Below are 87,020 nucleotides of genomic sequence, written 5' to 3'. Positions count from 1 at the left end.
CAGCGCGTCCGCGCCCGCACCGCCGTAGGACTCCGGCACATGGACCGCGTGCAGATCGGCCGCGACCAGCGCGTCCAGCGCCTCCTGGGGGAACCGGCCCTCCTCGTCGACCGCCGCCGCGAACGGCGTGATCTTCGCCTCCGCCAGCGCACGGACCGTCTCCCGGAGCATGTCGTGCTCCTCGGACAGGCGATACAGGTCGAAATCGGCAGCCGTGTCGTTCTTCTCCCGCGCCACTGCTCACTCACTCCCACGTCTGTTAACTACCGTTAAGTAATCCAAAGGGTAGGGCGTGTCCGGGCCCCCGGCCAGGGCCCGACTATGCTCGGGCAGGCATTCCGCCCGACCTCACTGGAGTCCCGTATGGCCCTCAAGATCACCGTGATCGGCACCGGCTACCTCGGCGCCACGCACGCAGCGGCCATGGCGGAGCTCGGTTTCGAGGTGCTCGGCCTCGACGTCGTGCCCGAGAAGATCGAGCTGCTGGCCACCGGTCGCGTACCGATGTACGAGCCCGGCCTGGAGGAACTGCTCTCCCGGCACGTCGCCGGGATCGAGGGATCGACGGGCCGGCTGCGCTTCACCACCTCCTGGGACGAGGTCGGCGCCTTCGGCGACGTGCACTTCGTCTGCGTGAACACCCCGCAGAAGCACGGCGAGTACGCGTGTGACATGAGCTACGTCGACGCGGCGTTCAGCTCGCTGGCGGGCGTGGTGCGCGAGGGCGCGCTCGTCGTCGGCAAGTCGACCGTGCCGGTCGGCTCCGCCGAGCGGCTCGCGGAGCTGCTGCCGGAGGGCGTGGAGCTGGCCTGGAATCCGGAGTTCCTGCGCGAGGGCTTCGCGGTGAAGGACACGCTCCACCCGGACCGGGTGGTCGCCGGTGTGCGGAGCGAGCGGGCCGAGAAGGTGCTGCGTGAGGTGTACGCCACGCCGATCGCCGAGGGCACGCCCTTCGTCGTGACCGACTTCCCGACCGCCGAGCTGGTGAAGACCGCCGCGAACTCCTTCCTCGCGACCAAGATCTCCTTCATCAACGCGATGGCCGAGGTCTGCGAGGCCGCGGGCGGCGACGTCGCGAAGCTGGCCGAGGCGATCGGCTACGACGAGCGGATCGGCTCCAAGTTCCTGCGCGCCGGGATCGGCTTCGGCGGCGGCTGTCTGCCGAAGGACATCCGCGCGTTCATGGCGCGGGCGGGTGAACTGGGCGCGGACCAGGCGCTCACCTTCCTGCGTGAGATCGACTCCATCAACATGCGGCGGCGCGGCCAGATGGTCGAGATGGCGCGGGACGCGGTCGGCGGCGGGTCGTTCCTCGGCAAGCGGGTCGCGGTGCTCGGCGCCACGTTCAAGCCGGACTCGGACGACGTACGGGACTCGCCGGCGCTGAACGTGGCCGGACAGATCCACCTCCAGGGCGGCCAGGTCACGGTCTACGACCCGAAGGGCATGGAGAACGCCCGCCGGCTCTTCCCGACGCTGGGGTACGCCGCGTCGGCCCTGGAGGCGGTGCGCGGGGCGGACGTCGTGCTGCACCTGACGGAGTGGCGAGAGTTCCGCGACGACCTGGACCCGGCGGAGCTGGCCGCGGCGGCCGGCTCCCGGGTGATCCTGGACGGCCGCAACGCGCTGGACGCCACGCGGTGGCGCGAGGCGGGCTGGACGTACCGCGCGATGGGACGTCCGCGGGCCTAGCGAACGGACCGGGAAGGGTCCCGCCTCCCTCACAGGGGGGCGGGACCCTTTCCGTATCCGGCAAGAGGGCGGGACCTTCCCTGTCCGGCGGCGGGCCCCTTCCCGTATCTCCGGGCGCCTGCCGGGTCCGCCGTCAGGCCGCGGGGCGCGGGCGCGACGTGCGGGCGAGGAACTCCGCCTCCCGCAGGGTCCGGGTGGCGTTGTCGTGGGCGAGGGCGGCCAGGTCCGGGGCGGGCCAGCCGCGGCGCAGCAGCTCGGCGAAGAGCGGCGCGTAGCCGGCCGCCGGGTCCGTGGTGTGGGACAGGCCCACACAGCGCGGGCCTGCCAGGGCGCGGACGCGGTCGAGGGCGTCGGCGGTCGCCGGCAGATCCCCGGTCACCGGGAGCATGCAGACGCCGCCGTTCTCGCCGATCAGCCCGAGGACCTCGTCCGTCAGCTCCTCCGGGTCCGCGCGCGTCGCCAGGACCGGGGCCCTGGTGAGCGCGAGGGTGCGGCGGACCGTCTCCGGGTCGGCCCCGGAGAGGTCCACGACGAGCCCCAGGCGGTTCATCTCCCGTACGGCCTCGCGGGTGAAGCCGTCGAACCGGGTGAGGTTGACGGCCCGCACCCCGAGCGCGTGGTACGCCCGCACGGCGGCGATCGAGCCGGCCAGGGCCGACCAGCTCACGGGACCCAGGAGCGCGGCGACCCGGCCGCAGTTGACGGCGTGGCCCATCTCGGCGGTGCTGTGCGCGAGGCGCAGCTCCTCGGGGTAGGCGGCGACGAGCGCACGGATCCCGTCGATGCGGCGCAGCGTTCCTACGACGTCCTCGTCGGGCCCGGAGCGGAGGGACCAGAGCTGGGCCCCGGCCTCCGCCGCCCGTACCGGCGCGGGGTCCTCGGGGTCGAACACCCGGGGCGGGACCGTGTGCCCCTCGACGACGGGCTGCGCGGCGAGCAGTGCCTGCGCACGGGTCAACTCGTCGCGAGGCAGCTGTTGTTCGGGGGCGTCGAGGTCACCGGACGCGGCGCCGGCGTGCTCGACGGAGAAGGGGTGATGATCTTCCAGATCTGCCATGGCCTGACAACTCCGAACGTACTGGGCAGTACCGCCCACCGTGGCACGAAACCCCTCGTGAAGAGCGGTGGAGTAGGCCGTTCAGGGGACGGCGGCGACCTCGCGGCTCCTTCCGGTTGCGACCGTGGCCCGCCGCCGGTTCGGTTCGGCGACGGGCCACGCGAGAAGTGACCACTCGTCAGGAGGCTGGCACGTCCAGGGATTCGATCGTCGCGTTCGACGGGCCGCGGCGGGCGCGCAGGTCGCGGGAGACCGCCTCCGCGTCGCGCAGGGCGCGGACCGCGTTGGACCACGTCAGCTTCGCGAGGTCGGTGTGCGACCAGCCGCGGTGGAGGAGCTCGGCGATCAGGTTCGGGTAGCCCGCGACGTCGTCGAGACCGGCCGGGGTGAACGCCGTACCGTCGTAATCGCCGCCGATGCCGATGTGGTCGATGCCGGCCACCTCGCGCATGTGGTCGAGGTGGTCCGCCACCGTCGCCGCCGTGGCGATGGGGCGTGGGTGGTCGGCCTCGAAGGCGCGGTGGAGCTTCATCGCCTCGGCGGTGGTGTCGAGGTGGTGGAAGCCGTGTGCCCGCAGGTTGTCGTCCGCGCGGGCCGTCCACTCCACGGCGGCGGGCAGGATGAACTTCGGCACGAACGTGGCCATCGCGACCCCGCCGTTCCCCGGGAGCCGCTCCAGGACGTCGTCCGGGATGTTCCGCGGGTGGTCGCAGATCGCGAGCGCCGAGGAGTGCGAGAAGATCACCGGCGCGACGGAGGTGTCCAGCGCGTCCCGCATCGTCGTCGCGGCGACGTGCGAGAGGTCGACGAGCATGCCCGTCCGGTTCATCTCCCGGACGACCTCGTGACCGAAGGGAGAGAGGCCGCCGACGCCCGGGGCGTCGGTCGCCGAGTCCGCCCACGCGGTGTTGTCGTTGTGGGTGAGCGTCATGTAGCGCACGCCCAGGGTGTGCAGCGCGCGCAGCGTGGCGAGGGAGTCGTTGATGGAGTGGCCGCCCTCGGCGCCCTTGAGGGAGGCGATACGGCCCTGCTTGCGCGCCGTCTCCATGTCGTCCGCCGTCAGGGCGGGGGCCAGCTCGCCCGCGTACCGCTCCAGGAGTTGGTCGACGATGTCGATCTGCTCCAGGGTGGCGCTGACCGCGTCGTCCCCGGTCAGCTCGGTGGAGACGTACACCGACCAGAACTGCGCGCCGACGCCGCCGGCCCGCAGCCGGGCGAGGTCGGTGTGGAGCGCGCCGGTCTGGTCGGCCGCGATGTCGAGCCGGTCCAGGTCGTAGCCGGCGTGCTTGCGCAGCGCCCAGGGCAGGTCGTTGTGTCCGTCGACGACGGGGGCGGAGACCAGCAGCTCCAGGGCCTCCGCCAGCCGGGCGGCCGCGCTCGCCGGGGCGCTCACTTGGCGAAGCCGAACGACTCCGAGCCCTCGACCTTGGCCCGCAGCCGCTTGCCCTTCTCGGTCGCCTGGTCGTTCAGCTCCTGCTGGAACTCCCGCATCCGGCCGAGCAGTTCGGGGTCGTGCGCGGCGAGGATCCGGGCGGCGAGGAGACCCGCGTTGCGGGCCCCGCCGACGGAGACGGTGGCCACGGGCACGCCGGCCGGCATCTGCACGATCGACAGGAGCGAGTCCATGCCGTCGAGGTACTTCAGCGGGACGGGCACGCCGATGACCGGGAGCGGGGTCACGGAGGCGAGCATGCCCGGCAGATGGGCGGCGCCGCCCGCGCCCGCGATGATCGCCTTCAGTCCGCGGTCGGCGGCCTGCTCGCCGTACGCGATCATCTCGTGCGGCATCCGGTGCGCGGAGACGACGTCGACCTCGTACGCGATCTCGAACTCGTCCAGGGCCTGGGCCGCGGCCTCCATGACGGGCCAGTCGGAGTCGGATCCCATGACGATGCCTACGACGGGGTTCACAGGGCTCATTCGGTGATCGTTCCTCGCAGGTAGCCGGCGGCGTGACGGGCGCGCTCCAGCACGTCGTCCAGGTCGTCGCCGTAGGTGTTGACGTGCCCCACCTTGCGGCCGGGCTTCACGTCCTTGCCATACATGTGGATCTTGAGCTGGGGGTCCCGGGCCATGCAGTGCAGATAGGCGTAGTACATGTCCGGGTAGTCCCCGCCCAGGACGTTGCACATGACCGTCCACGGGGCGCGCGGGCGGGGATCGCCCAGCGGGAGGTCGAGGACGGCGCGGACGTGGTTGGCGAACTGCGAGGTGATCGCCCCGTCCTGGGTCCAGTGACCGGAGTTGTGCGGACGCATGGCGAGCTCGTTGACCAGGATCCGGCCGTCGCGCGTCTCGAACAGCTCCACGGCGAGGTGCCCGACGACGTCGAGCTCCTTGGCGATCCGCAGCGCGAGTTCCTGGGCCTGGCCGGCCAGCTCGTCCGACAGTCCGGGCGCGGGCGCGATGACGGTGTCGCAGACGCCGTCGACCTGCTGCGACTCGACGACGGGGTAGGCGACGGCCTGGCCGTGCGGGGAGCGGACGATGTTCGCGGCGAGCTCGCGCGTGAAGTCGACCTTCTCCTCGGCGAGGACCCGGACGCCCGCACGGAACGGGTCGTGGGCGTCCTCTGCCGTACGGACGAACCAGACGCCCTTGCCGTCGTAGCCGCCGCTGACCGTCTTGAGGATGATCGGGAACCCGCCCACCTCGGCCGCGAAGGCCGCCGCGTCCGCCGGATCGGCGACGATCCGGTGGCGGGGGCTCGGCGCGCCGATCTCGTCGAGCTTCGCGCGCATCACCCCCTTGTCCTGGGCGTGCACCAGCGCGGCGCGACCTGGGCGGACGACGACGCCGTCCTCCTCCAGGGCATGCAGATGTTCGGCGGGGACGTGTTCGTGATCGAAGGTGATCACGTCACAGCCACGCGCGAAGTCACGCAGCGTAGCCAGGTCGCGATAGTCGCCGAGGACGACCTCGCTCACCACCTGCGCCGCCGAATCCTGCGGGGTGTCACTGAGCAGCTTGAACTTGATGCCGAGGGGGATGCCCGCCTCGTGGGTCATACGGGCGAGCTGACCGCCACCGACCATGCCGACTACGGGGAACGTCACCCTCTTAGGGTATCCGCACGATGCGCGAAGCCCGCCCCGCCTGTGCTTTACGACAGCGCAACGGGATTCTCAGAGGTTTGCGACGTCCTCGGGCGGGTCACAGGTGGGCTGGTTAGCATGGCTTGGTTGACGAAACCGAACGGACGGGGCTGAGCAATCACCATGAGTGAACAGAGCGCACTGCGTGTGCGGCTTGACCGGCTCACACGTGAGTTCGCCAAGTTCGGCGCGGTCGGTGGTGTCGGCCTTCTGGTGGACCTGGGGGTCTTCAACCTCGTCCGCCAGGTGACGGAGCTTCCCGTGGTCCGGGCGAGTGTCATCGCCACGGTCGTCGCGATCGGCTTCAACTATCTGGGCTTCCGGTACTTCACCTACCGGGACCGCGACAAGAGCAGCCGCACGAAGGAGCTGACGCTCTTCCTGCTCTTCAGCGTCGCCGGTCTGGTGATCCAGAACGGCATCCTCTACGCGGCGACGTACGGCTTCGGCTGGGACAGCCCGCTGCAGAGCAACTTCTTCAAGTTCTTCGGCATCGGCGTCGCGACGCTGTTCCGCTTCTGGTCGTACCGCACCTGGGTCTTCCGGACGCTGCCGGCCAGGGAGGCCGTGCAGACCGCCGAATCGTTCCTGGAGCAGGCTCCCAAGCAGTCCACGAGGAAGCAGCCGGACCGCGTGCTCTGACGTCGGGCACGTTCCCTCAGGGCGGGCGCGGCTCCGACCGCCGGGCACGTCCTCTCACCCCGCGGGCGCTGACGCCCGCGACAGCTACCGGACGGGGCGTTCCCCCGACTCGTCCCCGCGGCTCCTGACCTCGCGGCTCAGGAAGAGCGCGAAGACCGGCGGATGCTGCTGGAGCAGTTCGAGCCGGCCACCGTCCGCCTCCGCGAGGTCCCGGGCGACTGCCAGACCGATGCCGGTGGAGCTGCGGCCGCTGACGGCCCGCTCGAAGATCCGCGCGCCGAGATCGGCGGGGACGCCGGGGCCCTCGTCGGTGACCTCGATCACCGACTGGTTGCCGGTGACGCGGGTCCGCAGGGCGACGGTGCCGCCGCCGTGCATGAGCGAGTTCTCGATCAGCGCGGCGAGGACCTGGGCCACTGCGCCCGGAGTGCCGACCGCGCGCATGCCCTGCTTGCCGGAGTGGACGATGGCGCGGCCCGCGCTGCGGTACGCCGGGCGCCACTCCTCGATCTGCTGCTTGATGACCTCGTCGAGGTCGAAGGCGAGCGCGGAGCCGGTACGGGGGTCGCGGGAGTTCGTCAGAAGCCGCTCGACGACGTCGGTGAGCCGCTCGACCTGCGTGAGCGCGATCGTCGCCTCCTCCTTGACCGTGGGAAGGTCGTCGGCGACGGCGACCTCCTCCAGGCGCATCGAGAGTGCGGTCAGCGGTGTACGGAGCTGGTGCGAGGCGTCGGCGGCGAGACGGCGCTCGGCGGTGAGCATCCGGGCGATGCGCTCCGCGGACGCGTCGAGGACGTCGGCGACCCGGTCCAGCTCCGGAACCCCGTACCGCTTGTGGCGCGGGCGCGGATCGCCGGACCCGAGGCGTTCGGCGGTCTCGGCGAGGTCCGTGAGCGGGGACGTGAGCTTGTTCGCCTGGCGTACGGCGAGGAGGACGGCGGCCACGACGGCGAGCAGCGCCACGGCTCCGATGATCAGCAGGGTCCGGGCGACCTCGCTGGTGATCGTGGAGCGGGACTCCTCGACGGTCACGGTCTCGCCGCGCTCGCCCTCGGCGCTGCCCCGGATGACATCGCCCTCGGGGCGCGTGCCGATCTCGATGGGGGCGCGGCCGGGGATGTCGATCAGCGCGTACCGCTTGGCTCCGCTCTGCTCGGCGAGGATGTCGGGGTTGACCGGCTCCCCGCCGAAGAGCCGGCTGTCGACGATGGAGACGAGCCGGAGGGCCTCGGAGTCCACGCTCTCCTGGGCACTGGAGGAGATCGTGCGCGTCTCGACGAGGACGAGGGAGACCCCGAAGACGCCGATGACGACGAGGACGACGGCGAGGGTGGAGTTGATCAGACGACGACGCACGGGGCCCTCCGGGGGCGGGGCGGAGCACGAGGAGCTTCCCCGAGCGTACGGGCGGCGCCTCCCCGCCCGGACCAGGTCGCGGGCGGGGTGGGCCCGGCCCGATCCGAAGGAGAGTCCCTAGCTCTTCTCGAAGCGGAAGCCGACGCCGCGGACGGTCGCGATGTAGCGGGGGTTCGCCGCGTCGTCGCCGAGCTTCTTGCGGAGCCAGGAGATGTGCATGTCCAGGGTCTTCGTCGAGGACCACCACGTGGTGTCCCAGACCTCCCGCATCAGCTGGTCGCGGGTGACCACCCGGCCGGCGTCGCGGACGAGGACCCGCAGGAGGTCGAACTCCTTCGCCGTGAGCTGGAGCTCCTCGTCGCCCATCCAGGCGCGGTGCGACTCGACGTCGATCCGTACGCCGTGCGTCGCCGGAGCGACCGCAGGCTCCGTGGCGCCGCGCCGGAGCAGGGCCCGGACGCGGGCGAGGAGTTCGGCCAGGCGGAACGGCTTCGTCACGTAGTCGTCGGCGCCCGCGTCGAGCCCGACCACGGTGTCGACCTCGTCCGCGCGGGCCGTCAGGACCAGGATCGGAACCGTGTGCCCCTCGGCGCGCAGCCGCCGGGCGACCTCCAGGCCGTCCATGCCGGGCAGCCCGAGATCGAGCACCACGAGGTCGACGCCGCCCTGGAGTCCGGCGTCGAGCGCGGTCGGTCCGTCCTCCCGCACCTCGACCTCGTATCCCTCTCTGCGCAGGGCGCGCGCCAGCGGCTCCGAGATGGATGCGTCGTCCTCGGCGAGCAGTACACGGGTCATGGAGTGATGGTAGTCCGCACGGTGGACGCCCAGGGGCATGATCCACAGGGTGCCGGGGCAGCCTGCGGATCAAGGCAAGTAATCTGCACATGACCTTCGAATAGGGCCCGTTGGTTCCTTCGCCACCTGTGATCCATCTCTCAAGTCCTTCCATATCCGGCACTGTCGTGTCGTATGGTGGCGAGACGTCTGTAGCGGTAATCGGGGACCTTTGGCTCGCTAAGCGCGCCAAGGGTCTCTTTTCTGCACGAGGTCGGCATCGCCAACCTTGAGACGGTGAACGACCTGTGGGCCGGGTTCCGTGGCGCGATACGGCGTCGCGGGGCGTGGATCCCGGTGGAGTACGAACACTCCAGCCGGTGCCGGCCTCCCCCACCGGGCGCACCACGCTCACAAGGCGCGCGTCCCGACAGAGCAAGGATCGACATGGCGTCCAGCCTGACGAAGGATTCCACCGGAACCCCTGGTTCCGAGAAGACCTTCTTCGGCCACCCCCGCGGCCTGGCCACTCTCTTCATGACCGAGATGTGGGAGCGCTTCTCCTGGTACGGAATGCGCGGCATCCTCGTCCTCTACCTGGTCGCGGGTGTGCTCGACGGCCCTCTGGAGGGTCGTGAGGCGCTGGCCGCCTCCATCTACGGCGTGTACAACGCGGTCGTCTACATGGCCGCGATGCCCGGCGGCTGGGTGGCCGACCGACTCTGGGGCGCGCGCAAGGCGGTCCTCGTCGGCGGCATCGTCATCGCCCTGGGCCACTTCACCCTGGCCATCCCCTCGGACACGGCGTTCTTCGCGGGCCTCGCGCTCATCGCCGCCGGTACGGGTCTGCTGAAGCCAAACATCTCGGCCATGGTCGGCGGCCTCTACGAGGGCCAGCCGAGCGCCCGCCGCGACGCCGGCTTCACGCTCTTCTACATGGCGATCAACATCGGCGGCATGGCCGCTCCGCTGGTCGTCGGCTACCTGGGTGAGAACGTCAACTGGCACCTCGGCTTCGCCGTCGCCGGTCTCGGCATGACGCTGGCCGTCGCGCAGTACATCGTCGGCTCCCGTCACCTCGGCGACGTGGGCAAGAACCCGGGCACCCCGGCGACGCCCGAGGAGAAGCGGAGCGCGCTGCGCAAGGTCCTGCTGTGGGGCGGACTGGCCGTCGGCGCCCTCCTGGTGGACATCGTGCTCGGCACGTACGACATCGAGCACATCGTGAACGTGCTCGCGGTCCTCGGCATCGTCGTGCCGGTCGTGTACTTCGTCGCGATGTACCGGAACCCGGCCCTCGGCGCCGCGGACAAGCCCAAGATCAAGGCCTTCGCCTGGTTCTTCGCCACGGCGGTCCTGTTCTGGATGATCTACGACCAGTCGGGCTCGCTGCTCACGCTCTTCGCGGACAACAAGACCGACCGTCTGATCGGCGGCTGGGAGTTCCCGGCCTCCTGGTACCAGTCGGTGAACCCGGCGATGGTCATCATCCTGGCGCCGCTCTTCGCCGCGCTGTGGGTCAGGCTCGCCAAGCGCAACCGTGAGCCGAGCGCCCCGATGAAGTTCGCCCTCGCGATGCTCCTCATCGGCGGCTCGTTCGCCATCATGGGCCTCGCGGGTGCCGCCGCGGCCAACAGCGACACCGGCAAGGTCACCGTCTTCTGGCTGCTGAGCGTCTACCTCGTCCAGACCATCGGCGAGATGTGCCTCTCGCCGGTCGGCCTGTCGCTGTCGACGAAGCTGGCGCCGAAGCAGTTCGTGGGCCAGATCATGGGTCTGTGGTTCCTGGCGACGGCGACGGGCAACGCCCTGAACGGCTGGACCACCAAGCTCAACGAGCCGCTGGGCGACGCCATGTACTACTCCCTGTGGGCGGTCATCGCCGTCGCAGCGGGCCTGGCGTTCATGACGGCCGGCAAGAAGATCCGCGCCCTCATGGGCGACGTGCGCTGACGTCCGTCGCACAAGGGTCTGGCCCGGCACACCTCACGTGTGCCGGGCCAGACCCTTTCTCGGTCGGGGACGAGCCGCCCCCGACGCGCTACTTCGTCTGCGCGCTGAAACCGCGCAGGAAGTTCTTCGTGCCACACCGGACGTTCGACTTCTGCCCCGGTCCGACCCAGGGGCCGTAGAGCGTCCACGTCATCACGTGCTCACGGGCCCCCTGGACCTGGTCGCACTTGATGACCACACGGTGCTGCTTGACCGCCTTGCCGCTACCGGCCTTGCAGGTCGAATAGGCCGTGGGGCGGCCCAGCTTGTCCATGCTCGCGTACGCCTTGCAGCTGTACTTGGCGGCCGCCTGGGCCGGAGCGGCGGTGACAAGACCGGCCCCAGCGGCGCCCATCATCACCGAGAGTGCTCCCGCGGCGAACTTCTTCCCCCAGCGCATGTGCGTTCCTTTCTGCATGTCGGGCCCCCGAACGGGGGCCCGACATGGCGTTCACCTGCTGGTCAGGCAGGTTCGTACGTTGCACGCCTTCACTTCGGCGAACGCTCAGAAACCAATCACGTACGTCCTGTCATCACAAGACGTTACCGAGGGATCTGAGAAACATCTGAGCATCGCCGTCCGATGTCGCCGACTCCGCGTCAGCGCCTCAGGCGGGCCCACGGGGTGAACGTGAACACCGCGCCGCCCAGCAGGATCACCGTGCCGGCGACCAGGGCGAGGGCGCGCAGGGCGCCGTCGTCCTCGGCGCCCGTCTCGGCGAGCCCGCCGCCCGAGCCGCCGTCGCCGGAGCCGCCGCCGGCCGCCGCGTCACCGCCGCCCGCCGCGCCGCCGTCCTGCTTGGTGGTGTCGAGCTCCAGCGATGCCTGGACGGAACCCTTGACCTGGCAGGGGATCACGATCGGCGAGCCGCCGAGCGAGACGTTGATGGTCAGGGTGCCGGGGCTGAGCGTGGACTTGCCGCTCGCACCGGGCTTGTACGTGCCCTTCATGTCCGGCAGGTCGACCGGCTTGCCCTGCTCCAGCGGGGCGGAGTTCGCCGGACCCTCGACCTTGACCGTGCCGCTGTCGGCGCCGCCGATCCTGACCGCCATGGACGGCTTGAGCGCGCCCGCGGGAAGCGGGGCCGGGCTGTCCATGACGCTCTTGGCGGTCTTGACCGTGAGGTCGTAGGAGCCGCCGTTCTTCTTGGCGTTGACCGTCACCTTGGACGTGATGTTCGCCGGACCCGGCGACTGGCAGGCGAACTGGACCGAGACCTCCTTGCCGGTGAAGTCGGTCTGCCCGCCACCGCCTCCTGACGTACTCCCGCCGGAGGCCGTCGAACCGCCGCTCGTCGTCGAACCGCCACTCGTGGTCGAACCGCCGCTCGTCGTCGAACCGCCCGACGTCGAGCCGCCGCCCGCCGACACCTTGATCTTCGCCCCGACCGCCACCGTCTCCTTCGGCGAACACTTCGTGTCCGTCGACATCGGCTTCGAGACGTTGATCGTGTACTTGTCCGGCGTGAGCGTGATCTCGCCCGCCTTCTCCAGCTTCAGCTTCCCCTTCATCTCGGGCAGCACCATGGGGCTGTTCTTCGGGATGGGCGGGTTCTGCCGCGGTCCCTCCATGTTCAGCGTGCCGCTCGCCGCGCCGCCGACCTTGATGACGCCGGTCGGCTTCACCGTGTCCTTCTCCAGGTCGAGGATGTCGGGGTTCTTCGACGCCGCCTCGACCGTCTTCCAGACGACCTCCACCTCGTCGCCGACCTTCGCCTCCGCGGGCGCGGTGATCTGCACCTTCGTGGTGCCCTGCACCGGTGGGAGGCCGGAGATGGACGGCGGAATGCACTCGGTCTTGTACGCGACCTCGGCGGCCTGAGCGGGGCTGGCGGCCAGCATGATCCCCGCGCCGCCGAGCATCAGCGCGACTCCCGCCGCGCTCATCCTCCGTTGCGTGCTCACTGGTGTCCCTTCGTCGTCGGGCTGTGCTCTGACGGTGCGGACGGTGCGGAGTCCGGGGTGAACCACGGCAGGACCGCGGTCGTCGTGGTTCCGGCCCGCTCGGGGGCAGGGCCGGATTGGTGCGTACGTACGAGAGCGCGGCGGCGCCGGTGTCCCGCGCGGGCCCCGGCGGAGCCGCCCGGGCGGCCCGGGCGGACCCGGTCCACCACCGCCATGCCGGCCCGGAAGAGCGCGGCCGGGAGGACCACTGCGAGGAGCAGCCAGAAGAGCGTCACGCCCCAGGGGCGGCCGACCCCCCACGGCTGGTCGACCAGGACCTTGCCGGCGTATCTCACCGACACCTCGTAGTCGCCGTGCGCGCCCGCCGACAGCTCGACGGGCAGCTCGATCTGCGCCTTCTTGCCGGGCTCGATCGTGCCGCGCCACTGCCGTTCCTCGTACTGCGGCGAGAAGACGCCGTGCCGCGTGCCGACCTGGAACACCGGGTCCTTGACCGGCGTCTGGCCGAGGTTGCCGACGGTGAAGACCACCTCGCGGCGGGCGGGCGCGCCGAACCAGACGAGGACGCCGCTCGCGCCTTCGAGGCGTACGGAGGCGAGCACGGCCAGCCTGCCGACGCCCGAGGCCTCGGGCAGCGGGGCGGTCGGGTGGCCGGCGACGGTGAACGCCACGTCCACGACGTCCTGCTGGCCCGTGACGCCGGCGACGTGCACGACACAGGGGCAGGGCCTGGGCGGCTCGGCGACCGGCATCTTCTGGCTGAACGCGCCCTTGGCGTCGACGGTGGCGGCCCGGCCGAGGGTGTTGGCGCAGGAGTTGGTGCCGCCGATGACGCCCTTGCCCGGCTCGCCCTGACCGCAGATCAGCAGCATGAGCAGCGCGCCCGGCTTCCACCCGGCCCCGCTGACGGTGATCTCGCCGCCCTTGCCGCCCTCGGTCTGCGACAGCGCCACGGTCGGCCCGGGAGCGGCCGCCCCGGCGGGGGCGGCCGGCAGGAGGCAGAGCGCGAGGGCGGCGAGGACCAGTCCCACGCTCGCCACCGCGCGAAGGCTCCGGGCCGCCGCCCGTCCCGTTCCGCTCGTCCTCATCGGTCCGCTCCTGCCGTCACGTCCACCAACTGGGCTTCTTCCACCGGGAGTCCGGGCTTCGGTACGGCCCGGGCGCGGTGTCTTCGGGCCGCGAGCGCCGCCGCTGCCGCCGCGATCAGGACGCCCGCGCCGGCGGCGAGCGCGCCCCCGGAGACGAACACCCGCTCGGCGCGGGCCTCGGCCGCCGGGGCGCCGGGGGCCGTCGCGCGGACGCGGATCGTGACCGAGTCGAGGGCGGGCGGGTCGGACCAGGCTTCGGTGCGGGTGAGCCGTTCGCCGGGGCGGAGGGTGAGCCCGAGGGGCCGGGCCGGGCGGTCGAGCACCGTTCCGAACGCTCCGTCGGCGCGCAGCGACAGGCGCGGCGCGAGGACCGTGCTGCCCCGGTTGACCAGGGTGTAGTGCACGGTGCCCGAGTCGTCGAGCCGTACCTCCTCGACCGTCAGCGCCGCGAGGCTCGGCCCGTTCACCCGCAGATGAACCGGCACCCGCACCTCGCGTCCGCCCGCCTCCGCCGTCACCGAGCCCCGGTGGTCGCCGAGGGCGGTGTCCGCCGTGACGGTGACGGCGAACGGCACGTCCGCCCGCGTCCGCGCCGGGACGGTCACCGTCCGCACGGCGAAGGCGAGCGGGGCGCCCTGCCCGTCGAGCCGTACGGTGAGCGGCTCCGCGCCCGGGTTGCTCACGGAGAGCGTGTCCTGGAGGACGCTGCCCGCCGCGCCTTCGAGATAGACGTACGGCCGTCCCGCCGCGGCCTGTGCCGTCCACTCCGGCGGCGCGGGCGCGGGCACGGGCGCCGCCGCCACCGCCCCGAGCAGCGCGGCGACGGCGGTGAGGGTCCCGGCCCACGCCCCACGCATCAGCGCGCCGTGCGCCGCGTGAGCCAGAGCACGCCGGCCGCCCCGGTCAGGAGCACCGTGCCGCCGAGGGTGCCGAGCGCGGTGGCGGAGTCGAGCGGGCCGGTCTTCGGCAGTTCGCCCCCGCTCGTGGACTGCGTACCCCCGGAGTCGGAGCCGGATCCGGTGTCCGAGGATCCTCCGGGCGCCGTGACGTCCAGTTCGAGCGACGGTGCGGGGTTGTTCTTCGGGGTGCAGACGGCCGCGTCCATGCCGAGCGCGTGGACGGTGAGCAGCCCGGCCGTGAAGGTGACCTTGCCGCTCTTCTTCGGTGTGTACGTACCCGTCAACTGCCCGATCTTGATCGGGGTGTTGGGTGGGATGGCCGCCGTGTTCGGCGTCCCCTTGACCTTGAGCGTCCCCTCGTCGGCGCCGCCGAGCTTCAGCTCGGCGCGCGGCGTCATGACCCCCTTGGGCAACTCGATCGGACTGTCCGAGACGCCCTTCTCGAAGGACATGGTGATCGTGTACGAGGAGCCGTTCCTGACGGCCTTGATGTCGACGGGCGAGACCGCACCCTTGGGCCCGATCTTCGTCTCGCACGCGTAGTTCACGTCGACGACCGCGGCCTGCGCGGCGGGGGCCGAGGCCAGGACCGCCGAGCCCGCCACCGCCGCTGCCAGCGTGAACGCTGCTCTCCTCCGGTACGGCACGATCCAAGCACCCCTCACCGCGAAGTTACTGACGGCTTATCAGATTGCGCGTCAAGGTACGCCTGGGGCGTTGAGGAGGGAAGACAAAGGGAGCACCGAAGTGCTCCCCTGATGGCTTGATCCGTATGCAGGCGCTAGGCGGGTGCGGCCAGTTCGGCCCAGACCGTCTTGCCGGGGGCGCCCGTCATGCGGTCGATCCCCCAGTCGAGACAGAGGCGCTGCACGATGAACATGCCGTGCCCGCCCGGCCGCCCGGCGCGGTGCGGGGTGCGGGGCGCGGGCTGGCCGGCCCCGCGGTCGGCGACCTCCAGGCGCAGCACCTTGCCCCGGCGTACCACGCGCAGCGTATCGGGCCCCTCGGCGTGCAGGCACGCGTTGGTCACCAGCTCGGAGACGACGAGCAGGACGTCCTCGGCGGCGGCTCTGGCGTCGGCGGAGGTGGCCGGCAGCCAGCCCCAGTCGTACAGCGCGGTCCTGGTGAAGTCTCGGGCGAGCGGAACGGTGCCGCTGGTGGCGCCGAGCGCGAGCGTGCGTACCTCCAGGGCGGCGGTGTCCAAGACCGGGCCCACCGACCCCTCGACCTCCCTGCCACCGGCAGCAGTGTCCATCAGCGCTTTCACCTCACCGATTCACCAGACAGATTCACCAGACAACGGACCAAACCGGGGCTCTTCTGCCCGGTCCTACGCCGACGACACCCGCCGCATCAGTCGGGCAGTGCCGCCGCGAGCGATTCGTGCACGGTGAAGACGACGTCCGCACCGGTGATCTCGAAGACCCTGGCCACCACCGGCCGCATCCCCGTCAGATGGACGCCTCCCCCTGCGGCGTCTGCTTTCAGGCGGGCCCCGAGGAGCACGTTGAGGCCCGTGGAGTCGCAGAACTCGAGTCGTGAGCAGTCGACCACGAGTCGCGACCTGCCCGCATCCAGTGCGCGGTCGAGTGGCGCACGCAACACTTCCGCCGTGTGGTGATCGAGCTCACCCGTAGGGGTGAGGATCTCGGTCTCCCCCACGGTGCGGACCTCGACCCGCAGCCGTCCTGGCTGCGTACTGCCGATGTGCTGGCGGTCCATGCCCGTGCCTCTTCTCGCTCTCGCGGATGCCGGTTGACGTGCCTGAACCATACAAGCGCAAGGCCGAAGCTTGCACCCGAACACTGCAACATACTGTTGCAAAACGGACAATTGACACTTGCAACCTGGTGCGTGAAGCGGGTAGGGCTAGTAGAGGACATTCGAAACGGCCGGCTCGGAGGCGCCGCAAACCGCAGCAGGAAGAAACGATGGAGGAGACCATGTCACCCCGGCTCGACGCCACGCGGACCCACGACGCGCCGTCGGCAGAAGCAACTCCGCCCCCCACCCTCGCAGAACTTCCCGGGATCGCCGAGATCACCGAGATCGCCGAGATCGGGCCGTTCGACCAGGTCGGCGCGCTGGACGCGCGGGCCCTGTCGAAGACCCTGTTCGCCCGGCTCGACGCCCTCGAAGAGGGCACCCACGAGTACGCGTACGTGCGCAACACCCTGGTCGAACTCAACCTCGCCCTGGTCAAGTTCGCCGCCTCCCGGTTCCGCTCCCGCAGCGAGCCGATGGAGGACATCATCCAGGTCGGCACGATCGGTCTCATCAAGGCCATCGACCGCTTCGACCTGGCCAGGGGCGTCGAGTTCCCCACCTTCGCGATGCCGACGATCGTCGGCGAGATCAAGCGCTTCTTCCGTGACACCTCCTGGTCGGTGCGCGTCCCGCGAAGGCTCCAGGAACTCCGCCTCGACCTCGCCAAGGCCGGGGACGACCTGTCCCAGCGGCTCGACCGGGCGCCGACCGTCGGCGAACTCGCCGAGGAGCTGAACCTCAGCCGCGACGAGGTCGTCGAGGGCATGGCAGCCAGCAACGCGTACACCGCGAGCTCGCTGGACGCCCAGCCCGACGAGGACGACAGCGAGGGCGCGCTCGCCGACCGGATCGGCTACGAGGACCACGGCATCGAGGGCATCGAGTACATCGAGTCCCTCAAGCCGATGATCGCCTCGCTGCCGGCCAGGGACCGGCGCATCCTCTCCCTCCGCTTCGTCGCCGGCATGACGCAGTCCGAGATCGGCGAGGAGCTGGGCATCTCCCAGATGCACGTCTCCCGGCTGCTCTCGCGGACGCTGGGGCGGCTGCGCAAGGGACTGACCCTGGAGGAGTGATCCTCCGCCCCGGGGCGAGTGGTTCTCCGCCCCCGGGGGAGTGGTTCTCCGCTCCCCCCACGCGCCCCCAAAAGCCTTGCAGAAAGGGCCTGTTCCTCTCGGGACAGGCCCTTCCGCGTTATTGACGGGCCGCCCGGAATGGGACACATTGAGGCCGGGGTTCAGGGGGGAATCGCATGGTTTCTGCGTACGCGGAACTGGAAGAGCGCATGCGCGGCCGGCTCGGGGGCAGAGAGTGCCTCCATGTGCCGTCGTGCCGCTTCGGTCTCTATCTCGCGCTGCGCCACTGGTGCAGACCCGGCGGCCGCGTGCTGATGTCGCCGGTCAACGACGACGTGATCTTCTTCGTGGTCCTCGCCGCCGGGCTCCGCCCGGTCCAGGCGCCGCTCGACCCGCGCGACGGCTCGATCGACACGGCCGCCGTGCCCGAGTCCCTCTGGAGCGGGCTCTCCGCCGTACTGACCACCAACCTGTACGGGAATCCCGACCCGGCTCCCGAACTGCGCGCCCGCTGCGACGCCCGGGGCATCCCGCTCCTGGAGGACGCGGCGCACGCCATCGGGTCGACGGTCGGCGGCCGCCCCGTCGGCACCTGGGGCGAGGCCTCCGTCTTCAGCCTCTCCAAGCACACCGGGGCGAAGACCGGGGGCTTCCTGGCCTTCGACGACCCGGCACTGCGGAGTGAACTGTCGGCCGCACGGGACGAGTTGCTGCACCCGACCCGTACGGGCGCCGAACTGGCCTATCTCGTACGGCCGTACGCCGAGGCAGCCGTCCGGGGACTTCGCCTGGTGAAGGCCGCGCACGCCACGCTGCGGCTGCTCGGACAGCAGGAGCGCGAGGAGATCCGGATGCCGCTGCGGGCCGGGGAGCTGAAACAGGCCCTCGCCGCCGCGCCGGGGCTCACGCCCTTCCACTCCTGGGTCCGCGTCGACATGCACGGCTACCGCCTCGGACCGGGTCCGGGCCGGCTGCGCCGCACGGAACGGCTGCTGGCCCGCCTCGACACCACGCTCGCCGCGCACCGGGCCGGAACGGAACGGCTGCTCCGGACCGAATGGGCGCCCGGCGGGGCGGCGGAGCCCGGGGCCCCGCTGCCGGGGGAGGTCCAACCGCTCTTCCGGGTCCCGCTGCTCGTCGAGGACCGGGCCGCGGCCGTCGCCGCGCTCGCCCGCCGGCGGATCGTCACGGGCTACCTCTACGACCCGCCGCTCGACACCTACGCGGGCGAGCTGTTCACCGACCTCTCCCCCGACCCCGAACCGGCGTCCTGGTTCGCCCGCCACGCACTGCCGGTGGACCCACGGCGGGCCGGCGAGGTGATCGAGGCGCTGCGTGCGGCGGGCGTCCGGCCGGTGCGGTACGGCGACGACCGTGGCTGAGACCGTCCGGCTGCACAAGCCGGAGGGGCCGGAGGGGGCGCAGGGGCCGGAGGGGCAGCAGGGGCAGCAGGGAGACGAAAGGGAGCCGGTACGGGACGGCGGCGCCGACTCCGACTCCGGGCCCGGGCCCGGAGGATCCGACGTCGCCCACGCGGTCGCGGGCTCCGGCGGGGACTCCATGTTCCGCAACGCGTACGCGCTCATGCTCTCCACCGGCGTCTCCGCCGCGCTCGGGCTCGGATTCTGGCTGGTCGCCGCCCGGTACTACTCCGAGGAGGCCGTCGGACAGGGCTCCGCCGCCATCGCCGCGCAGCGCCTGCTCGCCTCCATCACGGCGACGACCATGATCGGCGCGGTCGTCCGCTACGTCCCCCGGGCCGGCCGCGCCACGGGCCCCCTGGTGGGGCGGATCTACCTGGTCAGCTCCGTCGTCGTCACCCTGGCCTGCGGGATCTTCCTGCTGACCCTGGACTGGTGGGGCCCCTCGTACGCACCGCTCGGCTCGCTCTCCGCCGGGCTCTTCTTCACCGCCTCCTGCGTCGGCTGGGCGCTCCTCACCCTCCAGGACGGCGTCCTCACCGGCCTCAGACGCGCCTTCTGGGTGCCCGTGGGCAACGCCGGCTTCTCCATCGGGAAGCTGCTCCTGCTCGCCGCCTTCGCCACCACGATGCCCGTCCTCGGCGTCTTCGTGTCCTGGTCGGCCGCGATCGCCCTCTCCGTCGTCCCGCTCGGCTGGCTCGTCTTCCGCCGCCTCATCCCCCGGCAGGCCCAAGCCGACCACGACCGCGAGCCGCCCGCCATGCGCGAGATCGGCCGCTTCATGGCCGGGGACTCGGTCGGCGCGCTGTTCAGCCTCGCCATGATCAATCTGCTGCCGGTGATGGTCGCCGTCCGGTTCGACGCCGCGCACAACGCGTTCTTCTACACCGCGTACACCGTCGGCGGCACGATGGAGTTCATGGCCATCAACATGGCCTCCTCGCTCACCGCGCACGCCTCCCACAGCCCGGAGTCGCTCGCCGAGGGCGTACGCGGGGCGCTGCGGCGCATGGCGGTGCTGCTCGTCCCCGTCGTCCTCGTCCTGCTGGTCTTCGCGCCGTACATCCTCGCCCCCTTCGGCCCGGACTACGCCGACCACGGCACGACGGTCCTGCGGCTGCTCGCCGCTGCCGCGCTGCCCCGGGTCGCCGTCGAGCTGTACATCGGCGTGCTGCGCGTCCAGGGGCGCACGGGCGCCCTCGCCGTCCTCCAGGGCGCGATGTGTCTGCTCGTCCTCGGCTCCGCGGCGCTGCTCCTCGGGCCCGTGGGCATCTCCGGCGCCGGACTCGCGATGCTCGGCTCGATGACGCTGATGGCGGCGGCCTCGGCGCCCGGCCTGCGGGCGGCGCTGAGGGGAGGCCGCGAGGAGATCGAGTACGGCACGACTTGGGCGCGGCAGGCGGCCGAGCAGGAGTGGGCACCGCGGGAGGCGTCCACGCTGGGCCTGCCGGTGTACGTGCCGAAGCCGCCGCGCGTAGATCCGCGGGCCGGGGAGGACGGTACGGGGACCTGGCTCTGGCTGCTCCTCGGTCTGTCGACCGGGCTCTTCTGGATCCCGCTCGCCCGCGCGGAGACCCTCGGCCCGGGCCGGCTGTCCGGTACGGAGCTGATCGCCGCGCTGCCTCCGGTGACCCTCGCCGCCGGGATCCTGCTGGTCGTCCTGCACGGCGCCGTGCTGTCGCAGCGCCGGGTCCGGGCCGCGCTCGCCGCGACCGTCCTGCTCGCCACGTTCCTGGCCCTGCACACCGCGCCGCCGCTGCTCGGCATCCTCCCGGACCCGGCGGCGGGCCCCGGCACCGCCCTCGTGCCCGCCGGCCAGGCCCTGGCGGCGCTGCCGATCGTCCTCCAGGCACTGTGCCTGGCCCTCGCGGCCGTCCTGCTGCGCGCCCTCGGCGCGGGCGTGCGGATCACGGCGTGCGCGGTGTGGGTCCTGGTATGGGCGGGCTGGGCGGCCCAGCACGCCTTCGCGTCGGCACCGCTGCCGGTCCTCCTGGGGATGTGCGGGGCCACGATGACGGCGGCGGCGACCCGCGGCCTGCGCCGCCGCGCCGGCGACGGGTGACGCTCAGGCGACCTTGCGCAGGACCACGACCCAGTCGTCACCCTCCAGGGCGTCCACACGGTCGAACGTCCAGGTCTCGTCCCGCACGGGGAAGGTGTCGCCCACGTGCAGGGTGTACCTGTGCTCCTTCTCGGCCACGAGCCCGAGTCGGAGGGTGAGCGGCTCCCCGGGCGGTGTGTGGAGGTGGATCACGGCGAACCGTGCTCCGTCCGAGAAGCCCTGCACTCCGTGCCGAAGCCAGACCTCGTCACTGATCACGTTCATTTCCCATCGTGGTGTACTGCTTGCTGCAGTTCTTTCTGAACTCCTCCGCCGTCAGCGGCTCCGGGTCGAAGGAGTTGTACGGATTGCGCATATGGATGCGTCCCCGGTCGTCCACCTCGGTCACCTCGTAGACATGGCCTGCAACCAAGTCCTGGGCGAGCGGTGGACCGTCCTTGGCGCTTCGCGTGCCGATGAGGATCGGGCAGCCGTCCTGCAGCTTCTCCCGGAAGGTGGCGAGCAGCTGGCGGTCCGGGCTCACGCCGTCCATGTCGTACTGCGTGGGGATGTCATCGGTGTATGCCGGTCTTCCCGTGAGCTGAGCCAACATCTCGGCGCGGTGATTCACCTTCGTGCCGAGGTTGAGCCGCTCGTAGCCGGACAGCTGTCCGGTACGGTCTTCGTCCCAGGTCTGATCGACCCCCGCAAAGGCCTTCTCCAGGACCGCAGGCCACGCGGCGCCCCCTTCCACCTGCGCGTAGGCGGGTCTGTCGGGACGGTCCCACATCACCACCAGGTCGGGTGTGACGGACAGAACGGTCACGGCACCGGTCGGTTCGTAGCGGTCCAGGTCGCCGCCGCCGGAGGACCTCTTCACCTGGTCGAGAGTCACCTCGTACGAACCGTCCTCGTTCTCCTTGACGCGCTCCGAGATCGCCTCCGGGTAATGCTCGGCAACGGCCCCCATCGTGGCGATCACCCCGCAGTCCCCGATCCCTCCCTGCATGGTCTGGTCACGCCTGGGCGGACCGTCGAACAACGGGGTGCGCTGTCCGTCCTGGCGCTCCAGAGGAGTGCCGTACCCGTAGATGGCCACACCCATGTCCGGTATCTCCTTCGCGTTGAAGTCCGGTCGGTCCACGGTGGCGTACCGGTCGACGGGGCCCTCCGCAGGCTCGCGTGGGCCCGCGAGGGTGTCGCGCAGCTTCGAGAAGACGTCGCCCAGGAAGGCACGTTCGGGCTCCGGGCCGTCGTCGGCCGCGTCCGGATCGTCCTCGGGCTCCTCCGGCGCTTCGGGCTCCTCGGGCACCTCCCGGTCATCCGGGTCCCCCGGCGAATCCAGCTCCCCCGGCTCCTCGGGTTCCGCGTGTTCCATGCGGTTCTCGATCGCATCGGCAGGCAGCGGATTCGCCTCCGCGCCACCGTCCGCCGTGTGCAGCTCGCCCATATCCCCGTACCGTCCCCCTCGGTCACCAGACCAAGATCGTAGCGGCCTCAACGGCGCGGGACGCCCTGGCGGAAGTAGTCGGCCTTGCCCGCGGTCCTGTAACCCTCCAGGGCCGGGCCCGAGTCGACCGTCAGGTCGCAGGACCGGCCGCCTGGGACCGCGCGGTTCCAGTGGACGTAGGCCTTGGCCCTGGGGAGGGTGGGGGCGATCTTCGGGATGGCGGTGTACCAGTCGCGTTGGCGGTCCGGGCGGTCCTGGTCCGGGGCGGTGGCGAATTCCGCGAGCATGATCGGCTTGTTCGCGGAGATGTTCATGCGCAGCCAGTCGTACGTCGGGCGCTGGCTGGACTCGAAGTCCAGCCAGGCGGGCGACTTGTGGCACTGGTAGTAGTTGTACTGGTCCATGCCGATCCAGTCGACGTACGCGTCCCCCGGGTACAGCGCCCTCATCGTGTCCGCGTTGCCGAGGTAGCCGGAGACCGTCCATACCCAGACGACGTTGCGGACGCCCAGGCGCTCGAAGCGCTCGCGCAGGTGGCGGTAGGCGGCGACGTACTCCTCGGGGGTGCCCGCGCCCTCCTTGATGCGCATGTCCGTCTCCTGGTCGAAGGAGAAGAAGACCCGCTTGCCGTACGCCTTGAGGCGGCGGGCCTGCGGGTCGATGACCGAGCTGTCGTACTTTCCCGACGCCACGTTCTTCCAGCCGAGCTGGGTCTCGCTCCAGCCCGCGTGGTGCTTCTCCTTCCAGACCGTGGACTCCCAGGCCAGCATCAACAGCCGGTCCTCGCCGAGTTCCACCTCGTCGGGGGTGAGGAGTTCGCCGTCCGTCTTGTTCCCCGACATGTCGTGGTACGTATAGATCAGGTCCAGCTTGCGGCCGATCTTCCGCTCGAACGCGTACACCGGCCTGGTGAGGGAGCTGTCCTCGTCGTACGGGATGTACGCGCCCCACCACGCGCCGTCGCACGGCAGGACGAGCTTGCGGTCGGGCGCGCAGCGGTCGTCGGAGTTCTGGGTGTTCCAGAGTCCTATCGCCGCGGCGAGCGCGCCCACGGCGGCGAGCGCGACCGCCATCATGGGGGCCCGGCGCGGCGGCCGCGTGGCATGGCGTCGGTTCATCGCCCGCCACCGGGCTTCCGTTTGGCGCGGAAGCGGACGCGCACGCCCGTGCTCTCGCGCTCGACGGCGCCACGGGTGGCGGCGGGCAGCGGGACGCCGGGCAGCGCGGCGACGACCGTGACGAAGACGGCGAGCGAGACCAGGAACGCGGTCGTGGAGAAGCCCTCCAGGAGGAACAGGCAGGTCGCCGTGAGTGTCGCGAGCGACAGGCTCACGGGGGCCGCGAGCGCGAGCGCCTCCAGGCGGGCTCCGGGGCGCAGCCCGGTCGGCTGCGGGTGGAGCAGCGCGAGGCCGGGCGCGAGGGCGACGAAGGCGAGGACGGGGATCCAGCGCAGCGGGGAGCCGCCCGGCAGCGCGGTGGCGCCGAGCGCGAGCCAGCCGGACGCCGCGAGGCCGATTCTGAGCCGGAGGTGTGCGGGTGCCATGGCGTGCGTACTCCCGTGGATCGGTCGGGTGGAGCGGTGGTGGGGTGGTGGGGCCGTCAGGGCGTCGGTGCCGGCCGTGCGCCGCGGTACTCCAGGACCAGCCCGTGCTCGCTCTCCTCCACCACACGGAAGAGCGGCGAGCGCTTCAGGTCCTCGCTCAGGGTCCGGAAGCTGCCGGGCGGCAGATAGCCCTCGCCGATGACCGCCTTCTCCTGCGTCGGGGTGAGGACGACGAAGGCCGGACGGCCCTCCGGGATCCCCCGGGCGAGATAGCCCGCCGGATCCTTCAGCATCTTCAGGTTCTCGGGGACTTCCTGCTCCGTGAAGAACCAGCGCTCGTAGTGGTCGTAGCGGTGGTACGCGCCCGGGAACGAGCCCGTCGTGGCGAGGATCAGCGCGCCGTCCCCGGCCCGGTCGTAGGCCCGCTCGGTGAGGGCGAGTTCGGCCGGCGGGGCGTAGTGCATGCCCTCCTTGCCGTAGTACGAGGGCAGGAAGCCGGCCAGCAGGGCGGTGACGGCGAGCGGCAGCGCGACCGCGGCCGTGCGCCGGGCCACCCTGGCCGCCCGGCCGGCCGCGCCCGCCGCCGGGACGAGCGCGGCGGCGGCGAAGAACGCGGTGCCGGGCAGCCCGAACAGATAGACGCGGAAGAGCATTTCGCCGCCGTAGTCGTTGACGGCGAACATGGGCACCGGCGCTGCGGCGGCGAGCAGCAGCGGCAGCGCGCTGCGGACGAGCCGGCGCCGCAGCAGGACGGCCGTGCCGGCGAGCACGGCGAGCGCGAGCACCATCAGGATGTTGGCGGCGCCGACCAGTTCGGGACCCGGCCCGGTGGGCTCGCCGGCGTACCCGGCGCGGGAGTTGGAGAGCAGGTCGCCCGCCGAGTCCTTCAGGGTGCTCATCGTCTCCAGGAAGAGGACCCGGCCCATGGTGAGGTCCCAGGCCAGCATGATCAGCCCGGTGACGGCGAGAAGCCCGACATTGCGGTAGCGGCGGGTGAGGCAGAGCGCGAAGAGCGTCGCGCAGAGCATCACCGGTGTGAGCTGGTGCGAGGCGTTGACGGTCGCGATCAGCGGGGCGGTGATCAGTACGCAGATCGCGCGCTGCTTCGGCGTCGTGGGCGGCGGCACGGCGGCCGCCGCCGGGTCGAGGAGCGTACGGTCGCGGAGCCGTCCCGCCGACCCGGGCCGGACGAAGTGCCGGACAACGACGGCGAGGACGGTCAGATAGAGGAGGTACGAGAAGCCCTGCGGCGACAGGTAGTCCTGGCCGACCCAGTTCGCCAGCTGGAAGATCCACACCCCGGTCCACACGAGCCGCCAGTCGTCGCTGAAGGTGCGGTAGATCAGCAGCAGGACGGGGAGCGTGAGGACGCCCAGGGCGATCGGCGCCCAGTTGACGAACGAGGCCGCCGAGTCCACGCCGAAGGCGCGGACGAGCGCCGCGTCGAGCGAGAAGAACCCGGGCCACTGGTCGTACGCGGACATCCCGCCGGACAGCTCGCGCTGCGGGTACACCGTGCCCTCGGCGAGAAGCCGGCTGATCACCGCGTCGTGCTTGGAGGCCCAGGCGTAGCGCACGGAGTCGTAGAGGATCGCGGGCGGCGCCTTGAGCGCCACGAGCATCGCGACGCTGTACGCCGCCGGCCACCACGGGGCCGTACCGGCCCGCCGCAGAGTGACCAGGAACCCGCAGGTCAGGACGGCGAGGGAGGCGTAGAACGCGAGCGGGAAGCGGTCGAGGAGGCCGTAGTCGCCGATGGCGCGGAAGCCGATCCGCGGGAGCGCGTACACCCAGAGGGCGGCGGCCACGAGCAGCGGCAGCGCGCTGAAGACGGTCTGCGGGCCTGGACGGCGGAGGCGGGGGCGCAGACGGGGGCCGAGGCGAGGTCTGCGGCTCCGCGCGGACGTGTCCGCGGCGTCCTCCCGGGCCGCGTCCTCCTGCGCTTCCGTACGCGGTTCCGTACGCGGTTCCGCATCCGGTTCCGCCTCCGGCCGCCGGGCTGGGGGAAGCGGCACGTCGCCTCCGGTGGCCGGTGCGGGCACACGCTGCTGCACGGTGGAACTCCCCTTCGAACACTTCGCCATCAGGTCACGCCCATCGGGCCCCGGCGGTCGCCTCGACCGCCTCCCGAACCGCCTCCCGAACCGCCTCCCACCGGCCGTCAGCCCGCCGTCAGCCCGCGAACTCCGGCCCTGTGACCAGTGCCCGGGCCCTGCGGTACATCCGCCAGCCCACCGTCGGCAGCGAGTCCGGGTACGGCGCCGCCTTGGCGCCCCGGCCGTCCATCCAGTGCTCCACGTCGGCGACGGTGTGCCCGCGGCGCACGATGAGCCGGGCGATCCGGTACCGCTGGTCGGTCTCGGAGCTGAGCGCGTGCCGGACGGCGACGGCCGAGGAGTACCCGGCGGTGGCGGCGGCCCGGCGTACGGCCGGACTGTTGTAGCCGTGCGGGTAGGCCAGGTGCCGGACCTCGCGTCCGAGGACGTCCTCCAGGGCGGCTTTCGGCTCGCGCAGCTCACGCCTGAGCTCCTTCGGCGGCAGTGTGTCGAGCTGGGGGTGGGTGGCGGTGTGCGCCCCGACCTCCATCCCGTACTGCTCCAGGAGAGGCGCCTGGTCCAGCGTCATCATCGGCGCGGGCGGCAGCAGACAGACCTGCCCCGGAGTGATCGCGCCGGTCGTCAGATACGCGGTGGCGGGGAGCTCGCGGGCGGCGAGCGCCTCGGCCGTCGGACCGGGCAGGTCGGCGAACCCGTCGTCGAAGGTGAGGACGACCGGCCGGGGCGGTAAAGGGGCGCGCCGGGTGAAGTGGTCGGCGAGGACACCGATGGTGACGGGTGTCCGCCCGCTGTCGACGATCGCGTCGAGCTGCGCCTCGAACTCCTGCGGCGTGACGGTGAATTCGGCGATCCAGGCAGGCGGATCCTCCATCACGGCGTGGTAGAGGAGGACCGGTATGCGGGTGTGGGCGGGTGCGCTCATCTCGAACCCCGCATCCGCAGGCGGGCCTTGGCGTAACCGAGCGGTCCGTAGAGCATGCCGCGTCGCTCCAGTCGGGAGAGGCTGCGAGGCCAGGGATGGGTGTGGGTGCCGTGCTCGCCGGGAACCCCGCCGCCCTCGGCGTGGCGGCTGGCGGTCATGTTCCTGGCGTGGGCGAGCCCGCGGGGCAGCCGGGCGAGGAGCGCGGGCAGCAGGGCGGGGCGCCGGACGAGGGTGGCGGTGAGGTACGCGGTGAGACCGGCGCCGTACCCGAACGCCTGGTTCCGCACGTCCTGCCAGCTCTCGCGGTGGTGGTGCCAGACGAGGGCGTCGGCGGTGTAGCGGAGCCGGAAGCCGGCGGAGAGGACGGCGACGAAGGCGTACAGGTCGTCCCCGCCCCGGGCCGTCGTCCCGGTGCCGGTGGCCGGATCGAAGCCGCCCGCGGCCTCCAGGGCCCGGGTCCGGAACGCCATGTTGGCCCCGGAGCCGAAGCTGCCCGCGGTGAACGGGAAGAGCGGTTCGTCGGCGGGCGGCCGCACCGGGTCGTACAGCCGGGGCGCGAAGCCCTTGGCGAAGCCGCCGTGGGATTCCAGCAGGATCTGGGCGGGGGTCCGCAACCGGGCGGGCAGGATGAGGCCGGTGACGCAGCCGAGCCGCGGGTCGGCGGCGAAGGGCGCGGTGAGGGCGGTCAGCCAGTGCGGGTCGGCCACGACGTCGTCGTCGGTGAAGGCGACGACGTCCGCGCGGGTGTGCGCGAGGCCGGTGTTGTGGGCGACGGCGAGCCCGGGGGTGTCCTCGCGGACGTACCTGACGCGGTCGCCGTACGCGCCTCTGACCAGCTCTTCGGTGGCGCGCGTGGCGGGCGCGTTGTCGACGACGACGATCTCGTAGTCGGGATGGTCCTGGTCGAGGAGCGAGTCCAGGGCGCGGGCGAGCTGGTCGGCGCGCTCACGGGTGGCGACGACGACGCTCGCGCGGGGCGGGACGAGGCGGGGCTCGGGGTGCTCGCGCCGGGCCTCTTCAAGACGCGTGCGGGCGAGGGCGGCGAGTGTGTCCGCCGGGTCCGCCCCGTCCGGTACGTGCCCGAGCACGGTGGCGGCGGGCCTGCCCCGGAGCCGGACGAGCGCGTAGAGGTCTCCGGGCCCGGGCGGCGGGCCGCCGGGGGCGGGGCGGAGGGAGAGGACAGGTCCGTCGGGTGAGCCGAGGTCGAGGTCGGCGACGGAGAGGGCGTGTGGTGGTCGCATGTGCGTGTCCCCGTTGTCGGCTCAGGCCCGGCCGGTGCCGCTGCCGCTGCCGCGGAGGCGGGCGATCCGGTTGAGGGTGCGGCGTCCGCGCGCGGCGAGCGCCGGCCGGTTGCGTACGAAGCCGTGGGCGCGGCGGGAGGGCTCGCGGGAGAGCCGGTACAGCCCGGCGCGTAACCCCGGCCGGGTCACCGACCCTTCGTACACGGTGAGTTCGCCGGTCTTCAGCGCGTCCTTGTACTCGGCGTCGCCGCGCCCGAGGTCGAGCATCCCGATCCCGGCCGCGGCGGCGGCCTCGGCCATCCGCAGATGGAGGACGAGGCCGGGCGAGTACTTCGCGAACTCGGGGTCGTAGGAGGGGAACCAGCAGGAGAGGACCGTGCGGGAGCGCAGCCCGAAGTGGGCGGCGACGGGCCGGTCGCCGGCGTAGAGCACGGACAGGACGCCGGAGCAGCCGGGTGCGCGCAGCTCGTGCAGGTGTCGCACGAGGGTGTTGATCCACTCCTTGGCGAAGCGGTCGCGCCGGCCGGTCCTGCGGTACTGGGCGGACTTCCACGCCATGAGGGTGCGCAGGGCGGCCGGATCACGCTCGTCGAAGACGAACCGCGTGGGGCCGACCTGGCGGCCGAGGCGGCGCTCCTTGGCGAGCGTGGTCCTGAGGAACTTGGGCGACTGGGCGCGCAGGACGTCCTCGTACGCGACGTAGCCCTCGCCGACGTCGATGACGGGCGAGCCGAACGACTCGGCGGTCTCGCCCAGGAAGGCGGCCTGCCCGGCTTCCAGGTTGTCGAACTCCCAGGCAGAGAGGCCGCAGACGCGCAGCAGCGCGCGGGGCGAGGGCGCGAGACCGGGGCGGGTGACGGCGCCCTGGCAGTCGGAGACCCCGAGCCCGACGGCCCGCCCGCGCCCGAACGACCTCTTCTCGTACGGGAAGAACCCGACGGGCTCCCCGTCCTCCCACCAGACGGCCACCCGCACGCGGGGCCGCACCTCGGCGACGGCCCGCGTGAACTCGGGCCCCATGAAAGGGTTCTCGGGCGCCCCGGACTTCCCCCGTAACTCCCGCCACGCCTCGTCCTCGCGGTCGGTCAGCTCCCCCGGCTGCACGATCTGCACGAACTGCCTGCGGCTGCCGTCCTGTTCGCGGACAGCCTGATGACGGACAGCGCTCAACTCCGACCCCCCGGTCTTCCCCCCTGAGTCCTGCCGCTACAGGACGGTACCGGTCGAAAACCCTCCGGGACAGGGCACTCGGCCTATCTGTGACTGAGGGGAATTCATGATGATCAAGCGACCAATGGGACGGGCCGGTGCGGCCACATGAGTACCTGGACCGCGGCGGATCACGACCCGGCCACGAACGACCCGGCGTTCCACGACATCCCGCTGAGAGAAGTCGCATCTCAACCGAACGACCGACAGCCTTCGGGATCGGTACGGGCAACAACCACTTACGTGTCGGCGTGCTGCGGCAGGGCGAGCCAGTCCGACCAGGAGATCTCGCGGCCGAGGAAGCGCGGCTGCTCGAACGGCCAGTCGGCGGCGATCCACTGCGGCACCAGCGTGTCGAGGGCCTGCTCGACCTCGCTGCCCACCAGCTCGTCCACCACCCACCAGGAGATCTCGCCGTCCGCGCCGGCCTTCTCCGGCGGGTCGATGTAGACACAGCCGAGCAGAACCGTCTCCGCCGCGTCGAACAGCGCGTAGTTGAAGGACTGGTGCGCGGCGATCTCCTTCTCGTGCCGCAACAGGTCGGCCTGGTCGGCCTCGTAGGTCATGGTGGCCGCGGGCCAGCCCCAGGCCGGGCCGAAAATGGTCCACAGCCGCTCGCGCGAACCCATCACCGCCGGATAGTCGAGCGGGGTGTCCGCCTCCCGGATCGGCCGCAGGTGATGGCCCCCGCCCGGCAGCGATACCAGGACGGGGTGGACGAAGTCATCGGGAAGCCAGCTCATGGCGCCCGACCGTAGCAGCGCGTGACCGTCCGCTCCCCTTGATTTTCCCCGCGTACCGCCAGGCTCGGCAGACTCCGTGATCGGTACGGCAACGGCTTCTCAGGCCAGGTCACGGGCGGATCGTGATCAGATCACGCGCGTACCCCGGCGCCAGACCTCCGTCACCAGGGGGACGCCCGGGCGGTAGGCCAGGTGGACGTGGGACGGGGCGTCCAGGATCGTGAGGTCCGCGGCGGAGCCGGGGGTGAGGTGGCCGACGTCCGCGCGGCGCAGGGCCGCCGCGCCGCCCGCCGTGGCCGACCAGACCGCCTCGTCCGGGGTCATGCCCATGTCCCGTACCGCCAGCGCGATGCAGAACGGCACGGACGAGGTGAAGGACGAGCCCGGGTTGCAGTCGGTGGACAGGGCCACCGTCGCGCCCGCGTCCAGCAGGCGGCGGGCGTTCGGCCACTCGGCGCGGGTGGAGAACTCCGCGCCCGGGAGGAGCGTCGCGACCGTCGACGACTGCGCCAGGGCGTCCACGTCGGCGTCCGTCAGGTGCGTGCAGTGGTCCGCGCTCGCCGCGTCCAGCTCCACCGCCAGCTGGACACCGGGGCCGTACGAGAGCTGGTTCGCGTGCACCCGGGGGTGGAGCCCCCGCGCCTTGCCGGCCGTGAGGATCGCCCGCGCCTGGTCCCCGTCGAACGCGCCCTTCTCGCAGAAGACGTCCACCCAACGGGCGTACGGGGCACAGGCGTCGAGCATGTCGCCCGTGACGAGGTCCACGTACGCGGCCGGGTCCTCGGCGTACTCCGGCGCGACGATGTGCGCGCCGAGGTAGGTGACCTCGTCGGTGTGCGCGGCGGCGATGCGCAGCGCGCGCGCCTCGTCCTCGACCGTCAGTCCGTAGCCGGACTTCGTCTCGAAGGTCGTCGTCCCCTGGGCGAGGGCCTCGCGCAGGTAGCGGGCGACGTTCGCCGAGAGCGCCTCGTCGCTTGCCGCGCGTGTGGCCGCGACCGTCGTGCGGATGCCGCCCGCCTTGTACGCCTGGCCCGACATCCGCGCGTTGAACTCCGCCGTGCGGTCGCCCGCGAAGACGAGGTGCGAGTGGGAGTCCACGAATCCCGGGATCACGGCCCTGCCACCGGCGTCGACCCGGTTGTCAGTGGCGGGTGCTTTGCTTGATCCACCGACCCAGACGACGCGGTCGCCTTCGATGACGACGGCCGCGTCCTGGATCAGACCCAGGGGCGTTCCATCACCGAGGGAGGGATCGTTGGTGACCAGGCTTGCGATGTTGACGATGGCGGTCGCGGCCGTCGCCACGGCGCTGTTCGCGCTCGTGGGGGCGGAGGTCGCCGCCGGGCTGTTCCTCGTCGCGGGGCCGGTGTTCATGATGAGAGATCTCTCCTTCAGCCGCTTCAGCCGCGCAGGGCGGCGATCGAGTCCGCGAGGGCGCGGGGCACGTCCGGTACGGACCGGTGGATCCCGTCCCGTACGACATGGCGGCCGCCCACGACCGTGTGCCGCACATCCGCGGCCGACGCTGCGAATACCGCCGTCTCGGCTGCCAGACGCGGCACCGGTCCCGCTGTCCTGACGGAGTCCAGCGCGATCGTCGTGAAGTCGGCGAGCGCGCCGGGCTCCAGGGTGCCCGCCTGGCCCCAGCCGAGGGCCGCGTGGCCGTCGGCGGTCGCGGCCCGCAGCAGCGCGGCGGCCGTCCAGTGGCCGCGCGTGCGGGAGCGGAGGCGTTCGTTCAGCTCCATCGCCCGGGCCTCCTCCAGGAGGTCGATGACGGCGTGGCTGTCGCTGCCGAGCGAGAGCGGGGAGCCCGCGCGCTGGAGGGCGACGGCCGGTCCGATGCCGTCCGCGAGGTCGCGTTCGGTCGTCGGGCACATGCAGGTGCCCGTCGTCGTCGAGCCGATGAGCGCGATGTCCCCGTCCGTGAGGTGGGTGTTGTGGACGCCGGTCGTCAGCGGGCCGAGGACGCCGTGGTCGGCGAGGAGCTGGGTCGGGGTGCGGCCGTGGGCCGCGAGGCAGGCGTCGTTCTCGGCCGTCTGCTCGGAGAGATGGACGTGCAGCGGTGCGCCCCGCTCGTGCGCCCAGCTCGCCACCGTCGACAGCTGGTCGGCCGGGACGGCGCGTACGGAGTGGATCGCCGCCCCGATGCGTACGCCCTCGCGCTCCTTCAGCTGGGAGACGCGCTCCGCCCAGGCGTCGGCCGTGCCGTCGGAGAAGCGGAGCTGGTGGCGGTCGGGGGCGGCGCCGAAGCCGGAGGAGAGGTACGCGGTGTCGAGGAGGGTGATGCGGATGCCCGCGTCGGCCGCCGCCTGGACGAGGGCCTCGCCCATGGCGTTGGGGTCGGCGTACGGGGTGCCGCCGGGGGCGTGGTGGAGGTAGTGGAACTCGCCGACGGCCGTGATGCCGGCGAGCGCCATCTCCGCGTACACCGCCCGCGCGAGCGCGTGGTACGACTCCGGGGTCAGCCGGGAGGCGACCTGGTACATGATCTCGCGCCAGGTCCAGAAGGTGCCGGAGCCGACCTGGACGGTGGAGCGCAGGGCGCGGTGGAAGGCGTGCGAGTGGGCGTTGGCGAGGCCGGGGATCGTCAGTCCGCGCAGGACGACGGCGCCGGGCGGCGGGGCGATGCCGCCCGCCGCCGCGCCGGCCCGCGCGGCGTTCTCCGCGCCGGCACCGGCTCCCGCTCCCTCGGTCGTCTCCGCACCGGCTCCCGCCCCCGCGTCGGCCCCCGTCCGGACCGCCGTGATCCGGCCGTCCGTGACCTCCAGCACCACGCCGGGCTCGACGTTCGTGTCGAGCCAGGCGTGTTCCAGCCAGTACGTCGTCACCTGCACGCCAGTCCTTCCAGTACGTCGGCGAGCGCGAGCACTCCGGCCACGCAGTCGTCCTCGGCCGCGGACTCGGCCGGGGAGTGCGAGACGCCCGTGGGGTTCCGTACGAACAGCATGGCGGTCGGGATCGACTCGGACAAAATACCCGCGTCGTGTCCGGCGCCCGTGCCGAGGACCGGGGTCTTCTCGCCCAGGACGGAGGCGATCTCGTCCCGGAGGGCGTGGGCGAACTCGACGACGGGCGTGAAGGACTCCCGCACGACCGTGAGGTCGATGCCGTGGCGGGCGGCGTGGTCCCGGGAGGCCGTCTCGATGCCGGCGATGACGGTGTCCAGGGCGTCCTGGTCGGCGGCGCGGGCGTCGAGCCAGCCGCGGACGAGGGAGGGGATGGCGTTGACGCCGTTCGGCTCGACGGCGATCTTGCCGAAGGTGGCGACGGCGCCCGCGAGTTCGGCCTCGCGCCGGGCGGAGAGGACGGTCTCGGCGTAGGTGAGCATCGGGTCGCGGCGGTCGACGAGGCGGGTGGTGCCGGCGTGGTTGGCCTCGCCCGCGAAGTCGTACCGCCAGCGGCCGTGCGGCCAGATCGCGGACGCGATGCCGACGGCGTCGCCGGACAGGTCCAGGGCGCGGCCCTGTTCGACGTGGAGCTCGACGAAGGCGCCGATCCGGGCGAGGCGCTCGGGGTCGGGACCGATGGCGTCCGGATCGTGACCCGCGGCCTCCATCGCCTGCGGGAGGCTGATCCCGTCGGCGTCGCGGAGCTCGTACGCCTGCTCCTTCGTCAGCCGGCCCGCGGTGAGGCGGGAGCCGACGCAGGCGAGGCCGAAGCGGGCGCCTTCCTCGTCGCCGAAGTTGGTGATGGCGAAGGGGCGCTTGAACTGGACCCCACGGGACCGGAGTTCGTCGAGCGCGGCGAAGGCGGAGACGACGCCGAGGGGGCCGTCGAAGGCGCCGCCGTCGGGCACGGAGTCCAGGTGCGAGCCGGTGACGACCGCGTCACCGGCGGCGGGGTCGCCGAGCCAGGCCCACTGGTTGCCGTTCCGGTCGACCTCGTAGTTCAGGCGGCGGGCCTCGGCCTGCATCCGGAACCAGAGCCGGCAGTCGGCGTCGGCGCCGGTCCAGGCGTAGCGGCGGTAGCCGCCCGAGGCGTCGCTGCGGCCGATGGGCCGCAGCGAACGCCACATGGCGTGGAACGTCTCGCTCACGCGGAGACACCGTCCACGCCGTCGCCCTCGCGCATCGGGACGCGTACGGACTTCTCGTCGGCGACGTTCTCGGCGATGTCGTAGCCCGCGTCGACGTGGCGGATGACGCCCATGCCGGGGTCGTTGGTGAGGACGCGGCGGATCTTCTCGCCGGCCAGCGGCGTGCCGTCGGCGACGGTGACCTGGCCCGCGTGGATGGAGCGGCCCATGCCGACGCCGCCGCCGTGGTGCAGCGAGACCCAGGAGGCGCCGGAGGCGACGTTGACCATGGCGTTGAGCAGCGGCCAGTCGGCGATCGCGTCGGAGCCGTCGAGCATGGCCTCGGTCTCGCGGTACGGGGAGGCGACCGAGCCGCAGTCGAGGTGGTCGCGGCCGATGGCCAGCGGGGCGGCGAGCTCGCCGGAGGCCACCATGTCGTTGAAGCGCTCGCCCGCGCGGTCCCGCTCGCCGTAGCCGAGCCAGCAGATGCGCGCCGGGAGGCCCTGGAAGTGGACCCGCTCGCCGGCCATCTTGATCCAGCGGTGGAGGGACTCGTTCTCGGGGAAGAGTTCGAGCATCGCCTTGTCGGTCTTGGCGATGTCCGAGGCCTCGCCCGAGAGGGCGGCCCAGCGGAACGGACCCTTGCCCTCGCAGAACAGCGGGCGGATGTAGGCCGGGACGAAGCCGGGGAAGGCGAACGCGCGGTCGTAGCCCGCGAGCTGGGCCTCGCCGCGGATGGAGTTTCCGTAGTCGAAGACCTCGGCGCCGGCGTCCATGAAGCCGACCATGGCCTCGACGTGCCTGGCCATGGACTCCCGGGCGCGGGTGGTGAAGCCGGCCGGGTCCTTGGCGGCGGCGCTCGCCATGTCGTCGAAGTCGACGCCGACCGGCAGGTAGGAGAGCGGGTCGTGGGCCGAGGTCTGGTCGGTCACGATGTCGATGGGCGCGCCCTCGGCGAGCATCTGCGGCAGCAGTTCGGCAGCGTTGCCGAGGAGGCCGATGGAGAGCGGGCGGCGGGCGTCGCGCGCCTCGGTGGCCAGCGCCAGCGCGTGGGCGAGGCTGTCGGCCTTCACGTCGAGGTAGCGGTGCTCGATGCGGCGCTCGATCGCGCGCGGGTCGACGTCGATGCAGATCGCGACGCCGTCGTTCATCGTCACGGCGAGCGGCTGGGCGCCGCCCATGCCGCCGAGGCCGGCGGTGAGGGTGATGGTGCCCGCGAGCGTGCCGCCGAACTTCTTCGCGGCGACGGCGGCGAACGTCTCGTAGGTGCCCTGGAGGATGCCCTGGGTGCCGATGTAGATCCACGAACCGGCCGTCATCTGGCCGTACATGGTCAGTCCCAGCTGCTCCAGGCGCCGGAACTCCTCCCAGTTGGCCCAGTCGCCGACCAGGTTGGAGTTGGCGATGAGCACGCGCGGGGCCCACTCGTGCGTCTGCATGACGCCCACCGGGCGGCCGGACTGGACGAGCATCGTCTCGTCCTGCTTCAGGGTCCGCAGCGTACGCACCATGGCGTCGAAGGAGCGCCAGTCACGCGCGGCCTTCCCGGTCCCGCCGTAGACGACGAGCTTGTCGGGGTGCTCGGCGACCTCGGGGTCGAGATTGTTCTGCAGCATCCGGAGGGCGGCCTCCTGCTGCCATCCCAGGGTGCTCAGTTCCGTACCGCGCGGGGCCCGTACGGGGCGGGGTCCTGACATGGGTGCCTCCTCCGATGTGACGTAACTATTCACATCCTGGCCTGATGAATAGTTGTAGTCAACAGCTGCGGTGCCACCCGTCCCGGTGGTCCTATGGATCCATGGCATCCCACCGTCGCGATCAGGCCGTCCGCGCCGCCGTCGAGCAGGGCCTCCTCACCTCCTCCTCCGGGCAGGTCGTCGCACTCCTCGACACCGCCGGGATCCGCGCGTCGGCCGCCGCCCTCGTCTCCGCCTTCGCCGCCGTCACCGACGCCCCCGTCCTGCACGCCTTCGCCGTGAAGGCCTGCCCGCTCGTGCCCGTCCTGCGCCTGCTGGACGCGTGCGGGCTCGGCGTCGAGGTCGCGAGCCCCGGTGAGCTGGCCCTCGCCCGCGCGGCCGGCGTGGCGCCGTCCCGTACGGTGCTCGACTCGCCCGCCAAGACGCCCGCCGAACTGCGCCAGGCCCTCGCGCTCGGGATCGCCGTCAACGCCGACAACCTCCAGGAGCTGGCCAGGCTCGACGCGCTGATCGCCGCCGCGCCGACCGCCTCCCCCGTCGGGATCCGGGTGAACCCGCAGGTCGGAGCCGGTTCGATCGGCGCCCTCTCGACCGCGACCGCCACGTCCAAGTTCGGGGTGGCCCTCCGGGACGAGGGCGCGCGGGAGGCCGTCGTCCAGGCGTACCTCGACCGGCCCTGGCTGACCCGGCTGCACACCCACTCCGGCTCGCAGGGCGTCCCCTTCTCGCTGATGGCCGAGGGCGTCGCCGCCGTGTACGACCTGGCCGAGGAGATCAACACCAAGGCCGGCCGGCAGCAGATCGACACCGTCGACATCGGCGGCGGGCTGCCGGTGAACTTCGCCTCGGACGAGGAGACGCCGACCTACGCCCAGTACGCGGCGCTGCTCGCCGGGACGGCGCCAGGTCTCCTCGACGGGCGCTACGGGCTCGTCACCGAGTTCGGCCGCTCGCTGCTCGCCAAGCACGGCACGATCCTCGCCCGCGTCGAGTACACCAAGACCTCGGGCGGACGCCCCATCGCGGTGACGCACGCCGGGGTCCAGGTCGCCACCCGTACCGTCTACGACCCGGCCTCCTGGCCGCTGCGCGTCCTCGCGTACGACTCCGAGGGCCGGCCCCACGACGGGGAGGAGACCGTCCAGGACGTCGCAGGACCCGCCTGCTTCGCGGGGGACCTGATCGCCACCGCGCGCCCGCTGCCGCTGCTGCGGCCGGACGACGTCGTGGCGGTGCCGGACACCGGCGCGTACTACTTCGCCCACCACTTCGCGTACAACAGCCTGCCGCGGCCGGCGGTCCACGGCTTCACGGTCCAGGACGGCGACGGCGGTGTCTCGTTCTCGACCGTGCGGCCCGCGCAGAGCATGGACGAGATCGTCGCCGAGGCGGGCGGCGACCGGGCGGACGCACTCCTGGGCTGACAACGGAGGCGACTGTCGCACCCCGGTGCTTCCATGGAGCCATGGCCATGAAGAGCATCGTCGTCGAACGCCGGATCCAGGCACCCCCAGGACCGGTCTGGGAGGCGATGACGGACCTGCGGGGCATGGAGCGCATGCTCAGCGGTGTGGACAAGGTCGAGGTGCTCACCGAGGGCACCTTCGGCGTCGGCACACGCTGGCGCGAGACCCGGACCATGTTCGGCAAGCAGGCCACGGAGGAGATGACCGTGACCGAGGCCGAGGCGCCGGACCGCTATGTGACGGTGGCCGACTCGCACGGCATGCACTACGTCTCCGAGATCGCGCTGCGCCCCGAGGGGGACGGGGGGACCGTGGTGCGGATGACGTTCTCGGGAGGCCCTGCCGAGGGGAACCGCCTGGGGTTCGTCGCCAGGCTGCTGAGCGGCCTGGGCGCCAAGGCGGCGAGCCGGGCGCTCGCGAAGGACCTGGACGACGTGGCGGCCTCGGTGGAGCGCCGCCACTGACCCTCGTCCGCACATACGTTCGCCCGTACGAGTGACAGTGCGGCGGGCATCAGGTGACGGGCCCCCGGGCAGGCGTTCTCCCGACGACGACGAGAGGCGCCCATGACCACGACATCACGATCCGACGAGCCCGCGGCCGAGCGGTCCGGGACGACCGGGGAGCCCGCGCTCAAGCGCGCCATCGGACCCAAGCTGCTGGTCCTCTTCGTGATCGGCGACATCCTGGGCACCGGGATCTACGCGACGACCGGCAAGGTCGCGGGCAAGGTCGGCGGTGCGCTCTGGCTGCCCTTCGTGATCGGTTTCGTCGTCGCGCTGCTGACGGCCGCGTCGTACGTGGAGCTGGTCGGCAAGTACCCGAAGGCGGCGGGCGCCGCGCTCTACACGCAGAAGGCGTTCAAGGTCCCCTTCCTCACCTTCATCGTCGCGTTCATGGTGATGTGCTCGGGACTCTCCTCCGCGAGCGCGGCGGCCCGCGCCTTCAGCGGGGACTACTTCCAGGAGTTCACGGACGCGATCCCCGCCACGCTCATCGCGATCGTCTTCGTCCTCGCCCTCGCCTGTCTCGCCCTGCGCGGGGTGTCCGAGTCCGTGAAGACCAACGTCGTCCTCACGCTCGTGGAGGTCACCGGGCTGCTGATCATTCTCGGGATCGGCGCCTGGGCCGTCCTGAGCGGTGACGGGGAGCCGTCGCGGCTCGGCGAGTTCGAGGCGTCGGGCAGCGGATACGCCCTGATCACGAGCGTGCTGGGGGCCACCGCGCTCGGATTCTTCGCCTTCGTCGGCTTCGAGGACTCCGTCAACATGGCGGAGGAGACGCAGGATCCGGTCCGCACCTTCCCCCGGGCCATCTTCATCGGCGTCGCCGTCACCGGCACCGTCTACGTCCTGGTCGCCCTGGTCTCCTCGCTCCTCGTCGACCACGAGGTCCTGGAGAGTTCCAGCGGGCCGCTCCTGGAGGTCGTGAAGGCCGGCGGGGTCGACTTCCCGCCGAAACTCTTCGCGCTGATCGCCCTCTTCGCCGTCACGAACTCCGCGCTCATCAACATCATGATGGCCTCCCGGCTCTGCTACGGCCTCGCCAACGAACGGGTCCTGCCGCGCGTGATGGGCAAGGTCCTGAAGCACCGCCGCACCCCTCTCACCGGCATCGTCTTCGCGACCGTCCTGACCATCGGCCTGGTCGCCACGGGCGAGATCGAGGGCCTCGGCGACACGACGGCCTTCCTCCTGCTCTGCGTCTTCGCCGTGGTCAACATCGCCGTCCTGGTGCTGCGCAGGGACCGGGTGGACCACGCCCACTTCCGTACGCCGACGGCGCTCCCGGTCATCGGCGCCGTCACGGCCCTGATCCTGGCGAGCCCGCTCGCCGACCGCTCGGCGGACGTGTACGTCCGGGCCGGTGTCCTGCTCGCGGTCGGGATCGGACTGTGGGTGGTGAACAAGGCCGTCCTGCGCGTGCGCGGGGAGGACTGAGGCGCGGCGGCCCTTCCGAGGCACACGGGACCCCTGGGGACGGACGGCCGCGGACCCAGGGGCGAATTCAAGCAAGCGAGCGGCATGTTCCGATGGAAAATGCCAGAACTCCTCCCCCCGACCGGAACGTTGAGTAGCGTCACGGTCACTGCCGTACGCCCGCACGCCGCATCGGGAGGGGAATCCGCGTGCCCGGAATCGACGAGTGCCTGCTGGAGGCCATGAGCCTGCCAGGCGCGCGCGGAGCCTGGCTGGTCGACTGGACCAGCGGGCTCGCCCTCGGCGCGGCGGGCGAGTCGCCGGTCGGCGACCACGAGACCACGGCGGCGGAGGCGGCCGAACTGGCCCGCGCGGCGGCGGAGTACGACTCCTTCGCCGGCATCGCCGCACCGACCACGGCCGTCGTCCTGGCGCCGCGCGCGAACACGCCCGGCGTCCCGGGCACCGGCGCGACCGGCTCCCCGGGAGCGGCCGGAACCGCGGCCACGGCGTCCGCCCCAGCCAGGGGACAGCGTACCGAAACCGCCTCCGCCGACGGCGGGTTGACCAAGGGTCCGCCCGTGGAGGATCTGATCGTCAGCACCCGCAGCGGCTATCACGTGCTGCGGTTCGTCGACACCGCCTTCGACAGCAGCGTCTTCCTGCACGTGTGGCTGGACCGGGACACCGGCAACCTCGCGCTCGCCCGGCTCAGACTCCGCGACCTCGCCGAGAGGCTGGTGCTCGGATGACCGTCTCACCCATGCTCGTCCGGCTGGCCGCCGAGCGCGCGACCGGCGCCCTGCTGCGCGACCACGGAACGCTCTACCTCGTCGACGGCCGCGTCGTGCACGCCGAGAGCCCGGCAGCGCCCGGACTCGACGTCCTGCTGACCGCCGGCGGACGGCTGGCCCGCGAGCGCTGGGACGAGGCCGTCAACCGGGCCGGGGCGCGCCGCGAGGTCGGCAGGTTCCTGGTGGAGAGCGGCCGGCTGCACGACGGCGAGCTGGAGATCTGTCACCTCGGCGCGGTCTTCGACGCGGCGTTCTTCGCCCTGGCCCCCGCCACCGGCCCGACCCGCTTCCGCTACGGCGTGTCCCACTGGTTCGGCGCGGTGCGCCCGGTCTCGACCGAGGCCGTCGAGCGCGAGACGGTACGCCGCCGCGAACTGCTGGACAGTGTCTGGCCGTACGCGGCGGTGGACACCGCCCCGGTCGTCGTCCGCGCCCCGGCGCCCGGGCAGACGGTGAGCCTGCGCCAGCGGGCGCTGCTCGCGGCGGCCGACGGGACGCGTACGCCCGCGGACATCGCCCGCCGGCTGGGCCGCCCGGCCTTCCACACGCTTCTCGACGTCCGCCGGCTCGCCGCCGCCGGCCTCGTGGAGACCCCGCCCGACCCCGTGGAAGCCCCACCGCCCGCCTTACCCGCCTGGGTCGGCGAGGTCGCGGCCGATCCGGACATCACCCTGCTGCGCCGGCTCCGCGACGCCCTGGAGGCAAGTCTGTGATGAGGCGTGCCCTGCGCCTGCGCGCCGAGAGGAGACAACTGATGTCGGCAGAAGCCGAGGTACTCGGCGAGCTGAGACGGCTGCGGGCCCGGCTACCCCAGCTGACCGGGGCGCTCGCGGCAAGCGCGGACGGCCTGGTGCTCGCCCATGACACCGCTTCCACGGAGGCGGAGGGGGTGGCCGCGCTGACCGCGGCGGCCCTCGGCGTGACCCAGCGACTGTGCGAGTCGACCGGACAGGGCGGCTTCCGCGAGCTGCTCGTCCGGGGCGAGAACGGTTACGTCGCCACGTACGCGGCCGGCGGCTCCGCCGTGCTCACGCTGCTCGCCGAGCCACGGATCAACGTGGGCCGGCTCCATCTGGAGGCCCGGCGGTCCAGTGCCCGGATAGGCGAGCTGGTCGACGGCGCGCTGGAGCGCAAGGACCTGAACCGGCACCAGACATAGCCGCGCCCCGGGACCGGCCCCCTGACCGGCCCCGACCGGACCTGAAGACCGATCGAAGACCGGTCGAAGAACCGAAACCGAACGAGAACCGAAACCGAAACCGGAAAAGGAAGTGCGACACCCATGGCGAACACCGAGACCGTCCTCAAGGAAGCCGCGTCCATCGAAGGCGCCATCGGCGCCGCTCTGGTCGACTACACCAGCGGAATGGCGCTCGGCACCATCGGCGGCGGCAAGGACCTCGACCTCACCGTGGCGGCGGCCGGCAACACGGACGTGGTCCGCGCCAAGGTCAGGACGATGGAGATGCTCGGGCTCCAGGACGAGATCGAGGACATCCTGATCACCCTCGGCACGCAGTACCACATCATCCGTCTGCTGAAGGGGCGGGGGAAGAACGGGCTGTTCCTGTACCTGGCACTGTTCAAGGACCGGGCGAACCTGGCGATGGCGCGTCACCAGCTGAAGAAGCTGGAGAACGACCTGGAGCTCTGACTCGAAAGACCGGCCCTAGTCCACGAAGAGGCCGCGAGCCGCCGCCTTCGTGTCGAACTCCTCCAGGCGCGCCTGGGCATCGGGCAGTTCGTCCGCCATGGCTTCCAGGAGCACGCGGCCGAGCAGCATCGGGGCGCAGGCCGTGTCGAAGGCGAGCCCGGTGCCGACGGCGGCCGGGATGAGCAGGTCGCTGTGGGCGGCGACGGGCGCGAACGCCGACTCGGCGACCGTCACCACGGTCAGTCCGGCGCCCCGGGCGTACTCCAGGGCCTCGACGACCTCGCGGGGGTGTCGGGGCAGCGCGAAGCAGAGCAGGGCCGTGGCCCCGGCCCGTACCGCCGCGTCGACCCGGTCGGTGAGCATCGAACCGCCCTCGTCGAGGAGGCGGACGTCGGGGTGGACCTTGGCGGCGAAGTACGCGAAGCCGCGCGCCTGCGAGGAGGCGGCCCGCAGCCCGAGGACGGGCAGCGGCCGCGAGGCGGCGAGCAGCCGGCCTGCGCGGGCGACGGGCGCGGGATCGGCGAGGAGCTCGGCGAGGTGGCGCAGGTTCTCGATCTCGGCGAGGACGGCCTGCTGGTACTCGTTGTGCTCGCCGGCCTTCTCCGAGGCCTCCCCCGCGGGCGCGACCTCGCGCAGATGGCGGCGGAGGGCCGGGTAGCCGTCGAAGCCCAGAGCGACGGCGAACCGGGTCACGGAGGGCTGACTGACGCCGGCGAGGTCGGCCAGCTCCACGCTGGACAGGAACGCCACGTCGCCGGCGCGGCGCACCATGCAGTGCGCGATCCGCCGCTGTGTCGGTGTCAGCCGATGGCCCTCGAAGAGCGCCTGCAGCCGTCCGGCCGGGCTGTCGCTCACGCCGTCCCCTTCCGCCTATTCAGTCACCGTGAACTCTGCATGAAGATATGCAGGAGGGCAAGAAATGCGGGGGATACCCCTACTGACACGTGGGGTCGGCGCTCCCTACCGTGACGAGTATGGACAGCCGCGACCCCGCCCGCACCGACGAGTTGAAGAACGAGCTGGACGCCACACTGCACGTCCGGCGGGAGCTGGGCGCGGAGTACGAGTCCGCGCTCATCGAGTCCTTCCTCGGCAAGGTGGAACAGAGCCTGGAGACGACGATCGACCGCCAGGTCCGCCGCCGCACGGCGGAGCAGCAGGTGGCGGCGGCCCGGGGCGTCCGCCCGCCGGGCACGGGCCCGGAGGGCTTCGGTGAGCGCTACGGCTTCGGCATCATCTCGCTGCTCCTGGCGATCCCACTCTCCGCGATCGCCGTCGCCCAGGCGGACCTCGAAGGCCTGATCGTCGCCTGGATCGGCATCGTCGGCGTGAACTTCGTCCACGCGACCGGCGGCCTGGAACGGCGCTTCGCGCGCCGGACGGACGACGAGGGCCGATAGCCCGTCGCGGCGAGGGCGGGCAGCCCTGGGCCGGAGCCCGAGTACCGCAAGGGACCGCGCCCGAGTACCGCAAGGGACCGGGCCCGAGAGCCGCAAGGGGCCGGGTCCGAGTACCGCAAGGGACTGGAGCCCGAGTACCGCAGGGGCCGGGTCCGAGCGCCCTGGGCCCGGAAAGACATGTGCGCGGGGACCGCCGCACCCCCATCGCTGGGGGGCGGGACGACGGCGGTCCCCGCGGGGGACACGGGCCCGGGTCAGGGCCGGTCTCGCGTCCGGAAGGCGTCGTCAGGAGGTCCGGGAGCCGCTCCGTAGTCCTTGACGCCGACAAGGAACAATGTGCCGGACGCGTGTTAAGCGGGTGCTGCGCGTACGTGTCGCGCTCGTACCGATTGCGCGAACGCCCGCTCGATCACGCGTCGCGCTACTTCGCGACGCCCTTCGACCCGCCGTTCGCCAGGAACGCCAGCAGGTCCTGTCGGCTCACCACACCCGTCGGCTTGCCCTCGACCAGCACGATCGCCGCGTCCGCCGACTCGCCGAGCACGGACATCAGGTCGGCGACGGGCTCGCCCGAGCCGACCTGCGGCAGCGGCGCGCTCATGTGACGCTCCAGCGGGTCCTCCAGGGACGCCCGCTTGGTGAACAGCGCGTCCAGGAGCTCTCGTTCGACGACCGAGCCGACGACCTCCGCCGCCATGACGTCCGGGTGACCGGCGCCCGGCTTCACGATCGGCATCTGCGAGACGCCGTACTCCCGCAGCACCTCGATGGCCTCGCCGACCGTCTCCTCCGGGTGCATGTGGACGAGGGAGGGCATGACGCCCTCCTTGTGCCGCAGCACGTCGGCGACGGTGGCGGAGGAGGTGTCCTCCAGGAAGCCGTAGTCGGCCATCCACTCGTCGTTGAAGATCTTGGACAGGTAGCCGCGGCCGGAGTCCGGCAGCAGCACGACCACGACGTCGTCCGGGCCGAGCTCCTTGGCGACCTCGAGCGCGGCCACGACCGCCATGCCGCAGGAGCCGCCGACGAGCAGGCCCTCCTCCTTGGCGAGACGGCGGGTCATCTGGAAGGAGTCCTTGTCGGACACCGGGACGATCGCGTCGGCGACGTTCCGGTCGTAGGCGGTGGGCCAGAAGTCCTCACCGACGCCCTCGACCAGGTACGGCCGGCCGGAGCCGCCGGAGTAGACGGAGCCCTCGGGGTCGGCGCCGATCACCTTCACCGAGCCGCCGGAGACCTCCTTGAGGTAGTTGCCGGTGCCGGAGATGGTGCCGCCGGTGCCGACGCCGGCGACGAAGTGGGTGATCTTCCCCTCCGTCTGCTCCCACAGCTCGGGGCCGGTGGTCTCGTAGTGGGAGCGGGGGTTGTTCGGGTTGGAGTACTGGTCCGGCTTCCAGGCGCCCGGGGTCTCACGGACGAGGCGGTCGGACACGTTGTAGTACGAGTCGGGGTGCTCGGGGTCGACGGCGGTGGGGCAGACGACGACCTCGGCGCCGTACGCCCGCAGCACGTTGATCTTGTCCGTGGACACCTTGTCGGGGCAGACGAAGATGCACTTGTAGCCCTTCTGCTGGGCCACGATCGCAAGACCGACACCGGTGTTCCCGGATGTGGGCTCGACGATGGTTCCGCCGGGCTTGAGCGCCCCGCTCTCCTCGGCCGATTCGATCATGCGCAGGGCGATGCGGTCCTTGACCGAGCCGCCGGGGTTGAAGTACTCGACCTTGGCCAGGACGGTCGCCTGGATTCCCGCCGAGACGTTGTTGAGCTTCACCAGCGGGGTGTTGCCGACGAGGCTGATCATCGAGTCGTGGAATTGCACCGTAATCTCCGGGGTCTCCGTAATGGTGCGTCCAGCGTATGCGTAGTCGGAGCGGGTTACGGGGCAGTTAGATCCTGAACGGCTTGAAGGAGGTGACTGCCCCCATGTCGAGGGCGAGGGTGGCACGGCGGATCGCGGCGGGCGCGGCGTACGGAGGCGGCGGCATCGGGCTGCTCGGTGCGGCGGCTGTGGGCGTTCTCCTGACCGAGGTGCAGCTGGCGAAGCGGAACGTGGGGGGTGGGGTGGCGCCCCTACCGCCGGGGGCGGACGGGCTGTACGGGCGCTCGTTCGCGGCCTCGGACCCCGGCTCGGTCCCTCTGAGGCTGGCCCTTCTGGGTGATTCGACGGCGGCCGGCCAGGGGGTGCGCCGCTCGGGGCAGACCCCGGGGGCGCTCCTGGCCTCGGGCCTGGCGGCGGTGGCGGAGCGGCCGGTGGTGCTGCGGAACGTGGCCCTGCCGGGGGCGCGCTCGGACGATCTGGAACGTCAGGTGTCGCTGCTGCTGTCGTCCCCGTCGGGGCCGCCGGACGTGGGCGTGATCATGATCGGGGCGAACGACGTCACGCACCGGATGCCGGCGACGGAGTCGGTGCGGCTGCTCGCGGCCGCGGTGCGGCGGCTGCGGACGGCGGGGGCGGAGGTGGTCGTGGGGACCTGCCCGGACCTCGGGACGATCGAGCCGGTCTACCAGCCGCTGCGGTGGCTGGCGCGCCGGGTGTCGCGGCAGCTGGCGGCGGCGCAGACGATCGTGGTGGTGGAGCAGGGCGGCCGGACGGTGTCGCTGGGCGATCTGCTGGGCCCGGAGTTCGCGGCCAACCCGCGGGAGATGTTCGGGGCGGACAACTACCACCCGTCGGCGGAGGGGTACGCGACGGCGGCGATGGCCGTGTTGCCTACGGTGTGCGCGGTGCTCGGTGTGTGGCCGGATACCGACCGTCTGGAGCCGGACCGTCACGAGGACATGCTGCCGGTCGCGAAGGCGGCGGCGGAGGCGGCGAGGGAGGCCGGTACGGAGGTCACGGGGGCGCGGGCGCCCTGGGCCCTGCTCAAGCACCGCCGCCGCCGGCGCCTCGCGGAACCGGCCTCGGCCCCGGATCCGGCCACGTCCCCGGAGGAGGTCCACAGGCCCTGAGGGGCCCGAGGAGGCCGCCCCCGGCCCCGGAGGGGCGGGGCCCCGCTCCCCGCCGGGCCCGGGAGGCCCCTCACCGGGCGGCGAGGCCCCCGTGGGGTTTCGGGGAGGGGTGGTGCGGGGGAGATGGACGTCAGAGGGCTGAGCGGGCGCTTAGAAAAGAGGTCCGCGTCACACCGCCCGGGCGGTGACCCGTGCCGTACGTGCAGGTAACTTCCCTTTCAGTCCGTCCACCCCGCATCCTCCTGGAGCCGTGATGCCCGAAGCCGTCATCGTCTCGACCGCCCGCTCCCCGATCGGCCGGGCCTTCAAGGGCTCCCTGAAGGACCTGCGGCCCGACGACCTCACCGCCACGATCATCCAGGCCGCCCTCGCCAAGGTCCCCGAGCTCGACCCGCGCGACATCGACGACCTGATGCTCGGCTGCGGCCTCCCCGGCGGCGAGCAGGGCAACAACCTGGGCCGGATCGTCGCCGTCCAGATGGGGATGGACCACCTCCCCGGCTGCACGATCACCCGCTACTGCTCCTCCTCGCTCCAGACCTCCCGAATGGCGCTGCACGCCATCAAGGCGGGCGAGGGCGACGTCTTCATCTCGGCCGGTGTCGAGATGGTCTCCAGCTTCACGAAGGGCAACTCGGACTCCCTGCCCGACACGCACAACCCCCTCTTCGCCGACGCCGAGGCCCGCACCGCCGCCGTCGCCGCCTCCGAGGGCTCCAGCTGGCACGACCCGCGCGAGGACGGCCTCGTCCCCGACGCGTACATCGCCATGGGCCAGACCGCCGAGAACCTGGCGCGCTGGAAGGGCATCAGCCGCCAGGAGATGGACGAGTTCGGCGTACGGTCCCAGAACCTCGCCGAGCAGGCCATCAAGAACGGCTTCTGGGAGCGCGAGATCACCCCGGTCACGACCCCGGACGGCACGGTCGTCTCCACGGACGACGGCCCGCGCGCCGGCGTCACGCTGGAGGGCGTGCAGGGCCTCAAGCCCGTCTTCCGCCCCGACGGCCTGGTCACCGCCGGCAACTGCTGCCCGCTCAACGACGGTGCCGCCGCGCTCGTGATCATGTCCGACACGAAGGCCCGCGAGCTGGGCCTGACCCCGCTCGCCCGCATCGTCTCCACCGGCGTCTCGGGCCTCTCCCCCGAGATCATGGGCCTCGGCCCGGTCGAGGCCTCCAAGCAGGCCCTCAAGCGCGCCGGCCTGACGATCGACGACATCGACCTGGCCGAGATCAACGAGGCCTTCGCCGCCCAGGTCATCCCGTCCTACCAGGACCTGGGTCTGGACCTGGACAAGGTGAACGTCAACGGCGGCGCCATCGCCGTCGGCCACCCCTTCGGCATGACCGGCGCCCGCATCACCGGCACGCTGATCAACAGCCTGCAGTTCCACGACAAGCAGTTCGGCCTGGAGACCATGTGCGTCGGCGGCGGCCAGGGCATGGCCATGGTCATCGAGCGGCTGAGCTAGTTCTGAGCTGAACCTGCCAGGGGGGCGCGCGGCAGCGCTCCCATGGCCATCCGACACGGGATCCAACCGCCCCGCGTCCCAGCCGTGACCGAATCTCCCCCAGGATGTGACCTATGTCCCGGGGGAGAGTCGTTCCCGCAGGTCACAGTAGTTTCGGGACTAAACACCCGGCCCAAATACCTGTCCATTTCGTGACGTAATGCACTGACAGGGGGCGCACTCCCAGGACAAGCTGATGTAGGAAGTCGGGGGGATCGACTCGGAATCGGGAGTACGTCAGTGAGCGCCATGTCTCTTGCCCTGCTGGTGACCACGGCCGCCGCCACGGCCGTGGGCGCCGCCGCCCTGCACGCTGCCCACGGTCTCCGTAAGCAGGTCGTCGCCCTGCGTGGCGAACTCGCCGCCGCGCGCGGGGTGTCCGTCCCGCACGCCAGGGAGACGCCTGCCGCGGAGATACGGGCCGCGGTCGCCGAGGCACTCGCCGAGGAGCGCGAGCGCGAGCTCGCCGAGGCGCGTGCCTTCTGGGCGGCCCAGGAGGCCCGTGACGCGGCCGACGCGCCCTCCCTGCTGGGCGGCCTCGGCGGTCCCGCCGAGGACGGCGGCCCCTTCTACGTGCCGCGCCAGGCGGACTTCGCGGGCCTGGAGGCCATGGCCCTGGAGGCGATGGAGGCCGAGGCCGCCGCGCTCGACGGCACCGGCGTCGACAGCGTCCTGGAGGAGTTCCCGGAGCTGACCGAGTACGCGGAGGACTCCCCGGAGCTCGCCGCGGCCCGCCGTCGCCACCCCTCGCACCCGGACTTCGTGCCGGTACAGACGCCGGTCGTCACGGACCACGAGCGCACCGTGTCGCGCCTCGAGGAGCTGGCCGACACGGGCACCGCGCTGACCGACGTACGCCCCGGCCCGCTCGGCACGCTCGACGTGTACGTCTTCGCCGACGGCACCACGCTCTGCATGACCCCCGGTCACCGCGAGACCGCCGAGCGCCTCGCCGAGGCCCTGCGCGCCGGCCGTACGCCGGTCCTCCTCGGCGGCTCCGGCGTCTCGGGCGCGTACGCCCTGACCTTCTCCTTCGGAGAGGCGGACGACGAGAACGTCTACATCCTCGCCGACCGCGTGATCGCCTCGCTCTGACCCGCCCGGCGGCCGCGCCGGGGGGCCACAGCGCCCTACAGCCCCGAGCGCGCCGCCGCATCCCGCACCAGCCTCACGGCCTCGCCCAGTTCCCCTTCCCGGGAGCCGGCCGGGGCCGTTCGCAGAGCCTCCGCCAGATCCGTTCCCGCGACGAGCAGTTGGTCGGCGACGGCGAAGACGCCCGCGTCCGGCATGATCCGGCCGCCCTCGTCCCCCACCGCCTCCGGCTCCTCGATCCGCTGCGCCCACAGCGCCAACCGCCGGGCCAGGTCGAGCCCTTCGGCGGCCGCGCCACGCTGGAGGCGGCTCTGCGGGGCGGCCCGGAGCCGGTCGGCGAACCGTTCGACGGCGGCGGTCAGTTCAGTCGTATCGAGCACTCCGCGACCCTACGCGCCCTCCACGCACTGTTGCCAACGCGCCGACGCTCGGGCACGGTGTCGGGAAGGAGCACACGGCAACACGCGTCCGGAGGCGCCGATGTCCCACGCATTCTCCGAAGAGACCCACCGCAACCTGCTCGCCCGAATCCCGCACTGCACCGGTCGTGAGATCTCCGACTGGCTCCGCACCGTCGAGGAAGGCCCCTCCCTCGTGCGCTTCGAGGAGAAGGTCAGCTGGCTCCGGGGCGAGCACGACCTCGCGTACGGCCACGCGAAGGCGATCATCCACGAGTACGACCTTCGACGGGCGGCCCGTCGACTGCTCTGACACCCGCCGCACCCTCGTCGGCGGCGCCCGCGTCGCCCGAACCGGTGTCCGGTGAGGGGCCCGGCACGGGCCCCTCACCCCCGGTAGAGTGGGAGAACGATGGTTCTCCCACGCGAGGGGTGATCGGACCATGCAGACCATGGACGCCGAGACCGCCGAGGCACGGCTGCTGGAGGCCGCCGAGGAGCTGTTCGACGAGCGCGGGGTGCAGGCGGTCGGCATGGACGCCATCCGCTCCGCGTCGGGCGTCTCGCTCAAGCGCCTCTACCAGCTCTACCCGTCCAAGGACCATCTGGTGTGGGCCGTCCTGAACCGCCGCGACAGCGCCGTCCGCGAGGCCATCGCCGCCCACGGAGCCGCCCACGCCACCACCCCGTACGAGCGCGTCCTGGCGGTCTTCGACCACCTCGGCGAGCGGTTCGCCGACCCCGGCTTCCGCGGCTGCGCCTTCATCAACACCTTCGGCGAGATGGGTGGCATCTCACCGGACGTCGCCGACATCGCCCGCGGGCACAAGCAGGCGCTGCGGGGGTACTTCGCCGAGCAGACCGCCGCCCTCGGGGCGCCCGGGGAGCTGGCCGACCAGCTGGCGCTGCTCGCCAACGGCGCCATGGTCGTCGCGGGCATCGACGGCTCTTCCGACCCGGCGGCGCAGGCGAAGGCCGCGGCCCGGGTCCTCCTGGACGCGGCGCTCCAGGGCTGACCGCGCCGCCCGAGCGCCGCCCCGACCCGCAGCCCCTCGGCCCACTCGCGGACGCGGAAGGGCCCGCCCGGCGGAAGCCGGACGGGCCCTTCGTCACACTCGCGTGTGCGCACGTGCGTGCGCACCTCCCGTGCGTCAGTCGTCGCCCTGCAGGATCGACAGAAGACGCAGCATCTCCAGGTAGATCCACACCAGGGTCAGGGTGAGGCCGAAGGCCGCCAGCCAGGACTCCTCGCGCGGGGCGCCGTAGTTCACGCCGTCCTCGACCTGCTTGAAGTCCAGGGCGAGGAAGCAGGCACCGAGGATGATGCCGATGACACCGAAGAGGATGCCGAGGCCGCCGCTGCGGAAGCCCAGGCCGTCACCGGCGCCGTCGAAGAGCGAGAAGAGCGCGTTGACCGCCATCAGCAGGATGAAGCCGATCGCGGCCGCCATCACGAAGCCGTAGAAGCGGCGCGTGACGCGGATCCAGCGCATCTTGTACGCGATCAGCACACCGGCGAAGACCGCCATCGTGCCGAGCACCGCCTGCGCGACCACACCGGGAGAGATGTAGGTCGAGACCGCAGCGGAGATGACGCCGAGGAAGAAGCCCTCGAAAGCCGCGTAGGCAAGGATCAGCGCAGGCGACGGCTTGCGCTTGAACGACTGGACCATCGCCAGGACGAAGGCCACCAGGGCGGCGCCGATGGCCACCCCGTAGGACTTGCCGAGGTTCTCCGGGTCGACCGGCATGACGATCCACGACAGGGCCGCGAAGATCACGACCGTGCCGAGCGTCATGGCCGTACGGCTCACGACGTCGTCGATCGTCATCACGTTGCCGCGGGTCTGCTCCGGGGCGCCGAGCTGGGTGTCCTGGGCGTACGGGTTGGTCGCGTACGGATTCGCCGCGCCCTGTGCGTACGGGTCGGTTCCGACGGCGGGGCCCCCGGCCTGCGGCTGCGGCGGCGGTGTGAAGCCGGCGTGGCCGTTGTCGCGGCTGAACCCCCGTCGCGAGAAGACCGGGTTACTGCTCCTCATCTCACTCCTCCATGGCCGCACTGCGCGGCCTTGCGTCAAGAGTAATCGGGAAGCAAAAGAAACTCCCTAGTGCTCGGGGAGGATCTTTCCGAGATCGTTAGGGAGACGCCGGGGGGCGACGGCGGTGAGCTGTGCCCGGAACCGGACTCGAACCGGTACGGCCCGAAGGCCAGCGAGGTTTAAGCTCGCCGTGTCTGCATTCCACCATCCGGGCATGGCGCGCGGCTCCGCGTCGGCACATGAGCCTATCGGGATGCGTCGCTCGTTCAGCGGAACGCTGGCCCGATGTTGTCTTATTTTATTGACGCCTGAGTGTGCGTCAGTGCAGGTGGGGCCTGGTCTGACGGAGTGTGACAGGGCTCCCGGCCGCAAAGGCCCGGCCACCGGAATGACGGAAAGTCGCCGCCTGGACACGCCCGGAGCGGCACACTCCCCCGGGGTACCGACCTCTCAGGGGTCCCGTCATACCTCAGGAGGAGACCCCGCCCTCCCGGTCCGACTCGAGTCGCCCCCGGGAACGGGCATGTGGGCGGACGACCCGGGCCTCAACGCTCGACACGATGGAGTGGTTCCCGAACACCTCGCAGTGACAGGAGTCCCTCGTGACCACCACCCCCACCGTCTCCCGCGCCACCGCGGTGGCCGCCCGCGCCACGGATCTCTCGAAGGTCTACGGACAGGGCGAGACCCAGGTGGTCGCCCTGGACCGGGTCACCGTGGACTTCCGGCAGGGCGAGTTCACCGCGATCATGGGCCCCTCCGGCTCCGGCAAGTCGACCCTGATGCACTGCGTCGCGGGCCTGGACTCCTTCAGCTCCGGATCGGTGCGCCTGGGCGAGACCGAGCTCGGCACCCTCAAGGACAAGCAGCTCACGCAGCTGCGCCGGGACAAGATCGGCTTCATCTTCCAGGCGTTCAACCTGCTGCCGACGCTGACGGCGCTGGAGAACATCACGCTGCCGATGGACATCGCGGGCCGCAAGCCCGACAAGCAGTGGGTGGAGAAGGTCATCGACATGATCGGCCTGTCCGGCCGGCTGAGCCACCGTCCCACGCAGCTCTCCGGCGGCCAGCAGCAGCGCGTCGCCGTGGCCCGCGCCCTGGCCTCGCGCCCCGAGATCATCTTCGGTGACGAGCCGACCGGAAACCTGGACTCGCGCTCCGGCGCCGAGGTCCTGGGCTTCCTGCGCAACTCGGTACGGGAACTGGGCCAGACGGTCGTCATGGTCACCCACGACCCGGTCGCCGCGTCCTACGCGGACCGGGTGATCTTCCTCGCGGACGGCCGGATCGTCGACGAGATGATCGCCCCGACGGCGGACGGCGTGCTGGACCGCATGAAGGCCTTCGACGCCAAGGGCCGCACGAGCTGAGGCACCCCCGGGGCTGACGCCCCGGTCCGCGGCCCTTCGACGTTCCGCCCCCGACTCGGGGGCTCCCACCCCAGGACACACACATGTTCCGTACCGCCTTGCGCAACGTGCTCGCGCACAAGGCCCGGCTGCTGATGACCGTGCTCGCCGTCATGCTCGGCGTCGCCTTCGTCTCCGGCACCCTGGTCTTCACCGACACCCTCTCCCAAGCCTTCCGCAGCCAGTCGGCCAAGAGCTACGACGACGTGGCCGTCGCCGTGGAGCACTACCCGAACCCGGCGGAGGCCGCCAAGGAGCCCGGCCTCTCCCAGAGCGTCGTCGACCGCCTCGGCAAGCTCGACGGCGTCGACTCCGTCACCGGACGGGTCGACGGCTTCGCCGGCGTGCCCGACAAGGACGGCAAGCTGATCGGCGTCGGCTGGTCCAACAAGGGCACCAACTTCGCCCCGGGCGCCGACGGCAAGGACCGGGCGTACGACTTCGTCCAGGGCGCCGGCCCGGTCGAGGACGGGCAGATCGCGCTCGACAAGGACACCGCGGCCAAGGGCGGCTACCAGGTGGGCGACCGCGTCCGCGTGGCCACCAACGGCCCGGTGAAGGAGTACACGCTCTCCGGTGTCTTCACCACCGAGGACGGCGCGGTCAGCGCCGGCGGCAGCCTGGTCCTCTTCGACAACTCCGTCGCGCAGAAGCAGTTCGTGAAGGAGGGCTTCTACCGCAGCGCCACCATCGCCGCGACCCCCGGCACGGACGCCGACAAGCTCCTGGACGAGGTCCTGAAGGTCGTCCCGAAGGCCGCCACGGCCCAGACCGGCCAGGCGCTCGCCGACCAGCAGGCCGAGGACATCGAGGCCGGGCTCGGCGCGCTGAAGCAGGTGCTGCTGGGCTTCGCCGGCATCGCCCTCTTCGTCGGCGTCTTCCTGATCGCCAACACCTTCACCATGCTGGTCGCCCAGCGCACCAGGGAGCTCGCGCTGATGCGCGCCGTCGGCGCCTCGCGCAAGCAGATCACCCGTTCCGTCCTCGCCGAGGCCGGACTGGTCGGCCTGGTGGCCTCGGTCGTCGGCTACGGCCTCGGCATCGCGATGGCCGTCGGACTGCGCTCGGGCATGAACGCCTTCGACCTGAAGGTGCCGGGCGGCCCGCTGGTCCTCACCGCCGCCCCGCTCGTCGCCGCGCTCGCCGTCGGTGTCCTGATCACCATGTTCGCCGCCTGGCTGCCCGGCCGCCGCGCCGCGAAGATCCCGCCGGTCGCCGCCATGAGCAGCGTCCACGCCGCGGCGACGACCAAGTCGCTGGTGGTCCGCAACTCCATCGGCGCCGCGCTCACCGCGCTCGGTGTGGTCCTCATCGTGCTCGGCGCCGGCACCGGCGGCGACGACGGCCGGATGTACATCGCGGGCGGCGCCTTCGTCACCCTCGTCGGTGTGATCGTGCTGATCCCGCTGCTCTCCCGCCCGGTGATCGCCCTGATCCGCCCGCTCTTCGTCGGCCTCTTCGGGGTCTCCGGCAAGCTCGCCGGACTCAACGCGGTCCGCAACCCGCGCCGTACCGGCGCCACCGCCTCCGCGCTCGCCATCGGCCTGACCCTGGTCACCGGCCTGTCCGTGCTCGGTACGACGGTCGGCGCGGCGCTGGACAAGATGACGACGGAGCAGATCCGCGCCGACTACATGATCTCCATGGCCTCCGGCGAGGGCATGAACACCGACACGCTGGCCGCGATCGAGAAGACCCCCGGCGCCACGGCCGTCTCGCCGCAGCTGGCCGGCTGGTTCACGCTCAAGGGCAAGGACGTCTCCGCCTCCGGTGTCACCCCCGGCGACATCGAGAAGCTGATCAAGCTCGACACCGTGAAGGGTTCGCTGAACTCGCTCGGCGAGGGGCAGATCGCGATCGCGGAGAAGACCGCGGCCAAGCAGGGCTGGAAGGTCGGCGACACGCTGCCGGTCGAGTTCGGCGACAAGAAGAAGGGGAAGCTGACGGTCGGCGCGATCTTCGAGGACAGCGAGTTCGTCTCGCCGGTCGTGATCGACGCGAAGACCATCACCGCCCACGAGCAGCAGTCGTACATCCCGCAGATCTTCGTCTCGATGGACGGCGGCGCCTCCGCGGCCAACGAGAAGGCGATCGCGAAGGCCATGGGCGACAACCCGGCCATCACCGTCATGGACCAGAAGGACATCCGTGACCTGTTCGGCGGCCAGATCAACATGCTCCTGAACATCATGTACGGCCTGCTGGCGATGGCCCTGATCATCGCGGTCCTGGGCGTCGTGAACACCCTGGCCATGTCCGTCTTCGAGCGTCAGCAGGAGATCGGCATGCTGCGGGCGATCGGTCTCGACCGACGCCGCGTGAAGCGGATGGTCCGTCTGGAGGCCGTGGTCATCTCGCTCTTCGGCGCGGTCGTCGGAATCGGTCTCGGCTCGTTCCTCGGCTGGGCGATCGGCGAGACGTTCAAGAGCAGCCTGCCGGGCTACGCGCTGGTGCTGCCCTGGGACCGGATCGGGGTCTTCCTGGTCCTGGCCGGACTGGTCGGCGTCCTGGCCTCCCTGTGGCCGGCCCGCAGCGCCGCGAAGCTCAACATGCTGACGGCCATCAAGACCGAGTAGCAGCGCACGCAGGGCGAAGGGCCGGGCTCCCCCACGGGAGCCCGGCCCTTCGCGTCTCAGCGGCCGAGCGGGCAGCGGGTCGGCGTGTCAGTGGGTCACGCCTACTCGTTCCACACCCGCGGCCGCAGCGCGACGCCCGAGGTCCCCGACTCCGGTGTCTTCACAGCGAGGAACTGGTTCACACCGATCCGGTTGCGCTCGAAGGAGACCGCGCAGGCCGCCATGTAGAGCCGCCAGATCCGCGCCCGGCCCGGTGAGGTGCTCCGTACGGCACGGGCCCAGTCGCCCTCCAGATTGGCCACCCAGCGGCGCAGCGTCAGGGCGTAGTGCTCGCGGATCGCCTCCACGTCACGCACCTCGAAGCCGGCGTCCTCCAGCGTCGTCAGCGTGCGTCCCATCGGGGCGAGTTCGCCGTCGGGGAAGACGTACGCGTCGATGAAGGGGTCGATCCGGTAGGCCTCCTCGTCCGGCTCGGGGCGGCGGGAGATCTGGTGGTTGAGCAGCCGGCCGCCGGGCTTGAGCAGGGCGTGCAGTATGTCGGCGTACTCGCGGTAGCGGGTCTCGCCGACGTGCTCCGCCATGCCGATGGACGAGATCGCGTCGTACGGCCCGTCCTTGACGTCCCGGTAGTCCTGGACCCGGATCTCGATCCGGTCCGTCAGGCCCTCCTCGGCGATCCGCTTGCGGGCGTACGTCGCCTGCTCGCGGGAGAGGGTGATGCCGACGACCCGCGCGCCGTACTCGCGGGCCGCGTGCATGGCCATCGAGCCCCAGCCGCAGCCGACGTCGAGGAGCCGGTCGCCCTCCTTCAGGTTCAGCTTGCGGGCGATGAGGTCCAGCTTGTCGCGCTGGGCGTCCTCCAGGGTCCCGTCCTCGGTCCAGTACGCGCACGAGTAGACCATCGACGGCCCGAGGACCAGTTCGTAGAAGTCGTTGCCCACGTCGTAGTGGTGACTGATCGCCTGCTTGTCGCGGCGCTTGCTGTGGCGCGATCCGGTGCGCCGGCGCACCTCCTCGGCGGGCGGTGCGGGTGGTGGCAGGGGTCTGGCCAGCTTCAGGAACGCCGCGGCCGCGGTGCGCAGCTTCGGATCGCGTACGGACGCCAGGGCGCTCCTGGTCTCCTCGCCGCGCTCCCAGAACAGCCCCGCCAGCCGATCCAGGACCTCGTAGAGATCACCCTCGACGTCGATCTCACCGGCCACCCAGGCCCGCGCGAGGCCCAGTTCGCCGGGCCTCCACAGCAGCCGGCGCAGGGCGCGCCGCTCCCGGACGATCAGGACGGGGCCATCCGCGGGTCCGGCTTCGCTGCCGTCCCAGGCTCGCAGACGCACCGGGAGCGGGGACCCCAGCAGGTCCTCCGCGAGAGTGGTCAGCCGCGATGCGGCGTCGGCCATGGTGCACACCTCCGTGATGTCGTGCCCCAGAAATGCTCGTGACCACGTAAACACCGTCCGTAGGCGAATACAGTCCCGCCGCCGCACAACGACTCGGCAAAAACACGCGAAAGGGCCGTCCGCACCACGGATGGCGGACGGCCCTTTCGGTGACGTCGGGTACTGCTCTCAGCGCGTCAGGAGGCCTTGGCCTTCTCCTGCGCCGGGGTGGCGGGAGCCGGGGCGGGCTTGGCCGCCTCGTAGAACTCCTCGCGCGGCGTCTCCATGGCACCGAGGGAGACGACCTCGCGCTTCAGGAACATCGCGAGGGTCCAGTCGGCGAAGACGCGGATCTTGCGGTTCCAGGTCGGCACGGCCATGCCGTGGTAGCCACGGTGCATGTACCAGGCGAGCCGGCCCTTGAGCTTGATCTTCATCTTGCCCATGACGATCATGGCGACGCCCTTGTGGAGGCCGAGGCCCGCCACAGCGCCCTTGTTGGAGTGGCTGTACTCCTTCTGCGGGAAGCCCCGCATGCCGGAGACCACGTTGTCGCCGAGGACCTTCGCCTGACGCAGCGCGTGCTGGGCGTTCGGCGGGCACCAGGCGTTCTCCACACCGGCCTTGCGGGCGGCGAGGTCCGGAACCTGGGCGTTGTCGCCCGCGGTCCAGATGTAGTCGGTGCCGGTGACCTGGAGGGTCGGCTGGGCGTCCACGTGGCCGCGCGGGCCGAGCGGGAGGCCGAAGCGGGAGAGCGCCGGGTTGGGCTTGACGCCGGCGGTCCACACGATGGTGTTGGAGTCGACCTCGAGGCCGTTCTTCAGCACGACGTGGCCGTCGACGCAGGAGTCCATGGACGTCGAGAGGTAGATCTCGACACCGCGGCCCTCGAGGTGCTCCTTGCCCCAGCGGCCCAGCTCCGGGCCGACCTCGGGAAGGATCTTGTCGGCGGCGTCGACCAGGATGAAGCGCATGTCCTCGCGCTTCACGTTGGTGTAGTACTTCGCCGCGTCGCGGGCCATGTCCTCGACCTCGCCGATGGTCTCCGCGCCGGCGAAGCCGCCGCCCACGAAGACGAAGGTCAGCGCCTTGCGGCGGACCTCCTCGTTGGTCGTGGAGTCGGCCTTGTCGAGCTGCTCCAGGACGTGGTTGCGGAGGCCGATGGCCTCCTCCACGCCCTTCATGCCGATGCCCTGCTCGGCCAGGCCGGGGATCGGGAAGGTACGGGAGACCGCGCCCATCGCGATGACCAGGTAGTCGAACGGCAGGTCGTACGCCTCGCCGACGAGCGGCGCGATCGTGGCGACCTTGCGGTCCTGGTCGATGCTGGTGACGCGACCGGTGAGCACCTCGGCTCCGCGCACGACGCGTCGCAGCGGGACGACGACATGGCGCGGCGAGATGCTGCCTGCGGCGGCTTCGGGGAGGAAGGGCTGGTACGTCATGTACGAGCGCGGGTCGACGACCGTGACGGTCGCTTCCGCATAACGCATCTTCTTGAGGATGCGTCGAGCTGCGTACAGGCCTACGTACCCACCGCCTACTACGAGGATCCTGGGACGCTCCGTGGTGCTCATGCATCCGAGTATCCACCCCTCTCAGGGGGGTCGCTCGTGCGCCCCTTCACAAGCTCCGGTGGTACCTCTGCTACACTCCGCCGCCCACGTGACCCAGGTCATGGTCGTGCAAAGGAACCAAGGTGCAGGGGTGAACGTTGTTCACCCCTACTGAACTGGTCTGGAGAGCCCCCGTTAACGCAGAACCACGGGGTGCATTCACACGATGGAAACATCGAGCGAACCGGGCTCCACGCCTGCGAAAGAGCCCCGACAGGGGCACTGGAGGCCCCAATGGCCCTCCGCGGCCCCCATCAGGGCCCTTTTCCTTGTGAAGAACTTCACGAACTTTGTCGGCGGACCCGTTCCGGACGCCCCGCCGAGTGCCCGTTATGCCACGGACAGTGCGATTCCGTCGAGGATGTCGTGCTCGCTGACGACGACCTCACGGGCGCCGGTCCGCTCCATGATCTCCAGCAGGACGAGCGCCCCGGAGACGATGACGTCGACCCGGCCCGGGTGGATCACGGAGATCGCGGCGCGCTCGGCGTGCGTGGAGCGGACCAGCGAGTCGACGATCTCCGCGACCTTCCCGTACGGGATGCGGGAGTGGTGGATCCGCTCGGAGTCGTACTCCTGGAGCCCGAGCGCGATCGCGGCGACCGTGGTGACCGAACCCGCGAGCCCGACCAGGGTCCCGGCCGAGCGGATCGGGACGGTCTCCTCGGCCAGGTCGAGCGCGGCCCGGATGTCGGCGCGGATCGCGTCGATCTCCTCGGGGGCCGCCGGATCGCTGCGCACATGGCGCTCGGTGAGCCGTACGCAGCCGATGTCGACGGACCGGGCGGCCTCGACGTGCCGGTCGCCGACGACGAACTCGGTCGAGCCGCCGCCGATGTCCACGACCAGGTACCGCTCGGAGGCGGGCAGCTCGCCCGTCGCGCCGGTGAAGGAGAACTCGGCCTCCTGGTCGCCGGTGATCACCTCGGGCTCGACGCCCAGGATGTCCAGGACACCGCCCACGAACTCGTCGCGGTTCTCGGCGTCACGAGAGGCGGAGGTGGCCACGAAGCGGAGCTTCTCGGCGCCCAGTTCCTTGATGACGGCGGCGTACTCGCGGCAGGCGGCGAAGGTCCGCTCCAGTGCCTCGGGCGCGAGGCGCCCGGTCCGGTCGACGCCCTGCCCGAGCCGGACGATCGTCATCCGCCGGTCCAGCTCGATCAGCTCACCCGTCTCGGGGTGGACGTCGGCGACCAGGAGGCGGATGGAGTTCGTACCGCAGTCGATGCCCGCGACCCGGGTCACTCCGCCGACTCCTTCTCGTCCGTGCACGGCGTGACGCAGGGCCCCTTGGCCCACCACTCGGGCAGCATCGCGATCGCCTCGTCGCCGAGCGGGTTCACGCCCGGGCCCGCGGCCAGCGAGTGGCCGACGAGGACGTGCAGGCACTTGACGCGGTCGGGCATGCCGCCGGCGCTCGGGAAGCCCTCCAGGACCTCGATGGCGTCACGGCGGGCGATGTAGTCCTCGTGCGCGGCCCGGTAGGCGGCGGCCAGCTCCGGGTCGGTGGAGAGCCGGGCCTGCATCTCCTTCATGACCCCGTTGGCCTCCAGCGTGCCGATCGCGGAGGCCGCGCGGGGGCAGGTCAGGTAGTACGTCGTGGGGAACGGGGTGCCGTCCGGGAGCCGCGGCGCGGTCTCGACGACGTCCGGGTTGCCGCAGGGGCAGCGGTGCGCGATGGCGCGCAGACCCCGGGGCGGGCGGCCGAGCTGCTGTTCGAAGGCGGCGACGTCCGCCTCGGTCGGCTCGGTGCGTGCGGTCTGCGGAGGGGGCGTTTCCATCGTTGCGTCTTGTCTTCTCGTCGGAGTGTCGTCGGTGGTGGAGGTCGGTTCGGGCCGGGACCGCCGGGCGGGGCGCGCTAGCGGCGCCTGTCCTCGCGGTCGACGCCTTCCCAGAGGTCGGAGTACCAGGGCTGCTCGGCGGCACCCTGCTCGGTGCGCCGGGCATGCTCGGCCTCGGGGTCGTTCACGGTGAAGCCGGTCTCGCCCGGCATCACGTAGTGGAGGTGCTCCCGGGCGAGCCGCCGGACGTACGCGGGGTCCTGGAGGCGGGCCTTCTCGTCCCGCAGCCTCTCGACCCGCGCGGCCGCGTCGTCGGCCTGGCGCTCCTGCTCGGCGATCTCGCCGCGCTGGGAGACGTACTGGCGCATGGGGTACGCGAGCGCGACGACCAGCGAGCAGACCACCAGGGCGAGGAAGGCCGCCCGGCCGGTGAGCCGGGAGCGGCGGGCCTGACGGCGGGTCTGGGAGCGGTAGACACGGGCGGCGGTCTGCTCGCCGAGCAGCCTGATCCTGGTCGCGGTCGAGAACCGGTCCCGGTCCTTCGCGGCCATCTCCAGTCGCCTCCCCTGTGTCGTCCCGTAACGCGTGCGTCCCCGCACACGGTACGGGACCGGGTGCGGGGACGGACGTAACCGAGGGTTCTCGGGGATCAGCCCTTGAAGCGCGGGAAGGCGCTGCGACCGGCGTAGACGGCCGCGTCGTCGAGGATCTCCTCGATGCGCAGGAGCTGGTTGTACTTGGCGACGCGCTCGGAGCGGGCCGGGGCGCCGGTCTTGATCTGGCCGCAGTTGGTGGCGACGGCGAGGTCGGCGATGGTGACGTCCTCGGTCTCGCCGGAGCGGTGGGACATCATGCACTTGAAGCCGTTGCGCTGGGCCAGCTCGACGGCGTCCAGGGTCTCGGTCAGCGAACCGATCTGGTTGACCTTGACGAGCAGCGCGTTGGCGGCGCCGTCCTCGATGCCGCGGGCCAGGCGCTCCGGGTTGGTGACGAAGAGGTCGTCGCCGACGATCTGGACCTTGGTGCCCAGCTTGTCGGTGAGGACCTTCCAGCCGGCCCAGTCGTCCTCGAACAGCGGGTCCTCAATGGAGACCAGCGGGTACGCGGAGACGAGCTCCTCGTAGTACTCGGTCATCTCGGCGGCCGAGCGGGACTTGCCCTCGAACTCGTACGAGCCGTCCTTGTAGAACTCGGACGCGGCGACGTCGAGCGCCAGCGCGATGTCCTTGCCCGGGACGTAGCCGGCCTGCTTGATGGCCTCCAGGATGAGGTCGAGCGCCTCGCGGTTGGAGTCCAGGTTCGGGGCGAAGCCGCCCTCGTCGCCGAGGCCGGTGGACAGGCCCTTGGTCTTCAGGACGGACTTGAGGGTGTGGTAGACCTCGGTGCCCCAGCGCAGGGCCTCGGAGAAGGACTCCGCGCCGATCGGCGCGATCATGAACTCCTGGATGTCCACGTTGGAGTCGGCGTGCGAGCCGCCGTTCAGGATGTTCATCATCGGAACGGGCAGCAGGTGCGCGTTCGGGCCGCCGAGGTAGCGGAAGAGCGGGAGGTCGGAGGCCTCGGACGCGGCGTGCGCGACGGCGAGGGAGACGCCGAGGATGGCGTTGGCGCCGAGGGAGGCCTTGTTGTCCGTGGCGTCCAGGTCGAACATGGCCTGGTCGATGAGGCGCTGCTCGGTGGCGTCGTAGCCGACGAGCTCCGGGCCGATCTGCTCGATCACGGCGAGGACGGCCTTCTCGACGCCCTTGCCCTGGTAGCGGTTCTTGTCTCCGTCACGGAGCTCAATGGCCTCGAACGCACCGGTGGAGGCACCGGACGGAACGGCAGCACGGCCGGTGCTGCCGTCGTCGAGGCCGACCTCGACCTCGACCGTGGGGTTGCCTCGGGAGTCCAGGATTTCCCGGGCTACGACGACGTCGATGGACGGCACGAGCATCTCCTTCTGGGATGTGACGCTAGATGTGACGCTTGCGGTGCAGGGTCGCTTTGGCCTTGCGACAAGAGCCTAACCGGCTCCGGGGCTCCCGCCCGCCGGGCGCCCGCCCCCTGGGACGAAAAAGGACCCGAGGGCATGCATCTCCGGCCAAAGCCCCCCAGAACTACTCGGCGGTAACTCCCGTGGGGCCGCGTTTCCGCCCGCTCCGGGGCCCCACTCCGGGGCCCCGCTCCGGAGTCGCGCTCCGGGGCCCTCTCCGGAGTCCCGGGAACACGGAACCCCGGCCCGGAGCGCACGGGGGAAAAGCGCTCCGGACCGGGGTGGTCACCGCGGGAGGGTCGTCGGACCCGCGTGAGCCGCCGGACTCACGCGAGCCGCGGGGCTCACTTCAGGTGAAGCTGCTGGCCCGGGTAGATCAGGTCGGCGTCCTCGACGACGTCCTTGTTGAGCTCGAAGAGCTTCGCCCAGCCGCCCTTGACGTCGTGGGCGGCGGCGATGGTGCTCAGGGTGTCGCCGGCGACGACCTTGTACTCGCCGTCGCCCTTCTTGACCTTCTTGCCGGTCGGGGTGGTGACGGTCTTCTTGGACTCGGCCTTCTTCGGGGCGGTCCGGGTCTCGCTGCGGGTCGTCGGCTGCTCGGCCTGACGCTCCTGCTTCGGGGCGGCCGGCGTGCTCTCGGCGGCGTCACCGGTGTAGGCGGCGCTGGAGAGGCCGACGCCGCAGCTCGGCCAGGCACCCTTGCCCTGACCGGCCAGGACCTTCTCGGCGATGGTGATCTGCTGCGACTTCGAGGCCTGGTCGGCGGTCGCGGCGTAGGCGGTGCCACCGTAGGCGGCCCAGGTGGAGGACGAGAACTGCAGGCCGCCGTAGTAGCCGTTGCCGGTGTTGATGGACCAGTTGCCACCGGACTCGCACTGGGCGACCTTGTCCCACTCGGAGGCCGTGGCGGCCGAGGCGGACCCGGTGGCCATCAGCGGGGCGGCGACGGCGACACCGGCGACACCGGCGAGGGCGACGGCGCGGGTGGCCCTGGAGGCACGACGGTGTTTGCCCTTGGCGGAAAACAGCATGGAACTTCTCCTCACCGACGCCTGCGAGGTGAGCTGTCGGGTTCGGGCCATGTGAGTTGCCCGGCCGCGCGACCTTGCGCGCGGCTTCACCCCAAGCCGGTCCGTCGGCCGTCTGTCTCAACGGCCGGGGGCGGCACTTACCTTGGGTCCCCCGCTCCTGCCTACGGCGCTTGACGCGACGACTGTTCCCATCGGCCGACGGCAGGATTCGGCGTTTCGGTCGACGGGGCCCGCGGTGGCGAGCGGTCTGACCGTAGACACAGACCCGGGGGAAGTTCAAAGAGGCCCAGGTCGGACATTTCACCCCCACTCGCCAGGGGGCGAAGGGTGTTTACGCAGGTGAGAGGTGACGGAAGCCGAGTTTGCGGACGGGACGCGCCAGTTGAGACAAAGAGACCCATGTCTCACTGGCGCAGAACCGGACATACAACCTCGAACTACCCCTGCTCAGAGCCCTGGTCGACACCCTGCCCGGCGGCCGAACCGAGACCGAGGTCGAGGCTCTGGCCAGGGAGGATCAGGTTCGGATCGGCACCCACCGTCGAACGGTTGGCGTCGTAGAGGGCGCCCCAGCCGCCCGGGAGCTCGTTCTGCTGGGCGATCACGGAGAGACTGTCGCCCGACTTGACGGTGTATTCGCCGATTGCATCGGAGATGTCCTGACCAGCAGTGGTGCCCGAACTGCCCGAAGAGTCCTTGTTGCCCTTACCGTCCTGCTTGACCTCGTCCACATCGGCGCCCCCATCGGTTGTCGGGGTGTCAGTCGGCAGGGCGTGTCGACCCTTTTCGCCATCCTTGCCCGGTATGACCGATTCCTCCGGGGCTGCGTCACCGCGGTGCTTCCCCGTGCCCGGGGTCGCCGACGTGCTCGGCGCGGTGGGTGTGGTGGACGGCTCGGGAGTGGCGGACGGCTCACCCTCCTCGTCGCCGTTCCCGTTGCCCGGAGTGGCGCCCTCGGAGGCGTCGGCGTCGGGCGAGCCCGTCCCGTCGCCGGCCGGCATCCCCGCGGTCCGGTTCGACTCGGGAAGGGGGCCCGTGGGCTCCGCCGGCTTCACGGCCGGGCCCGGGTCGACGTCCGGCTTCGCGCCGTCCTTCGTCAGACCGGCGATCGGGGCGCAGGTGGCCCACTGCGTGTCGCCCGCGGCGAACGCCCTCTCCGCCACCGCGATCTGCTGGGCGCGGCTGGCCAGATCCGCACTGGTCGCGTACGCGAGTCCGCCGTGCCGCTCCCAGCTCTCCTGGGTGAACTGCAGACCTCCGTAGAGCCCGTTGCCGAAGTGGGCACTCCACAGGCCGCCCGACTCGCACTCGGCCACCCGGTCCCAGGTGGCGGTGTCGGCGGCGGACGCCGAGCCCGCACCGAGGAGGGGAAGTGCCAGGGCCGATCCCGTCACGCCTGCGGCGACAACGATGGCGGGGGCCTGGCGGGGTCTGCGGTGTCGTCCGTTCCCGGAGCGCATGGGGAGGGCCTTTCGCGTGACTGCTGAGGTGACGGTGAACGTAGCGGCATTCGAACGTCAGTAACAAGTCGATGCAGCGGAGATCACGCGAAAGTCACAATCTTGACGGTCCGTCAGCCACCCAAAGGGGAGAACTCGACCGGAAGCGTGCGCAATCCACGCATGATGAGCCCTCCGCGCCACCGCAGATCGGCCGGATCCACGGCAAGTCGCAGGTCTGGCAGGCGAGTCAACAGCGTCGCGAGCGCGATCTGGCCTTCGAGCCGGGCGAGCGGGGCGCCGATGCAGTAGTGGATGCCGTGCCCGTAGCCGAGGTGCTGGTTGTCGCGCCGGGAGAGGTCGAGCGTGTCCGGCTCGTCGAAGCGCGCCGGGTCGCGGTCGGCGGCGGCGAGCACGACGAGGACCGGGTCGCCCGCCGGGATCTCCTGCCCCCCGATCGTCAGCGGCTCCATGGCGTACCGCCAGGTCGCCAGCTCCACCGGCCCGTCGTAGCGCAGCAGCTCCTCGACACCGGTCTCCAGGAGTCCCCGCTCCCCCGCCGCGAGCGAGGCCTGGAGGCGCTCGCGCTGGCCGGGATTGCGCAGCAGGGCGTAGACCCCGTTGCCCACCAGGTTGACCGTCGTCTCGAAGCCGGCGAAGAGCAGGATGAAGGCCATCGCGGCGGCCTCGTTCTCGGTGAGGTGCTCGCCGTGGTCGGACGCCTTGATGAGCCCGGAGATCAGGTCGTCGCCGGGGTCGAGCCGCTTGCGGTGGATCAGCTCCGCCAGATACCCGCGCATCTTCTTGACCGACCGCGCCACCCCGCCGCGCGGCCCTCCGCCGTGCCGGATCATCATCCCGGCCCAGTCCCGGAAGTCGTCCTGGTCCTCGGGCGGCACGCCGAGCAGGTCGCAGATCGCGTAGATGGGCAGCGGGAAGGCGAACTCGTGGATGAGGTCGGCCTCGCCCTTCGCCGCGAAGGAGTCGATCAGCCGGTCCGTGAGCTCCTGGACCCGGGGGGCGAACTCGGCGACCCGGCGCGGGGTGAACGCCTTGGAGACCAGCCTGCGCAGCCGGGTGTGGTCGGGTGGGTCGATGTTGAGCAGATGTGTCATCAGCTCGGCCTTGCGCTCCCCCGGGATCCCCGTCTTCCCCTTGGCGTGCGCGGGCTCGTCGTGATGCGCGGGGTTCTTCGACAGCCGCTGGTCGGCGAGGGCCTGACGGGCGTCGGCGTAACGGGTCACGAGCCAGGCCTCGACCCCGCTGGGCAGCTTCGCCCGGTGCACGGGCGCGTGCTCGCGCAGCCAGGAGTAGGCGGGGTACGGATCGGTCGCGAACTCCCAGGTGAAGAGTTCGGGAGCGGGGGTCCGAGCCGGAGGCTCGGCGGGCTGGTCGGCGGGGGTCGTGCTCACCCTGAGACGGTACAAGGTCACCGCCGCAGCGACCTCCGGGCCCGCGACCGTCACCGCGCACCGGCCTCGGGGCCGCCGCCGTCACTGTCCGCCCGGCCTCCGGCCCGCGATCCGCCATCCGCCATCCGCCATCCCCGATCCGCGAGATGTGAGATGTGATCGTCCTGTGAAGACGCGTGGCCTAGATTCTTCCGCGTGGACGCCCAGTTACTCAGAAGCCTGTTCGCCGTCGTCGAGAGGCGGGCCGAACACGCCGTCACCTTCTTCTACTCCCATCTGTTCTGGCACAACCCGGGCGTCCGTGAGCTCTTCCCCGAGGACATGCGGGCCCAGCACGACCGGCTCTTCGCCGCGCTCACCCATGTCGTGACCCGCCTGGAGGACCCCGGGCTGCCGGCCTACCTCGCCCATCTGGGGCGCGACCACCGCAAGTTCATGGCCACGCCCGCGCTCTACGCCGCCGTCGGGTCGAGCCTCGGCGCCGCGTTCGCGCACGCCGCCGGGGCCGCCTGGACCATCGAGGCCGAGAAGGCGTGGACCGAGGCGTACGGGTACGTCGCCGAGCACATGATGCGGGGCGCCGGCCAGGCCGACGCGGAAAGGCAGCCGGCCTGGTGGGACGCGGTCGTCGTCCGCCACGAGCGGCTCGGCGGGGACCTGGCGGTCCTGACCCTCAAGCCGCGCAGGCCCTTCGCCCATCTGCCCGGGCAGTACGTCGGCGTCAGCTCGCTGCGGGTCCCCCGGGTGTGGCGGACGTACTCCCTGGCCAACGCCGTCCGCACGGACGGGACGGTCGAGCTGCACGTCAGCCGGATCCCGGGCGGTGCGATGAGCACGGCGCTCGTCGACGAGACGCGGGAGGGCGAGTCGCTGCGGCTGAGTGCGCCCGGCGGCGCGCTGACCTCGCGGACCGCGCCGGGCGGTCCGCGCAGCTACATCGCCGCCGGCACCGGCTGGGCGCCCGTCAAGGCGCTCCTCGAAGAGGTGGCGGAGGCGGCGGAGGAAGTCGAGGCCCGGCTCTTCCTCGTCGCGCGCGCGAAGGAGTACCTGTACGGGAGGGAGGACGCCGAGCGCCTGAGGGAACGGATACCCGGGCTGCGCGTCACGTACATCACCTCCGCGCCCCGCCACCCCCGCGACCAGGCGACCGAGCGCCTGCTCCACGCGCTGTACACCTGCGGCAACTGGCGTGCCCACGACGTGTATCTGGCGGGCCCGCCCGGCTTCCTCGCCGAGGTGCTCCCGGTCCTGGACCACCTGGGTGCCGCCCGCGTCCACCACGACCGTCTGCCGGCGCCGCGCGGCTCGCGCGGCCGCCCGGCCGGCCCGGCGGAGTGGTTCATCGACCCGCCGGAAGTCCCCTGGCACGACCCGGCGGCCCGGGCTCCGCACCACCCCTGATCCGGGCCCGCCGAGGCCGCCGTGGCCGTCGGCTTCGTCGTGGTCCCGGTCTCCCTACTTCGCCGCGTTCTCCGTCGCGAGGATCGTGTCGCGGTAGACGCGCGCGGCGGCGCGCAGGGCGGCCTCCGGGTCGACTCCGGTCGCCTCGGCCCGTGCCGCGAGGGCGAGCAGCTCGTAGCCGATCCCCTCGCCCTTCGGCAGCTCGACGTCCAGGCCGGCCGTCCGCGCCCGGCCCGCCAGCTTGGCGGCGAGCGCGAGACCGGGCTGGCCGAGCGGCACCCCTTCGGTGACCGAGTCGCGCTGCTTCTCGATCGCCTTGGTGCGCAGCCAGTGCTCCTTGACCTCCTCCGGCGTCTCGGCCTCGGCGTCGCCGAAGACGTGCGGATGGCGGTGGATCAGCTTCTCCACGATCGTCCCGGCGACATCGTCCAGGGAGAACGGTTCCTCCTCGTCCTCCTCCGCGATCCTGGCGTGGAAGACGACCTGGAGCAGGACGTCCCCGAGCTCCTCGCGCAGCTCGGTGCGGTCGCCGTCCTCGATCGCCTCGACGAGTTCGTACGCCTCCTCGAGGCCGTACTTGGCGAGACCCTTGTGGGTCTGGCGCGAGGACCAGGGGCACTCGCGCCTGATCCGGTCCATGACCTGCACCAGATCGAGGAGCCGGGCGCCGGGCAGGTCGTACGAGCCGGGCAGCAGCTCCAGGTCGGGCATCGTGACGCGGCCCGACCCGGCCAGCCGGGCGAGCCCGTCGGTCAGCGCCCGGTCGCCCTCGCCCGAGGGCAGCACGACGACGGTCCGGCCCCCGGCGCACGCGTCGAGGAGATCCTGCGCGGCGGGGCTCGCGTGCTCGACGGCGACCCCGGCCTCGCGGAGGTACGGCAGCTGTGGGTGGTGCTCGTCGGCGCACAGCACCCGGTCGGCGCCGTGCAGCGCCTGCCACGCGGGCCAGGACAGCAGTCCGGGCGCCACACGGTGGCTGGCGGTGAGCAGGACGACACGGCCGGGGTCGACGGGTGATTCAGCGTTCACCCTTCGACCTTACGTGGCCGGACGAACCGGCTACGCACCCGCTTCGGCGGTGGCCGGGTCCTGGGTGATCTGGCGCAGCCAGGGGGCCTGGAAGGTGCCGAGCTGGATCTTGGCGTCGTCCCACGTGCCGAAGCGCGGGTTGACGTCGATGCCGAGGTCCTTGGACGCGGCGGTGAAGACCTCCGTGAGCTTCTTCTGGCCCTCGGGGGTGTTCGCGATGCCCAGCTTGGCGGCGATCTTGTTCATCAGGACCGTGCGGCGGACGACCCCGTCGATCTGGTCCGGGGCGACGCCCTGCTGCTGGAGCAGGGTCGCGGCCAGCTGCTCCGGGCCGCCGCTCTGCTGTGTGAACTCGTCCCTGGCCTGCTGGATCTCGCCGCGTGTGGCCGTGATGCCGTTGTCCTCGGCGACCCGGTCCACCACCCGGTCGAAGATCATCACGTTGAGCTTCTCGCGGCTGAGGTCGCCGGTCGCCTCGATCAGCTGCGCCGCCTGCGGCGAGGCCTGCTGTGCGGCCCGTACGTCCTCCACCTGCGCCTGGAGGCTGGACACCTCGATCCGTTCCCCGCCGACGACGGCCGCCGCCCCTGGGTGGGCCTCACCGCCGCATGCGGTGAGCAACGGGGCCGCGGCGAGGAGCGCGGCGGAGACGGAGAGCGCGGTGCGGCGGTGCAAAGGAGCCTCCCGGCGTGGGTCGTGCGTCAGTTGAACGACCTTGCGGTGATCGATGTTAGGCAGTCACCGGAGCCGGGGCCACTCCTTCGCGGCCACTACTTCGTCGTGACTGTCTCGACCAACGACGGAACGGTTCGGCTGGTGTCGGTCCTGGGGCGCGGAAGATCGGCGTTCGTGGCCTTCACCAGGAAGTGCGGGCGCCGCTTCACCTCGTAGTAGATGCGCCCCACGTACTCGCCGACGAGCCCGAGCATCACCATCTGGACACCGGCGAGCGCCGTGACGATGACGAGCAGCGTGACGTATCCGGGGGTGTCCACGCCGTTCACCAGCGCGTCGCCGACGATCCACGCCGCGTACGCCAGCGCCACCGAGACCAGGAATATTCCCAGATAGACGGCGGCCCGCAGCGGCTTGTTGTTGAAGGAGAGCAGTCCGTCGAGCCCGTAGTTGAGCAGCTTTCCGAAGGTCCATTTCGAGCGGCCCTGCTCGCGCACCGCATTCTCGTACTCGAATGTGGTGGTGCGGAATCCGACCCAGGCGAAAAGGCCCTTGGAGAAGCGGTTGTACTCGGTGAGTTCGAGGATCGCGTCGACGGTACGGCGCGAGAGCAGCCGGAAGTCGCCGACGCCGTCCACCAGCTCGACGTCCACCAGCCGGTTGATCGCCCAGTAGTAGAGGCGCGCGGTCACGGTGCGGGTGACCCGGTCGCCCTTGCGGGTGCGCCGCGCGATGACCTGGTCGTACCCCTCGCGGTGCAGGGCCACCATGCGGTGCACGAGCTCCGGCGGATGCTGGAGATCGGCGTCCATGATGACGACCGCGTCGCCCTCCGCGTGCTGGAGGCCGGCCAGCATCGCGGCCTCCTTGCCGAAGTTCCGGCTGAAGGAGACGTAACGGGCGCGAGGGTCGGAGGCGGCGATCTCCTCCAGGAGAGGGAGGGTCCGGTCATGACTTCCGTCGTCCACGTAGACCAGCTCGAATTCTCCGTCGAAACCGGAGAGTTCTGCGGTCACATGGTCGTGGAAGCGACCGATGATCTCCTCTTCGTTGAAACACGGAACCACGATCGAGAGCAGCACGAAGGACACGACAGCCGACGTGGATGTCTCCGGCCGATTCGAAACATGACCGACAGGCGACCATTCGGTGAACTGGCCCCGCCCGATCACCATTTCGAGTTCCGTACTGGCATATTCACACCATCATGCCTGCTCAGACCAGACCGGCCGTGGGCCGTTCCGCCGGCCTCGCCTCGTTCCTCACCGTCCTCGCGGTCTGCGCGGGAGACGCGGTCGCCCGCACCTTCCCCTTCGGTCCGGAGCGCCGGAGCGTCAACGACCTGGCCAACCAGTTCGTCCCGTACCACGCCCACCTGTGGGACCTGCTGCACGGACGCGGGGACGGCGGGCTGCTCCTCAACTGGCAGTCCGGCTGGGGCACCAGCTTCCTGCCCGACCTCGGGACCTATCTGGGCAGCCCGTTCGCCCTCCTCGTGGCGCTCTTCCCGCGCGACGACATCGAGTACGCGGTCTACGCCGTCACGCTTCTGAAGATGGCGGCCGCCGCGGCCGCCATGACCGCGACGCTGCTACGGCTGCGGCCCGGCCCCTGGTGGGCGGCGGCGGTGCTCGGCGCTTCGTACGGGCTGTGCGGCTGGTCGGTCATCGAGGCCACGTACAACCCGATGTGGCTCGACGGCCTGATCGCCTTCCCGCTGTTGGTCCTGGTCGGCGAGTGGGCACGGCAGGCCCGCCGGCCGCTGCTCGGTCCGCTGGTCGTCGCGCTCTGCTGGGTCGGCAACTTCTACACCGCGTACATGGCGACGATCGGCGCGGCGCTCGTGCTCCTGGTCCGGCTCGCGGCGGCTCGTGAGCTGCGCGTCCGCGTGGTGGTGCGGGGGGCGGCGACCGTGCTGCTCGGGATCGGGCTCGCGGCACCGGTCCTCGTGCCGGTGTTCCTCGGCTCGACGCACGCGTACCCGGGCTGGACGACCAACTTCCAGCCCGCCGGCTGGCCGGACTTCCTCGCACGGCTGCTCCCGGCGACGTACGGCTTCTACACCCCCGCCGCGTTCCTGGGCACCGGAACGCTGCTGCTCGCCGGGGCGCTGCTCTTCCACCGGAAGGTGCCGCGCCGGGAGCGGTGGCTGTGGGCCGGGTCGGCGGTCGCGGTCGGAGTGTCGCTGCAGTGGGGGCCGACGCATCTGGTGTGGCATGTCTTCGCCACACCGAACGGCAGCCCGTACCGGCAGACGTTCGTCTTCTCCGGCGTCCTGGTGCTCGTCGCCTGGATCGTCCTCTCGTACGGCTGGCCCGGACGGCGCGCGCTGCTCGGCGGGGTCGGCGTGGTGGCGGCGGTCGGGGTCGGCGCGGTCGCCGGCGAGTCGGTGACCGCCTGGTCCTACCCGCTGTTCGCCCTCGGTCTGGCGGGGGCCTGCGGGGGCCTGTGGCTGGCCGCGCGGGGGAGGGTTCCGGTCGTGGCGGCGGCGCTGCTGGCCGCGGCGCTCGTCGGACAGGCGGCCGCGACGACGGCGTACGCGGACCGGGAGCGGCTCGGGCGGCTCGACGACTACCCGGCGTGGGGCGCCGAGCAGCGGAAGCGGACGGAGGCGCTCGCCGAGGCCGACGGCTGGCCCGCGTACCGCACCGACTCCGGCCGCGAGCAGATCACCGGTAACGAGCCGATGCTCTTCGGTGGCCAGGGCGCCGCGTACTACAGCAGTCACACGCCCACGGTGCTGACGGAGACGCTGGCCGCGCTCGGCGGCGGCTGGACCTCGCGGGGGCGCAATCTTCAGAGCCTGGACAACCCGGTGACGGACGCGCTGTTCGGCGTCGGCGCGCGGTGGCGGGGGGACCGGGTGGTGCGGACGGACGCGGCGCTGCCGCTGGTGACGGTACGTCCGGAGGGGGCCGCCGTGCCGCGGTACGGGGCCTCCCCGTTCCGCAACCAGGAGATGCTGCTCGGCTCGTCCGTGTACGACCTGCCCGGGAAGGCGGGCTGCCCGGTCGGCAGCGAAGTCTTCCTCTGGGCCCCCGGCTTCCGGGGGACCGCCCGGCTCGGGGCGGGCGGCACGCCGGTGAGGATGAGCGGTGAACTGCCGAAGCGGCGGGCCGCGCTGACCTCGCTGGGCGTGCAGGAGACGGCGGGCGAGGTCGTGGGCCTGAAGGGGGAACGCGGCGCTGCCCACGAGGTCGGCTGCCTGGACCGGGGGCGGCTGGCGGCGGCGGTGGAGGGTCTGCGCGCGAAGGCGGCGACCTCGGTCGACGTCACCGACAGCGGCATCCGCGCGCGGTTCGCGCCGGGTACGAGGGGGACGGCCCTGATCGCGGCCCCGAGGATCGCGGGCTGGACCTGCGAGGGCCGCCCGGCGGCCTCGTACGGCGGCCTGGTGGCCGTGGCTCTCGGCGGGCGGACGTCGGTGAGCTGCGACTTCCGCCCGCCGGGCCTGCGTGCGGGCCTGGGCCTTGGCGCCGGAGCGGTGCTGCTGCTGGCGGCGTGGTTCGTGACGGCCGCCCGCCGGGCACGGCGAGGGAGCACCTCCACGGAGGTCCCGCCGTCGGCCGAGGTCCGGGCGGACACGCTGACGCAGACGGGCTGAGCGGGGCGAAGCCCGTGGACGCGCGAGAAGGGCCGGACCCCGCCGGGTCCGGCCCTTCTCCGTGCACCGGTCCGTTACTTGACGGGGTTCAGGCAGAGGACGAACTTGTACGACTCCAGCTGCTGCGCGAGCGCGACCTCACTCACGTCGCCGCACTTCTCCACGTCGAAGGTGTCGTCGATGACCTTCACGACCTTGTAGAGGTCGGGCACCTTCTCGCCGCACGGCTTGGTGTCGACCTCGGGGTCGGTGTCGGAGCCGGTCACCGTCACGCACTCGCCGACCTTGGCGGAGACGGGCGCCTCACCCGTGAGGTACGGGAGGCCGAGCTTCCAGAACAGGATCGCGGCGAACGCCACGACGATGCTCAGGATCGTCTTGCCTATGCTGCGCTTCTTCTTCGCCGGCTCGGTGGGCGCGAGAGGCTGCTCGGCAGGAGTGAGGGGCTGCTCGGAGGAGGCGGGCGGCTGCGTCGTCATGAGGTCTTCCTTGGGGACGTGAACATGATCAGACGCGAACGCTACATCTCCCGGAAGGGGCAAAGCGGACCATGAAGATCCAATTCCACATCAGTTGCGGAGTCGTGATTCTGGCGCCCCGTCAGGCGAAGCGGCCCATCTGCTGCTGGCGCGCCAACGCGCGGCGCAGGTCGGTCGGGAGCGAGTGATACGGGCCGTATGCCCGTTCCGTGTCGTACAGGAGCGACTGGAGCTGCTGGTGGGCCGCCGTGTGGTCCCCCATCGCCAGGAGGAGGTTCCCGATCCGGCGCCGGATGTCGAAGAACCGGCTCTGATCCGCGCCCTGCTCGACGAACGGAAGCAGGGCGCGGTACTCCGTCAGCGCCGCGGCCGTCTCCCCCAGCTGCTCCAGGCACTGCGCCGCCTCGTAGCGGAACTGCAGCGTCTGCGGGTCGGCCGGGCCGGACTCCGCCGCGCGGTCCTCCGCGAGCCGGCGCAGCTCCGGCAGGGCCCGGCGGTACTGGCCGTCGTCCATGAGCGTCGTCGCGTACTGCTTGCGCAGGATGCGGACGACGGGCGAGTGTTCGCCGTGCTCCGCGGCGGCCGCGGGCAGGATGGAGCCGAGAAGGTCGACGGCCCGCGTCAGGGAGCCCTCGCCGAGCAGCCGCTTGACCTCGTCGACCGTGGCGGCCACGTCCGGGCGGGCGACCGGCGGCGGGACCGGAGGCGCCACCGGCGGGGCGGGGGCGGAGGCGCGGTCGGGCCAGGGCGCGTGCGGGCGCAGGAAGGGGCGGGTCGGGTCGAGCGGCCCGGCCGGGGCACCCCGCGCGGGAAGCAGCGGCAGCAGCGCCTCGTACACCTCGTGCGCCCCCGCGGGGCGGTGCTGCGGGTCCTTGGTGAGCAGCCGCAGCACCAGCGCCTCCAGGGCCTCCGGCACCTCGGGGCGCAGCTGCCGGACCGGCAGCGGCGGCTCGTACAGATGGCGGTGGAGCACGCCGAGCGCGGTCGATCCGGCGAACGGGACGTTGCCGCTGAGGAGTTCGTGCATCAGGACGCCGAGCGCGTACAGATCCGTGTACGGGCCGACGGCGCCGCCCATGGCCTGCTCGGGCGCCATGTAGGCGGGGCTGCCGATCGGCGAGCCGGTGTGGGTGAGGCGGGTGGTGTCGGTGTCCAGGACGGAGGCCACGCCCAGGTCCAGGACGGTGACCGTGCCGTCCGGACGCACCATCACGTTCCGCGGCTTGAGGTCGCGGTGGACGATCGGCACCGCGTGCACGGCGGCGAGCACCGCGCACAGCTGGGCGGCGACGGAGACGGTCCACTCCCAGGGGTACGGGTCGTGCTCGGCGAGGTGGTCGGCGAGGTCCGCGCCGTCGACGTACTGCATCACGAGGTAGAGGTCGTCGCCGTCGCTGCCCGCGTCGTGGACGGTGACCAGGCCCGGGTGGTCGACCTGGGCCGTGACCCGGCACTCGCGCACGAAGCGGCGCCGCAGCTCCTCGGCGGCGGTGGCGGGGCCGGTCATGGTGGCGGGGCGGAGCAGCTTGACGGCGACGCGGCGGTCGAGCCGTCCGTCGTACGCCGTCCAGACCTGGCCCATGCCGCCCTGGCCGATGACGGTGGACAGTTCGTACCGTCCGCCGATGACGCGTCCGTTCACTTCTCCTCGTCCTTACGGAGGAGGTGGCTGAGTTCGTCCAGCTCGGCGCGGACCTGTTCGATCCGGGGGTTGGACGGCGGGGTGGCGGGCTGGGGCGGGACCACGGGCCGCTGCTGCGGCTGGGGCTGTGGTTGTTGCTGCAGGGGCCGGGGCTGGGACTGGGACTGCGCCGGGGCGACGTAACCGGCCTGGTGGCGCGGCACGGTCGACCCGTACGGGCTGTACGGGGAGGTGCCCGCGGGGGACGCGAGGCCGAGGCGGACCTTGTCGTGCTTGATGTCGACGACAAGGAAGTAGACCGTGAACGCCGCCGCGTTGAGCAGGATCATCGCCATGGCGACGTCCGCCTGCGTCGTCTCGATGTCCTCCGGGAGCAGGACCATGCCGGTGATCATGACGGCCGCGGAGACCCCGCACAGGATCCAGTCGAGCGTGCGACGGGTCACCACGGCGAGCCGGATCATGGTCCCCCACGTCAGGAACCCGATGCTGAACAGCGGCAGCATCGCGAAGAGCACGCGGAGCACGATCACCGACGTCGGAATGGCGCGCGGTGGTGGCGGAGGCGCATAGCCGTGGCCGTACATTCCTGCTCCTGGGCGTTCGTTTCGGTTGCGGGGACGAGCGTATACACCGACGGGGACAACGGCTCCAGGGTTGTACCGAACCGTTGTCGGACCGATCACGGTGCCACCGCTCAGGGCGCCACCGTGCCGTCCGCGAGCCCGTCGTACAGCCCCTGGACCAGCTGCTCGCCGAGCCGGCCCGCGAGCCGCAGCGCGTCCTCGAACTCGGCGAGGGCCCGGAACCGCTCCCCGTACCGCTGCTGTTCGGCGAGCGGCAGACGGGGGAGCTGGAGGCGCCGGACGTCGAGCCGGGTGGCGGTGGAGGCGTAGCTGCTGGCCTGGCGGGTGTTGGCGGTACCGCGCAGGAACCCGGCCAGGAACCAGGGGTCGAGCGCGGCCGGGTCGGGACGCAGGAGCTGGAGGTTGCGGCCGAGGGCTGCTCCGGCGGTGGAGGCCTCGACCACCCGGGCCAGGGAGCCGCCGCCGAGGACGGGGACGACGACGTCGCCCTCGGCGAGGACGACGGGCTCCTCGGGGGCTCCGTCGGGGAGGGACCCGGTGGGCTGCTGCGCGGCGAAGACGTCGTTCTCCGTGAGGACCCGGAGGGGGGCGCCGTCGAAGGCGGTGGTGCCGGTGCCGCCCGCGCGGAGTTCGAGGGCACCGGTGCGGGCCAGCTCGCCGACGGTGACGCCGGTGGGCCGGGCGGCCGCGGCCGGGTCGGCGGCGGTGTCCGCGGGCAGGGCCGGGGGCGGGGTGAGAGCGACGGTGTGGCCCAGGGTCTCGGCCAGCCGGTCGCGGACCGCGAGGAGTTCGGCGGCGCCGCCACCCGCCGCCGGGGGCGGCAGATGGCGGGCGGGCGCCAGGTCGACGTCGTCGTCGAGGAGTTCGATGACGGGCACGGCCCTGCTCGCGCCGGGGGTCTCGACGACCGTGCCGTGCTTGTCGAAGGGCAGCCAGGCGTCCAGTACGGCGGTGTGGACGGCCTGCCAGTCGAGCTTGTCGCGGCCCGCGCCGCCGATGTGGTCGCCGGTCGTGTCGACGACGAGGAGCTCCGGGGACGGGGTGACGCCGGGGGCGGGCCTGCGCAGCACCCAGAGGTGGAGCGGGATGCCGTAGGGCGGGGCGGCGCCCGCGGGCAGGGCGACGACGGCCCGCAGGGCGCCCCTGCGCAGCAGGTCGGCGCGGATGCGGCGGCCCGAGCGCCGGGAGGCTGCGGCGGGCGGCATGAGGAGGACGGCGGTGCCGCCGGCGCGGAGCCGGGCCAGGGCGTGCTGGACCCAGGCCAGTTCGGATTCGGTCCGGGCCGGGAAGCCGTACTCCCAGCGGGGGTCGTAGGCCAGTTCGTCGTGGCCCCAGTTGCGCTCGTTGAAGGGCGGGTGGCAGAGCACGGTGTCCGCCGTCAGGTGGGGGAAGGCGTCGGCGCGCAGGCTGTCCCCGGTCCGTACGCGGATGTCGGCGTCGGAGGCGAGGGCGAGGCGCAGGGCGGTGAGCGCGGCCAGGTCGGGGTCGGCGTCCTGGCCGTACAGGGCGCCGGGGTGGGAGACGGCGCGGAGCAGGCTGCCGGTGCCGGATGCCGGGTCGAGGACGGTGGGGGCGGGGCCGGCGCCGGGGGCGGCGAGCGCGGCCATCAGGGCGGCGGGTCCGGGCGGGGTCAGCGTGTACTGGCGCGGGTTGGCGTCGAGGTGGCGGCCGAGCAGGAACTCGAAGGCCTGGCGGGCGCCGGTCTCGGCGGCGAGGTCAGCGGCGCCGCGCAGGAGGGCGACGGCGGGGGCGAGTTCGGCCGCGGTGGGCGTACGGACCGCCGGATCGACGCCGAAGCGCTCGGTGAGGACCTCCTCCAGGGCGACCGGCAGGGTCTCGGCGAGCCGTTCGTCGGAGACGGCGGCGAGGGCCGGCCAGGCGGTGGAGCGGTCCCGTACGAGCAGCAGGACGCAGCCGGCCTGGGCGAGGGCGGTGACGGCGCCCGCCGGGTGGCCGGCGATCTGCTGCCAGACGCGCTCGCGCAGGGGGACCTCCGCGAGCTTGCCCTGGGCGCGGAGCCAGCGCTCGACGTCCGCGAGGGCGAAGGAGGGGCTGGTCTCGGTGCCGCCCACGGGCCGGGGGAAGTCGGCGTGGCGGCGCCGCCAGTTGCTCACCGCGGCCCGTCCGACTCCGGCGAGCCGGGCGATCCCGGCGGCGGTCACCTCTGCTGCGTGCTCCGGCACCTGGCTGCCTCCCTTGGCTTTCCGCACGATTCCCCGCGTTCACGTGCTGTGACCCCGATCCTACCGACGCGCGCAAGACCCATCGCTTCACAGCGTGAGCCGATTCAAATCTTGTGAACCGTGTTGACTCGGTTCACAAGCTCTGCTGTTATTGATTCATCGCTCCACGGGGGTCCGGAAGGGCCCGATCAACCATCGACGCGTCTCGTCCGGGAGGACACCCATGTCGTACGACACCCAGACCCCGCAGGTCCCGCACGTGGCCGCGCGCAACGGTCTCGGCACCGCGGCCCTCGTTCTCGGCATCATCGGCACGGTCTCCGGCTTCATCCCCTTCCTCTTCTGGCTGGCCGGCATCCTCGGCCTGATCGCCCTGATCCTCGGCCTCACGGGCAGAGGCCGCGTGAAGCGCGGCGAGGCGAACAACAAGGGCGTGACGACGACAGGCGCGATCCTGGGCCTCGCCGCCCTGATCCTCTCGGTGGTCGGTGTGGTCGTCACGTACGTTCTCGTGAGCGACGCGGTGAACGACGCGGCGAAGGCTGCCGACAAGTCCATCCAGGACTCCGCCCCGCAGGACCCCTCGGACAGCACGGGCAAGGGGAACGCAGGCAAGGGCCTCGCCGCCGGTGACACCGCGATCTACGACGACATCAAGGTCACGGTCTCGGAGGCCAAGTCGTACAAGCCCAGCGAGTTCGCCGCCGGCCACACCGAGGGCAACAAGGCCTACCAGGTGACCGTCGTGATCGAGAACGGCGGCAAGGAGAAGTTCGACGCCGCGCTGGTGACGCTGACCGCCCGCGCCGGCAATGACGGCGTGACCGCCGAGCAGGTCTTCGACGACAAGGTCGGCACCGGCTTCAGCGGCTCCATCCTGCCCGGCAAGAAGTCCACGGTCGTCTACGCCTTCGACACCCCGAAGGACGCCAAGGACCTCTCGGTCGAGGTCAGCCCCGGCCTGGAGCACGAGGCCTCCCAGTGGGAGCTGAAGGTCGGCTGACCCTCCGCCCGGCCCCGCCACACCCTCCACTGCTCAGCCGCTCAGCCCTTCGCCCCCCCGGCGCTCGACTCCCCCGCTCCCCCGTACGCCCTCCCCACCCCCGGAGAACCCACCATGTCTGCCGCCCGCCATCCCCGCACCCGCCGCACGGCCCTGGTCTCCGCGCTCTGCGCCGCGGCCGCACTCACGGCCACCGCCTGCGGCCCCTTCTCCGGCGAGGCGAAGGCCTCCGGGCCCTTCGGGGACCTGACCGGACCCGAGATCGCCAACAAGGCCGTCGCCGCGACGAAGAAGGCCGACTCCCTGACCCTCGACCTCGCCACGAAGACGACCGACGGGCCGATGAAGGCGTATCTGTCGATGAACACCGGCGGACAGTGCGCCGGCACCCTGACCGTCGGCACGACGGGCACGGCCGAGCTGGTCAAGGCCGACGACAAGGACGTCTACCTCCGCTTCGACGAGGCGTTCCTGCGGGCCCAGGCGGAGGGCGAATCGCCCGAGGTCCAGGAGGCGGTCCTCAAGGAGCTGAAGGGCCGCTGGGTGAAGACCCCGGTGACCGACCCCGAGGCCAAGGACAACCTCGAACTCTGCGACCTGAAGTCGCTCCTCGGCAGCTTCGAGGAGGGGATCAACTTCGCGGTCAAGGGCAAGGAGACGACCGTCGGCGGCAAGAAGGCCCTGACGCTCACGGAGAAGTCCGGCGACGAGACGACGACGGTCTACGTGGCGACGCAGGGCGAGCCGCACATCCTGAAGATCGTGACGGCGGGCGGCGAGGAGCCGGGGACGATGACGTTCACCGACTACGGGAAGCCCGTCGCGGCGAAGGTCCCGGCGGCCAAGGACGTCGTCGACGAGGAGAAGACCGGCTGACCCGCACGGACACGGGCGCCGACAAGGGTGTGAGGGCCACTGCCGGGGAGTGGCCCTCACACCCTTTCGGGCTGTTCACAGCGCGTGGCGGACCCACACGTTCGGCTCGACGTAGACCGCGTAGCCGCGGGAGACCTCACAGTGCACCGGGACCAGCGCGCCCTCGACCTCCACCGGGCCGTCCGTGTCGAACGGCAGCCCGGTCCAGGCGCGCCACTGCTCCACCGAGGCCGCGACCGTCATCGAGGCCGGGGCCACCGCCTCCACCGTGGCACCGGCCCTGACGTGGACGCGCAGCCACGGGTCGTGGGGCAGGCCGTCCGACTCGCGCGTACGGAACGCGTACTCGTGGATGGAGGACGCGGCCTCCAGGTGCTTGCCGTTGGGGCGGACCGGGGCGACGACCTCCGAGAAACCGAGCCGACGGGCGTTGTCCCGCATGGCGCCGAGCATCTTCGCCGAGAGCCCCCGGCCGAGCACGCTCGTGTCCACGGTGACCTCGATCGCGCTGACCGTGTCCGGCACGCGTCCGTGCCGCCGGTCCGAGAACGCCCAGAGGAGTACCTGGTCCCAGCCGGTGGCGGGCAGTTCGCCGCGCCCCTCGGCGTGGAGCCGGAAGGGGACGCTGAACGCACGCGCGACGACCTTGCCGTCGGGGTCGGTGCCGACGAGGACGTACTCCGGCAGTTCCGTGACGATCCGGCCGAAGTGCGACCAGCCCACCGGGTCGTTGACCGTGAACTCCGGCCAGAGGTCCTTCATCGCCCACATCGCGCCTTCGAGTTCGGGGCGCTCGGCGAGGGTCGTTATGTTCAGTTCCATCAGCGGAGGCTAACGATCGTTCGCGCAGCGGGAAAACGAATTACGGAAGCCTCTGCTCCGGGCACCGGCCGAGGACGTTCTTCATCGCGTCGAGCTCGGCCCGCGTGACCCAGACCCCGTACTTCTTCTTCACGGCGACCTGCGCGGCGACGTAGGTGCAGCGGTACGCCTTGTTCGGCGGCAGCCAGGTCGCCGCGTCCCCGTCGGACTTGCGCCGGTTCGCGGACGCCTCGACGGCGAGCAGGTTGAGCGGGTCGTTGGCGAACCGTCGCCGCTTCTCCGCGTCCCACTTCTGCGCGCCCTTCTGCCAGGCGTCGGAGAGCGCGACGAGATGGTCGATGTCGACCTTGCTGCGACCGCGGACGAAGTCGACGCGGTCCCCGGTGTACGGGTCGTCCGCCAGGATCCCGGAGGCGACCTTGCAGCGGCCGTCCTTGAGGCGGACGTCCGCCAGATCGCGCCTGAGGATGTCGTCGCGGGTTATCTCCATCTCTCTCCCGATCGCGATGCACATGAGGCACAGCCGTAACCCATTCCTGTCCCTCGCTGTTATCAGTCACGCCATGAGGCACATGAGTGACATAGGAGACAGGGAGCAGATCCCATGACGTTACGCACAGAGAAGGCCGTATCGCCTACCAGCGGCGAGACCACCTGGCTCCTGGTCGACGAGGAGACGTACGCGCCCCACCTCGAAGTCCGTGAGTTCTCCCTGTACCTGCGCGGATCCGGGCGGTCACCGCAGACACAGCGCGCGTACATCCCCAGAATCGGCCGCTTCCTCAATTGGTGCGCAGAGCGGGGTACCGACTGGAGGACCGTCCGGCTCGGGGACATGAGTCTGTTCAAGTTCCACGTCGAGCGGACACCGACCCAGTACGGGCGGCCTCCGTCCGGCAAGACGGTCAACGCCACGCTCACCGCGGTATGCGAGTTTCTCCGCTTCTGCGCGGTCCAGGGCCATGTGAATCACGAAGTCGCCGCGCGTCTCAGCGAGCCGCGCTTCCTCGCCCACGCCCCGGCCGGCTTCGACCCCGGCGAGGGCGGCCAGCACCTGATGGTCAAAGCCCGCGTCCTGAAGGCGCCGGAGATCGAGCGGGCACCGCAGACGCTCACCCGAGCCCAGACGGATCAGATCCTCAACGCCGCTCGCACCGCGCGTGACCGGCTGCTGCTGACCGTCCTCGTGGAAGCCGGCCTCCGCATCGGCGAAGCCCTCGGACTGCGGCGCGAGGACATGCATCTACTCCCCGATTCCAGCCATCTCGGCTGCCGGATTGGTGGCGCGCACCTGCACGTCAGGCCTCGGCAGGACAACGTCAACGGGGCACGGGCCAAGGCCGGGCGCCCTCGCATGGTTCCGCTGACGCCAGAGGTGGTGCATCGGTATCGCGATCATCTCGCCGAGCGTGAACAGGTGGCCGGCTCCGCCGACTGTGACTACGTCTTCGTCAATCTCGTCGGCGTGCACGCGGGACGGCCCCTGTCGTACTCCAACGCCAAGCAAGTGGTCGAACGGATCGGGAGACGCTGCGGTCTGACCGCCCGGCCGCACATGATGCGGCACACGGCCGCCACCCGCTGGATTCGCAACGGGGTCGCTCCGGACGTCGTGCAGACACTCCTGGGCCATGCCTCGTCGGCGAGCACAGCCGTGTACGTGCACGCCCAGGACGAGGATCTCCGCGCGGCCGTCGAAAGCCTCGCTTCGGAGCTGCTGCGATGACCATTGCACCTCTCCGCTCGGCTGTCGTTGCCTCCGTCTCCGTTGAACCGGAGTGGCCGTCATGGCTCGCGGCGCGCCTTCCGTCGGGCTGGCGGGCAGATGAGTGGGACCCCGTTCAGGCACTGTTCACTGCCGATCCTGGTAACCCGACGACCAGCGTGTTCGTCTGCTCCGTGGCCTCCTGCACCACCCATGTGGCGAGCAACGGCTCCCGCTGCGACGCCTGCCGGAAAGCCCGATACCTCCTGGGGAACCCTGCGGACTTCGACACCACGCACACCCCGGATCCGTCTCGCCGCAGGCCCAACGCCTCCGCCAACGGGGCGATGCCCGGCGTCTCCCAGTTCTCGCTCGCGGGTGTGAGCCCCGCGGTCCGCCAGGAGCTCTTGTACGGGCTACAGCAGCGCGACGACGCCGGAATCAGCCTGGTCCCCCAGCGGGTACGCCGCATCGTGGCCGGCCTCCCCGCCGGACTCGGCTCGCTCCTCGACCTGGACGCCTCCTTCTCCTCCGGGCTTCCAGCCGCGACTTCCGGCGTCCTGAACGGTGTTCTCCAGCACGTCCGACGCGCACGCATCGAGTTCGAGGGCACCGATCCGACCTCGGGCGACGTATGGGAGTGCGCGCTCATCGGGTTGACGGCAGGGCGCGGTCGCAAGTACACCGCTGTCCACGGCGACATCGACTTCCGTCCGGTACGGCAGCGTTGGCTGCGGGAGCTGGTCAAGGCGTACGGCCGCACGGCACGCCCCAACGTCATGGACCTACGGCAGACCGTCTACGCGGCAACCATCGCGTCCTCCGCGCTGGCAGGCCGCCCCCACGGGGATGAGCCCGGGCTCCTCGCCATGGCTGACATGAACGCCGTAGTGGACATGTTCCGAATCACCAAGCGTCCCGAGGACGGTCACGACTACTCCACCAGCCACCGGAGAGCCCTGCTGCGCCACTGGCGCACGTTCCTGGACTACGCCCGTCAGGCCGGGATGATGGATCACGTGCCCGGCGGGTTCGCGCTCAACCCCCGCTTCCACAGCATCGCCGCCGTGGAAGTGACCGAGGACGATCTCGGCCGTGCGATCCCCGAGCACGTCATCGCCCAGCTCGACGCGCACCTCGATCTGCTGGGCACCTCGACGGGGTACGCGAGCGGCGGCTGGGCGGCCGCCGACTTCGCGCGGATGTACCAGGTGGTCTACGCGGTCCTCCGGGACACCGGCCGGCGTCCGGGCGAGGTCACCAGCCTGCGCCGCGACTGCCTGGAGCGGGTCGACGGCAAGCCGACGCTGATCTATGACAACCACAAACGGCGACGCCACGGCCGTCGGCTGCCGATCTCGGAGAGCACCGCCCAGCTGATCGAAACCTGGCAGAAGGAGCTCGATGCGCTACCGGCCGTACCGGCCTGCGCCCAGTGGCTGTTTCCCTCGCCCGGACAGCGCAACCGTCCGCGCCGCGGGCATCTGAACACTTCGCACTTCTGCAACCGGATCTTCCGGAACTGGATCGACGAACTGATCCCAGACCTTGTGGACGACCGGCTCGACGAGGACGGCGCCCCGCTCGCTTACGACCGGACCCAGATCGTCCCGTACGGCTTCCGCCACGCCTACGCCCAGCGCCATGCGGACGCGGGCACTCGCCCCGACGTCCTGCGGGAACTCATGGACCACCGTTCACTGGACGTGACCATGGGGTACTACAAAGTCTCCCTCAGCCGAAAGCAGGAGGCCGTGCGCACGGTCGCGGCACTCGCCGTCGACCGGCACGGAGCAGCCCGCGGATTCGGCGATCCCCTCGCCTACGAGGTGGAAAGCGTCGGTGTTCCCTACGGCGGCTGCACCGAGCCGAGCAACGTCAAGGCGGGCGGCGGGCACTGCCGCATCCGCTTCCAGTGCGCCGGATGCGACTTCTACCGCCCCGATCCCTCCTACCTCCCCGCCCTGGAACAGCAGGTCGCGGACCTGCGAGCCGACAAGGAAGCCGCCCTCGCGATGGAGGCCGCCGACTGGGTCGTACGCAATCTCGATGACCAGATCCGCGCCTACTCGAAGTCGGCCGACGAGATGCGGCGGAAGCTCGACGCCCTGCCTGCCGAGGAGCGGGCCGCCGTCGAATCCGCCTCACGCGAGCTACGCAAGGCACGTTCGGCAGCAGCCTTCATCCCTCTGCAGGCGCTCACGACACGGAGCTCGGAATGAGGATTCCTGCTGCTTCCGGCGGCAACGACCGGAGCGCCCGGGTCGAGCGGCTGCGCGTCAGCCGCGCCAAGGACAGCGAAGACAAGACGAGGCGTGCACTCGACGCCGTAAATGCCCTTCTCCACTCGGGGCGACGGATCACCGTCGCCCAAGTGGCGCGGGAGGCCTCGGTGTCCACTTGGTTCGTCTACAACCAGCCTCAGGTGCACCAGGCCGTTCAGGACGGCATCTCCGCCCAGCGAACGCGAGGTCGCCAGAACTCCCACACTCCAGAAGCGTCCCAGGTGTCTCCGGCCGGGTTGCGGACGGACCTCGCACTGGCCCGCGAAGAGATCAAGGACCTCAAGAAGGAACGCGATCAGCTTCGTAACCGGGTCAGGCTGTCACTGGGCGCCGAATTGGAGGGCGTGAACCAGCACGAGCTGATCGAGCGGGTACAGCAGATCGAGCAGCGGAATACCGCGCTGGAGCAAGCTCTGTCAGAGGCCAGGGAGCGGATCGCCGCCCTGGAGGGCCAACTGCGTGAGGCGGAGGACGACCTCACCGCCGCACGAGCCAGTCTGCGCCGTGCCATGCGGGCTGTTCCATCCCCGTAGCTCGCGTTCCACCACCACCTGCGGCTGTCCGGCTTGAGTGTTGTCTGCCGGGCAGCCGTGAGAGGCGGAATCAGAATGGGGGATCACTGAAGAACGAGCCGGTCCGGACAGGTGAGACCGGCTCGGAATCACGCTGCTGAAGGAGTGCGACGGCGTCGTTGACGCGCCCCAGGTCGATGAGGTGGCCGGCAAGTTCGTTGCTGTTCTCGGGGGCGTGCTGTTCGAGAACGGCGACAGCTTCCTCGGGGCGTCCGGCGCCGACGAGCAGCTCGGCGATGTGCGGCGCCGCGTACGAGGTGGATCCCTCGGGGTGGGAGCAGGCCTGTGCGACCGCTGCATCGACGCCGTCGCGGGCGGCGATGAGCGGCAACCGTATCCAGTACAGGTCCCAGTCCTCCTCGCCCCCGCGGGCGGCGGCGAGGGCGTCGAGGTGCGCCAGGCCGGCCTCGGGGCGGCCCTGTGCGAGGCACAGGTTGGACCACGTATGCAGGATCCAGTCGTCCCCGTTGTGGGCCTCGGCCAGGACTCGCATCACATCCACCGCTTCGCCCCCTCGGCCATGCCGTGCCAGGAGCTCCGCCAGTCGCACCATGCCGTGGCACCGGAAGTCCTGCGAGTCGCCCGACTGCCGGTACACGGCGACCGCGCCTTCCACGTCACCGCGCTCCTCCAGTGCCTCAGCCAGACGCTGCGCGGCGTGACCGAGGCGTTCGGTCACCGCGTACGCGCGCAGTTCCTCGATCCGACCGTGTCTCGCCAGCAGGTCGGCCAGCTGATCCCGGTTGTTGACCGAGGTGATGTACCGGGTATGCAGCAGGGCGATCGCTTCGTCGACGCGGCCCTGGCGTTCGCGGATCGTGGCAAGAAGCCCGATGGCGTCGTCGGGGTCGAGACCGTGACAGCACCATGGACTGTCACAGCGGTGCTGGTCCGGGATACGGGCAGCCAGCAGCGCGGCGACGTCTTCGTCCCGGCCTGCTCCCTCGGCGATGTCGACCAGAGCGGCGGCAAGAAGCCGGTCCTCAATTCCCGCGCTCAGCCGAGTGACTGCCTCGTCCGCACGACCGTGCCGCGCCAGCAGGCGCGCGTAATACTCCAACGGGAGCCCTCCCGTGCTCGCGTACGGCAGGGCCAGCGCAATCGCTTCCTCTGCCCGCCCCCAGCTCTCCAGCAGCTCCGCCTGGATCCGTGCTGCCGACCACCAGCCAGTGGCAACGTACGGAGAGAGCACCTCCAGCGCCTCGGCTTGCCGACCCTGGTCACTGAGCAGCTGCGCCCAGGCCCGCGCGCAGAACCATTCCCCGCGACGGGCTTGGGCCTCCACCTCTTCAATGTGGCCGATCTCAAGAAGCCGGGAGACCAGGAGTGGAGGAATACACCCGGACAAGGTCCGGGCTTGACGGTCGAGATCGGCAGCGTCCATAACAGCGCACCTTAGCCACCACGTCCGAGAGGCCCGCAACGCCGAGGCCGGGACACCATGGGGACGCTGTCAGCCCTGGCACTGCTTCAACATCGTCGCCCTGTCCGCCGCCGTCACCGCGAGGTCGTACTTGAGGGCCACCTGCGCGAACCGCACTGCGTACGAGCACCGGATCGACTTGTTCGGCGGCAGCCAGGACGCCGGCCCGGAGTCGCGTTTGGCGGAGTTCGTGGAGCCCGAGACCGGCAGAAGGTTCAGCACGTCGTTGGCCAGCTGCTGCCGCTTCTCCTTGTTCCAACGCGAGGCACCCATCTGCCAGGCGTACGACAACGGCACCACGTGGTCTATCTGTACCTCACTGGCGTTCGCCTTCTTCCAGGCGATGTCCTTGCCGGTGTACGGGTCGTACAGGTCCATCGACACGACGACGCAGTCGGAACCCCTACGGAACTCGACGTCCTGTCCATGGAGTTTCAGCAAGTCGTTCCGTGTGTCACAACCGTTCCTCGCCAGCGGCACCCCGTACGCCCTGTCCGTCCACGCATAGCCGAACTTGTCCCGTTCGTAGCCCGTCTTCGGCCCACGCCCCTTGACTGTGAGTTTGTCGACGAGCTTGCGCGCGTTCGCCTTGTCCGCCTGCGACGCGAGCGCGCCGAGCCCCGGCTTCGTTCCGTCCGGATTCGTCAGCGGGCTCGCCGCCCGCCCGGCGGCGGCGTCCGGTCCGGATCCCGCGGAGCTTCCGCCCGGCTCCAGACCATCACAGCCTGCGACGAGCGTGACGGCAACGGTGACCGTAAGGACGACCCTCTTCCCGCGCGTACGCAGCGGCCTGTGACTCATGTGCCTCTCGCTACGCACAGGCGACCACACCCTGCATACGCTGCGAGAACAGCCCCACCACAGCGCGAACCATAGAGATAACGCGGGTGCCGCAGCCGTTGCCGTCGACGTCGGCCCAGGCCCGGCCGAACTTCTCCCGGTCGTAGCCGGTCTTGGGGGCCCGACCCTTGACCGTGAGGGTGTCCACGGCGGCGAGCGCGGAGCCGCGCACGGCGGGGGCGCCCTCGGCCGGGGAGCCGTCAGGGGCCTGTGTGCAGCCGGAGGTTATGAGAACGGCGGAGGCGAGGGCGGCGACGGGGAGGAACCCGCGGTAGCTGAGCACGCCCGGATCCTAGCCAGCCCCCGCCTGGTCCAGGCCACGAGGCCGTTCGGCGCGCGGAATCGACAGGGGGCGCGTAGCGTCGAATGA

General features: G+C 71.4%; 79 protein-coding genes, 1 tRNA gene, 1 pseudogene and 1 riboswitch. Of the genes and pseudogenes, 28 read left to right on the top strand and 53 right to left on the bottom strand.

All coding sequences use genetic code 11. The features are described from left to right. Window positions 1-237 (bottom strand): acyl-CoA dehydrogenase family protein (locus ACF1G2_RS28735; protein ID WP_391801074.1); only part of this gene is annotated, 237 nt, incomplete at its 3' end. 126 nt (window positions 238-363) lie between these two features. Here ACF1G2_RS28735 and ACF1G2_RS28730 point away from each other — a divergent pair. After that, a complete protein-coding gene (locus tag ACF1G2_RS28730) occupies window positions 364-1,692 on the top strand; it encodes a UDP-glucose dehydrogenase family protein (protein WP_391801073.1) in 1,329 nt (442 codons plus the stop codon). 133 nt (window positions 1,693-1,825) lie between these two features. Here ACF1G2_RS28730 and ACF1G2_RS28725 read toward each other — a convergent pair whose 3' ends face one another. From ACF1G2_RS28725 to ACF1G2_RS28710, 4 genes are all read right to left on the bottom strand, one after another. Then, the gene (locus tag ACF1G2_RS28725) at window positions 1,826-2,749 is read right to left on the bottom strand and encodes a membrane dipeptidase (RefSeq protein WP_391801072.1); all 924 of its coding nucleotides are present in this window, start codon (window positions 2,747-2,749) and stop codon (window positions 1,826-1,828) included. Window positions 2,750-2,927: 178 nt separating this feature from the next. Further along, complete coding sequence (locus ACF1G2_RS28720) at window positions 2,928-4,142, bottom strand: dipeptidase (RefSeq protein WP_391801071.1); 1,215 nt, start codon at window positions 4,140-4,142, stop codon at window positions 2,928-2,930. Beyond that, window positions 4,139-4,669 (bottom strand): 5-(carboxyamino)imidazole ribonucleotide mutase, encoded by a 531-nt coding sequence (purE, locus tag ACF1G2_RS28715; RefSeq protein ID WP_391801070.1) that lies wholly within the window; start codon window positions 4,667-4,669, stop codon window positions 4,139-4,141. The genes ACF1G2_RS28720 and purE overlap by 4 nt, the downstream gene beginning before the upstream one ends. Continuing rightward, on the bottom strand, window positions 4,666-5,784 hold the full coding sequence (locus ACF1G2_RS28710; protein WP_391801085.1) for a 5-(carboxyamino)imidazole ribonucleotide synthase: 1,119 nt from the start codon (window positions 5,782-5,784) through the stop codon (window positions 4,666-4,668). The genes purE and ACF1G2_RS28710 overlap by 4 nt, the downstream gene beginning before the upstream one ends. 183 nt (window positions 5,785-5,967) lie before the next feature. Between ACF1G2_RS28710 and ACF1G2_RS28705 the strand changes: the two genes are divergently transcribed. Next, the gene (locus ACF1G2_RS28705; protein WP_391801069.1) at window positions 5,968-6,486 is read left to right on the top strand and encodes a GtrA family protein; all 519 of its coding nucleotides are present in this window, start codon (window positions 5,968-5,970) and stop codon (window positions 6,484-6,486) included. An 84-nt stretch (window positions 6,487-6,570) separates the two neighbouring features. On the opposite strand, the gene ACF1G2_RS28700 is transcribed toward ACF1G2_RS28705, so the two are convergent. Next, the gene (locus tag ACF1G2_RS28700) at window positions 6,571-7,842 is read right to left on the bottom strand and encodes an ATP-binding protein (RefSeq protein WP_391801068.1); all 1,272 of its coding nucleotides are present in this window, start codon (window positions 7,840-7,842) and stop codon (window positions 6,571-6,573) included. A 117-nt stretch (window positions 7,843-7,959) separates the two neighbouring features. Continuing rightward, window positions 7,960-8,637 carry a response regulator transcription factor gene (locus ACF1G2_RS28695; RefSeq protein WP_376446148.1) on the bottom strand — a complete coding sequence of 226 codons (678 nt, stop codon included), beginning with the start codon at window positions 8,635-8,637 and terminating at the stop codon, window positions 7,960-7,962. Between the two features lie 426 nt (window positions 8,638-9,063). Between ACF1G2_RS28695 and ACF1G2_RS28690 the strand changes: the two genes are divergently transcribed. Continuing rightward, window positions 9,064-10,569, top strand: a complete 1,506-nt coding sequence (locus ACF1G2_RS28690) for a peptide MFS transporter (RefSeq protein ID WP_391801067.1) — start codon at window positions 9,064-9,066, stop codon at window positions 10,567-10,569. 88 nt (window positions 10,570-10,657) lie between these two features. Here the strand turns inward: ACF1G2_RS28690 and ACF1G2_RS28685 are convergent, their stop codons facing one another. The 7 genes from ACF1G2_RS28685 to ACF1G2_RS28655 all read right to left on the bottom strand — a co-directional run bounded on the left by ACF1G2_RS28685 (window position 10,658) and on the right by ACF1G2_RS28655 (window position 16,222). Then, entirely contained in the window at window positions 10,658-11,008 is a 351-nt protein-coding gene (locus ACF1G2_RS28685; RefSeq protein ID WP_391801066.1) for a hypothetical protein, read from the bottom strand. A gap of 200 nt (window positions 11,009-11,208) precedes the next feature. Continuing rightward, entirely contained in the window at window positions 11,209-12,495 is a 1,287-nt protein-coding gene (locus ACF1G2_RS28680; RefSeq protein WP_391801065.1) for a hypothetical protein, read from the bottom strand. Window positions 12,496-12,509: 14 nt separating this feature from the next. Then, the gene (locus ACF1G2_RS28675; RefSeq protein WP_391801064.1) at window positions 12,510-13,601 is read right to left on the bottom strand and encodes a hypothetical protein; all 1,092 of its coding nucleotides are present in this window, start codon (window positions 13,599-13,601) and stop codon (window positions 12,510-12,512) included. Then, window positions 13,598-14,458, bottom strand: coding sequence for a hypothetical protein (locus tag ACF1G2_RS28670; RefSeq protein WP_391801063.1), 861 nt, complete (start codon window positions 14,456-14,458; stop codon window positions 13,598-13,600). Before ACF1G2_RS28670 ends, ACF1G2_RS28675 begins: the two co-directional genes overlap by 4 nt. Further along, window positions 14,458-15,147 carry a peptidase gene (locus tag ACF1G2_RS28665; protein WP_391801062.1) on the bottom strand — a complete coding sequence of 230 codons (690 nt, stop codon included), beginning with the start codon at window positions 15,145-15,147 and terminating at the stop codon, window positions 14,458-14,460. Before ACF1G2_RS28665 ends, ACF1G2_RS28670 begins: the two co-directional genes overlap by 1 nt. Window positions 15,148-15,281: 134 nt before the next feature. Continuing rightward, on the bottom strand, window positions 15,282-15,755 hold the full coding sequence (locus ACF1G2_RS28660) for an ATP-binding protein (protein ID WP_391801061.1): 474 nt from the start codon (window positions 15,753-15,755) through the stop codon (window positions 15,282-15,284). A gap of 98 nt (window positions 15,756-15,853) precedes the next feature. After that, window positions 15,854-16,222, bottom strand: coding sequence for an STAS domain-containing protein (locus ACF1G2_RS28655; protein ID WP_391801060.1), 369 nt, complete (start codon window positions 16,220-16,222; stop codon window positions 15,854-15,856). A gap of 209 nt (window positions 16,223-16,431) precedes the next feature. Between ACF1G2_RS28655 and ACF1G2_RS28650 the strand changes: the two genes are divergently transcribed. The 3 genes from ACF1G2_RS28650 (at window position 16,432) to ACF1G2_RS28640 (ending at window position 20,826) form a co-directional block, all read left to right on the top strand. Next, window positions 16,432-17,343: an RNA polymerase sigma factor SigF gene (locus ACF1G2_RS28650; protein ID WP_391801059.1), complete on the top strand. Its 912-nt coding sequence runs from the start codon at window positions 16,432-16,434 to the stop codon at window positions 17,341-17,343. Window positions 17,344-17,519: 176 nt separating this feature from the next. Further along, window positions 17,520-18,725 carry a DegT/DnrJ/EryC1/StrS family aminotransferase gene (locus tag ACF1G2_RS28645; protein WP_391801058.1) on the top strand — a complete coding sequence of 402 codons (1,206 nt, stop codon included), beginning with the start codon at window positions 17,520-17,522 and terminating at the stop codon, window positions 18,723-18,725. Next, window positions 18,718-20,826: a lipopolysaccharide biosynthesis protein gene (locus ACF1G2_RS28640; RefSeq protein WP_391801057.1), complete on the top strand. Its 2,109-nt coding sequence runs from the start codon at window positions 18,718-18,720 to the stop codon at window positions 20,824-20,826. Before ACF1G2_RS28645 ends, ACF1G2_RS28640 begins: the two co-directional genes overlap by 8 nt. A 3-nt stretch (window positions 20,827-20,829) precedes the next feature. Here ACF1G2_RS28640 and ACF1G2_RS28635 read toward each other — a convergent pair whose 3' ends face one another. The 13 genes from ACF1G2_RS28635 to hutU form a co-directional block, all read right to left on the bottom strand. Then, the gene (locus tag ACF1G2_RS28635) at window positions 20,830-21,090 is read right to left on the bottom strand and encodes a DUF6406 domain-containing protein (protein WP_391801056.1); all 261 of its coding nucleotides are present in this window, start codon (window positions 21,088-21,090) and stop codon (window positions 20,830-20,832) included. Then, a complete protein-coding gene (locus ACF1G2_RS28630) occupies window positions 21,074-22,255 on the bottom strand; it encodes a C2 family cysteine protease (protein ID WP_391801055.1) in 1,182 nt (393 codons plus the stop codon). Before ACF1G2_RS28630 ends, ACF1G2_RS28635 begins: the two co-directional genes overlap by 17 nt. Window positions 22,256-22,302: 47 nt before the next feature. Continuing rightward, complete coding sequence (locus tag ACF1G2_RS28625) at window positions 22,303-23,373, bottom strand: glycoside hydrolase family 26 protein (RefSeq protein WP_391801054.1); 1,071 nt, start codon at window positions 23,371-23,373, stop codon at window positions 22,303-22,305. Next, a complete protein-coding gene (locus ACF1G2_RS28620; RefSeq protein ID WP_391801053.1) occupies window positions 23,370-23,798 on the bottom strand; it encodes a hypothetical protein in 429 nt (142 codons plus the stop codon). Before ACF1G2_RS28620 ends, ACF1G2_RS28625 begins: the two co-directional genes overlap by 4 nt. 56 nt (window positions 23,799-23,854) lie before the next feature. Further along, window positions 23,855-25,852 carry a hypothetical protein gene (locus ACF1G2_RS28615; protein ID WP_391801052.1) on the bottom strand — a complete coding sequence of 666 codons (1,998 nt, stop codon included), beginning with the start codon at window positions 25,850-25,852 and terminating at the stop codon, window positions 23,855-23,857. A 118-nt stretch (window positions 25,853-25,970) separates the two neighbouring features. Continuing rightward, window positions 25,971-26,777, bottom strand: coding sequence for a polysaccharide deacetylase family protein (locus ACF1G2_RS28610; protein WP_391801051.1), 807 nt, complete (start codon window positions 26,775-26,777; stop codon window positions 25,971-25,973). Next, on the bottom strand, window positions 26,774-28,018 hold the full coding sequence (locus ACF1G2_RS28605; RefSeq protein ID WP_391801050.1) for a glycosyltransferase: 1,245 nt from the start codon (window positions 28,016-28,018) through the stop codon (window positions 26,774-26,776). The genes ACF1G2_RS28610 and ACF1G2_RS28605 overlap by 4 nt, the downstream gene beginning before the upstream one ends. Before the next feature lie 21 nt (window positions 28,019-28,039). Beyond that, entirely contained in the window at window positions 28,040-29,131 is a 1,092-nt protein-coding gene (locus ACF1G2_RS28600; RefSeq protein ID WP_391801084.1) for a GNAT family N-acetyltransferase, read from the bottom strand. A gap of 335 nt (window positions 29,132-29,466) precedes the next feature. Then, complete coding sequence (locus tag ACF1G2_RS28595) at window positions 29,467-29,970, bottom strand: N-acetyltransferase (RefSeq protein WP_391801049.1); 504 nt, start codon at window positions 29,968-29,970, stop codon at window positions 29,467-29,469. A 126-nt stretch (window positions 29,971-30,096) separates the two neighbouring features. Next, a complete protein-coding gene (gene hutI / locus ACF1G2_RS28590; protein WP_391801048.1) occupies window positions 30,097-31,344 on the bottom strand; it encodes an imidazolonepropionase in 1,248 nt (415 codons plus the stop codon). Window positions 31,345-31,370: 26 nt separating this feature from the next. Continuing rightward, window positions 31,371-32,804 (bottom strand): formimidoylglutamate deiminase, encoded by a 1,434-nt coding sequence (locus tag ACF1G2_RS28585; protein ID WP_391801047.1) that lies wholly within the window; start codon window positions 32,802-32,804, stop codon window positions 31,371-31,373. Then, window positions 32,795-33,985, bottom strand: coding sequence for an allantoate amidohydrolase (locus ACF1G2_RS28580; RefSeq protein WP_391801083.1), 1,191 nt, complete (start codon window positions 33,983-33,985; stop codon window positions 32,795-32,797). The genes ACF1G2_RS28585 and ACF1G2_RS28580 overlap by 10 nt, the downstream gene beginning before the upstream one ends. Window positions 33,986-34,002: 17 nt before the next feature. Further along, the gene (gene hutU / locus ACF1G2_RS28575; protein ID WP_391801046.1) at window positions 34,003-35,682 is read right to left on the bottom strand and encodes a urocanate hydratase; all 1,680 of its coding nucleotides are present in this window, start codon (window positions 35,680-35,682) and stop codon (window positions 34,003-34,005) included. A 101-nt stretch (window positions 35,683-35,783) separates the two neighbouring features. Between hutU and ACF1G2_RS28570 the strand changes: the two genes are divergently transcribed. The 7 genes from ACF1G2_RS28570 (at window position 35,784) to ACF1G2_RS28540 (ending at window position 41,515) form a co-directional block, all read left to right on the top strand. Beyond that, window positions 35,784-37,106 (top strand): diaminopimelate decarboxylase, encoded by a 1,323-nt coding sequence (locus tag ACF1G2_RS28570; protein ID WP_391801045.1) that lies wholly within the window; start codon window positions 35,784-35,786, stop codon window positions 37,104-37,106. A gap of 41 nt (window positions 37,107-37,147) precedes the next feature. Then, on the top strand, window positions 37,148-37,612 hold the full coding sequence (locus ACF1G2_RS28565; protein ID WP_391801044.1) for an SRPBCC family protein: 465 nt from the start codon (window positions 37,148-37,150) through the stop codon (window positions 37,610-37,612). Between the two features lie 102 nt (window positions 37,613-37,714). Beyond that, window positions 37,715-39,088 (top strand): APC family permease, encoded by a 1,374-nt coding sequence (locus ACF1G2_RS28560; RefSeq protein ID WP_391801043.1) that lies wholly within the window; start codon window positions 37,715-37,717, stop codon window positions 39,086-39,088. Window positions 39,089-39,276: 188 nt separating this feature from the next. Then, window positions 39,277-39,819, top strand: coding sequence for a hypothetical protein (locus ACF1G2_RS28555; RefSeq protein ID WP_391801042.1), 543 nt, complete (start codon window positions 39,277-39,279; stop codon window positions 39,817-39,819). Further along, window positions 39,816-40,574, top strand: coding sequence for a transcriptional regulator (locus tag ACF1G2_RS28550; RefSeq protein WP_391801041.1), 759 nt, complete (start codon window positions 39,816-39,818; stop codon window positions 40,572-40,574). Before ACF1G2_RS28555 ends, ACF1G2_RS28550 begins: the two co-directional genes overlap by 4 nt. Further along, window positions 40,574-41,020 carry a roadblock/LC7 domain-containing protein gene (locus tag ACF1G2_RS28545; protein ID WP_391801040.1) on the top strand — a complete coding sequence of 149 codons (447 nt, stop codon included), beginning with the start codon at window positions 40,574-40,576 and terminating at the stop codon, window positions 41,018-41,020. The genes ACF1G2_RS28550 and ACF1G2_RS28545 overlap by 1 nt, the downstream gene beginning before the upstream one ends. Window positions 41,021-41,143: 123 nt before the next feature. Continuing rightward, window positions 41,144-41,515 carry a hypothetical protein gene (locus ACF1G2_RS28540; protein WP_391801039.1) on the top strand — a complete coding sequence of 124 codons (372 nt, stop codon included), beginning with the start codon at window positions 41,144-41,146 and terminating at the stop codon, window positions 41,513-41,515. 15 nt (window positions 41,516-41,530) lie between these two features. Here ACF1G2_RS28540 and ACF1G2_RS28535 read toward each other — a convergent pair whose 3' ends face one another. Further along, a complete protein-coding gene (locus tag ACF1G2_RS28535; protein WP_391801038.1) occupies window positions 41,531-42,370 on the bottom strand; it encodes a MurR/RpiR family transcriptional regulator in 840 nt (279 codons plus the stop codon). 119 nt (window positions 42,371-42,489) lie between these two features. Between ACF1G2_RS28535 and ACF1G2_RS28530 the strand changes: the two genes are divergently transcribed. Then, window positions 42,490-42,915, top strand: coding sequence for a hypothetical protein (locus ACF1G2_RS28530; protein WP_391801037.1), 426 nt, complete (start codon window positions 42,490-42,492; stop codon window positions 42,913-42,915). Window positions 42,916-43,336: 421 nt separating this feature from the next. Here the strand turns inward: ACF1G2_RS28530 and ACF1G2_RS28525 are convergent, their stop codons facing one another. Then, window positions 43,337-44,737 (bottom strand): cystathionine beta-synthase, encoded by a 1,401-nt coding sequence (locus ACF1G2_RS28525; protein WP_391801036.1) that lies wholly within the window; start codon window positions 44,735-44,737, stop codon window positions 43,337-43,339. Between the two features lie 119 nt (window positions 44,738-44,856). On the opposite strand from ACF1G2_RS28525, the gene ACF1G2_RS28520 reads away from it, so the two are divergent. The 3 genes from ACF1G2_RS28520 (at window position 44,857) to ACF1G2_RS28510 (ending at window position 48,475) form a co-directional block, all read left to right on the top strand. Further along, window positions 44,857-45,867 (top strand): SGNH/GDSL hydrolase family protein, encoded by a 1,011-nt coding sequence (locus ACF1G2_RS28520; RefSeq protein WP_391801082.1) that lies wholly within the window; start codon window positions 44,857-44,859, stop codon window positions 45,865-45,867. 253 nt (window positions 45,868-46,120) lie between these two features. Beyond that, window positions 46,121-47,341: an acetyl-CoA C-acetyltransferase gene (locus tag ACF1G2_RS28515; protein WP_383168703.1), complete on the top strand. Its 1,221-nt coding sequence runs from the start codon at window positions 46,121-46,123 to the stop codon at window positions 47,339-47,341. A 279-nt stretch (window positions 47,342-47,620) separates the two neighbouring features. Beyond that, window positions 47,621-48,475: a hypothetical protein gene (locus tag ACF1G2_RS28510; RefSeq protein ID WP_391801035.1), complete on the top strand. Its 855-nt coding sequence runs from the start codon at window positions 47,621-47,623 to the stop codon at window positions 48,473-48,475. Between the two features lie 35 nt (window positions 48,476-48,510). Here the strand turns inward: ACF1G2_RS28510 and ACF1G2_RS28505 are convergent, their stop codons facing one another. After that, window positions 48,511-48,852 carry a hypothetical protein gene (locus ACF1G2_RS28505; RefSeq protein WP_391801034.1) on the bottom strand — a complete coding sequence of 114 codons (342 nt, stop codon included), beginning with the start codon at window positions 48,850-48,852 and terminating at the stop codon, window positions 48,511-48,513. 100 nt (window positions 48,853-48,952) lie between these two features. On the opposite strand from ACF1G2_RS28505, the gene ACF1G2_RS28500 reads away from it, so the two are divergent. Further along, window positions 48,953-49,183: a DUF4287 domain-containing protein gene (locus tag ACF1G2_RS28500; RefSeq protein ID WP_352188531.1), complete on the top strand. Its 231-nt coding sequence runs from the start codon at window positions 48,953-48,955 to the stop codon at window positions 49,181-49,183. 139 nt (window positions 49,184-49,322) lie between these two features. Next, window positions 49,323-49,886, top strand: coding sequence for a TetR/AcrR family transcriptional regulator (locus tag ACF1G2_RS28495; RefSeq protein WP_391801033.1), 564 nt, complete (start codon window positions 49,323-49,325; stop codon window positions 49,884-49,886). A gap of 135 nt (window positions 49,887-50,021) precedes the next feature. Here ACF1G2_RS28495 and ACF1G2_RS28490 read toward each other — a convergent pair whose 3' ends face one another. Further along, window positions 50,022-50,909, bottom strand: a complete 888-nt coding sequence (locus ACF1G2_RS28490) for a Bax inhibitor-1/YccA family protein (RefSeq protein WP_391801032.1) — start codon at window positions 50,907-50,909, stop codon at window positions 50,022-50,024. Window positions 50,910-51,041: 132 nt separating this feature from the next. Then, window positions 51,042-51,123, bottom strand: a tRNA-Leu gene (locus ACF1G2_RS28485). A 388-nt stretch (window positions 51,124-51,511) separates the two neighbouring features. Between ACF1G2_RS28485 and ACF1G2_RS28480 the strand changes: the two genes are divergently transcribed. Beyond that, window positions 51,512-52,282 (top strand): ABC transporter ATP-binding protein, encoded by a 771-nt coding sequence (locus tag ACF1G2_RS28480; RefSeq protein ID WP_352188528.1) that lies wholly within the window; start codon window positions 51,512-51,514, stop codon window positions 52,280-52,282. 83 nt (window positions 52,283-52,365) lie between these two features. Then, window positions 52,366-54,897, top strand: coding sequence for an ABC transporter permease (locus tag ACF1G2_RS28475; protein ID WP_391801031.1), 2,532 nt, complete (start codon window positions 52,366-52,368; stop codon window positions 54,895-54,897). 101 nt (window positions 54,898-54,998) lie between these two features. Here ACF1G2_RS28475 and ACF1G2_RS28470 read toward each other — a convergent pair whose 3' ends face one another. The 9 genes from ACF1G2_RS28470 to ACF1G2_RS28430 all read right to left on the bottom strand — a co-directional run bounded on the left by ACF1G2_RS28470 (window position 54,999) and on the right by ACF1G2_RS28430 (window position 65,524). Then, window positions 54,999-56,291 (bottom strand): class I SAM-dependent methyltransferase, encoded by a 1,293-nt coding sequence (locus ACF1G2_RS28470; protein WP_391801030.1) that lies wholly within the window; start codon window positions 56,289-56,291, stop codon window positions 54,999-55,001. A 176-nt stretch (window positions 56,292-56,467) separates the two neighbouring features. Beyond that, window positions 56,468-57,847 (bottom strand): NAD(P)/FAD-dependent oxidoreductase, encoded by a 1,380-nt coding sequence (locus ACF1G2_RS28465; RefSeq protein ID WP_361672038.1) that lies wholly within the window; start codon window positions 57,845-57,847, stop codon window positions 56,468-56,470. Between the two features lie 369 nt (window positions 57,848-58,216). Further along, window positions 58,217-59,131: an exopolyphosphatase gene (locus ACF1G2_RS28460; RefSeq protein ID WP_391801029.1), complete on the bottom strand. Its 915-nt coding sequence runs from the start codon at window positions 59,129-59,131 to the stop codon at window positions 58,217-58,219. Continuing rightward, window positions 59,128-59,667, bottom strand: a complete 540-nt coding sequence (locus tag ACF1G2_RS28455; RefSeq protein ID WP_391801028.1) for a DUF501 domain-containing protein — start codon at window positions 59,665-59,667, stop codon at window positions 59,128-59,130. Before ACF1G2_RS28455 ends, ACF1G2_RS28460 begins: the two co-directional genes overlap by 4 nt. Before the next feature lie 77 nt (window positions 59,668-59,744). Beyond that, complete coding sequence (locus ACF1G2_RS28450; RefSeq protein ID WP_391801027.1) at window positions 59,745-60,218, bottom strand: septum formation initiator family protein; 474 nt, start codon at window positions 60,216-60,218, stop codon at window positions 59,745-59,747. A 98-nt stretch (window positions 60,219-60,316) separates the two neighbouring features. Next, a complete protein-coding gene (eno, locus tag ACF1G2_RS28445) occupies window positions 60,317-61,603 on the bottom strand; it encodes a phosphopyruvate hydratase (RefSeq protein WP_352188521.1) in 1,287 nt (428 codons plus the stop codon). Window positions 61,604-61,986: 383 nt separating this feature from the next. Further along, on the bottom strand, window positions 61,987-62,673 hold the full coding sequence (locus ACF1G2_RS28440) for a transglycosylase family protein (RefSeq protein WP_391801026.1): 687 nt from the start codon (window positions 62,671-62,673) through the stop codon (window positions 61,987-61,989). Between the two features lie 3 nt (window positions 62,674-62,676). Further along, window positions 62,677-62,852, bottom strand: a riboswitch (cyclic di-AMP (ydaO/yuaA leader). A gap of 258 nt (window positions 62,853-63,110) precedes the next feature. Further along, on the bottom strand, window positions 63,111-64,067 hold the full coding sequence (locus ACF1G2_RS28435) for a transglycosylase family protein (RefSeq protein WP_391801025.1): 957 nt from the start codon (window positions 64,065-64,067) through the stop codon (window positions 63,111-63,113). A gap of 179 nt (window positions 64,068-64,246) precedes the next feature. Continuing rightward, a complete protein-coding gene (locus ACF1G2_RS28430; protein WP_391801024.1) occupies window positions 64,247-65,524 on the bottom strand; it encodes a cytochrome P450 in 1,278 nt (425 codons plus the stop codon). 195 nt (window positions 65,525-65,719) lie between these two features. Between ACF1G2_RS28430 and ACF1G2_RS28425 the strand changes: the two genes are divergently transcribed. Next, entirely contained in the window at window positions 65,720-66,925 is a 1,206-nt protein-coding gene (locus ACF1G2_RS28425) for a globin domain-containing protein (RefSeq protein WP_391801023.1), read from the top strand. A 54-nt stretch (window positions 66,926-66,979) separates the two neighbouring features. Here ACF1G2_RS28425 and ACF1G2_RS28420 read toward each other — a convergent pair whose 3' ends face one another. The 3 genes from ACF1G2_RS28420 to ACF1G2_RS28410 form a co-directional block, all read right to left on the bottom strand. Next, the gene (locus ACF1G2_RS28420; RefSeq protein ID WP_391801022.1) at window positions 66,980-67,954 is read right to left on the bottom strand and encodes a nucleoside triphosphate pyrophosphohydrolase; all 975 of its coding nucleotides are present in this window, start codon (window positions 67,952-67,954) and stop codon (window positions 66,980-66,982) included. Between the two features lie 30 nt (window positions 67,955-67,984). After that, complete coding sequence (locus ACF1G2_RS28415) at window positions 67,985-68,629, bottom strand: SurA N-terminal domain-containing protein (protein ID WP_391801021.1); 645 nt, start codon at window positions 68,627-68,629, stop codon at window positions 67,985-67,987. A gap of 95 nt (window positions 68,630-68,724) precedes the next feature. Beyond that, complete coding sequence (locus tag ACF1G2_RS28410; protein WP_391801081.1) at window positions 68,725-69,711, bottom strand: glycosyltransferase family 2 protein; 987 nt, start codon at window positions 69,709-69,711, stop codon at window positions 68,725-68,727. A gap of 125 nt (window positions 69,712-69,836) precedes the next feature. Between ACF1G2_RS28410 and ACF1G2_RS28405 the strand changes: the two genes are divergently transcribed. After that, entirely contained in the window at window positions 69,837-72,233 is a 2,397-nt protein-coding gene (locus ACF1G2_RS28405) for a YfhO family protein (RefSeq protein WP_391801020.1), read from the top strand. A gap of 74 nt (window positions 72,234-72,307) precedes the next feature. On the opposite strand, the gene ACF1G2_RS28400 is transcribed toward ACF1G2_RS28405, so the two are convergent. The 4 genes from ACF1G2_RS28400 to ACF1G2_RS28385 form a co-directional block, all read right to left on the bottom strand. Beyond that, window positions 72,308-72,712, bottom strand: coding sequence for a hypothetical protein (locus ACF1G2_RS28400; RefSeq protein ID WP_391801019.1), 405 nt, complete (start codon window positions 72,710-72,712; stop codon window positions 72,308-72,310). A gap of 121 nt (window positions 72,713-72,833) precedes the next feature. Continuing rightward, a complete protein-coding gene (locus ACF1G2_RS28395; RefSeq protein ID WP_391801018.1) occupies window positions 72,834-74,354 on the bottom strand; it encodes a protein kinase in 1,521 nt (506 codons plus the stop codon). After that, window positions 74,351-74,887 carry a hypothetical protein gene (locus ACF1G2_RS28390; protein WP_391801017.1) on the bottom strand — a complete coding sequence of 179 codons (537 nt, stop codon included), beginning with the start codon at window positions 74,885-74,887 and terminating at the stop codon, window positions 74,351-74,353. Before ACF1G2_RS28390 ends, ACF1G2_RS28395 begins: the two co-directional genes overlap by 4 nt. Before the next feature lie 164 nt (window positions 74,888-75,051). After that, on the bottom strand, window positions 75,052-77,124 hold the full coding sequence (locus tag ACF1G2_RS28385; protein ID WP_391801016.1) for an N-6 DNA methylase: 2,073 nt from the start codon (window positions 77,122-77,124) through the stop codon (window positions 75,052-75,054). Between the two features lie 223 nt (window positions 77,125-77,347). On the opposite strand from ACF1G2_RS28385, the gene ACF1G2_RS28380 reads away from it, so the two are divergent. After that, window positions 77,348-78,127 carry a DUF4352 domain-containing protein gene (locus ACF1G2_RS28380; RefSeq protein WP_391801015.1) on the top strand — a complete coding sequence of 260 codons (780 nt, stop codon included), beginning with the start codon at window positions 77,348-77,350 and terminating at the stop codon, window positions 78,125-78,127. Between the two features lie 114 nt (window positions 78,128-78,241). Continuing rightward, window positions 78,242-79,003 (top strand): hypothetical protein, encoded by a 762-nt coding sequence (locus ACF1G2_RS28375; protein WP_391801014.1) that lies wholly within the window; start codon window positions 78,242-78,244, stop codon window positions 79,001-79,003. A 75-nt stretch (window positions 79,004-79,078) separates the two neighbouring features. On the opposite strand, the gene ACF1G2_RS28370 is transcribed toward ACF1G2_RS28375, so the two are convergent. Further along, complete coding sequence (locus ACF1G2_RS28370) at window positions 79,079-79,825, bottom strand: N-acetyltransferase (RefSeq protein ID WP_391801013.1); 747 nt, start codon at window positions 79,823-79,825, stop codon at window positions 79,079-79,081. A 40-nt stretch (window positions 79,826-79,865) separates the two neighbouring features. Continuing rightward, a pseudogene (locus ACF1G2_RS28365) lies at window positions 79,866-80,306 on the bottom strand (HNH endonuclease family protein); the annotation flags it as partial. Window positions 80,307-80,429: 123 nt separating this feature from the next. Between ACF1G2_RS28365 and ACF1G2_RS28360 the strand changes: the two are divergent. From ACF1G2_RS28360 to ACF1G2_RS28350, 3 genes are all read left to right on the top strand, one after another. Further along, window positions 80,430-81,551, top strand: a complete 1,122-nt coding sequence (locus ACF1G2_RS28360) for a tyrosine-type recombinase/integrase (protein ID WP_391801012.1) — start codon at window positions 80,430-80,432, stop codon at window positions 81,549-81,551. 173 nt (window positions 81,552-81,724) lie between these two features. After that, window positions 81,725-83,752, top strand: a complete 2,028-nt coding sequence (locus ACF1G2_RS28355) for a tyrosine-type recombinase/integrase (protein WP_391801011.1) — start codon at window positions 81,725-81,727, stop codon at window positions 83,750-83,752. Continuing rightward, complete coding sequence (locus tag ACF1G2_RS28350; RefSeq protein ID WP_391801010.1) at window positions 83,749-84,348, top strand: DUF6262 family protein; 600 nt, start codon at window positions 83,749-83,751, stop codon at window positions 84,346-84,348. Before ACF1G2_RS28355 ends, ACF1G2_RS28350 begins: the two co-directional genes overlap by 4 nt. A 70-nt stretch (window positions 84,349-84,418) precedes the next feature. Here ACF1G2_RS28350 and ACF1G2_RS28345 read toward each other — a convergent pair whose 3' ends face one another. The 3 genes from ACF1G2_RS28345 to ACF1G2_RS28335 all read right to left on the bottom strand — a co-directional run bounded on the left by ACF1G2_RS28345 (window position 84,419) and on the right by ACF1G2_RS28335 (window position 86,933). Then, window positions 84,419-85,771: a tetratricopeptide repeat protein gene (locus tag ACF1G2_RS28345; RefSeq protein ID WP_391801009.1), complete on the bottom strand. Its 1,353-nt coding sequence runs from the start codon at window positions 85,769-85,771 to the stop codon at window positions 84,419-84,421. 69 nt (window positions 85,772-85,840) lie between these two features. Continuing rightward, window positions 85,841-86,611, bottom strand: a complete 771-nt coding sequence (locus tag ACF1G2_RS28340; protein WP_391801008.1) for an HNH endonuclease family protein — start codon at window positions 86,609-86,611, stop codon at window positions 85,841-85,843. A 10-nt stretch (window positions 86,612-86,621) separates the two neighbouring features. Beyond that, the gene (locus ACF1G2_RS28335; RefSeq protein WP_391801007.1) at window positions 86,622-86,933 is read right to left on the bottom strand and encodes a hypothetical protein; all 312 of its coding nucleotides are present in this window, start codon (window positions 86,931-86,933) and stop codon (window positions 86,622-86,624) included. Window positions 86,934-87,020 lie beyond the last annotated feature (87 nt).

The sequence above is a fragment of the Streptomyces sp. NPDC013457 genome (assembly GCF_043089925.1).
GTDB lineage: Bacteria > Actinomycetota > Actinomycetes > Streptomycetales > Streptomycetaceae > Streptomyces.
The sequence above is the reverse complement of the archived record's forward strand: the minus strand, read 5'-3'. Positions and strand labels throughout refer to the sequence as shown.

Bases quoted from the DNA above. Each gene is read 5' to 3' on its own strand.
- ACF1G2_RS28605 (WP_391801050.1), bottom strand. From the start codon at position 28,018: ATGCGACCACCACACGCCCTCTCCGTCGCCGACCTCGACCTCGGCTCA.
- ACF1G2_RS28550 (WP_391801041.1), top strand. From the start codon at position 39,816: ATGACCGTCTCACCCATGCTCGTCCGGCTGGCCGCCGAGCGCGCGACC.
- ACF1G2_RS28530 (WP_391801037.1), top strand. From the start codon at position 42,490: ATGGACAGCCGCGACCCCGCCCGCACCGACGAGTTGAAGAACGAGCTG.
- ACF1G2_RS28680 (WP_391801065.1), bottom strand. From the start codon at position 12,495: ATGAGCGCGGCGGGAGTCGCGCTGATGCTCGGCGGCGCGGGGATCATG.
- ACF1G2_RS28405 (WP_391801020.1), top strand. From the start codon at position 69,837: ATGCCTGCTCAGACCAGACCGGCCGTGGGCCGTTCCGCCGGCCTCGCC.
- hutU (WP_391801046.1), bottom strand. From the start codon at position 35,682: ATGTCAGGACCCCGCCCCGTACGGGCCCCGCGCGGTACGGAACTGAGC.
- ACF1G2_RS28645 (WP_391801058.1), top strand. From the start codon at position 17,520: ATGGTTTCTGCGTACGCGGAACTGGAAGAGCGCATGCGCGGCCGGCTC.
- ACF1G2_RS28380 (WP_391801015.1), top strand. From the start codon at position 77,348: ATGTCGTACGACACCCAGACCCCGCAGGTCCCGCACGTGGCCGCGCGC.
- ACF1G2_RS28450 (WP_391801027.1), bottom strand. From the start codon at position 60,218: ATGGCCGCGAAGGACCGGGACCGGTTCTCGACCGCGACCAGGATCAGG.
- ACF1G2_RS28670 (WP_391801063.1), bottom strand. From the start codon at position 14,458: ATGCGTGGGGCGTGGGCCGGGACCCTCACCGCCGTCGCCGCGCTGCTC.
- ACF1G2_RS28685 (WP_391801066.1), bottom strand. From the start codon at position 11,008: ATGCGCTGGGGGAAGAAGTTCGCCGCGGGAGCACTCTCGGTGATGATG.
- ACF1G2_RS28675 (WP_391801064.1), bottom strand. From the start codon at position 13,601: ATGAGGACGAGCGGAACGGGACGGGCGGCGGCCCGGAGCCTTCGCGCG.
- purE (WP_391801070.1), bottom strand. From the start codon at position 4,669: ATGAGCCCTGTGAACCCCGTCGTAGGCATCGTCATGGGATCCGACTCC.
- ACF1G2_RS28465 (WP_361672038.1), bottom strand. From the start codon at position 57,847: ATGAGCACCACGGAGCGTCCCAGGATCCTCGTAGTAGGCGGTGGGTAC.
- ACF1G2_RS28545 (WP_391801040.1), top strand. From the start codon at position 40,574: ATGAGGCGTGCCCTGCGCCTGCGCGCCGAGAGGAGACAACTGATGTCG.
- ACF1G2_RS28725 (WP_391801072.1), bottom strand. From the start codon at position 2,749: ATGGCAGATCTGGAAGATCATCACCCCTTCTCCGTCGAGCACGCCGGC.
- ACF1G2_RS28610 (WP_391801051.1), bottom strand. From the start codon at position 26,777: ATGAGCGCACCCGCCCACACCCGCATACCGGTCCTCCTCTACCACGCC.
- ACF1G2_RS28560 (WP_391801043.1), top strand. From the start codon at position 37,715: ATGACCACGACATCACGATCCGACGAGCCCGCGGCCGAGCGGTCCGGG.
- ACF1G2_RS28730 (WP_391801073.1), top strand. From the start codon at position 364: ATGGCCCTCAAGATCACCGTGATCGGCACCGGCTACCTCGGCGCCACG.
- ACF1G2_RS28400 (WP_391801019.1), bottom strand. From the start codon at position 72,712: ATGACGACGCAGCCGCCCGCCTCCTCCGAGCAGCCCCTCACTCCTGCC.
- ACF1G2_RS28690 (WP_391801067.1), top strand. From the start codon at position 9,064: ATGGCGTCCAGCCTGACGAAGGATTCCACCGGAACCCCTGGTTCCGAG.
- ACF1G2_RS28475 (WP_391801031.1), top strand. From the start codon at position 52,366: ATGTTCCGTACCGCCTTGCGCAACGTGCTCGCGCACAAGGCCCGGCTG.
- ACF1G2_RS28500 (WP_352188531.1), top strand. From the start codon at position 48,953: ATGTCCCACGCATTCTCCGAAGAGACCCACCGCAACCTGCTCGCCCGA.
- ACF1G2_RS28710 (WP_391801085.1), bottom strand. From the start codon at position 5,784: ATGGTCGGTGGCGGTCAGCTCGCCCGTATGACCCACGAGGCGGGCATC.
- ACF1G2_RS28455 (WP_391801028.1), bottom strand. From the start codon at position 59,667: ATGGAAACGCCCCCTCCGCAGACCGCACGCACCGAGCCGACCGAGGCG.
- hutI (WP_391801048.1), bottom strand. From the start codon at position 31,344: ATGAACACCGGCCCCGCGACGAGGAACAGCCCGGCGGCGACCTCCGCC.
- ACF1G2_RS28625 (WP_391801054.1), bottom strand. From the start codon at position 23,373: ATGAACCGACGCCATGCCACGCGGCCGCCGCGCCGGGCCCCCATGATG.
- ACF1G2_RS28540 (WP_391801039.1), top strand. From the start codon at position 41,144: ATGGCGAACACCGAGACCGTCCTCAAGGAAGCCGCGTCCATCGAAGGC.
- ACF1G2_RS28375 (WP_391801014.1), top strand. From the start codon at position 78,242: ATGTCTGCCGCCCGCCATCCCCGCACCCGCCGCACGGCCCTGGTCTCC.
- ACF1G2_RS28595 (WP_391801049.1), bottom strand. From the start codon at position 29,970: ATGAGCTGGCTTCCCGATGACTTCGTCCACCCCGTCCTGGTATCGCTG.
- ACF1G2_RS28655 (WP_391801060.1), bottom strand. From the start codon at position 16,222: ATGGACCGCCAGCACATCGGCAGTACGCAGCCAGGACGGCTGCGGGTC.
- ACF1G2_RS28340 (WP_391801008.1), bottom strand. From the start codon at position 86,611: ATGAGTCACAGGCCGCTGCGTACGCGCGGGAAGAGGGTCGTCCTTACG.
- ACF1G2_RS28360 (WP_391801012.1), top strand. From the start codon at position 80,430: ATGACGTTACGCACAGAGAAGGCCGTATCGCCTACCAGCGGCGAGACC.
- ACF1G2_RS28470 (WP_391801030.1), bottom strand. From the start codon at position 56,291: ATGGCCGACGCCGCATCGCGGCTGACCACTCTCGCGGAGGACCTGCTG.
- ACF1G2_RS28705 (WP_391801069.1), top strand. From the start codon at position 5,968: ATGAGTGAACAGAGCGCACTGCGTGTGCGGCTTGACCGGCTCACACGT.
- ACF1G2_RS28650 (WP_391801059.1), top strand. From the start codon at position 16,432: ATGGAGGAGACCATGTCACCCCGGCTCGACGCCACGCGGACCCACGAC.
- ACF1G2_RS28350 (WP_391801010.1), top strand. From the start codon at position 83,749: ATGAGGATTCCTGCTGCTTCCGGCGGCAACGACCGGAGCGCCCGGGTC.
- ACF1G2_RS28620 (WP_391801053.1), bottom strand. From the start codon at position 23,798: ATGGCACCCGCACACCTCCGGCTCAGAATCGGCCTCGCGGCGTCCGGC.
- ACF1G2_RS28580 (WP_391801083.1), bottom strand. From the start codon at position 33,985: ATGTGGCGTTCGCTGCGGCCCATCGGCCGCAGCGACGCCTCGGGCGGC.
- ACF1G2_RS28570 (WP_391801045.1), top strand. From the start codon at position 35,784: ATGGCATCCCACCGTCGCGATCAGGCCGTCCGCGCCGCCGTCGAGCAG.
- ACF1G2_RS28490 (WP_391801032.1), bottom strand. From the start codon at position 50,909: ATGAGGAGCAGTAACCCGGTCTTCTCGCGACGGGGGTTCAGCCGCGAC.
- eno (WP_352188521.1), bottom strand. From the start codon at position 61,603: ATGCTCGTGCCGTCCATCGACGTCGTCGTAGCCCGGGAAATCCTGGAC.
- ACF1G2_RS28345 (WP_391801009.1), bottom strand. From the start codon at position 85,771: ATGGACGCTGCCGATCTCGACCGTCAAGCCCGGACCTTGTCCGGGTGT.
- ACF1G2_RS28440 (WP_391801026.1), bottom strand. From the start codon at position 62,673: ATGCTGTTTTCCGCCAAGGGCAAACACCGTCGTGCCTCCAGGGCCACC.
- ACF1G2_RS28635 (WP_391801056.1), bottom strand. From the start codon at position 21,090: ATGAACGTGATCAGTGACGAGGTCTGGCTTCGGCACGGAGTGCAGGGC.
- ACF1G2_RS28370 (WP_391801013.1), bottom strand. From the start codon at position 79,825: ATGGAACTGAACATAACGACCCTCGCCGAGCGCCCCGAACTCGAAGGC.
- ACF1G2_RS28660 (WP_391801061.1), bottom strand. From the start codon at position 15,755: ATGGACACTGCTGCCGGTGGCAGGGAGGTCGAGGGGTCGGTGGGCCCG.
- ACF1G2_RS28515 (WP_383168703.1), top strand. From the start codon at position 46,121: ATGCCCGAAGCCGTCATCGTCTCGACCGCCCGCTCCCCGATCGGCCGG.
- ACF1G2_RS28695 (WP_376446148.1), bottom strand. From the start codon at position 8,637: ATGACCCGTGTACTGCTCGCCGAGGACGACGCATCCATCTCGGAGCCG.
- ACF1G2_RS28630 (WP_391801055.1), bottom strand. From the start codon at position 22,255: ATGGGCGAGCTGCACACGGCGGACGGTGGCGCGGAGGCGAATCCGCTG.
- ACF1G2_RS28495 (WP_391801033.1), top strand. From the start codon at position 49,323: ATGGACGCCGAGACCGCCGAGGCACGGCTGCTGGAGGCCGCCGAGGAG.
- ACF1G2_RS28565 (WP_391801044.1), top strand. From the start codon at position 37,148: ATGGCCATGAAGAGCATCGTCGTCGAACGCCGGATCCAGGCACCCCCA.